The sequence below is a fragment of the Flavobacterium sp. genome (assembly GCF_024642105.1).
GTDB lineage: Bacteria > Bacteroidota > Bacteroidia > Flavobacteriales > Flavobacteriaceae > Flavobacterium.
This window is the reverse complement of sequence record NZ_JAHEBT010000055.1, coordinates 230,687-346,029: the sequence shown is the minus strand read 5'-3', so window position 1 is coordinate 346,029 and position 115,343 is coordinate 230,687. Positions and strand designations below refer to the sequence as shown.

106 protein-coding genes, 4 tRNA genes and 1 riboswitch (2 of these 111 running past the window's edge) are annotated in these 115,343 nt (G+C 34.9%); of the genes, 52 read left to right on the top strand and 58 right to left on the bottom strand.

The window, feature by feature from the left end:
* Nucleotides 1-2,232 carry the 3' portion of a glycosyltransferase gene (locus Q0L65_RS12595; RefSeq protein WP_296686906.1) on the top strand. Its footprint begins 39 nt before the window's first position, so 2,232 of the gene's 2,271 nt are visible here — the last part of the coding sequence; its start codon lies beyond the left edge, outside the window; the stop codon is at nt 2,230-2,232.
* Here the strand turns inward: Q0L65_RS12595 and Q0L65_RS12590 are convergent.
* On the bottom strand, nt 2,218-3,342 hold the full coding sequence (locus tag Q0L65_RS12590) for a cysteine desulfurase family protein (protein ID WP_296686905.1): 1,125 nt from the start codon (nt 3,340-3,342) through the stop codon (nt 2,218-2,220). The two genes, Q0L65_RS12595 and Q0L65_RS12590, sit on opposite strands and share 15 nt — an antisense overlap.
* Before the next feature lie 93 nt (nt 3,343-3,435).
* Between Q0L65_RS12590 and Q0L65_RS12585 the strand changes: the two genes are divergently transcribed.
* Nucleotides 3,436-4,398 (top strand): hypothetical protein, encoded by a 963-nt coding sequence (locus Q0L65_RS12585; RefSeq protein WP_296686903.1) that lies wholly within the window; start codon nt 3,436-3,438, stop codon nt 4,396-4,398.
* Between the two features lie 112 nt (nt 4,399-4,510).
* On the opposite strand, the gene Q0L65_RS12580 is transcribed toward Q0L65_RS12585, so the two are convergent.
* Entirely contained in the window at nt 4,511-5,062 is a 552-nt protein-coding gene (locus Q0L65_RS12580; protein ID WP_296686929.1) for a Smr/MutS family protein, read from the bottom strand.
* Entirely contained in the window at nt 5,052-5,240 is a 189-nt protein-coding gene (locus tag Q0L65_RS12575) for a hypothetical protein (protein WP_366051775.1), read from the bottom strand. Before Q0L65_RS12575 ends, Q0L65_RS12580 begins: the two co-directional genes overlap by 11 nt.
* A gap of 101 nt (nt 5,241-5,341) precedes the next feature.
* Here Q0L65_RS12575 and Q0L65_RS12570 point away from each other — a divergent pair, with 101 nt between their 5' ends.
* Nucleotides 5,342-5,623: a DUF2752 domain-containing protein gene (locus tag Q0L65_RS12570; RefSeq protein WP_296686902.1), complete on the top strand. Its 282-nt coding sequence runs from the start codon at nt 5,342-5,344 to the stop codon at nt 5,621-5,623.
* A gap of 6 nt (nt 5,624-5,629) precedes the next feature.
* Here the strand turns inward: Q0L65_RS12570 and Q0L65_RS12565 are convergent, their stop codons facing one another.
* The gene (locus Q0L65_RS12565; RefSeq protein WP_296686899.1) at nt 5,630-6,898 is read right to left on the bottom strand and encodes a divalent metal cation transporter; all 1,269 of its coding nucleotides are present in this window, start codon (nt 6,896-6,898) and stop codon (nt 5,630-5,632) included.
* A 174-nt stretch (nt 6,899-7,072) separates the two neighbouring features.
* Between Q0L65_RS12565 and Q0L65_RS12560 the strand changes: the two genes are divergently transcribed.
* From Q0L65_RS12560 to Q0L65_RS12525, 8 genes are all read left to right on the top strand, one after another.
* Nucleotides 7,073-7,864 (top strand): serine O-acetyltransferase, encoded by a 792-nt coding sequence (locus tag Q0L65_RS12560; RefSeq protein ID WP_296686897.1) that lies wholly within the window; start codon nt 7,073-7,075, stop codon nt 7,862-7,864.
* 1 nt (nt 7,865) lies between these two features.
* Nucleotides 7,866-8,753, top strand: coding sequence for a cysteine synthase CysM (gene cysM, locus Q0L65_RS12555; protein ID WP_296686895.1), 888 nt, complete (start codon nt 7,866-7,868; stop codon nt 8,751-8,753).
* A gap of 72 nt (nt 8,754-8,825) precedes the next feature.
* On the top strand, nt 8,826-9,467 hold the full coding sequence (locus Q0L65_RS12550; protein ID WP_296686893.1) for an SGNH/GDSL hydrolase family protein: 642 nt from the start codon (nt 8,826-8,828) through the stop codon (nt 9,465-9,467).
* A 176-nt stretch (nt 9,468-9,643) separates the two neighbouring features.
* Entirely contained in the window at nt 9,644-9,916 is a 273-nt protein-coding gene (locus tag Q0L65_RS12545) for a heavy-metal-associated domain-containing protein (protein WP_296686890.1), read from the top strand.
* A 9-nt stretch (nt 9,917-9,925) separates the two neighbouring features.
* Nucleotides 9,926-10,204: a rhodanese-like domain-containing protein gene (locus tag Q0L65_RS12540; protein ID WP_296686888.1), complete on the top strand. Its 279-nt coding sequence runs from the start codon at nt 9,926-9,928 to the stop codon at nt 10,202-10,204.
* A gap of 5 nt (nt 10,205-10,209) precedes the next feature.
* Nucleotides 10,210-10,524, top strand: a complete 315-nt coding sequence (locus Q0L65_RS12535) for a rhodanese-like domain-containing protein (RefSeq protein WP_296686886.1) — start codon at nt 10,210-10,212, stop codon at nt 10,522-10,524.
* A gap of 184 nt (nt 10,525-10,708) precedes the next feature.
* Nucleotides 10,709-11,563 carry a transketolase gene (locus tag Q0L65_RS12530; RefSeq protein WP_296686885.1) on the top strand — a complete coding sequence of 285 codons (855 nt, stop codon included), beginning with the start codon at nt 10,709-10,711 and terminating at the stop codon, nt 11,561-11,563.
* 104 nt (nt 11,564-11,667) lie between these two features.
* Entirely contained in the window at nt 11,668-12,621 is a 954-nt protein-coding gene (locus Q0L65_RS12525; RefSeq protein WP_296686882.1) for a transketolase C-terminal domain-containing protein, read from the top strand.
* 70 nt (nt 12,622-12,691) lie between these two features.
* Here Q0L65_RS12525 and Q0L65_RS12520 read toward each other — a convergent pair whose 3' ends face one another.
* Nucleotides 12,692-13,705 carry an FKBP-type peptidylprolyl isomerase gene (locus tag Q0L65_RS12520; protein ID WP_296686879.1) on the bottom strand — a complete coding sequence of 338 codons (1,014 nt, stop codon included), beginning with the start codon at nt 13,703-13,705 and terminating at the stop codon, nt 12,692-12,694.
* A 77-nt stretch (nt 13,706-13,782) separates the two neighbouring features.
* On the opposite strand from Q0L65_RS12520, the gene Q0L65_RS12515 reads away from it, so the two are divergent.
* The gene (locus tag Q0L65_RS12515; RefSeq protein ID WP_296686877.1) at nt 13,783-14,178 is read left to right on the top strand and encodes a S4 domain-containing protein; all 396 of its coding nucleotides are present in this window, start codon (nt 13,783-13,785) and stop codon (nt 14,176-14,178) included.
* Nucleotides 14,179-14,241: 63 nt separating this feature from the next.
* A complete protein-coding gene (locus Q0L65_RS12510) occupies nt 14,242-14,742 on the top strand; it encodes a phosphoribosyltransferase domain-containing protein (RefSeq protein ID WP_296686876.1) in 501 nt (166 codons plus the stop codon).
* A 166-nt stretch (nt 14,743-14,908) separates the two neighbouring features.
* Here the strand turns inward: Q0L65_RS12510 and Q0L65_RS12505 are convergent, their stop codons facing one another.
* Nucleotides 14,909-15,427, bottom strand: coding sequence for a shikimate kinase (locus Q0L65_RS12505; protein ID WP_296686873.1), 519 nt, complete (start codon nt 15,425-15,427; stop codon nt 14,909-14,911).
* 127 nt (nt 15,428-15,554) lie between these two features.
* Between Q0L65_RS12505 and Q0L65_RS12500 the strand changes: the two genes are divergently transcribed.
* The 3 genes from Q0L65_RS12500 (at nt 15,555) to Q0L65_RS12490 (ending at nt 15,859) form a co-directional block, all read left to right on the top strand.
* Nucleotides 15,555-15,627 (top strand) — tRNA-Lys (locus Q0L65_RS12500).
* Between the two features lie 35 nt (nt 15,628-15,662).
* Nucleotides 15,663-15,735 (top strand) — tRNA-Lys (locus tag Q0L65_RS12495).
* 41 nt (nt 15,736-15,776) lie between these two features.
* Nucleotides 15,777-15,859: transfer RNA gene (locus Q0L65_RS12490), tRNA-Leu, on the top strand.
* Nucleotides 15,860-16,028: 169 nt separating this feature from the next.
* Here Q0L65_RS12490 and Q0L65_RS12485 read toward each other — a convergent pair.
* Nucleotides 16,029-16,685 carry an SHOCT domain-containing protein gene (locus Q0L65_RS12485; protein WP_296686872.1) on the bottom strand — a complete coding sequence of 219 codons (657 nt, stop codon included), beginning with the start codon at nt 16,683-16,685 and terminating at the stop codon, nt 16,029-16,031.
* Between the two features lie 108 nt (nt 16,686-16,793).
* Between Q0L65_RS12485 and Q0L65_RS12480 the strand changes: the two genes are divergently transcribed.
* Nucleotides 16,794-17,027 carry a helix-turn-helix domain-containing protein gene (locus Q0L65_RS12480; protein WP_296686870.1) on the top strand — a complete coding sequence of 78 codons (234 nt, stop codon included), beginning with the start codon at nt 16,794-16,796 and terminating at the stop codon, nt 17,025-17,027.
* Nucleotides 17,028-17,104: 77 nt separating this feature from the next.
* On the opposite strand, the gene Q0L65_RS12475 is transcribed toward Q0L65_RS12480, so the two are convergent.
* Complete coding sequence (locus Q0L65_RS12475) at nt 17,105-17,626, bottom strand: DUF4252 domain-containing protein (protein ID WP_296686869.1); 522 nt, start codon at nt 17,624-17,626, stop codon at nt 17,105-17,107.
* Between the two features lie 266 nt (nt 17,627-17,892).
* Between Q0L65_RS12475 and Q0L65_RS12470 the strand changes: the two genes are divergently transcribed.
* A complete protein-coding gene (locus tag Q0L65_RS12470) occupies nt 17,893-19,353 on the top strand; it encodes a S41 family peptidase (RefSeq protein WP_296686867.1) in 1,461 nt (486 codons plus the stop codon).
* Nucleotides 19,354-19,416: 63 nt separating this feature from the next.
* On the opposite strand, the gene Q0L65_RS12465 is transcribed toward Q0L65_RS12470, so the two are convergent.
* On the bottom strand, nt 19,417-21,372 hold the full coding sequence (locus Q0L65_RS12465) for a TonB-dependent receptor plug domain-containing protein (RefSeq protein ID WP_296686865.1): 1,956 nt from the start codon (nt 21,370-21,372) through the stop codon (nt 19,417-19,419).
* A gap of 97 nt (nt 21,373-21,469) precedes the next feature.
* Nucleotides 21,470-21,749, bottom strand: a riboswitch (cobalamin riboswitch).
* A gap of 82 nt (nt 21,750-21,831) precedes the next feature.
* Between Q0L65_RS12465 and Q0L65_RS12460 the strand changes: the two genes are divergently transcribed.
* Genes Q0L65_RS12460 through Q0L65_RS12450 form a run of 3 tightly spaced genes read left to right on the top strand, consistent with a single transcriptional unit; the run spans nt 21,832 to nt 24,792 of the window.
* On the top strand, nt 21,832-22,974 hold the full coding sequence (locus Q0L65_RS12460) for an ABC transporter substrate-binding protein (RefSeq protein WP_296686864.1): 1,143 nt from the start codon (nt 21,832-21,834) through the stop codon (nt 22,972-22,974).
* Between the two features lies 1 nt (nt 22,975).
* Nucleotides 22,976-24,007 (top strand): iron ABC transporter permease, encoded by a 1,032-nt coding sequence (locus Q0L65_RS12455; RefSeq protein ID WP_296686862.1) that lies wholly within the window; start codon nt 22,976-22,978, stop codon nt 24,005-24,007.
* Nucleotides 24,007-24,792, top strand: a complete 786-nt coding sequence (locus tag Q0L65_RS12450; RefSeq protein WP_296686861.1) for an ABC transporter ATP-binding protein — start codon at nt 24,007-24,009, stop codon at nt 24,790-24,792. Before Q0L65_RS12455 ends, Q0L65_RS12450 begins: the two co-directional genes overlap by 1 nt.
* 5 nt (nt 24,793-24,797) lie before the next feature.
* Here the strand turns inward: Q0L65_RS12450 and Q0L65_RS12445 are convergent, their stop codons facing one another.
* Both Q0L65_RS12445 and Q0L65_RS12440 read right to left on the bottom strand, forming a co-directional pair.
* Nucleotides 24,798-25,253: a tRNA (cytidine(34)-2'-O)-methyltransferase gene (locus tag Q0L65_RS12445; protein ID WP_296686858.1), complete on the bottom strand. Its 456-nt coding sequence runs from the start codon at nt 25,251-25,253 to the stop codon at nt 24,798-24,800.
* 3 nt (nt 25,254-25,256) lie between these two features.
* Entirely contained in the window at nt 25,257-25,835 is a 579-nt protein-coding gene (locus Q0L65_RS12440; RefSeq protein ID WP_296686857.1) for a pseudouridine synthase, read from the bottom strand.
* A 112-nt stretch (nt 25,836-25,947) separates the two neighbouring features.
* Between Q0L65_RS12440 and rmuC the strand changes: the two genes are divergently transcribed.
* Genes rmuC through Q0L65_RS12425 form a run of 3 tightly spaced genes read left to right on the top strand, consistent with a single transcriptional unit; the run spans nt 25,948 to nt 28,436 of the window.
* Nucleotides 25,948-27,285: a DNA recombination protein RmuC gene (gene rmuC, locus Q0L65_RS12435; RefSeq protein WP_296686854.1), complete on the top strand. Its 1,338-nt coding sequence runs from the start codon at nt 25,948-25,950 to the stop codon at nt 27,283-27,285.
* A gap of 3 nt (nt 27,286-27,288) precedes the next feature.
* Complete coding sequence (locus Q0L65_RS12430; protein WP_296686853.1) at nt 27,289-27,837, top strand: acyl-CoA thioesterase; 549 nt, start codon at nt 27,289-27,291, stop codon at nt 27,835-27,837.
* 59 nt (nt 27,838-27,896) lie between these two features.
* Nucleotides 27,897-28,436 (top strand): YceI family protein, encoded by a 540-nt coding sequence (locus Q0L65_RS12425; RefSeq protein ID WP_296686849.1) that lies wholly within the window; start codon nt 27,897-27,899, stop codon nt 28,434-28,436.
* 5 nt (nt 28,437-28,441) lie between these two features.
* Here the strand turns inward: Q0L65_RS12425 and Q0L65_RS12420 are convergent, their stop codons facing one another.
* Entirely contained in the window at nt 28,442-29,353 is a 912-nt protein-coding gene (locus Q0L65_RS12420; protein WP_296686846.1) for a TIGR01777 family oxidoreductase, read from the bottom strand.
* A 120-nt stretch (nt 29,354-29,473) separates the two neighbouring features.
* On the opposite strand from Q0L65_RS12420, the gene Q0L65_RS12415 reads away from it, so the two are divergent.
* Genes Q0L65_RS12415 through folE form a run of 5 tightly spaced genes read left to right on the top strand, consistent with a single transcriptional unit; the run spans nt 29,474 to nt 33,034 of the window.
* Complete coding sequence (locus Q0L65_RS12415) at nt 29,474-30,133, top strand: TetR family transcriptional regulator C-terminal domain-containing protein (protein ID WP_296686844.1); 660 nt, start codon at nt 29,474-29,476, stop codon at nt 30,131-30,133.
* Nucleotides 30,134-31,441 (top strand): AarF/UbiB family protein, encoded by a 1,308-nt coding sequence (locus tag Q0L65_RS12410; protein ID WP_296686842.1) that lies wholly within the window; start codon nt 30,134-30,136, stop codon nt 31,439-31,441.
* A complete protein-coding gene (locus Q0L65_RS12405) occupies nt 31,441-31,719 on the top strand; it encodes a TIGR03643 family protein (RefSeq protein ID WP_296686840.1) in 279 nt (92 codons plus the stop codon). Before Q0L65_RS12410 ends, Q0L65_RS12405 begins: the two co-directional genes overlap by 1 nt.
* A gap of 10 nt (nt 31,720-31,729) precedes the next feature.
* Nucleotides 31,730-32,413, top strand: a complete 684-nt coding sequence (locus Q0L65_RS12400; RefSeq protein WP_296686837.1) for an SDR family oxidoreductase — start codon at nt 31,730-31,732, stop codon at nt 32,411-32,413.
* Nucleotides 32,414-32,434: 21 nt separating this feature from the next.
* Nucleotides 32,435-33,034, top strand: a complete 600-nt coding sequence (gene folE / locus Q0L65_RS12395) for a GTP cyclohydrolase I FolE (protein ID WP_296686835.1) — start codon at nt 32,435-32,437, stop codon at nt 33,032-33,034.
* Between the two features lie 80 nt (nt 33,035-33,114).
* On the opposite strand, the gene Q0L65_RS12390 is transcribed toward folE, so the two are convergent.
* The 8 genes from Q0L65_RS12390 to rpmH form a co-directional block, all read right to left on the bottom strand.
* Nucleotides 33,115-34,410 (bottom strand): deoxyribodipyrimidine photo-lyase, encoded by a 1,296-nt coding sequence (locus Q0L65_RS12390; protein WP_296686833.1) that lies wholly within the window; start codon nt 34,408-34,410, stop codon nt 33,115-33,117.
* Between the two features lie 2 nt (nt 34,411-34,412).
* Complete coding sequence (locus Q0L65_RS12385; protein WP_296686832.1) at nt 34,413-34,871, bottom strand: SRPBCC family protein; 459 nt, start codon at nt 34,869-34,871, stop codon at nt 34,413-34,415.
* 4 nt (nt 34,872-34,875) lie between these two features.
* Complete coding sequence (locus Q0L65_RS12380; RefSeq protein WP_296686829.1) at nt 34,876-35,325, bottom strand: sterol desaturase family protein; 450 nt, start codon at nt 35,323-35,325, stop codon at nt 34,876-34,878.
* Between the two features lie 18 nt (nt 35,326-35,343).
* On the bottom strand, nt 35,344-36,183 hold the full coding sequence (locus Q0L65_RS12375; protein WP_296686827.1) for a phytoene/squalene synthase family protein: 840 nt from the start codon (nt 36,181-36,183) through the stop codon (nt 35,344-35,346).
* A gap of 1 nt (nt 36,184) precedes the next feature.
* Nucleotides 36,185-37,660 carry a phytoene desaturase family protein gene (gene crtI / locus Q0L65_RS12370; protein ID WP_296686824.1) on the bottom strand — a complete coding sequence of 492 codons (1,476 nt, stop codon included), beginning with the start codon at nt 37,658-37,660 and terminating at the stop codon, nt 36,185-36,187.
* A 30-nt stretch (nt 37,661-37,690) separates the two neighbouring features.
* Nucleotides 37,691-38,587 carry a MerR family transcriptional regulator gene (locus Q0L65_RS12365; protein ID WP_296686822.1) on the bottom strand — a complete coding sequence of 299 codons (897 nt, stop codon included), beginning with the start codon at nt 38,585-38,587 and terminating at the stop codon, nt 37,691-37,693.
* Between the two features lie 164 nt (nt 38,588-38,751).
* Nucleotides 38,752-41,607, bottom strand: coding sequence for a carbamoyl-phosphate synthase large subunit (gene carB, locus Q0L65_RS12360; RefSeq protein WP_296686819.1), 2,856 nt, complete (start codon nt 41,605-41,607; stop codon nt 38,752-38,754).
* A gap of 169 nt (nt 41,608-41,776) precedes the next feature.
* On the bottom strand, nt 41,777-41,938 hold the full coding sequence (gene rpmH, locus Q0L65_RS12355) for a 50S ribosomal protein L34 (RefSeq protein ID WP_008464848.1): 162 nt from the start codon (nt 41,936-41,938) through the stop codon (nt 41,777-41,779).
* A 166-nt stretch (nt 41,939-42,104) separates the two neighbouring features.
* Here rpmH and Q0L65_RS12350 point away from each other — a divergent pair, with 166 nt between their 5' ends.
* Nucleotides 42,105-42,620, top strand: a complete 516-nt coding sequence (locus Q0L65_RS12350; protein WP_296686816.1) for a DUF2892 domain-containing protein — start codon at nt 42,105-42,107, stop codon at nt 42,618-42,620.
* A gap of 61 nt (nt 42,621-42,681) precedes the next feature.
* On the opposite strand, the gene Q0L65_RS12345 is transcribed toward Q0L65_RS12350, so the two are convergent.
* The 4 genes from Q0L65_RS12345 to Q0L65_RS12330 all read right to left on the bottom strand — a co-directional run bounded on the left by Q0L65_RS12345 (nt 42,682) and on the right by Q0L65_RS12330 (nt 46,669).
* Nucleotides 42,682-43,002: a GIY-YIG nuclease family protein gene (locus Q0L65_RS12345; RefSeq protein WP_296686815.1), complete on the bottom strand. Its 321-nt coding sequence runs from the start codon at nt 43,000-43,002 to the stop codon at nt 42,682-42,684.
* A gap of 127 nt (nt 43,003-43,129) precedes the next feature.
* The gene (locus Q0L65_RS12340; protein WP_296686813.1) at nt 43,130-44,035 is read right to left on the bottom strand and encodes a lytic transglycosylase domain-containing protein; all 906 of its coding nucleotides are present in this window, start codon (nt 44,033-44,035) and stop codon (nt 43,130-43,132) included.
* On the bottom strand, nt 44,036-44,728 hold the full coding sequence (locus tag Q0L65_RS12335; RefSeq protein ID WP_296686812.1) for an alpha/beta hydrolase: 693 nt from the start codon (nt 44,726-44,728) through the stop codon (nt 44,036-44,038). It lies immediately after the preceding gene.
* Between the two features lie 306 nt (nt 44,729-45,034).
* A complete protein-coding gene (locus Q0L65_RS12330) occupies nt 45,035-46,669 on the bottom strand; it encodes an ABC-F family ATP-binding cassette domain-containing protein (protein ID WP_296686810.1) in 1,635 nt (544 codons plus the stop codon).
* Nucleotides 46,670-47,053: 384 nt separating this feature from the next.
* Between Q0L65_RS12330 and Q0L65_RS12325 the strand changes: the two genes are divergently transcribed.
* Together Q0L65_RS12325 and Q0L65_RS12320 are read left to right on the top strand one after the other, a co-directional pair.
* Entirely contained in the window at nt 47,054-47,464 is a 411-nt protein-coding gene (locus Q0L65_RS12325) for a hypothetical protein (RefSeq protein ID WP_296686809.1), read from the top strand.
* A gap of 50 nt (nt 47,465-47,514) precedes the next feature.
* A complete protein-coding gene (locus Q0L65_RS12320) occupies nt 47,515-48,897 on the top strand; it encodes a kelch repeat-containing protein (RefSeq protein ID WP_296686807.1) in 1,383 nt (460 codons plus the stop codon).
* Between the two features lie 148 nt (nt 48,898-49,045).
* Here Q0L65_RS12320 and Q0L65_RS12315 read toward each other — a convergent pair whose 3' ends face one another.
* Nucleotides 49,046-50,221, bottom strand: coding sequence for a GlmU family protein (locus Q0L65_RS12315; RefSeq protein WP_296686805.1), 1,176 nt, complete (start codon nt 50,219-50,221; stop codon nt 49,046-49,048).
* A 169-nt stretch (nt 50,222-50,390) separates the two neighbouring features.
* On the bottom strand, nt 50,391-50,642 hold the full coding sequence (locus Q0L65_RS12310; RefSeq protein ID WP_296686803.1) for a type B 50S ribosomal protein L31: 252 nt from the start codon (nt 50,640-50,642) through the stop codon (nt 50,391-50,393).
* 244 nt (nt 50,643-50,886) lie between these two features.
* Here Q0L65_RS12310 and Q0L65_RS12305 point away from each other — a divergent pair, with 244 nt between their 5' ends.
* From Q0L65_RS12305 to Q0L65_RS12280, 6 genes are read left to right on the top strand one after another with little or no spacing between them, the layout of a single operon-like run.
* Nucleotides 50,887-51,414, top strand: coding sequence for a DUF4199 domain-containing protein (locus Q0L65_RS12305; RefSeq protein WP_296686802.1), 528 nt, complete (start codon nt 50,887-50,889; stop codon nt 51,412-51,414).
* Between the two features lie 6 nt (nt 51,415-51,420).
* Entirely contained in the window at nt 51,421-52,380 is a 960-nt protein-coding gene (locus Q0L65_RS12300) for a glycosyltransferase family 2 protein (protein ID WP_296686800.1), read from the top strand.
* Between the two features lie 9 nt (nt 52,381-52,389).
* Nucleotides 52,390-52,893: an ORF6N domain-containing protein gene (locus Q0L65_RS12295; RefSeq protein WP_296686799.1), complete on the top strand. Its 504-nt coding sequence runs from the start codon at nt 52,390-52,392 to the stop codon at nt 52,891-52,893.
* Nucleotides 52,894-52,901: 8 nt separating this feature from the next.
* Nucleotides 52,902-54,632, top strand: a complete 1,731-nt coding sequence (locus Q0L65_RS12290; RefSeq protein WP_296686797.1) for a phospho-sugar mutase — start codon at nt 52,902-52,904, stop codon at nt 54,630-54,632.
* Nucleotides 54,633-56,462 carry an ABC transporter ATP-binding protein gene (locus tag Q0L65_RS12285; RefSeq protein WP_296686795.1) on the top strand — a complete coding sequence of 610 codons (1,830 nt, stop codon included), beginning with the start codon at nt 54,633-54,635 and terminating at the stop codon, nt 56,460-56,462. It begins immediately after the preceding gene.
* Nucleotides 56,463-56,464: 2 nt separating this feature from the next.
* Entirely contained in the window at nt 56,465-57,166 is a 702-nt protein-coding gene (locus Q0L65_RS12280) for a hypothetical protein (protein WP_296686793.1), read from the top strand.
* A 187-nt stretch (nt 57,167-57,353) separates the two neighbouring features.
* Here the strand turns inward: Q0L65_RS12280 and Q0L65_RS12275 are convergent, their stop codons facing one another.
* Nucleotides 57,354-59,777, bottom strand: a complete 2,424-nt coding sequence (locus tag Q0L65_RS12275; RefSeq protein WP_296686926.1) for a carboxypeptidase-like regulatory domain-containing protein — start codon at nt 59,775-59,777, stop codon at nt 57,354-57,356.
* A 51-nt stretch (nt 59,778-59,828) separates the two neighbouring features.
* The gene (locus Q0L65_RS12270; RefSeq protein ID WP_296686791.1) at nt 59,829-61,526 is read right to left on the bottom strand and encodes a M23 family metallopeptidase; all 1,698 of its coding nucleotides are present in this window, start codon (nt 61,524-61,526) and stop codon (nt 59,829-59,831) included.
* Nucleotides 61,527-61,708: 182 nt separating this feature from the next.
* Here Q0L65_RS12270 and Q0L65_RS12265 point away from each other — a divergent pair, with 182 nt between their 5' ends.
* The 3 genes from Q0L65_RS12265 (at nt 61,709) to rny (ending at nt 64,074) form a co-directional block, all read left to right on the top strand.
* Nucleotides 61,709-61,999 carry a hypothetical protein gene (locus Q0L65_RS12265; protein ID WP_296686789.1) on the top strand — a complete coding sequence of 97 codons (291 nt, stop codon included), beginning with the start codon at nt 61,709-61,711 and terminating at the stop codon, nt 61,997-61,999.
* A gap of 6 nt (nt 62,000-62,005) precedes the next feature.
* On the top strand, nt 62,006-62,299 hold the full coding sequence (locus Q0L65_RS12260) for a cell division protein ZapA (protein ID WP_290823894.1): 294 nt from the start codon (nt 62,006-62,008) through the stop codon (nt 62,297-62,299).
* 209 nt (nt 62,300-62,508) lie between these two features.
* Entirely contained in the window at nt 62,509-64,074 is a 1,566-nt protein-coding gene (rny, locus tag Q0L65_RS12255) for a ribonuclease Y (RefSeq protein ID WP_296686784.1), read from the top strand.
* Between the two features lie 58 nt (nt 64,075-64,132).
* On the opposite strand, the gene xerD is transcribed toward rny, so the two are convergent.
* Both xerD and Q0L65_RS12245 read right to left on the bottom strand, forming a co-directional pair.
* The gene (xerD, locus tag Q0L65_RS12250; protein ID WP_296686782.1) at nt 64,133-65,032 is read right to left on the bottom strand and encodes a site-specific tyrosine recombinase XerD; all 900 of its coding nucleotides are present in this window, start codon (nt 65,030-65,032) and stop codon (nt 64,133-64,135) included.
* A 78-nt stretch (nt 65,033-65,110) separates the two neighbouring features.
* Nucleotides 65,111-65,656 carry a hypothetical protein gene (locus tag Q0L65_RS12245; RefSeq protein ID WP_296686781.1) on the bottom strand — a complete coding sequence of 182 codons (546 nt, stop codon included), beginning with the start codon at nt 65,654-65,656 and terminating at the stop codon, nt 65,111-65,113.
* Between the two features lie 223 nt (nt 65,657-65,879).
* Between Q0L65_RS12245 and Q0L65_RS12240 the strand changes: the two genes are divergently transcribed.
* Both Q0L65_RS12240 and aroQ read left to right on the top strand, forming a co-directional pair.
* Nucleotides 65,880-66,449 carry a porin family protein gene (locus Q0L65_RS12240; protein ID WP_296686779.1) on the top strand — a complete coding sequence of 190 codons (570 nt, stop codon included), beginning with the start codon at nt 65,880-65,882 and terminating at the stop codon, nt 66,447-66,449.
* 74 nt (nt 66,450-66,523) lie between these two features.
* Nucleotides 66,524-66,937: a type II 3-dehydroquinate dehydratase gene (aroQ, locus tag Q0L65_RS12235; protein WP_296686777.1), complete on the top strand. Its 414-nt coding sequence runs from the start codon at nt 66,524-66,526 to the stop codon at nt 66,935-66,937.
* Between the two features lie 51 nt (nt 66,938-66,988).
* Here aroQ and Q0L65_RS12230 read toward each other — a convergent pair whose 3' ends face one another.
* The 4 genes from Q0L65_RS12230 to Q0L65_RS12215 form a co-directional block, all read right to left on the bottom strand.
* A complete protein-coding gene (locus Q0L65_RS12230; RefSeq protein WP_296686775.1) occupies nt 66,989-67,864 on the bottom strand; it encodes a cation diffusion facilitator family transporter in 876 nt (291 codons plus the stop codon).
* Between the two features lie 90 nt (nt 67,865-67,954).
* Entirely contained in the window at nt 67,955-69,268 is a 1,314-nt protein-coding gene (gene murA / locus Q0L65_RS12225) for a UDP-N-acetylglucosamine 1-carboxyvinyltransferase (protein ID WP_296686774.1), read from the bottom strand.
* Nucleotides 69,269-69,985 (bottom strand): DUF4290 domain-containing protein, encoded by a 717-nt coding sequence (locus Q0L65_RS12220; RefSeq protein ID WP_296686773.1) that lies wholly within the window; start codon nt 69,983-69,985, stop codon nt 69,269-69,271.
* A 3-nt stretch (nt 69,986-69,988) separates the two neighbouring features.
* Nucleotides 69,989-70,285 (bottom strand): DUF493 family protein, encoded by a 297-nt coding sequence (locus Q0L65_RS12215; protein ID WP_296686771.1) that lies wholly within the window; start codon nt 70,283-70,285, stop codon nt 69,989-69,991.
* A 148-nt stretch (nt 70,286-70,433) separates the two neighbouring features.
* Here Q0L65_RS12215 and Q0L65_RS12210 point away from each other — a divergent pair, with 148 nt between their 5' ends.
* The 5 genes from Q0L65_RS12210 (at nt 70,434) to Q0L65_RS12190 (ending at nt 75,006) form a co-directional block, all read left to right on the top strand.
* Entirely contained in the window at nt 70,434-70,973 is a 540-nt protein-coding gene (locus Q0L65_RS12210; protein WP_296686770.1) for an ATP-binding protein, read from the top strand.
* Between the two features lie 63 nt (nt 70,974-71,036).
* Nucleotides 71,037-72,932, top strand: coding sequence for an ATP-dependent DNA helicase RecQ (locus tag Q0L65_RS12205; protein WP_296686768.1), 1,896 nt, complete (start codon nt 71,037-71,039; stop codon nt 72,930-72,932).
* The gene (fmt, locus tag Q0L65_RS12200; protein WP_296686767.1) at nt 72,932-73,879 is read left to right on the top strand and encodes a methionyl-tRNA formyltransferase; all 948 of its coding nucleotides are present in this window, start codon (nt 72,932-72,934) and stop codon (nt 73,877-73,879) included. The genes Q0L65_RS12205 and fmt overlap by 1 nt, the downstream gene beginning before the upstream one ends.
* A gap of 177 nt (nt 73,880-74,056) precedes the next feature.
* Nucleotides 74,057-74,329, top strand: coding sequence for an HU family DNA-binding protein (locus tag Q0L65_RS12195; RefSeq protein WP_264532738.1), 273 nt, complete (start codon nt 74,057-74,059; stop codon nt 74,327-74,329).
* A gap of 116 nt (nt 74,330-74,445) precedes the next feature.
* Entirely contained in the window at nt 74,446-75,006 is a 561-nt protein-coding gene (locus Q0L65_RS12190) for a YqgE/AlgH family protein (protein ID WP_296686764.1), read from the top strand.
* On the opposite strand, the gene Q0L65_RS12185 is transcribed toward Q0L65_RS12190, so the two are convergent.
* Nucleotides 75,003-75,836: an aminotransferase class IV gene (locus Q0L65_RS12185; protein WP_296686762.1), complete on the bottom strand. Its 834-nt coding sequence runs from the start codon at nt 75,834-75,836 to the stop codon at nt 75,003-75,005. The genes Q0L65_RS12190 and Q0L65_RS12185 overlap by 4 nt on opposite strands.
* Before the next feature lie 54 nt (nt 75,837-75,890).
* Nucleotides 75,891-76,283: an START-like domain-containing protein gene (locus Q0L65_RS12180; protein WP_296686759.1), complete on the bottom strand. Its 393-nt coding sequence runs from the start codon at nt 76,281-76,283 to the stop codon at nt 75,891-75,893.
* 150 nt (nt 76,284-76,433) lie between these two features.
* Here Q0L65_RS12180 and Q0L65_RS12175 point away from each other — a divergent pair.
* Nucleotides 76,434-76,507 (top strand) — tRNA-Met (locus Q0L65_RS12175).
* Between the two features lie 297 nt (nt 76,508-76,804).
* Here Q0L65_RS12175 and fbp read toward each other — a convergent pair.
* The gene (gene fbp / locus Q0L65_RS12170) at nt 76,805-77,818 is read right to left on the bottom strand and encodes a class 1 fructose-bisphosphatase (protein WP_296686757.1); all 1,014 of its coding nucleotides are present in this window, start codon (nt 77,816-77,818) and stop codon (nt 76,805-76,807) included.
* A gap of 284 nt (nt 77,819-78,102) precedes the next feature.
* On the opposite strand from fbp, the gene Q0L65_RS12165 reads away from it, so the two are divergent.
* The 3 genes from Q0L65_RS12165 (at nt 78,103) to Q0L65_RS12155 (ending at nt 81,995) form a co-directional block, all read left to right on the top strand.
* Nucleotides 78,103-78,774: a DUF1080 domain-containing protein gene (locus Q0L65_RS12165; RefSeq protein ID WP_296686754.1), complete on the top strand. Its 672-nt coding sequence runs from the start codon at nt 78,103-78,105 to the stop codon at nt 78,772-78,774.
* Between the two features lie 166 nt (nt 78,775-78,940).
* Nucleotides 78,941-80,722 carry an L-fucose isomerase gene (locus Q0L65_RS12160; protein ID WP_296686753.1) on the top strand — a complete coding sequence of 594 codons (1,782 nt, stop codon included), beginning with the start codon at nt 78,941-78,943 and terminating at the stop codon, nt 80,720-80,722.
* Between the two features lie 22 nt (nt 80,723-80,744).
* On the top strand, nt 80,745-81,995 hold the full coding sequence (locus tag Q0L65_RS12155; protein ID WP_296686925.1) for an MFS transporter: 1,251 nt from the start codon (nt 80,745-80,747) through the stop codon (nt 81,993-81,995).
* A 63-nt stretch (nt 81,996-82,058) separates the two neighbouring features.
* Here the strand turns inward: Q0L65_RS12155 and Q0L65_RS12150 are convergent, their stop codons facing one another.
* From Q0L65_RS12150 to Q0L65_RS12050, 21 genes are all read right to left on the bottom strand, one after another.
* On the bottom strand, nt 82,059-82,997 hold the full coding sequence (locus Q0L65_RS12150; protein ID WP_296686751.1) for a dihydrodipicolinate synthase family protein: 939 nt from the start codon (nt 82,995-82,997) through the stop codon (nt 82,059-82,061).
* 29 nt (nt 82,998-83,026) lie between these two features.
* Complete coding sequence (locus tag Q0L65_RS12145) at nt 83,027-83,860, bottom strand: amidohydrolase family protein (protein ID WP_296686749.1); 834 nt, start codon at nt 83,858-83,860, stop codon at nt 83,027-83,029.
* Nucleotides 83,861-83,870: 10 nt separating this feature from the next.
* A complete protein-coding gene (locus Q0L65_RS12140; protein WP_296686747.1) occupies nt 83,871-84,668 on the bottom strand; it encodes an SDR family oxidoreductase in 798 nt (265 codons plus the stop codon).
* Nucleotides 84,669-84,683: 15 nt separating this feature from the next.
* Nucleotides 84,684-85,697: a zinc-binding alcohol dehydrogenase family protein gene (locus tag Q0L65_RS12135; protein WP_296686746.1), complete on the bottom strand. Its 1,014-nt coding sequence runs from the start codon at nt 85,695-85,697 to the stop codon at nt 84,684-84,686.
* Nucleotides 85,698-85,715: 18 nt separating this feature from the next.
* Complete coding sequence (locus tag Q0L65_RS12130) at nt 85,716-86,570, bottom strand: fumarylacetoacetate hydrolase family protein (RefSeq protein ID WP_296686744.1); 855 nt, start codon at nt 86,568-86,570, stop codon at nt 85,716-85,718.
* A gap of 28 nt (nt 86,571-86,598) precedes the next feature.
* Nucleotides 86,599-87,363, bottom strand: coding sequence for an SDR family oxidoreductase (locus tag Q0L65_RS12125; RefSeq protein ID WP_296686741.1), 765 nt, complete (start codon nt 87,361-87,363; stop codon nt 86,599-86,601).
* A gap of 12 nt (nt 87,364-87,375) precedes the next feature.
* On the bottom strand, nt 87,376-88,605 hold the full coding sequence (locus tag Q0L65_RS12120) for a glycoside hydrolase family 88 protein (RefSeq protein WP_296686739.1): 1,230 nt from the start codon (nt 88,603-88,605) through the stop codon (nt 87,376-87,378).
* Between the two features lie 33 nt (nt 88,606-88,638).
* Entirely contained in the window at nt 88,639-91,062 is a 2,424-nt protein-coding gene (locus Q0L65_RS12115) for a sugar-binding domain-containing protein (protein ID WP_296686735.1), read from the bottom strand.
* Between the two features lie 21 nt (nt 91,063-91,083).
* Nucleotides 91,084-94,620 carry a malectin domain-containing carbohydrate-binding protein gene (locus Q0L65_RS12110; RefSeq protein ID WP_296686732.1) on the bottom strand — a complete coding sequence of 1,179 codons (3,537 nt, stop codon included), beginning with the start codon at nt 94,618-94,620 and terminating at the stop codon, nt 91,084-91,086.
* 1 nt (nt 94,621) lies between these two features.
* Nucleotides 94,622-97,348 (bottom strand): glycoside hydrolase family 20 zincin-like fold domain-containing protein, encoded by a 2,727-nt coding sequence (locus Q0L65_RS12105; protein ID WP_296686727.1) that lies wholly within the window; start codon nt 97,346-97,348, stop codon nt 94,622-94,624.
* A gap of 6 nt (nt 97,349-97,354) precedes the next feature.
* On the bottom strand, nt 97,355-98,236 hold the full coding sequence (locus Q0L65_RS12100; RefSeq protein ID WP_296686725.1) for a TIM barrel protein: 882 nt from the start codon (nt 98,234-98,236) through the stop codon (nt 97,355-97,357).
* A gap of 35 nt (nt 98,237-98,271) precedes the next feature.
* Nucleotides 98,272-99,417, bottom strand: coding sequence for a sialidase family protein (locus Q0L65_RS12095; RefSeq protein WP_296686722.1), 1,146 nt, complete (start codon nt 99,415-99,417; stop codon nt 98,272-98,274).
* Between the two features lie 119 nt (nt 99,418-99,536).
* A complete protein-coding gene (locus tag Q0L65_RS12090) occupies nt 99,537-102,293 on the bottom strand; it encodes a glycoside hydrolase family 78 protein (protein ID WP_296686719.1) in 2,757 nt (918 codons plus the stop codon).
* A 9-nt stretch (nt 102,294-102,302) separates the two neighbouring features.
* On the bottom strand, nt 102,303-103,871 hold the full coding sequence (locus Q0L65_RS12085; RefSeq protein ID WP_296686716.1) for a glycosyl hydrolase family 65 protein: 1,569 nt from the start codon (nt 103,869-103,871) through the stop codon (nt 102,303-102,305).
* 14 nt (nt 103,872-103,885) lie between these two features.
* Nucleotides 103,886-106,360 (bottom strand): glycoside hydrolase family 95 protein, encoded by a 2,475-nt coding sequence (locus Q0L65_RS12080; RefSeq protein WP_296686713.1) that lies wholly within the window; start codon nt 106,358-106,360, stop codon nt 103,886-103,888.
* Complete coding sequence (locus Q0L65_RS12075; protein WP_296686710.1) at nt 106,344-107,768, bottom strand: acetylxylan esterase; 1,425 nt, start codon at nt 107,766-107,768, stop codon at nt 106,344-106,346. Before Q0L65_RS12075 ends, Q0L65_RS12080 begins: the two co-directional genes overlap by 17 nt.
* Nucleotides 107,769-107,787: 19 nt before the next feature.
* Nucleotides 107,788-110,583, bottom strand: coding sequence for an alpha-L-rhamnosidase (locus tag Q0L65_RS12070; RefSeq protein ID WP_296686706.1), 2,796 nt, complete (start codon nt 110,581-110,583; stop codon nt 107,788-107,790).
* 1 nt (nt 110,584) lies between these two features.
* Complete coding sequence (locus Q0L65_RS12065; RefSeq protein WP_296686704.1) at nt 110,585-112,459, bottom strand: six-hairpin glycosidase; 1,875 nt, start codon at nt 112,457-112,459, stop codon at nt 110,585-110,587.
* 3 nt (nt 112,460-112,462) lie between these two features.
* Nucleotides 112,463-113,386, bottom strand: a complete 924-nt coding sequence (locus Q0L65_RS12060; protein ID WP_296686701.1) for a glycoside hydrolase family 43 protein — start codon at nt 113,384-113,386, stop codon at nt 112,463-112,465.
* A complete protein-coding gene (locus tag Q0L65_RS12055; RefSeq protein WP_296686698.1) occupies nt 113,386-114,969 on the bottom strand; it encodes a glycoside hydrolase family 28 protein in 1,584 nt (527 codons plus the stop codon). Before Q0L65_RS12055 ends, Q0L65_RS12060 begins: the two co-directional genes overlap by 1 nt.
* Before the next feature lies 1 nt (nt 114,970).
* Nucleotides 114,971-115,343, bottom strand: partial view of a glycoside hydrolase family 140 protein gene (locus Q0L65_RS12050; protein ID WP_296686696.1) — the final stretch only. 1,028 nt of this gene lie beyond the right edge of the window; 373 of the gene's 1,401 nt are visible here — the last part of the coding sequence; the start codon falls outside the window, past its right edge; it ends in the stop codon at nt 114,971-114,973.

Here is a 115,343-nt window from a genome sequence, read left to right as displayed (position 1 = left end):
TCTTATCCGTCTCGTGAGTGTGGATTAGCTACTTTTTCGAACGATATTGTAGAGGCCGTTGCCAATGTTTTTGGGGATACTTTACCTATTGAAGTTTGTGCCTTAGAAAATGAAGGGCAGAATTTTGAATACAGCGAAGAAGTAAAATACACTTTGTCAACCTCAAAAATTGACGATTACCGATTGGTTGCCGAGAAAATCAACGAACGAAACGATATTGGATTGGTTTGTATTCAACACGAATTTGGACTATTTGGAGGAGAATATGGCGACTATATATTGTCATTTATCCTAGCGCTAAACAAACCAATTATTACTGTATTTCATACCGTATTACCTACCCCAGATGACAAACGAAAAAAAGTTGTTCATGCCATTGCTGACCTATCTGACAGAATAGTTGTACTTACCAAAAATTCACAAAATATATTGATTCAGGATTATGAAGTAGTATCGGCTAAAACAGTTGTAATTCCGCATGGAAATCATACTGTACTCTGGGAACAAAAGGAAAAATTAAAAAACGAATTCAATTTTTCGGATAGAATTGTAATGTCCACCTTTGGATTAATCAGCGAAAACAAAGGGATTGAAACCGTTCTATACGCCCTTCCAGAAATTGTGAGTTGCTATCCCGAAGTGGTATATTTAGTTATTGGTAAAACACATCCAGAAATTCTTCGCCGAGAAGGAGAAAAATACCGTGATTCTCTAATTGAAATTGTCAAAAAACAAAACCTTGAAAACAATGTAATCTTTGTCAACGAGTATTTGGAATTAAAAGAATTACTAGATTATTTAACACTTTCTGAAATCTATTTATTTTCATCCAAAGATCCTAACCAAGCCGTAAGTGGTACCTTTGCGTATGCTATGAGCTGTGGTTGTGCTGTAATTTCTACTCCTATTCCACATGCCAAAGAATCATTACACAGCGAAAATGGAATTCTATTAAATGGATTTGACCAATCAGACGAATTTCAAGATGCCATATTTCGTTTGATAAAAGATAACGAAACGCGTACTACAATGGGCAAAAATGCCTTTGCAGCATCCAGTGCAACCTCTTGGAAAAATATAGCTATTCAATACCGATTGTTATTTGACCAATTGACTAATCGAGAAGACGATTTGAAATTTAATTTTCCACCAATAAAGTTAGACCATATTGAAAAATTGACCACTGACTATGGAATTCTACAATTCTCAAAATTCAGTCAACCTGATCCGGATTCAGGCTATACCTTGGATGATAATGCAAGAGCTTTGATTAATATGGTATTATACAATAAAGTCTATCCCAATGAGAACTGCTTAGAATTAGCTAGTACGTATCTTAATTTTATTGAAGGAATTCAAGAAGAAGATGGCTGGTTTAATAATTACAAAGATTTTGAAGGCCAATTAACTCCGCAGAATAGAGAAGTCAATCTGGAAGATGCTAACGGAAGAGCGCTTTGGAGTTTAGGAATTGTTATTTCACATCGAGACACACTTCCCTTAGAAATGATTTCACGTGCAGTACAATGTTGGGACAAAGCCATTGAAAAAATTGACAACATAAAATCACCTAGAGCTATTGCTTACGCCATAAAAGGCTTGTACCATTACTATTTGGCTTACAAAAATGAAGACATAAAGCTGTCTATAGAAAAATTAGCCGATGAATTATTACGCCATTACGATATTCACTCCGAAGAAAATTGGTGTTGGTACGAAGATTATATGACCTATGCTAACAATGTGCTGCCCGAAGCTATGATGTACAGCTATCTGATAACAGGCGATTTGAAGTACAAAAAAATTGCACTAATTACTTTTGATTTCTTATTGTCTCACTATTTTATGAAAGGGCAATTGAAAGTCATTTCTAACCGTGGTTGGTTCAAAAAAGAAAATGAAAGAATCTTTTACGGAGAACAACCTATTGAAGTAGCCACTACAATTATCGCGTTGGATTTATTTTATGAAATCACACAAAATAAAAAGTACAAAGACCAACTCCAATTGGCTTTTGTTTGGTTTTTAGGCAACAACCACTTAAAGCAAATCATGTATAACCCTGAAAATGGCGCTTCTTACGACGGATTAGAAGATACGCATGTGAATATCAACCAAGGTGCTGAATCTACATTATGTTTTTTCAAAGCCCGATTAATTATGGAGAAATACTCTGAATATAATTTAATGAATAGTTTTCCAATTTTAAAAGAAGAACTAAGCCGTTTTTAAAACTTCAATTAGATAGTCAATATCTTCTTTCGTATTGTAATGACTGAATGAAATGCGCAAACTTGGTTTAGTCAACTCATCAGGAGAAAGGATTTCGGCCAAAACGTGTGATGGATTACTGCTGCCCGATTGGCAAGCACTCCCTCTTGAAACGGCAATACCTTTGATGTCTAAATGAAATAACAACATTCCTGCTTTTTCGTCTGAAAGTGGAAGAATAACATTGATAATATTATAAAAACCATTTTCCGAACCAATTACTTTTGAATTTGGAAATGCTTGAGCCAATTGACCAATGCAGTATTTTTTTAAATCTGAAATATACGCTCTTTCTGAGTCTAGATTAGCATAAGCCATTTCTAACGCTTTTGCCATTCCTGCTACTTGATAGATGGACTCGGTGCCGCCTCGCATTCCTTTTTCTTGTTCTCCACCCAATAGCAGAGGTTGTAGTCCTGAATTTTTACGAATGAAAGCAAAACCAATTCCTTTTGGTCCATGAAATTTATGAGCGCTTGCCGAAATAAAATCAATTGGCAATGCCTTCAAATCAATTTCGGTCTTACCAACAGATTGTACCGTATCGGAATGAAAAAGAGCGTTGTGTTCTTTGCAAATAATCGCTATTCGCTCTAAATCCAATACCACTCCTACCTCATTATTCACATGCATCAAACTCACTAAGGTGGTCACGTCTTGCGATAATAATTCAGCTAAATGCGTCACATCAATACTTCCGTCTGGTTGTATAGCGACAAAATCAACTTGGATGCCAAATTCTTTTTGCAAAGCCAAAGCAGGATACAATACTGCATGATGTTCTACTTTAGTAGTAACAATACGTTTTACCCCCAAATCTCGAACTGCTGAACGCAAAATCCAGTTATTCGCTTCTGTCCCTGAAGAAGTAAAAAAGATTTCAGACCCCACTACATTCAACTGCTTGGCAATTGATTTTCGTGAAAGTTCCAAAACACTCTTGGCGTTTCGGCCAAAGCTATGCGTTGAGGAAGGATTTCCATAATCTTCTGTCATTAATCGAGTGATTTCTTGAATCACTTCTGGACGAATTGCAGTGGTCGATGCGTTATCTAAATATACTTTCTTCATGGGAGGCAAATTTATAAAATATCTTCACAAATAGTCCAATACTACTAATTAATTATCGATTTTTTGACTATTTTTGAACCAAATATATGAATAATGAAAAGAGCATTATACGGCCTAATTATAGCAATAGTATTCAATAGCTGTGACGACGGAAATTTAACCCAAGAAGTAATTAGTTTTGATACGGCAACCACTCAGAGTTGTAGTACTAACAATATTATTTATAAAATTAAAGGACAGGAAGCATTACTAATTCAAATTCCTTCCAGCTCATTTACGAATGAGCCAACCACTGTTGGCAGTCCAACAATTATTGACATTAATAGTACCAATCGGGTAGTGTATCGTTTTTATAATGGTACTATATCTAGCAGTATGTTTTGCGAAACTATTCCGCCTTCCTCTCCTACCGTTACTGATGAATGGATTGCCACTGCTGGAAAAATTCAAATTACGACCACAGCCATTAAAACAACTAACGCAACTACAGGCAAAACCTCTATTACAGGATACAACCATAACATAGTGTTTAAAAACATCACTTTTGCTAAACAAAACGGAACTCAGGTTTATGAGACTTTTGCTTTTGGAGATTATAGCCGAACTATTACCCCTTTGGTTTTTGGATTTGACGAAACCTTGGAACAATGCCCTACATCAAAACAAATTTATAATTACAATAGTAGTGAAGCAGTAACACTTGACAACATAGACACTAACTTAATTCAGAATCAAATTACCCCTTTAAATACGCCCAGAACAGCACTAATTGGAACAACAGCTAATAAATTAGTGTATCGTTTGTTTACCAACGGAATTGTGACCCCTAGTTATTTTTGCAATACTACTATTCCAACCACTCCGGCAATTAGTCAAGAATGGATTGCTGAGGCAGGAGTTGCTAACGTAAAAGGTACAATAGAAGTGACCACTACAAATGTACTAAATACCTACACCCATCACATTGTTTTAAAGAAGGTGACTTTCGTTAAAGGAAATAATAATTTTACTCTAGGAGACAGCTATGTTTTAGGTGATTTAATCACGACAAATTAAACCCTTTTTGTAGCAGATTTTCAGCTACTAAAAAAACATAAAAACGTCAGTATTTTTCAATCGAAATACTTACGTTTTTTTTATTCAAAATCACCACTTAAACAAATGATTTTTACTTGCTATTTTGTTTAATATAAACTTCGGTTGCACCCAAACCGTATTTTTGATAATTGGCATCTTGAAACGAAATGTTATCATAACGTCCTAACAAAAAATCCAATTCGGCTTTCAAAACTCCTTCGCCAACTCCATGGATAAAAACAATCTTTGGTATCCGATTTCGGATAGCAAAATCAAGATGCCTTTTTGCTGTTTCCGATTGTAACGTTAAGATATCATAATTAGACATTCCGCGTTTATTAGGAACCAATTTTTCGATGTGTAAATCAAATTCTGGTACGCCAACTTCGCGTTTTTCTTTACGCTCTTTGACAAAACTTCTTGGTTTTGGAATCTCTTTTTCTTTTTTTATTTCACCTGAATTAAAACTTCTAATAGAATTCATTAAGTTACTGGAATCGTTTATCTTAATTAATTCATTGACAATAAATGTCATCACAAATCCATCCGTAGATTCAATCGTAACCTGCTCTCCTTTGACAGACAAAACCACTCCATTTACAGCTTCATCTAAAACCGAAACCTCATCTCCTTTACTGAACATCATCTTCGTTTTTATCTTGATTTTTACTTGGCGTTTTAGCACTCAATCGCATCATTCCATACATGAAAATTGCAATTGCTCCCACCGTGATATAGACATTACTATTCGCTTTTTGTTGTTCATAAAAAGCAATCAAAAAAGCGACAAGCATCATCGGAATCATAATTTTTTTCATCATTCTAAATTTGGTTTTTCAAAAGTAAACAATTTAAAATAGCATCAAATTTATTCTTAAAAAGGTTTGGTATTTTTTCGTAAAATTGTAAAAACAAAACTGCTTTGAATTTAGAAAAACACATGTTCCCATGCATCAGCAAAACCCTCTTCGGAATAGAGTGTTTGGGTTGTGGTTTTCAACGTGCTTTTATACTCGTTTTGCAAGGCAATTTTGAAGCTGCTTTTAAGCTGTATCCTGCTATTTATTCTTGTCTTATTTTTATGCTTTTTATAGGATTACACTTTGTTGATTCGAAGCGAAATTATAAAAAATCACTAACCGTTTTAGCTATCCTAAATGGCATTATTATGATTGGCGGATACTATTACAAACACTTTTTGTAGTTCCAATTAAACAACAAATTGCAAATACAGTAAAGCAACCGCCGCAATCGTCATTATGATCAATGCCGAGAAACCAAGAATATTAGACTTTTTACTATTCGTAAATTGTCCCATTACCTTTTTATTATTACAAATATGCAGAATAATAGCAATCAGTACTGGCGCAGTCAACCCATACAAAATTGCTGTGTAAATTAAAGCCTTAATTGGAGAAATTCCTATGTAGTTTAGAGACAAGCCTAAAACTAACGAAATAGCAATTACCGCATAGAAAGCCTTAGCTTCGTGAAATTTCTTGTCTAACCCTTGTTCCCAACCAAATGTCTCAGTAATAATATACGAGAGCGAACCACTCAAAACAGGTATAGCCAATAATCCCGTGCCAATAACTCCAATAGCAAAAAGTAAATAAGCTAAATTTCCCGCCAGTGGTTTTAAAGCAATTGCAGCTTGTTCAACTGTATCAATTTGATGAATCCCACCATTATACAAAACCGTTCCTGTAGTCAAAATAATAAAATACATTACTAATCCCGAAAAAGTCATCCCAAAATCAACATCCTGCTTCATGTCGCTAATAATTTTTTTATCAACTACTAAATGATTTCCCTTATGCTTCATCTCTTCCACTTCCATAGTAGCCTGCCAAAAGAATAGATAGGGTGAAATCGTTGTTCCTAGTATTCCAACTAGTATTCCAACAAACTCTTTGTTAAATTCTAAATTTGGAACAAATGTATTTTTCACTATTAACTCCCAATCTTGGTCGTATAAGAATGGAACTACTAAATACACCAAAAGCACAACACAGAGGTATTTCAAAATAGCTGCAATTTTCAAATACGGCAGATAAACAATCAAAATCAATAGCAGTACTGTAAAAAAAACACTGAAAAAAGTAGCGTCAATCGAAGGAAACAATAAATTACCAACCGCTCCCATTCCTGCAATATCAGCACCAATATTCATTACAATAGCAGGAAAACTAAATAACAACATCAAATATAGAACAGGTCTTGGGTAGTTTTTTTTCAACGCCCCTGTTAACCCTAAAGAAGTAACTAGGCCAATCTTAGCACACATTTGTTGAATCGCTGCCATCAAAGGAAAAGCCAAAAGACCAGTCCACAAGGTAGATAATCCGTAAGCAGCACCCGCCTGAGAATAAGTCGCTATTCCAGAGGGATCGTCGTCACTTGCACCTGTAATTAACCCCGGCCCGAGTAGTTTCCAAAACCGATTCAGTTTATTGAACACTTTAGTTTTTGTATTCATTTCTATTAAATTAATTGACTAGCTAATTTACGCATTTATAACTAGAATTAATAACAAGTCTACAACACCTAAAGTTAATTCACAAATTAGAAAATAAATGCCAGAAAATTATTCGGCGCTTTTCTAAAAAACACCTACTTTTACAGCTCATTTAACCGAATCAATTTTATAATCGTGACAAAAAATCAGATTATCCAAAATATCAATTCGTTGAAAAGTAATTTTTCAATGAATTATAGCATCAAAACAAAAACAGAAGTTTTTACCGAAAAATTATTCTACACTTTGTTTGACGGAAATGCTACTTTAGACGATAGTATTGACGAACTTGAACTACTATTCAAAGAAATTTCATCTATTGCCTGTAAAAAATCAACTGACTTATGCGATTCGATTTGGGACAAATACCTAGCCCAATTACCTTCTGTTCTTGAAAAACTAAATCAAGATGCAGTCTATATTCTAGAAAACGACCCCGCTTCTAACAGCATTGAAGAAGTGTATTTGGCTTATCCCGGTTTTTATGCCATTGCAATTTATCGCCTAAGTCATGAATTATACCTTTTGGATTTATTGTTGTTTTCTCGCTTGATGAGCGAATACGCGCATCGCATCACAGGTACCGATATTCATGCAGGAGCCACTATTGCATCACCCTTTTTTGTAGATCATGCCACAGGAATAGTGATTGGCGAAACTACTGTTATTGAGAAAAACGTAAAAATATATCAAGGAGTAACTCTTGGAGCACTCAGCATTACCAAAGAGATGAAAAACTCCAAAAGACATCCTACGGTTGAAGAAGAGGTGTGCATTTATGCTAATGCAACCATTTTAGGCGGCACCACTATCATTGGAAAAGGCAGTATTGTTGGCGGAAACTCTTGGGTAACCAAATCCATTCCAGCCAATTCTATTGTAACCAACACCACAACTACCGAAGTCAAAGTAAAAGAGAAAAAATAACATGGAACCTAAAAAATTAATTGAATTAATTGGCAATACGCCTTTAGTAATTAGCCGTAATTTAGTTCAAAATCCTAACGTAAAACTGTTATTAAAACTTGAAGGCAATAATCCCGGAGGAAGCGTTAAAGACCGTGCGGCTTACAATATGATTGCTTCTGCAATAGCACGTGGTGATATTAAAAAAGGAGACAAATTAATTGAAGCAACGAGTGGTAACACCGGAATCGCCTTAGCCATGATTGCGCAGTTATTTGATATTGAAATCGAACTAGTTTTACCCGAAGATTCTACCAAAGAACGCACACAAACCATGCTAGCCTATGGCGCCAAGGTCACACAAACCCCCGCGAGTACAGGAATTATAGGCTCACGCGATTATGCCGATAAAAAAATGACCGAAGGAGGTTATGTAATGCTAAATCAATTTGCCAATGAAGACAACTGGAAAGCGCATTACAAAACGACAGGCCCAGAAATTTGGAACGATACTAAAGGGACTGTAACTCATTTTGTTTCGGCGATGGGAACTACGGGAACTATCATTGGTACTTCGACTTACTTAAAAGAACAAAATAAAAATATTCAAATTATTGGCGCTCAGCCAAGCGATGGTTCTCAAATTCCAGGAATCAGAAAATGGCCTCAAGAATACCTTCCCAAAATATTTGATGCTTCAAAAGTAGATGTTGTGATGGAAGTTAGCGAACAAGAAGCTCGAGAAATGACCAAACGATTAGCCAAAGAAGAAGGAATTTTTGCAGGAATGAGCAGCGGAGGATCTGTGGCTACAGCTATAAAAATAGCCAACCAATTAGAATCTGGAGTTGTAGTTGCTATTATTTGCGATCGTGGTGATCGTTATTTATCTTCTGATTTATTTGATTAACTTTCAACTTCAAAATATTTCGAAATGAAAAAGTGTGTTTTTAAATATTTATTTCTCCTAATTTTTATTTGTATGTCTGAAAAATCTACGGCTCAAGACTGGGCTAATTTGGCTAAATACGAAAACGAAAACACTCTACTTACCCCTAAAAAATCAAGCGAAAAAAGAATTATTTTGATGGGTGATTCTATTACTGAATTTTGGTTGCAAATCCACCCCGAGTTTTTCAAAGACAAGCCATACATAGATCGAGGAATCAGCGGACAAACCACCTCTCAAATGCTCATCCGTTTTAGACCTGATGTAATTAATTTACACCCAGATGTAGTCGTTATCCTTGCTGGAGTAAATGACGTTGCTGGAAACACAGGCCCTACGACTCCCGAGAAGATTCTTGGCAATATTAAATCTATGGTCGAATTGGCAAAAGCCAATGCAATAAAAGTAATTTTATGTGCTGTTTTACCAGCCAATGATTTTTATTGGAGACCCAACGACAAAGCAGCCGAAACTATCATTCATTTGAATCAATTAATCCATTCGTATGCAAAACAACATCATATTCCTTATGTTGATTACCATACTGCTATGGCTGATAGCAAAAATGGCTTACCAAAAGAATTTTCTAATGACGGTGTACATCCTAACTTAAAAGGATACCAAACTATGGAACCTTTGTTAGAAAAGGCAATCCAGCAAGTTTTGACAAAATAATTCGTATTGATTATACTGCATAAAAAGGTAAGATTTAAACAAAATTTTACCTTTTGTCGTATAAAAAAGTCTTATGTAACAAAAGTTACTGTAGCCGGCTTTGGATTGGTTTAAATTTGTAAAACAAAATCCAAAATTACTTTTGGGTCTTTGGAAAACAATTAAATTCAATCCTCATGAAAACAGAAGAAATTAAAATCGCAAATCTTAAATGTGGCGGCTGTGCTACCACTATAAAAAAAGAGCTTTTAGAATTAGACGGAGTTAACGAAGTAAAAGTAGATAACGACAACGATTCGGTAACAGTAACTTACAAAGACGAAGTTAGAAGTAGGATAATAGACAAATTACACCAGCTTGGTTATCCAGAAGCTACTGAAAAAAATGGGCTACTATTAAAACTAAAAAGTTATTCTAGTTGTATGATAGGAAAAATTAACAATCTATAACCTTACAATATGACATTAGAAAATATCATCAAAGACCATAAATGCACCATTGTAGATGTTCGATCGCACGAAGAATTTATGGGCGGTCACGTGGCCGGTTCTATTAACATACCGTTACAAACAATTTCAGACAGAATGGAAGAATTAAAAAATTTAACCATGCCGCTAATCCTTTGCTGCGCTTCAGGAAACAGAAGTGGACAAGCACAACATTTCCTTTCACAACATGGAGTAGATTGTTATAATGGAGGCTCTTGGCTAGACGTAAATTACTATCAATCAAAATAAATTTCATGATAACTACTTTAAAAAAGATTTTTGGTTTTGGACCAAGTGTTAATTACTCTGAATTAGCACAACAAGGGGCTATACTATTGGATGTACGTTCAAAAGCGGAGTTTTCTGGCGGACACATCAAAGGAGCTATTAATATTCCAGTAAATGTTTTAAATAATCATTTAGAACAACTAAAAGATAAAGACAAAACAATCATTACTTGTTGTGCCTCAGGTATGCGAAGCGCTTCAGCAAAAAGTATTTTACAATCACACGGATACAAGAATGTATATAATGGTGGAGGCTGGTCAAGCTTACAAAATAAATTATAACTCATCTTAAACTCATTGTCATTAGCCTTCCTTATCGGAAGGCTTTTTGTTTTTTTACTGAATTTAGTTTTTTGTTGATAATTCTCACCTTTTCTTAATAAAACAAAGGTAAATATTCAAAAAAACGTTTGTAGTAACCCTAAATAAAAATTACATTTGCAACAGTTTAACTTTTACACATCAAATGAAGCCTAACACACAACAATTAAACGATTTAACTATCCAAGTTAGAAGAGATATTCTTCGAATGGTACACGCAGTCAATTCAGGTCACCCTGGAGGATCTTTAGGCTGTACTGAATTTTTAGTAGCCTTATACCAAAACATAATGGAGCGCAAAGAAGGCTTTGATATGGACGGAATTGGAGAAGATCTTTTCTTCCTTTCTAACGGACACATCTCTCCTGTTTTTTATAGCGTTTTAGCTCGAAGTGGTTATTTTCCAGTAGCTGAATTAGCAACTTTTCGTTTAATCAACACACGATTACAAGGTCACCCAACCACACACGACGGATTACCTGGAGTACGTATGGCATCTGGTTCTCTTGGACAAGGATTATCTGTAGGAATTGGTGCGGCTCAAGCCAAAAAATTAAACAATGACAAACACCTAGTGTATACTTTACACGGTGATGGAGAATTACAAGAAGGTCAAAACTGGGAAGCGATCATGTATGCTTCTGCAAAAAAAGTAGACAACCTTATTGCAACGGTTGACCTTAACGGAAAACAAATTGACGGTACTACTGACGAAGTATTGTGTATGGGAAGCATCAAAGCTAAATTTGAAGCTTTTGATTGGGATGTCCTTGAAATCACAGAAGGAAACAATATCGAAGCCATTATAGCTGGAATGAACGAAGCCAAATCAAGAACAGGAAAAGGAAAACCAGTTTGTGTATTATTGCATACCGAAATGGGGAATGGAGTAGATTACATGATGTACAGTCATGCTTGGCATGGTAAAGCTCCAAATGATGCGCAACTAGAGAATGCTTTGGCACAAAATTACAATACCGGAGGCAACTCAGATTATTAATTTTCTTTTAGTACTTACACCAAAAAGAAAATATTAAATTAAGACTATTTAAAAACCTATTCACCCTAATAGGAATTCCCCCAAAAAGGGGTTAGGGGAGAAAAATGAAAAAATATACAAATACAGGAAGTAAAGATACCCGTTCAGGTTTTGGAGCGGGAATGACTGAGTTAGGTCAAAAAAATGAAAATGTAGTAGCGCTTTGTGCCGACTTAATTGGTTCATTAAAATTTGATGATTTCAAAAAGAATCACCCAGAACGTTTTTTCCAAATTGGAATTGCTGAAGCAAACATGATTGGAATTGCAGCGGGATTAACTATTGGAGGTAAAATTCCTTTTACAGGGACTTTTGCTAATTTCTCTACTGGAAGAGTTTACGATCAAATTCGTCAATCAGTAGCCTATTCTGATAAAAATGTGAAAATTTGTGCTTCACACGCGGGATTGACTCTTGGAGAAGATGGAGCGACTCACCAAATTTTAGAAGATATTGGTTTAATGAAAATGTTGCCTGGAATGACAGTAATCAATACTTGTGATTACAACCAAACGAAAGCAGCTACAATCGCTCTTGCTGATCACCACGGACCAGCTTACTTGCGTTTTGGACGTCCAGTAGTGCCTAACTTTATGCCAGCTGACGAACCTTTCGTAATTGGTAAAGCCATTCTTTTAAATGAAGGAACTGATGTTACTATTGTAGCAACAGGTCACTTAGTTTGGGAAGCTTTAATTGCTGCTGAGGCTTTAGAAGCTAAAGGTATTTCTGCCGAAGTAATCAACATCCACACGATCAAACCATTGGACGAAGAAGCAATTTTGAAATCATTGGCAAAAACAAAATGTATTGTTACTGCTGAAGAACATAATATCTTAGGAGGTTTAGGAGAAAGTGTTTCTAGAGTTTTAGCCTTACACCACCCTGCTCCACAAGAATTTGTGGCTGTGAATGATAGTTTTGGAGAATCAGGAACACCTGAGCAATTAATGGAAAAATACAAGCTAAACAATCAAGCAATTGTTGCCGCTGCAGAAAGAGTAATTAAAAGAAAATAATACTTTTTATTTACCATAAAAAAAATCCCGATTTCAATGAAATCGGGATTTTTTATTTTATGTCTTTTTATTAATGACAGTTTTTATCTAAATACTTTTTAACTCTAGTTGTAGTAGTTGTATTTCCACTGCAATCAGGAATACTTACAAAAGGGTAAGCTAATCCAGTAGTAGTATTTTTAATTTCAAGTTTAGTGGTGTAATTATCTCCATCATCGTCTACATCATAAAAATTAGGAACACCATCTCCATCAGTATCATCAACATTAGTCGTCGGTGTAGTTGGATAACTAATTGTATTTCTAAAGTCATACACATAACCATCTGCATTCAAATCTTCTAAATACGACGGAATACCATCTGCATCTTGATCTAAACGCTGAATTTCATACAATTTAAAACTAAATACTAAAGGAGTATATGAAGGAATACTACCGCTTCCAGAAGCATAATACGCTAATCCAGAAGGCAAGAACATCACCCCTGCACCAAATCCAGTGTATGACACTGTTCCATCAACATTAGTAGTGTAAGTACCTTTTTTAAATTGCGGGAAAATTTCTGACCAACCTACAATTGTGTTGGTCAGGCTAAAAAAACTTTGTGGATATTTAGATTCTTCAAATTGTGTTGCGGTCAAAGACGCTGCTGTTGTCGTTGTAGCAGCAACCTGAGTCAAATAATCTCCACGATACGATGCTAAAACCCCATCTACATTGGTTGGTTTTTCACCTGTACCTTCTCTAAGAACCAAATAGTATACTTTATATGTTATTCCGTGTAAATTAACATTTCTAGTCAATAATTTCGGGAAAGACGCGCTATTTAAATACGACCATACTGAAGACTGTGTACCACCTGAAGGAATTTTAGTAAAAGTAACATCTTGATCGTCTGTAAATCCTGCATGATTAGTAACAGTAATATAAGTTGTTTTTAGGTATTCTTCAATTGTAGCTAAATCAGCAGTATATTGAACCGAGTATTCTCTAAGTGGCACTGTAGCAACAGGATCATTTTTTGAACATGAAAATAAAGAAAGGGTTGTAACTAATACAATAAAATAATACTTAAATTTGTTCATTATGGCGAATTTTAAGTGCGCAAGATACAATATTGATTTATTTTTGTAAACTATTTAACTTCGATTTTAGAAAATTTATGCGAATAGACAAATATTTATGGTGTGTGAGGTATTACAAGACAAGAAACATGGTTACCGAGGCTTGTAAAAAGAATCATGTAACCGTAAATGGACAAATAGCCAAACCTTCTCGAGAGGTTTTTCCAACGGATAAAATTACGTTTAGAAAAGACCAAATTACACAAATTATTACCGTATTAGACATTCCTGAAAGTCGAGTTGGTGCTAAATTGGTAGACATCTATCGTCGAAACGACACTCCTGACGAAGCCTATGCACATTTAGAGTTATTAAAATTATCTAAAGACCATTACAGAAAAACAGGAACTGGAAGACCTACTAAAAAAGACCGAAGAGATATTGACGAATACGGTAATGAAATTCCCGAAGACTTGGAAGAAGACTTTTTGTAAAAATTGAAACCTCAGGATTAAAAACGAACAAAAAAAGATTGTACCTTTCACAAAAAATAAGTTATGAGCCAAAATATCATCTTAACACATCAAGAAATAGAGCATAAAATCAAACGTATTGCTTATCAAATCTATGAAACTTTTGTGGATGAAGAAGAAATTGTAATTGCAGGAATTGCACACAACGGATTTATTTTTGCTCAAAAAATAGCGGATGCTTTACAAGACATTGCTACATTAAAAATTGCTTTGTGCGAAGTTAACGTTAACAAATTACATCCTGAATCGGCTATTCAAACGTCATTATCCAAAGAAGACTATGCTAACAAAGGATTAATTTTAGTAGATGACGTATTGAATTCAGGAACTACCCTAATTTATGCGGTTCGTCATTTTTTGGATGTTCCTTTAACCAAATTTAAAACGGCTGTTTTAGTCGACCGTAATCACAAAAAATATCCAGTAAAAGCTGATTTTAAAGGTATTTCACTATCTACTTCTTTATTAGAACACGTGCGTGTTGTTTTTGACGAAAACGGTCAAAATTCAGCTTATTTAAGCTAGTCAATTCTAGCAAAAAGACTTTTTACCACATAGAAACATAGATTGCAAATCTATCTAAAGACAAGGATAGAAATGATTCCATTTTTCACATAGCTATGTGAAGAGTAAAACGTCTATCTCCATCTTTTCAATATAAAAGTGGCTATGTCTCTATGTGGTTAAAAAATTAAGACAAAATAGTCATAATATCCGCAACTGTTTCATCAATCGATTTTCCGTCGACAGTTACTTTGTATTCTGCCTGATTGTAGTAATAACTTCGGTCAAACAAGTGTTTAGCGATAAACTCTTGTAATTCGGCCTCCGTTTTATTAGCCACAATAGGACGTTTGCTTTTATTGTGAGCCAATCTATTAAAAAGCGTTTCAACCGAAGCCTTCAAATAAATAGAAGTAATTCCCTCTCCTTTTAACAATTCATGATTGTTAGCATAACAAGGTGTTCCACCTCCTAAACCTATGATTTGATTCTCGGGAGCTGCTAATAATTCGACAAAAACATCGTGTTCTAATTTTCGGAAATAGACTTCGCCAAACGATTCAAAAATCTGGTTGATAGTCATTTCAGCTTTAGTTTCAATACTTTTATCTAAATCCACAAAGGGTATTTGGATTAAACTGGAGAGTTTTTCGGCAATTGTTGATTTGCCACACCCCATATATCCTAATAATATAATTTTTTTCATTGGAATAAAACCTTACAAATTAAGGCGTTAAGGACTTTTGTTTAAAAAAGACAAATTTATAATAAAATAGCTTTGAAATATCAAAAATAAGGCCTTATATTTGCACCCGCATTCAAGAAATGATAATGACTCGATAGCTCAGTTGGTAGAGCACATCACTTTTAATGATGGGGTCCTGGGTTCGAGCCCCAGTCGGGTCACAAAATTATTAATACATTTCATTTCTTGAGTCATTGACTCGATAGCTCAGTTGGTAGAGCACATCACTTTTAATGATGGGGTCCTGGGTTCGAGCCCCAGTCGGGTCACAAAAGGTTGTTCGTTATGCGAATGACCTTTTCTTTTTTAAGGCCATGTGGAGAAACGGTAGACTCGCCATCTTGAGGGGGTGGTGCTCGCAAGGGCGTGAGGGTTCAAATCCCTCCATGGTCACGAATAAAAAGAAACGCTTACAAAATAATCAAGCTTGCTTGAAATTATTTTGTAAGCGTTTCTTTTTTCAAAGCGGAGCTTTGTAGGGAAAGACGAAGTCAATCCCGAATTATCTTTCTTGTTCCGAAAATAAAGCTATGTATCAGAAATCTTTAAACGACTAATAAAATTACTTTATAAATTTAGATAACTCACTCTTTTTTAACTCAAACTCTTCTTTAGATATTAAACCTAACTCTAGTTTGTCCTTAGCCCTTTTGAGTTCATCCAAAGCTTCATTACTTGTCATTCCATACGATTTAATTTCCCCATTATTTATAGCATTTTCAAAATCAACATTATAATTCCCTATTCCATATGGGCTTTTGGTTTTTAACCAAATAGTAAATCCAGATCTTCTAGTTCCAGAAATTCTAAATTTAATTATTTCGGTTTTTTTACCACTCGCGCTTATATCTAATGGAACCATAGGAGTCATCAAACCGTCTCCTGTAGATAAAAAAGCAAATGTTTTGTTACTTGAAGGAACACCAATTGTAATTTGATCTCCTACTTTATAAACCGAACCATCTTTCGCTTTATACTCTACGATATCTCCATCGTAAGAGGGTTTTTCCTTTGCCTCACTAATATCAGTATAAGAAATAGAAGCCTGAGCATTTGAATAAACACTCGCTAAAAAAAGCAATGCTAATAACAACTTTTTAATTTTTTGTTTATAGTTAACTTCTTGCTCATTAGTAATTAATTCAATTCTATCAATTGTTATGGAACTTAAAGATAAAATGTTGGGAAATGTAAATGGTAAAAATTGTTTGTGTTTCATTTTTAAAAAATTTTAGTTAATAAGAATCCTACAAATGTAAAATATATTTCGACTTATAAGTCGAGTAAAAGAAGATTTTTTAGTTTGTTACTTTATTTTCTTTGTTCAATGCAGAATCGTTTTGAACAAATAGAAGCTCAGTTAGTGACTAAGATTTATAAAGAATTCTTAATCAAGTTCGATGGGAATAAATCAAAATTTGCAAAAGCTTCAACTTGTTCAGAAACCACAGTAAGAAGAGTTTTTTTGAATAAACAACGAATGACTGTAGACTTGTTATTGCGATTCTGTGCTGCTTTGGAGATGGATGTAATTGACCTTTTTAAAGACAGTAAAATTTAATACAAATTACTTTTAGAAAAATTGATTCATAAAAAAAGCCAACATAACGTCGGCTTTTTTTATGAATCATCTCTATCTTACTTCTTCCCCGCTTTTCTCAATTCAGCACTTCCTGGAATTTTCATTTTATCGGTTAGAGCAGGAACTTCGTTCAAATCAAAGTCACCCGTTATCGACATCAAAACAGTATCTTCTGTCTTAGCACCCTCAATAAACAGTAACAATTCTTTTAATTGGGTTTCGCCAGCGCCTTGTTTGCCCAAAATTTGGACTTTTTTACCGCCTTCATTCGTAGTCATTAACTCTTCTAAGCCTGCCGTTTTCGCATATTTTTCAGCTGTTAAACGCATTTGCATAGCAATGCGATCGTTTTGAGTTCGGTACACTTTAAGATTGTCTATTTTCTTAATTAAGTTTAAGTACTGCTGCGTCTCTTTATCAGAAGTATCTAATTTCACCTTACTCATCAAATCAAACATTTTCTTATTCACCAGCACGGTATTTACTCCTGTAATACCTTCAAATTGGTCAAAAACAGATTGTGCGAAGAAGGGACTTGACACTAGTAACAGTAGAATAGTAATTATTATTTTTTTCATTTTGAGAATTCTTTTTATTGAATTAGTTGGATAAATATATTGATAATAGTTTCAGGTTTTCAAATATAATGCCATTTTTGTTGATATACGATATGAGATGTACGATGTACGATTTACGATATACGATATACGATTTACGATGCATGAAGATTAAGTACAATTCGATTACTTGATTTTATAATAAAAATTACTTGAACTCATTTTTATATATGTATATCAAAAGTTTGTATTTTTACGTTTTAAACCCAAATCAAATATTTCAATCTATGAAAAAAATTATTCACCTTTTAACAATATTACTAATTGTTATTTTTACACTACAAGGCTGTCAAAAAGATGCAGATGATGTTATTGTAACCCCAACAACCAATTTAGAAGTCCAAAATTTTATTTGGAAAGGGCTCAATCAATACTATTTATGGCAAACAGATGTACCTAACTTAGCAGACAATCGATTTGCAAATCAGACTGCACTAGATGCATTCTTGGTCAATTATAAAGTCCCAAAAGATTTATTTGATGCTTTGCGCGTAAGCCCAACTATTGACCGTTTTAGTTGGATGGTAGATGATTATACGGTTTTGGAGCAACAGCTTCAAGGCACTACCAAAAATTCGGGCGTAGAATTTGGACTCAGTTATTTTAGTGGTTCAACAAATGAAATATTTGGCTTTGTTCGTTATATTATTCCGGGTTCTGATGCTGCTACCAAAGACATTAAACGCGGCGATGTATTTACCGCTGTCAATGGCACTCCTTTAACTGTAAGTAATTATCAAAGTTTATTATTTGGAACGAACGATACCTTCACCCTCAACATGGCCGACATTATCAATGGTACCATAACTCCTAACAGCAAGACTGTTGCTTTGACAAAAACAGTGCTGGCAGAAAATCCTATTTTGGTCAACAAAGTCATTACAGTAGGTGCCAAAAAAATTGGTTATATGATGTACAATGGATTTTATTCTCCTTATGACACCCAATTGAATGATGCTTTTGGTTATTTGAAAGCACAAGGTATTACTGATTTTGTACTTGATTTACGCTACAATGGTGGTGGTTCTGTACAAACCGCTACGTATCTTGCCAGTATGATTACGGGACAATTTACAGGAAAAGTTTTTGCGAAACAACAATGGAATACTAAAATTAACACCTATTTTGAAGCTAACAATCCTAATAGTTTGCGTAACTTCTTTACAGACAAAATCGGATCTACTCCTATCAATAGTGTAAATATGACAAAAGTCTATATTCTAACTACCAAAAGTACGGCCTCTGCTAGCGAGCTAATTATAAATGGTCTAAAACCACATATTAATGTAGTTCAAATTGGTGATGTAACTGTTGGGAAAAATGTTGGTTCGGTTACCTTGTATGATTCTCCTGATTTTGGACCAAACAATAAAAACACAAAGCACAAATACGCGATGCAACCTATTGTATTAAAAATTGTAAACTCTGATGGTTTTGGCGATTATTTCAACGGACTTACACCTACTCATGAGTTGAAAGAAACCATCAGTACTTTTGGCGTTTTAGGCGATGTAAACGAACCGTTATTGAAAGCTGCAATTGGAAAAATAACAGGTACTGCAAAAACGGTTCAGCAAAGCGCTGGCAAACAATTTGATTTCTTTAAAGATTCGAAATCTATTGATGGCATTCAAAATCAAATGTATTTGGAGAAAGCGCCTAAAGGATTGCAACACGCTTTCAATTAATCGCATATACAATTAAAAAGGCTTTCTAAATTAGAAAGCCTTTTTTTATTGGAATACATTAGATTACAAATTAATAGTCAACCCCAATTTAAAGTTGCGCCCCAAGGTGCTATATCCAATATTCTCTACAAAATCTACATTAAAAATGTTATGTACGGAACCAAAAACAGACAACTTATTTTTACTAATTTCGTATCGAACCAAGGTATTTAGCACTTGATACGATCCCAATTTCACTTGAGTAGTGGCATAGGTATTTCCGTCAAAAAAAGCATCTTTTCTAGCGTCTATGTATTGATAATTGACATTCCAAAAGAAGCTGTCAGAAACTTTATAATCCAATGAAGAATTGATTTTATGTTTTGGAATCAATCGGTTTAGCGCTTCGTCAACTTGAGTAAAAGTATAATTGGAATTCCATTTTAGTTTATCGCTCAAGGCAAATTGGATTTCTGTTTCAATCCCTTTAGCTTTATTCAAGCCATCAATATTGACATAATTGGAAGCATAGGTAGTTGGGTTGTAATAAAACCCGATAAAATTGGTTTGCTCTCGGTAAAAACCTACTACATTCCATCGTATTTTTTTGTTCCCTAATTGTGTTTCAAAACCCACCTCAGCCGTACTGTTTTTTTCTGGAGTCAATTTTGAATTACCATATTGAGAATACAATTGGTACAAACTTGGCGTAACAAAAGCAGTACTGTACGAGCTTATTATTTTTAATGGAAGTGATTGAAAATCAAACGAAGGATTGATATTATAGACCAATTGATTACCATACGCACTATGACTATTCCATCTTGCACCTGCATTCAAATTGAAACCCACATTAGAGGTATACACTCCTGTTACATACGGATCAATCATATTGAATTTAGTGCTTTCTTTGGCGATATTTCCATAAGGTGTAACACTATTAGCATCGTGAAATTGGTATTGCAACCCCGAAACTAAAAAGAAAGAAGGAGCTACTTCATATTTATTAAAGCCATCTACATTAACACTTCTTGATTCGTATTCTGCGAAACCTACCGAATTTGAATAGGTATCCAACTCGTCATAAGAACGAACGAGCTTATTAAAACTCGAATTTAAAACGAATTCCCCTTTATAGTATTTGAATTTAGGAGAAAATCCAAGACGAAACTGTTTCGAACTTGTTGTATTTAAGTTGGTATCGCTAGTTCCAGTATTATCAAAACCACCATCATAGGCGTTTTTAATTTGATCATAATTCCCAAAGAAATCCAATGTCAATTTATCCGTTACTGCATAACCCACTTTAGCCAAATAATTCAAGCGAGAAAAGGGATCTTCCTCATAATGTACATTGGAATTAGGCGGGGCAATTTGAGAAATTCCTTTGGTTTCTGTGCTATTAAAAGCCGCAAAATAGGTTAGTTTAGTTGTTCTTCCATTAACAGAAAAACCTTGATTAAAATCGGAAGCCTTTTGATTTTGTTGGGTTGCAGTAGCATTGGTGCCAACACTAAAATAACCATTTCCTGACACTGTTTTTTTACCCGATTTTTTCAGTTTGATATTGATCACTCCTGTTGCAGCACCTGTTCCATATAAGGTACTGGCCGCTCCTTTCATAATTTCAATACTTTCTACTTGCTCTGCCGGAAGCAAACGCAAATCGTATTCCATACTAATTCCAGAAGCATCATTAACTGGAATTCCGTCAATCAAGATGAGAACTTGACTATTTTTACCTCCCCGAATGTAATAGCCTAAGTTTTTACCCGCAGCACTTTGATTGCCATTGATTTCAACTCCTGCCACGGTGTTTAAAATAGCCGCAATACTTTGCCCTGGTCTATTCTTTAACTCTTCGGTAGTAATTTTTGTAATTACTTTTCCTGATTTTTCTTTTGCCAAAGCAAATTTAGAATCGGACACCACTACTTCTTCTAGCTCCTGTTTAGAAGCTACATTTTCTTTTTCTTGCGCAAAAGCACAAGCAGATACTAGCACAAACAATGCGCTAATACGAACGATTTTTTTGTTCATTTAAATTAAACATTTTGCAACAGCTGTACTGTTACTTTACTAATAATGGGGAGAAAAGCATAGAATTACCCATACCCAAACCTTTTTTCCCGAAAGTTTGATACTCGATGTAATGGGCAGGTCTCCTGGCTTGCGTCTTGTTGTTTACCTTCTCATTCGCAAGGCGAACAATGGCTTTGTAGATAACAACAAGCTTTTTAGCTTACAGTTGCGGGTACAGCGTAAGATTTTTGAATTTTGATTGCAGAATTCTCTATTTCAGATGTTGTTGTGTTAATCTAAAATCTAAAATCGTTAATCAGCGATCTTCAATCACTCACTTCCCTTTTAATGCAATTTTGAAAAACAAAAAAGCAACCTCAATACGGATGCAAATATAAGACTAAGATTGGGATAAAAAATTAAATTTGATTTTTAAAACCGTTTACACCTACCTTTGCATTTCTTGTAATCAAAGCGATGAAATCATTTATTTTAAAATTTATTTTCTTTTTTACGGTACTGCTACTTGGCGGATGCAAACAAAATAGCACCAATTCAGTAGCTACAAAAAGCACTGCTAAAAACGAAATTCAATACGCCAAAGGATTAGAAATATACCACTATCAAGGGTATTCTGTTCTTAAGATTACACATCCTTGGCCTGATGCCAAAACACCATTTACTTATATTTTACAAGAAAAAAACGGAATCATTCCCGATAGTTTACAACACTATACTCGAATTTCAGTTCCAATTCAATCCGTAGTGGTTACTTCTACTACACACATTCCGGCATTAGAATTATTAGGCGTTGAGAATACCCTAGTAGGTTTTCCCAATACTGATTTTATTTCCTCTCCAAAAACCAGAAAACGAATTGATTCTGGACAAGTAAAAGAAGTAGGAACCAATGAAACCTTAAACACCGAAATACTGATTGATATGGCTCCAGATGTCATTGTGAGTTTTGGTTTGAACAATAGCAATCCCACTTTGGATAATTTACAAAAGAGCGGTTTAAAAGTCCTTTTAAATGGCGACTGGAACGAGCAATCTCCCCTTGGAAAAGCAGAGTGGATTAAGTTTTTTGGTGCTTTGTATGGCTTGGATGCCAAAGCAAAAACGATTTTTTCCACTATCGAAAAAGAATTTCAAACTACTTTGGCTTTGGCCCAAAAAGCAAAACAAAAACCGAGCGTTTTAAGTGGGGCGATGTACCAAGATCAATGGTTTGTTCCCCAAGGAGAAAGCTGGATGGCTTTATTTCTCAAAGAAGCGCAATCCAATTATTTATGGTCCAAAACTACTGGAACAGGAAGTTTGTCTTTGCCTTTTGAAACGATTCTCGAAAAAGCACAAAAAGCCGAATTTTGGATCGCTCCAGGTGATTTTTCTTCTCTCAAAGAGATGAACAACAGCAATCCGCATTATGCAAAATTTGACGCGTTTAAAAATAAAAAAGTATATTCGTACGCATTACATAAAGGCGCCAAAGGTGGAATTTTATTTTTTGAATGGTCTTCCACTCGTCCGGATTGGGTACTGAAAGATTTGATTGCCATTTTTCATCCCGAATTAGTACCACAACATCGTCCCTATTTTTTTGAGAAATTAAATTAATTTGAATACAACCAACCGAAATACGTTACTCTTTCTTTTCCTAAGCATAGGATTAGTTTTTCTATTTCTAATTGATATTAGTTTAGGTGCCGTTGCTATCCCTTTAAAAGAGGTATTCAACAGCTTAATAGGTACTGGTGCAAGCAAATCTTCTTGGGAGTATATCATTATGGATTACCGTCTACCCAAAGCGATTGTAGCCATTATTGTGGGTATGGGATTAGCAATTAGCGGACTCTTAATGCAAACTTTGTTTCGCAATCCATTAGCGGGGCCTTATGTTCTCGGACTGAGTTCAGGGGCGAGTTTAGGGGTGGCATTAGTCATTTTAGGGTCGGCATTCTTACCTCATTTTGTGAGCGAATTAGTGCTCTCTTCCTACGGAATAGTTATCACATCAAGCTTGGGAAGTTTCACTGTTTTATTAGCGGTTTTGGCTGTTGCCCAACGATTGCGAGATACCATGGCTATTCTAATTGTAGGTTTAATGTTTGGTAGTTTAACCAACGCTTTGGTAGGTACACTCACCTATTTTAGTACTGCTGAACAATTGCAAAAATTTACTTTTTGGTCTTTAGGTACTTTAGGTAATTTATCTTGGACTTCGATAGCAATTTTATCTGTTTGCGTTTTGATTGGGTTGCTATTAAGTTTGATTAGTATCAAACCTTTAAACACCTTGCTTTTAGGAGAAAATTACGCCAAGAGTTTAGGATTGAATTATGCTAAAGCCCGTTTTACAATCATCTTAGCCACCAGCATTTTAGCAGGAAGTATCACTGCTTTTGCTGGACCCATTGCTTTTGTAGGTTTGGCTGTGCCGCATATTGCTAAATTAGTTTTTCAAACGAGTAATCACTTAATCCTATTTTGGAGTACGGTACTATTTGGTGCCATGATTATGTTGATTTGTGACAGTATTTCTCAATTACCTAATTCGGCAATTGTAATTCCTATCAATGCCATTACTTCTATTTTGGGTGCGCCAATTGTAATTTGGTTACTCATTCGTAAACGTAAAATGATGAGCTAATGGAGAAAAGTATTGTTTTACAAGCAACAGACATCAACATCGGGTATTCCAATAAAAAGGAAGCTACCGTTGTAGCATCACAAGTTACTGTTTCTTTAGAAAAAGGAAAACTGACTGCTTTGATTGGCGCTAACGGGATTGGAAAATCAACTCTTTTACGCACCTTAATTGGAATTCAATCACCTCTTTCGGGAAAAGTATTCCTAAAAGAAAAAGACATTCATTCCTTAGATAATTTGACTTTAGCACAACATTTAAGTGTGGTGTTAACCGATAAATTACCTCCCAGTAATCTAACCGTTTTTGAACTCATTGCTTTAGGAAGACAACCGTATACCAATTGGATTGGCAAACTAACAGAAGACGATATTGCCAAAGTAAATGAAGCTTTGGAACTGACACAAATTAGTCATCTAGCTGATCAAAAGCATGATGAAATTAGCGATGGACAATTGCAAATTGTACTTATTGCAAGAGCATTGGCACAAGATACACCTCTTATTATTTTAGATGAACCCACTACTCACCTGGATTTATTGCATAAAGTAACGCTCTTAAAACTCTTGAAAAAACTGACTCAGGAAACCGGAAAGTCCATCTTATTTTCGACACACGATATTGATATGGCTATCCAATTGAGTGACGAAATGATCATTATGACACCTGAATCAGTGGTACAAGACCAACCTTGTAATTTAATTATGAAAGGAAATTTCAACATCTTGTTTCAAGACGAACACATTTTTTTTGACGCCGAAAAAGGAAAATTCGTCATCAAAGGGTAGTAAAACTAAGACTTCAATCCAATTTGTCTTTTGGCTTCGCCAACAACAAAAGCAACCGAATTGGCAATGTTAAAACTTCGAATCAAGGACGACATTGGAATGGTTAAATGATTGTCAAACTGCGCCAAAACTTCAGGACTTAAACCCACACTTTCTTTACCAAACACTAACCAATCTCCATCTTGAAATTCGGCTTCTAAATACGATTTTGAAGCGTGAGAACTCATCAAAAAAACGCGTGAACGATCTGGAATTTGGCTCAGCCATTCGTCTACATTTTGATATTCAGTGACATCCAAATGTACCCAATAATCCAAACCCGAACGTTTCAAATTCTTGTCATTGATTACAAATCCAAAGGGATGAATCAAATGTAGTTTACTTTCTGTTCCCACACACAGACGACCAATATTACCTGTATTATTGGGTATCTCTGGCTCTACCAATACGATGTTTAACATATTTTATTTGTTTTCTATTTGAAAATCAGCTACTTCAACTACTTCGCCTGCCTGTAAATTATTCAAATGTACATTTCCTACTCGAACCCGTACCAAACGCAAGGTAGGAAAACCTACATACGCCGTCATTTTACGAACCTGTCTGAACTTCCCTTCGTTGATGGTGATAGAAAGCCAAGAAGTGGGTCCGTGGCGCTCATCTCGAATCTTCTTCCCTCTTGCTCCAAAAGCGGGAACTTCATGAATCAAAAAAGCTTTGCAAGGCTTAGTGATGTATTTTTTACCATTAAAACCTATTTCAACTCCTTTTTGCAATTGTTCTACCGCTTCTTGATGAATAACCCCATCAACTTGCACATAGTATTCTTTATCCACTTTCTTACTGCGAACGAGTTCGCTCATCATACCGTCAGTAGTCAACAATAACAAGCCTTCCGAATCTTCGTCCAACCGACCAATAGCCATTGTTCCTTCGGGAAATGGGTACAACTCTCCCAAAAGTCGTTTCTTCCTTTTTAATTCGTAAACAAACTGACTCAAATAGCCATACGGTTTATGAATAATAAAATGCTGATGCGCCATGTGGTTTCAATTTGTGGCAAAAGTACATTATTATTGAAGAAAAAATAATTATTTTAAAGCAGCGAATACAGAGAATTCCCTACTTTTACTCCTTACTAAATTTATCCTTTCTATGACTGCCATTATTCCTATTTTATTTGCTTTTGTTGTAGCATTAGCCATTGGTATTTACATTGGTAAACTCATTTTCTCTGCCAAAATGCAAGCCGAAAAAATCAGTTTGGAAGAAAAGGTTTTAGCGGGTCAAGCCCAAATTCAAAATTTCAAAGAAACGCTAGAAAAAGAAAGAGACGAAAAGGAAGTCATTCGGAATGAAAAAGACAGTTTGGCTATTCAATTATCCAAAAAAGAAGTTGATTTTGAGAATCTTTGGGAACGCAACAAAGAAAAAAAACAAGAAGTAGAACAGCTTCAGGAAAAATTCACCAAAGAATTCGAAAATTTAGCCAACAAAATATTAGACGAAAAATCGAATAAATTTACGGAGCAGAATAAGGAGAATATGCAAAATATCTTGACACCATTGCAAGATAAAATTCAATTATTCGAAAAGAAAGTCGAAGACACACACAAAGAAAGTATCGATTACCACGCGGCTTTGCGCCAACAAATTCTTGGCTTACGCGAAATGAATCTTCAAATGAGCAAAGAAACCATCAACTTGACTAAAGCCTTAAAAGGCGATAGCAAAATGCAAGGGAATTGGGGCGAATTAGTATTGGAGCGCGTTTTAGAAAAATCAGGTTTAGAAAAAGGTCGTGAATATGAAGTACAACAAGCTTTTACAACAGCAGACGGCAATCGAGTGTTTCCAGACGTAGTTATTAATTTGCCCGATGGCAAAAAAATGATTGTCGATTCAAAAGTATCGTTGACAGCTTACGAAAAATACATCAATGAGGAAGACGAGGAACTAAAATCCAGCTACCTGAAAGAACACGTTATTTCCATCAAACGCCACGTAGAACAATTAGGCAATAAAAATTACCAAGACTTGTACCAAATTGAAAGTCCTGATTTTGTGTTGCTATTTATTCCTATCGAACCTGCTTTTGCCATGGCATTAAACGAAGACACTTCGTTGTACAACAAGGCTTTTGAAAAAAATATCGTCATCGTAACTCCAGCTACTTTATTAGCTACATTACGCACTATTGATAGTATGTGGACCAATCAAAAACAACAAGAAAATGCACTAGAAATCGCGCGTCAAGCGGGAGCTTTGTATGATAAATTCGAAGGTTTCGTAGCCGATTTAATTAAAATTGGAAAGAAAATCGACGAAAGTAAAGTAGAATATGCCGGAGCAATGAATAAATTAGTCGAGGGCAAAGGAAACTTAATTAGCAGTGTCGAACGTTTGAAAAAAATGGGCGCTAAAGCTAAGAAAGCACTTCCAGACACTATTATCAATCGAGCCGACAAAGACGAAAATCAATTAGAATCATAAACCATGAACAATACCTTTAAAACCGTAGCTTCTTCTTACATCAGCATTTCTGAACTGATGCTTCCTTCTCACACCAATTTTAGCGGAAAAATTCACGGAGGGTATATTTTGTCATTATTGGATCAAATTGCTTTTGCTTGTGCCTCAAAATTTTCGGGAAATTATTGTGTTACCGCCTCAGTAGATACTGTCAACTTTTTAAAACCTATCGAAGTGGGCGAACTAGTTACTATGAAAGCTAGCGTCAATTATGTAGGTAAAAGCTCGATGATTATTGGGATTCGAGTGGAAGCCGAAAATATTCAAACGGGAGTTATCAAACACTGTAATTCTTCTTATTTTACAATGGTTGCCAAAGACAAACAAGGCAATAGTGTACCCGTTCCTGGACTGATTATTTCAAATCTAAAGGAAGTTCGCCGTTTTTGCAATTGTCTCAAACAAATTGCCTTGAAAAAAGAAAGAGATTTACACGAAGAAATTTTTGATTACAGTTCTATTGAAACTATTGAAAGCCTTAAGAAATACAATGTTTCAATTGAATTAAATTAGATAAATCCATCCTGTTTACAATTAAAATTCGTAACTTTAGGTACTAACTCCTTTGGTTTATGAAAAAATTTACTTCAATATTATTATTGCTCATTAGTTGTTTTTCGTTGGCTCAAGAAAAATGGACAACACAATCAGGAAGCGTTAGTTTTGAAGCTTCCGTTCCACTTTTTGAAGAAGTAAGAGCAATAAATAATTCGGTGAAATGTGTCTTAAATTCAGAAGACAAAACTATTGTATGTGTACTAAAAATTAAAGATTTTCATTTTAAACGAGAGTTGATGGAAACCCATTTTAATGAAATTTATATGGAAAGTGATACTTATCCAAAAGCTATTTTTAAAGGAACTTTTACAAATTTAGACCTTACTAAAATTCCTTCAGAAGGAATTACTTTACCTATCAATGGGAACATAAAAATTCATGGTGTAACTCAATCAATTAGTTTGAAAGGAAAATTTAAAAAAATAGACAATACTATTCAGATCACAGCTGATTTTGAATTAGATACTGACGACTTTAAAATAAAAATTCCAAGTATCATTTTACCTAAAATTTCTAAAAAAGTCAAAACTCATATTGATTTAATTTTAGAATAGAATTGTTACGATAAACAATCCTTTAGTGCTTTTTCTAAATCAGTAAATTGAAATTGAAATCCCGTTTTCACTATTTTATCAGAGGCTACTCTCCTACCTTGTAAGACCAATTGTGCCATTTCACCCAATACCAATTGTAGTACAAAAGCAGGAACGTTAGGCAACCATATTATATATCCAAATACTTTGGCTAATGTTGTAGAAAAAATAGTGTTGTTTGTTCCATCATTTACAGCAGCATTGTATGGTCCTTGCATCTCCAAATTCGTGATTGCAGCCAAATAAATACGACACAAATCATCAATATGAATCCAAGGCATGTATTGTTTTCCAGAGCCTATTGCACTGCCTAATTTATATTTGAATAAAGGAACCAATTGCTGCAAAACACCATCTCCTTTGCCTAAAACTAATCCTGTCCTAATTTGCACTGTTCGAATGCCTAAATTGTGAATAGGCAAAGTTGCCGATTCCCATTTTTGGCAAACCGTTCCTAAAAAATCTGAAGCTGCTGGAGTGGTTTCTGTACAAACCAGTTCATCAGTTATGGCACCATAAATCCCAACACCAGAGGCCGAAATAAAGGCATCGAGTTGCATATTATTTTTTTGTAAACAAGCATACAATAACTCAGTCGATTTTTCGCGACTATCCAAAATCGCTTTCTTTCGAGCCGTTGTCCATCGCTTAGCGCCAATATTTTCCCCTGCTAAATGAATTACATAATCAGCATTCAAAATGGCTTGTTCATCAATTGTTCCCGCATCAACATCCCATTGAAAGTACGAAATACCATCCGAATTCTTTTTAGCGGAGCGACTCAAAACCGATACCGAAAAACCGTTTTCTAAAAGGAGTTGTGTCAATTTTTTACCAATAAATCCAGTACCTCCCGTCAATACAACATTTTTTTTCATAACCGAATTTTTTATTCATTTTAATTTCATTACAAATATAAACAAATATTTTGTTTAACTTTTTTATTATTTTGTTAAACATTTTATATCTTTATACTCTAATTTGAAAACGAATTGAAAATGGCTACTAAAAAATCAACCTTGACAAAAGACAAAATAGTTTCAATGTTCATGCAAGACACGCTTGAAAACAATGAAAAACCAAAATCTGTATATCATTTTGCCAAAGCAAATGGATTGACTGAAGCAGAGTTTTACAACTTCTTTGGCGGGCTTGAAGGAGTAGAAAAAGAAATTTTCAATCTCTTTTTAGAAAAAACTTTGGCATTATTGGAAAAAGACAAAGACTATGAATACTATGACATGAAAAGTAAAATGCTAAGTTTTTATTTTACTTTTTTTGAAATATTAACCGCTAATCGCAGTTATGTTGTGTTAAGTTTGAAAGAAAACAAAAATCCATTACAAGGATTAATGCAATTATCTGGCTTAAGAAATGGTTTCAAAGATTTTGTTAGTGGAATTATCTCTGACGAATACCGATTGAAACAAGAGAAATTTCAACAAATTCAAGAAAAAGCCTTACAGGAATCAGCTTGGTTCCAGCTTTTGATGACCTTGAAATTTTGGTTAGACGATAGCTCTGCCTCTTTTGAAAAAACGGATCTTTTTATTGAAAAATCGGTAAAAGCGTCTTTTGAATTAATGAATACCGCTCCGTTAGAAAGCTTAATTGATTTTGGAAAATTCCTATTCAAAGAAAAAATACAACACAACTAAATGAAAACTATCGATTATATTCCTACTTCTAAAATAGAACGTGCTAGCAAATTAGTACAGACTGGTGCCAAAGTGGGAGTCAATTATTTGAAATATTATGGCGAAAAAGTAGTCAACCCAACTTTAAATCGCGATAAGCTGAACGAAGACAATGCCGAAGATATTTATGACGGACTTAAAAGCCTAAAAGGAAGTGCCTTGAAAGTAGCGCAAATGTTGAGTATGGACAAAAGTTTCTTACCTCAAGCTTATGTAGAAAAATTTTCATTGTCGCAATTTTCGGTTCCACCACTATCAGCCCCTTTGGTATTGAAAACATTCAAATCAAACTTAGGCAAAACACCTTATGAAATCTTTGACGAATTCAATCCTAATTCGGTAAACGCAGCGAGTATTGGACAAGTGCATTTGGCAGTAAAAGACAATAAAAAATTAGCTGTGAAAATTCAGTATCCTGGTGTGGCGAATAGCATTTCGTCTGACTTGGCTTTGGTGAAACCAATTGCCATTCGAATGTTCAATTTGCAAGGCAAAGATTCAGACAAATATTTCAAAGAAGTTGAAGACAAGTTAATCGAAGAAACCAACTATTTGTTAGAACTGAAACAAAGTCAGGAAGTGGTAGCCGCTTGTTCCAAAATAGACCATTTAGTTTTCCCAAATTACTATCCTGAATATTCTTCGGAACGAATCATCACCATGGATTGGATGACGGGCTTACACCTGTCTGAGTTTACCAAAGAAAATACCAATGCTAAAGTTGGCAATCAATTGGGGCAAGCGCTTTGGGATTTTTATATGTACCAAATTCATGTGTTGCGCAAAGTACATGCCGACCCACATCCGGGAAATTTCTTAGTTAACGAAAATCAGGAATTAGTGGCTTTGGATTTTGGATGTATGAAAGCCATTCCGAACGACTTTTACATCCCTTATTTTGAATTGGTTAAAAAAGAAATCATTGATAATAAAGCGCTTTTCAGCGAAAAACTATTCGAACTTGAAATCTTACGTACCGATGATACACCCGAAGAGGTTGCCTATTTCACCTCAATGTTTTATGATTTATTGACATTGTTTACACAACCTTTCCAATCTGAAACTTTTGATTTTTCAGACGAGGTATTTTTTCAAAATATTGCGCAGCTCGGAGAACGATTTGCTAATGACACTAGTTTAAGAAAAATGAACGGTAACCGGGGTTCTAAACATTTCATTTATATGAACCGAACCTTCTTTGGTTTATACAATTTATTGTTTGATTTGAAAGCCAATATTGTGGTCAATAACTACCAGAAGTACCAATAATGAAGAGAGAATTAACCGATATAGAAAAAGACCGCGTCATTGAAATGGCTTGGGAAGATAGAACCACCTTTGATGCCATTCTGATGCAATTTGGGTTAAAAGAACAAGAAGTAATTGACCTAATGCGTGCTGAAATGAAACCGTCCAGTTTCAGAATGTGGCGTGCCAGAGTACAAGGCCGAAAAACAAAACACGAAAAATTACGTGATTTTAGAGAAGGACGTTTCAAATGTAGCCGTCAAAGACAAATTAACAACAACAAAATAGCGAAACGCTAAACCATACCAAATGAAAAAAATACTAATCATTGGCGGAAGTAAAGGAATAGGAAATGCTATTTTACTCCAACAATTAGAAAGCAATACGGTATATACCATAAGTAGAAACGCGCCAGAAATAACGCATCCCAATCTGACGCATTTTTCGTTAGATGTTTTACAAGATACACTTCCTGAGATAGAGGAATTAGATAATCTAATTTATTGTCCAGGTTCTATTACGTTAAAACCTATTGGAAGTTTGAGCATTGACGATTTCAGAAATGATTTTGAAATCAATGTAATTGGAGCGGTAAAAGTGATTCAGAAATACTTGCCCGTTTTGAAAAAAGGCAACCAACCTTCTATCCTATTGTTTAGTACGGTAGCAGCCAAATTAGGTATGCCTTTTCACGCGAGTATCGCTACCGCAAAAGCGGGTGTCGAAGGATTGGTGAAATCATTGGGTGCTGAATTAGCCTCTAGTATTCGCATTAATGCCATTGCACCTACTATTACAGATACGACTTTGGCTTCGGGAATTTTGAGAAATGACCGAATGAAAGAAAACATGGTAGAACGCCATCCTATGAAAGGCTATTTACAACCCGAAGAAGTAGCCAATATGGCTGATTTTTTGATTTCTGAAAAAGCAAAATCCATCTCAGGACAAATATTCGAAATGGATTATGGTATTGTCAGCTTTAAAATTTAATAAACTCCTCAAAAATACTAAATGAAAAACTACGAAAAAAAAGAAGAATACAATACCCAAGTCACTGAAATTTTATCCGATAATTACAAAACCATAATCGAAAATTTAGGAGAAGATGTCACTCGTGAAGGTCTTGAAAAAACACCTGAAAGAGTGGCTAAAGCGATGCAATATTTAACCCACGGTTACGGCTTAGATCCTTTAGAAATATTAAAATCAGCTTTATTTACCGAAGACCATCAGCAAATGATTGTGGTCAAAGACATTGAAGTCTATTCGATGTGTGAACACCATATGTTACCCTTTTTTGGAAAAGCACACGTGGCTTATATTCCGAATGGTAAAATTGTAGGCTTAAGTAAAATTCCACGTATTGTAGATGCTTTTGCTCGTAGAATGCAGGTACAAGAACGATTGACAGACCAAATCAAAGATTGCATTCAAACGGCAGTAGAACCACTTGGAGTAGCCGTTGTGATAGAAGCACAGCACATGTGTATGCAAATGCGTGGTATTCAAAAGCAAAATTCGGTAACGACTACTTCTTCGTTTACAGGGGCTTTTGAGAAAGATAAAACACGTAAAGAATTCATCAGCTTAATTTCAAATAAATTGAGCTAAATAACAATTGTTTTTTTAGGTTAAAGTTAGGTTTGAAACTCCCGAGAAACTAGTCAAGTTTTTGGGAGTTTTTTATGTAGTTATTTTAAAATACCAGCTTTGTAAGTGGCAATGGCACGATCTCTTGCCATAGCGTGATCCACCATGGGCTGACCATAACCTAAATCAAATTCTTTAATCCATTGACGAATGTAAATTCCTTTTTCGTCAAATTTTTTCTGTTGAATATCAGGATTAAACACTCTAAAATAAGGAGCTGCATCACAACCCGTTCCAGCTGCCCATTGCCAATTCCCTACATTAGCAGCCATTTCATAGTCCAATAATTTTTCAGCAAAATAGGCTTCGCCCCACTGCCATTCAATTAACAAATGCTTGCAAAGAAAACTCGCTACTACCATACGCACTCGATTGTGCATATAACCGGTTTCATTCAACTGACGCATTCCAGCATCGACCATTGGGTAACCCGTTTTACCTTCACACCAACGTTTGAAATCGTCTTCATTATTGCGCCATTCAACACCATCATAAGCCGACTTAAAATTCCTATTTTGTACCTTAGGAAAATGATAGAGAATTTGCATAAAAAATTCTCTCCAAATCAATTCGCTCAAGAAAACGGCATTCTTCTTTACTGCCCAATTCACTAATTTACGAATACTAACAGTGCCAAAACGTAAATGAGGAGACAAATACGAAGTACTATCTAAGGCTGGAAAATCACGTGTTTCGTGGTAATTAGCAACCAATTTTAAATTGTGTGGTTTTACCTTAATCGGACTGGTTGTAAAACCGATTTGTTCCAAACTAGGAAAGTCAAACTCACTTTTGAAAAAATTAGAACAATACGGTACCGCATCAAATTCTGGTACTGGTGCGATAGATTTATATTTTTCTAACCATTTGTTTTTAAAAGGAGTATATACGGTATAAGGTAATCCATCTGCTTTCACAATCTCGGCTTCTTCAAAAATAACTTGATCTTTGAATGCCGATGATTGTATTTCATTAGAAATCAACAACTCGGCAACAGCCAAATCCCGTTGAATGGCATTCGGTTCGTAATCTTTATTCCAAAATACTTCTTGAATAGCATATTCTTGCAATAGAGACTCCCAAACTTGAAACGGTTTTCCTTTTTTTACCAAAAGAGAACTACCAAATTCTTTCAGTTGGGTATTTATTTTAGAAATTGATTCATGAATAAAACCAACTCTTGGATCATTATTAGGTAAACGCTCCAAAATAGTTTCATCAAAAATAAAAAGTGGAATTACTGGATATTGAGATTGTAAGGCTTGATACAAACCTACATTATCTTCTAATCGTAAATCACGTCGAAACCAGAAAAAAGAAACTTTTTGTTTTGTCATTCTTACTTATTAAATAATTCGTCCACCTTCACTTTTCGATAATCGAAAATGGTTTTCAATTTATTTTTGACTACCAAAGTATTCATGATGCGTCCGATGAAACCTAAAGGCAAAGCATAATGCACCAAATCGATCATTAAAACACCGTTTTCAGTAGCTTCAAAAAAGTGTTTGTGATGCCATAAGGTATAAGGGCCAAAACGTTGTTCATCAATAAAATAACTATTGTCTTTAACAAAAGTAATTTCGGTTACCCAAGGCAATTTAATTCCAAAAAGTGGCGACACTTTGTATTGGATGATTTGTCCTGCGTACATGTTTTTTTCATCAAAATCTTTGATTTCAAAACCCATAGATTCAGGGGTAATTTTTTGTAAATTCCTTGGGCTAGAAAAGAAAGCCCAACATTCTTCTAAACTAGCATTGACATGCTGCTCTGTTTTTTTAGTATAAACTTTCATGTGATTAAATTTTATAGTATTTGAATGGAACAAACAACATTCCGAAACATTCTCCGTGTTCTTTTCCCAAATGTTTATGATGCACTTTATGTGCTTTTCGTAAACCAATTAAATATTTATTATTGGTATTCTTAAACCATTTAAAGCGTTGGTGAATCAAAACATCGTGAATCAAGAAATAACACATTCCGTAAAACATAATTCCTAAACCAATGAAGAATTTATAATTCAACCCATCTTCAACCCCAAAATAAAAAAGGGTAATACTTGGAATAGCAAAAATGACAAAGAAAACGTCATTGCGTTCAAAAATACCCGCATATTTAGGTTGGTGATGATCTTCGTGAAAATACCACATAAAGCCGTGCATTACAAACTTATGCGTACACCAAGTAACACATTCCATCAATAAAAAAGTACCTAAGAAAATCAGAAAAAACTGGATTTCATTCATTGTCATTACAATTATATATTAAACTAATTTTAATTTATACGTCACAAAAGACTGTGCTAACAAACCTGCTTTGGTATAATTAGAAACTCGGATTCGGGCAGTACCAATTTTATGACTTGGCGTTTTTTCTAATTTATTCAACAACTTTTTATAATATACATAAGCCGTATAAACGCCAAATTTAGCTTCCATTGGTAATTTGGTAATACCCTGAAAAGCCACTTTAAAATCGTCTTCAATTTCGCTAATGATAGCCTGTTTTGCTTTTTCGTCAAACGAATTCAAATCGACACCCGGAAAATAAGTACGGTTTAGCACCAAATTATCATCTTTCAAATCTCTAAGAAAATTTACTTTTTGGAATGCCGATCCCAAACGCATGGCTTCGTCTTTCAATAAATTATATTTCTCAGTATCACCATCTACAAATACTTTCAAACACATCAAGCCCACTACATCCGCTGAACCATAAATATATTCCTCGTATTCTTCTTTGCTGTGGTATTCGGTTTTCACCAAATCCAACTTCATACTTTTCAAAAAAGCCTGAATCAAATCGTCTGAAATATTATAGCGTTTTACCGTAATTTGAAACGAATTCAAAATAGGATTCAAACTAATTCCTGAATGATACGCTTTGTAATATTCAGTTTCAAAATCATTAATCAATGTTTCTTTTTCATATCCATGAAAAGAATCTACAATTTCATCCGCAAAACGAACAAAACCATATACGCTATAAATAGCCTCTCTAATGCTTGGCGAAAGCATGTAGACTGCTAAAGAAAATGAAGTACTGTAATTCTTGGTTACCAGCTTACTGCATTTAAAAGATACGTCGTCAAATAACTGCTTCATGTTATGCTTTTGAAAGTTGTTTATTAATTAATTCTGACACTAGTTTTCCGGAAATTAAGGCGGGAGGCACACCTGGTCCAGGTACGGTCAACTGACCTGTAAAATAGAGGTTTTCTACTTTTTTACTTTTTAATTTGGGTCTTAAAAATGCGGTTTGTAACAAAGTGTTCGCCATACCGTAGGCATTTCCTTTATACGAATTATAGTCGGTTACAAAATCATTTTTACAAAACGATTTTTTAAAGATAATGTTTTTTCTAACCTCTTGTTGTGTCAACGACTCCAAACGATCCATAATTTTATGAAAATATTCTTCACGCAAAGCATCTGTATCTTCAATTCCAGGAGCCAACGGAATCAAAAAACAAGTAGATTCCATTCCTTCTGGTGCTGTCGAAGGATCAGTTACAGATGGAAAACTAGCATAAAACAAAGGTTCTGCAGGCCATTTTGGCGTATCGTAAATATCTTTGGCATGTTGATTGAAATCCGTGTCAAAAAACAAAGCATGGTGTGAAATGTTTTCTATTTTTTTATTGAATCCAACATAAAACAATAAAGAAGACGGTGCAAATACACGGCTATCCCAATATTTTTCTGAGTAAGCACGGTATTGCTCTTCCAATAAGGTTTCTGTATGATGGTAATCGGCACCACTTAAAACCACATCTGAATATATAGTTTTACCATTGACTACAATTCCTTTGGCGATTTTATTTTCAACAATAATTTTTTCAATAGCAGCATTAGTGACAAATTGAACTCCCAATTCGGTTGCCAAACTTTCCATACCGCGAACCACATCAAACATTCCTGTTTTTGGATGCCAAGTTCCCAAGCCAAAGTCTGCATAATTCATAAAACTATAAAAAGAAGGCGTATCCGAAGGCTTTGCTCCCAAGAATAAAACAGGAAATTCTAAAATTTGAATCAATTTTTCATTCTTGAATTTCTTGCGAACATCTCGGCTGATGTTACTAAAAAACTGACCTACTTTTTTAGCGGTTTCAAGAGTAATCAATTCCAAAGGAGAAACTCCTGGACGGTATACTAAATCTTTAATGGCTATATCATAGTTCGAGCGCGCCTCAGCCATAAATTGTTGTAATACAGCCCCGCTCCCCTTTTCAACCGACTCAAAAGTCGTTATAATTTCAGGCAAATTATCGGCAATAGAAATGAATTCATTGATTCCAAAATACACTCTATAGGCTGGCGACAACTTGATTAACTCATAATAATCGGTCGTTTTTTTGCCAAAATCAGCAAAAAAACGATCAAAAACATCCGGCATCCAATACCAACTTGGCCCCATATCAAAAGTAAAACCATCACTTTTTAACTGACGGGCGCGTCCTCCAATAGTGGCATTTTTTTCATAGACTGTTACTTGATGCCCACTTTGAGCCAAATAACTTGCTGCCGCCAAAGACGAAAACCCAGAACCTATTATTGCTATTGTTTTTGATTGATTCATTAACTGATTGTTATTTTAAATTATTAAATCCTAAAGCGCTTCTACTAAAGTATCTATTGAATAAAAAACCGACATACTTTTTGAAATAACAGCAGGATCAATATGTTCTACCATCCTACCTATATACCACAACTGTGTTGTCTCATCTTCTAATTCATGCTTCATTTGACTCACATAGTCATTAACCGACTCTCTATCTGGCTGTACCGTAAGATAAGACACAAAGACAATTGAATCGAAATGTTTTTTTAAATCTTTTAAATTTTCTATCGGCATACTTTCTCCTAAATAAATCGTTTTGTAGCCTTTGGATAAAATTTCATAGTTCAAATACATCAATCCCAATTCGTGAATTTCATTCATTGGCAACGACAATACAAAAACCTTATCTGTTTTTGTAGGCTTCAACACCTGAAGTTGTTCTGTATGGATGAGTAATTTTTGTTTGATTAAAAAAGAAATAAAATGCTCGTGTGCCGGAGAAATGGTATCCGTTTGCCACAACATTCCTAATTCCTGCATCAAAGGAATAAACACTTCGTGAAAAATTTCTTGAAAAGATTTTTCAGCCACCAACCAATTGTATGTTCTAAAAAACAATTCCTGATCAAAATGCATCATTGCCATTTTGAACTCGCTTAATGCGTGACTCTTAGCTGTTTTATTGGTTACAATTTCACGAACTAAATTAGGAATGTTATCTGGTGGATAGGTCGCTATTTTAGAGATTTTATATCCGTAATCATGAAGTAAAGTAATGTTTAGCAACTTTTGTAAACTTGCTAAATCATACAACCTAATATTAGTATCCGTACGCATTGGCTCCAAGATATTGTATCTTTTTTCCCAAATACGAATGGTATGCGCTTTGATTCCTGATAAATTTTCGAGGTCTTTGATACTGAATACGTTTTTAACGTTGTTCATTCTTTTTTATTTTTTATTAAACAAATGTAAAATAAAAAACGATACGAAGCTAATTTAAAAAATTACTGGAATCTGTTTTTCAAAATTCAATTTTCTAATTAGTAATCAAACCATAAAAAAAGCCTCTTTTCAGAGGCTTTTTGAATATCTAAATCAAGTAATTATTATTTACTCAAATACATTTTTCTTCGAGAGTACAATTCGTAGAATTGATCGTCTTTCAAGTCATCAATAAACAAGATGCTTTCTCCTGTCGATTTCATTTCTGGTCCTAATGCTTTATTCACATTTTGGAATTTACTGAAAGAGAAAACGGGTTGCTTGATTGCATATCCTTTCAATTGTGGATTGTATGTAAAGTCAGTTACTTTATTCGCTCCTAACATCACTTTAGTAGCATAATTCACATACGGTTCACCGTAAGCTTTAGCGATAAAAGGTACTGTTCTAGACGCTCTTGGATTGGCCTCGATGATATAAACAATATCGTTTTTGATAGCAAATTGAATGTTGATTAAACCAACGGTTTTCAAAGCAACCGCTATTTTATGCGTATGATCTTTAATTTGTTGCATCACAAATTCACCCAAATTGAACGGTGGCAAAGTCGCATTACTATCTCCCGAGTGTACTCCACAAGGCTCGATATGCTCCATAATTCCGATAATGTACACGTTTCCGTCAGCATCGCAAATCGCATCAGCCTCCGCTTCGATAGCACCATCTAAATAGTGGTCTAGCAACAATTTATTTCCTGGAATCGATTTCAATAAATTGATTACGTGTTCTTCTAATTCTTGTTTGTTGATAACAATTTTCATTCCTTGACCTCCCAACACATACGAAGGACGAATCAACAATGGAAAATCCAAAGTATCTGCTAAAGCCGAGGCTTCATCAGCAGTTTCTGCAATTCCGAATTTAGGGAAAGGAATATTCAAGTCGGTTAATAAATCAGAGAAACGCCCTCTGTCTTCGGCTAAATCCAAAGCATCAAAGCTAGTTCCTAAGATTTTTACTCCGTATTTCGATAATTTTTCTGCTAATTTCAAAGCCGTTTGACCACCTAATTGCACGATAACACCTTCTGGTTTTTCGTGTTGGATAATGTCATAAATATGCTCCCAGAAAACAGGCTCAAAATACAATTTATCAGCTGTGTCAAAATCAGTTGAAACGGTTTCAGGATTACAGTTGATCATAATGGTTTCGTAACCACATTCTTTCGCAGCAAGCACCCCGTGAACACAAGAATAATCAAACTCAATTCCTTGTCCAATTCTATTTGGGCCTGACCCTAAAACGATGATTTTCTTTTTATCCGTAACAATACTTTCGTTGTGAACATAACGTTCTCCGTTTGGCTTTTCAATTTCAGCCTCGAAAGTAGAATAATAGTAAGGTGTTTGCGCTTTAAACTCGGCAGCACACGTATCTACTAATTTGAATACACGATTGATATTCATATCCATACGCAAGGTATGCACCTGACTTTCCAAACAACCCATCATGTGCGCAATTTGTCTGTCAGAGAATCCTTTTTGTTTGGCTTCAAGCAATAATTCTCTTGGTAAAGACTCTACTTTATACGAAGCAATTTCTTTTTCCAAAGTAAATAATTGCTCGTATTGCTTCAAGAACCACATATCGATTTTAGTGATTTCATGAATGCGACTCAATGGAATTCCCATCGCAATGGCATCATAAATCACAAAAACACGATCCCAACTAGCATGAGTCAGTTTCTCGATAATTTGTTCGTAATTGGTATATCCTTTTCCGTCAGCACCTAAACCATTTCTTTTGATTTCCAATGATTGAGTCGCTTTATGTAAGGCTTCTTGGAACGAACGTCCAATTCCCATTACCTCACCTACTGATTTCATTTGAAGTCCTAATGTTTTATCAGCACCTTCAAACTTGTCGAAGTTCCAACGTGGTATTTTTACAATTACATAATCCAATGTTGGCTCAAATAAAGCCGAAGTAGATTTTGTAATTTGATTTTGTAATTCGTCTAAGTTGTATCCTAAGGCTAATTTTGAAGCAATTTTAGCAATTGGATACCCCGTTGCTTTAGATGCCAATGCCGAAGAACGAGACACACGAGGATTGATTTCAATCGCTACAATATCTTCTTTTTCGTCTGGCGAAACCGCAAATTGTACGTTACAACCTCCCGCAAAATTTCCAATGCTTCGCATCATCAAAATCGCCATGTCACGCATTTTTTGGAAAGTCGTATCAGATAGTGTCATCGCTGGCGCTACTGTAATCGAATCTCCTGTATGAATTCCCATTGGGTCCATATTTTCGATAGAACAGATAATAACTACGTTGTCGTTTTTATCTCTCAACAATTCTAATTCGTATTCTTTCCAACCTAACAATGCTTTGTCAATCAACACTTCATGGATAGGTGACATTTCTAAACCATAAGTCAATTTTTCGTCAAATTCGTCTTTGCTATGCACAAAAGCAGCTCCCGTTCCACCCAAGGTAAACGAAGGACGAATTACTAACGGAAAGCCAAATTCTTGAGCAATTTCTTTTCCTTGCAAGAATGAAGTAGCCGTTTTTGCTGGTGCAGCAGGAACTCCAATTCGTTCAAGTAATTGTTTGAACTGTTCTCTATCTTCCGTAATATTAATGGCGTTCACATCAACCCCAATTAATTTTACTCCAAAATCTTCCCAAATTCCTTTTTCTTCTGCTTCTAAACACAAGTTCAATGCCGTTTGCCCACCCATTGTTGGCAATACCGCATCAATTTGCGGATGTGCTTTCAAGATTTCAATAATCGACTTAGTTGTCAATGGTTTCAAGTAAACGTGATCGGCCATAGAAGGGTCAGTCATAATCGTCGCTGGATTCGAGTTGATTAATATCACTTCGATTCCCTCTTCACGAATAGAACGTGCTGATTGTGAACCAGCATAATCAAATTCGCAGGCTTGACCAATTACAATAGGACCTGAACCTATTATCAAAACGGATTTAATGGATGTGTCTTTTGGCATTGTAGTATAATTTGTGTGTATGTTGTTTTTTATTATTGTCCGGTTTAAGTAGTAAAAACACTTTAAACTGAGCTTTTTAGAGCTAAACTAAATAGAATTAGTTTAAATTTTCAAAAAAAAGCCGTTACTAAAAAATAGTAACGGCTTAATATTGATTATAGAATAACCATTATTTTTTGTGTCTAGGTTCGCTAGAAACAGTCAATTTATGTCTTCCTTTAGCTCTTCTTCTTGCAAGAACTTTTCTTCCATTAGCAGAAGCCATTCTGTCCATAAATCCGTGTTTATTTCTTCTTTTTCTTTTCGATGGTTGAAACGTTCTTTTGCTCATTGGTTTGTATCTTTAAAATCTTTATTTATATGTCTTCTAGTTTTTGAATAACCGTTATTCGAAAACCGAGTGCAAATATACAAAGACTTTTTTTTCTAGCAAGTAGTTTTATAAAAATATTTTTAATTCCTTTTACTATCTTTGCAATCATAAATTCAAACCTATTATGTTTCACAAAAATATCAAACTTATTCTTGCCGGACTTATTGTCGCTACAGGCATTTGGCAATTTACTGAAAGTAACATTGGAAACGGAATCTTCCTTATATTACTAAGTGTAATTCCTGTTTTTTTATATTTCAAAAACGAATTCATCTTACTAGCGTTCTTAAAGTTGAGAAAACAAGATTTTGAAGGCGCTAAAAAATGGTTAGACAAAATCAAAAACCCAGAAGGTGCTTTGGTTCAAAAACAACAAGGATACTTCAATTACCTTCACGGTATTATGCTTTCGCAAACTAATATCAATCAATCAGAGAAATTTTTCAAAAAAGCAATTGAGTTAGGATTGTCTATGGATATGGATTTGGCTGTAGCCAAATTAAACCTAGCAGGTATCGCGATGTCTAGAAGAAGAAAATTAGAAGCTACATCGCTATTAAATGAAGCCAAGAAACTGGACAAGCAAAACATGCTGAAAGATCAAATCAGCATGATGAAAGAACAAATGAAGAAAATATAGATTTTCTAGAACCTGAAACAAGTTCAGGTTGACAGATAATCTAGTATATATAGTACGTCTGTCATTCTGAACTTGTTTCAGAATCTAACTGTTTCCATAAATTAAGCCAATTAGGATTAGACTCTTCTATTAAATTTATTTTCCATTTTCTGTGCCAATTTTTCAATTGCTTTTCCCTTGCAATTGCATCATTAATGTATTGAAATTCTTCACAATACACCATTATTTTTAACTTATACTTGGCAGTAAATTTCGATCCTTCTCCAATCACATGCCTCTCCATTCTATCATCTATCCCTACCGTAACTCCAATATAAAGAGTCCCATTAGGTTTATTTGTTAATATATACACCCAGTAATTATGATATGCTCTATTAGCCATAGTTAAATTAGATTCAGAACCTGAAACAAGTTCAGGTTGACAGATAACCTACTCATATTCTCGCCCTTCATTCTGAACTTGTTTGCTTCGTCTATTCGCTATCGCTCAGGCCAGAATCTCAAATCAATTAATATCCTTCCAAAGGGATTTCCAATTGGTATTTTTTATTCGTAGGATTCACCATTTTAGTGGTGCGCAGCCACGGATTATGAATCTTCAATATTTTATAATTAATCCCTTGTTGAATTGCTAGATTAGCTAAATCGGTTACCGAACTATCAATTGTAATTTTCTTCGTCGCTACTATTTTGTATTGTTCCTCCTCTGTAATTTGAAAACCGTATTGTTCTGGATGTTCCATAATTTGTTTCAAGGCTAAAATTCGGAACACATAACGAGAGGTTTCGTCATTTAGCAATAAATCATAGTAATTGGCTACTTTTTGAATATCCAATTGCTTTTTGATTCCAGTTCCACCCGCATTATATGAAGCTGCCACTAAAGTCCAGTTTCCAAATTTTTCTTTGGCTTTCAAAAAATAAGCACAAGCCGCCTCTGTCGCTTTTTCCAAGTGATAGCGCTCGTCAATATTCTCATTCACTTCTAAACCAATTTCTTTAGCCGTATCAGGCATAAATTGCCAAATTCCTTTAGCACCAGCTGGAGAAACTACATTCACCAAACCACTTTCAATCACGGCAACGTATTTAAAATCATCTGGAATTCCATTTTTCTTTAAAATCGGTTCGATGACTGCAAAAGCACGGTGCGCTCTTTTTAAAATTAATAAGGTCGAAGCGTTCAAATGCTTATTCACCAACAATTCTCTATCCAAACGCTCCTGTACATCCGCAATTTTTAAGGGTACTGCTTCTCCTGCAAAATCAATTTGGGCAGGAAAATAGTTCGGATTAAAACGAGCTATCCAATTAGCAGGCAATTCTAATTTAGAAGCAAAAATAAATAACCCACTAATGAGCATTACTCCAATCAAAAGAACCGATTTACGAATCGTTGTTGTTTGTTTTTTCATTTATACTTTTTCTTTTTTTGCTTCTGAAAACGTACCTAAAATTATAGCAGGTAAATTTTCATTCAACCATTTGTATTTACTTAAAATCATAATGTGTGTTCCGCCTTTTACTTCGATACAATCATTGATGTATTGAATTGGAAACACCTCATCGGCATCGCCGTGAATATGAATTACATTCGGATCAACTTGGGTTCTATTCCACAATAAAATGCGTTCTATGGCCCAATCCAAATAATGCACATCGCGAACCGAAAGATACCTTTCATATAATTTCAATCGATGGGCTATGGATTTTCCAAAAGAAAAAGCACTCAACTTTTCCATATTCGAAAAAATCGATGTTGGAATTAATTTGTACGCTTTCGTTGTTTTGGCAATTTTCATTCGGCGAGGAAATTCTACATTCGATTTCACACTCGAAATAATAATTACTTTCAGCGGATTCAAAAAAGCTGCCATTTCTTGCACCAAAATCCCTCCGAAAGAAACACCAATCAAAACAGGATTTGGTGCTGTGATTCTTTCAGCCATTCGTTTGGCATAATCCTTTAAAGATTCCTCTCCAATGGGCAATTCCCAATCTAAAAGATGCACTTCAAAAAGCGAATCCGGCAAAACAATACGCTCAAAAATCAACGAACTAGCCGCCAATCCAGGCATGAAATAAACCGAAATCTTTTTGTTATCCATCGTTCAAAAAACCATTACTTTAGGGTAAAAATAAAGATATTTTTATTAAGTATTGAACCCGTTGGGTAAAATTAGTTTTTGATGAAAATTTCACGTCAGTTCGAGTGATTTTCGTCAGAAAATCATATCGAGAACAAGTGAAATGTTATTAAAAACGATTAACTACGTTGAACCTAAAGGTTTCTCGATACATTTTTTGTTCCATTTCATTGCACAAAAAACACTCGAATTGACGTTTTTAATAATTACACCCAACGGGTTAGGTATTGACTCGAAAAGAACAAATGCTAAATGTTGCAACAAAAACTACTTCTCTATTTCTCTCAGGTTTTCCATTTTCTTGTGCGCCAAGAAACCAGCTACATCCTCAAAGTGTTCTACCACCCTTTTGTTTCCAAATTCAAAAACTTTGGTAGCTAATCCGTCTAAGAAGTCACGGTCGTGCGATACTAAAATCAAAGTTCCATCAAAATCTTTTAAGGCATCTTTGATAATGTCTTTCGTTTTCATATCCAAGTGATTCGAAGGCTCATCTAGAATCAACAAGTTAACAGGCTCTAACAACAATTTAATCATCGCCAAACGCGTTTTTTCTCCTCCAGAAAGTACTTTCACCTTCTTGGTAATATCATCACCATGAAACATAAAAGCACCTAAAATATTTTTAATTTGAGTACGAATTTCTCCTACCGCAATACCATCAATAGTTTCAAAAATAGTAGCGTTTTCATCTAGCAAAGCCGCTTGGTTTTGAGCAAAATAACCTATTTGGGCATTGTGACCAATTTCGACACTACCGCTATCAATGCCTATTTCTTTCATGATAGCTTTAATCATAGTCGATTTACCTTCTCCATTTTTTCCAACAAAAGCTACTTTTTGACCGCGTTCAATAACCAAATTGGCCTCTTTAAATACCACATGATCACCGTACGATTTAGACAATTCTTTCACAATCACAGGATATTGTCCAGAACGAGCTGCTGGCGGGAATTTCAATTTCAAAGCGGATGTATCGACTTCGTCTACCTGAACGATTTCTAGTTTTTCTAACATCTTCACACGCGATTGTACCGCATCGGTTTTAGAAAACGTTCCTTTAAAACGGTCTATAAACGCTCTATTATCAGCAATCATTTTTTGTTGCTCATCGTAGGCTTTTTGCTGATGCATACGGCGGTCTTTTCGCAATTCCAAATAATGAGAATACTTGGCTTTATAATCATAAATACGGCCCATAGTTACTTCTATAGTACGATTAGTAATGTTATCTACAAAAGCCCTATCGTGCGAAATCACTACCACCGCTTTGGCTTGGTTGACCAAGAAATCTTCTAACCATTGAATACTTTCTATATCCATATGGTTCGTTGGCTCATCGAGCAAAATCAAATCGGGTTTTTGTAATAAAATTTTAGCCAATTCGATACGCATTCTCCAACCTCCAGAAAACTCCGAAGTTTGACGTGTAAAGTCTTCGCGAACAAACCCTAAACCAATTAAGATTTTCTCAACCTCTGCCTCATAATTCACTTCCTCAATAGCGTAGTATTTCTCACTCAAATCCGAAACACGCTCAATCAACTTCATGTACTCATCACTTTCATAATCCGTACGAACGGTCAATTGCTCATTTATCTCGTCAATCTCCGCTTTCATCTTGAAAACTTCGCCAAACGCCTTAGACGTTTCTTCCATTACAGTCGCGCCATCCGTAGTCAATAAATGCTGTGGCAAATAAGCTACTACCGCTTCTTTGGGGGCCGAAATAGAACCTGTAGAAGGTTTACTGTGTCCTGCAATTATTTTTAAAAGCGTCGATTTTCCCGCTCCATTTTTACCCATAAGGGCAATTTTATCATTTTCATTAATGGCAAAAGAAACATCACTAAAAAGTGTGGTTCCGCCAAATTGCACAGAAATATCGTTAACTGTAATCATTGCGTAGTGGATTTATTTGTTGGGAAAAGCGATCATTCAACCTCCCGTTTTTGAAGGCGCAAATATAATTCAAATCCCTCGTTGTTTACAATGTATTGGGTAAAGTTTTTATTTTTCTTTTGCCGCTAACCTGACTATCAAAGCCTCATAAAAACAGAAAAAATGTCTATAAAATTACAAATACAGACACTCAAACCGACTAAAAGAAAGAAAAGCCATATTTAAAAACTATTTGATTATCAGTTGATTAAAAATATAAAAATAGTAGAAAATATTGTTTCGTACATTATTTCAGGAAGGACAGGTACTAATTCGGAAATTTACAATAGCTAAACCAATAGTGCAATTGATTTAAAAATACCACCGATACAAACCCCACAGAATATGATTTCAAAAGAAACCAAAACTTTTATTAGTATCGTTAAAAACGGTATTGTTTTGAATCCAAAATCAAAAAATAAAGAACAAATTCCATTTACTGATGTGGCTAAAATTCACATCAGTATTCAGCAACGGCAGTTTGCACTCAAAAGCTTTTTGATTGGGTACTTTATTTTCACGCTGTTTTGTTTGCAATACCTCAACGTAGAGTTGTCTATTTTATCTGTTCTAATTTTCAGTATCAATTTTGTAGTAATGAATACCCTCGATTTTAAAACCTACCGACTACAAATTATTTTGAAAAATAATACCATCATCGAAAAACGCATTCCTAAAAAATTGAAATACGAGTTCATAACACTGATCAATGAAGTACGAAATGAATTAAAATTGAAAAGAGAAACTATTTTGTAATTTGTAAATAAAATAGTACTTTAGAGAAAATTTTCGAAACACTACAACATATGAATCGGGTCTTATCTACTCTCTGTATTCTTTTTTTACATGTCGCAATTAATGGAAATGCACAAATTGACAAATATAAAGGTGAAACTTTTCTTTTTCAAGATGCCAAAACCAAAAATGCCATAGTAATAGACCAAGATTCTTTATACTATGTAAATACTCCCAATAAATTCAAAATACTAAAACACACTAAGTATCCTGAATTAATTTCACGCTACAATACGTTTTATATAAAAGGTAAGAATTATTTTGTACATAATGGTTGCGGCCCTGTATTAGAATGGCGTAATGATTCAATCATACGAATTGATAATTCTTTTTTACATCAAAATCAGTTTGGCGCAACCTCTTTCGTATACCAAGATGAAATTTATTATTTTGGCGGTTACGGGTTATTTACATTTAAAAATATACTCACGAAATACATTTTCAAATCAAGAGAATGGATGGCTGTTCAAACTTTCGGGAGTGAATTTCCATCTTTAAGACGTGATGCAAATCGGATTTTAATTGGAAACAACCTATATATTTTTGGTGGATTATGCGAAAACCCTGCAGATTTTTATTTTGGACAAATCCCTACCGATAATATAGTTTGGAAATTGGACCTTAAAACTATGGAATGGAGTAAAGAAGGAATATACAATACCAAATACAACTCAATTGAAAATTATTTCAATTTTCAAAATGGGTCAAAGATGTATATGCTTAGTCGAGGTGCAGATAATAAACTATTGGAAATTGATCTTGCCACTAATACTATTAATAAATATATTTTGCCTTCCGTTATGAATGTGAAATCATTTTATTTTGACGAACTATCACAAGAATTGGTTGTACTTCATTTCTTAAGTACTTCTGCAGAAACTAAAATTATCCGATTAAAATTAAAGAGTATTATTAACAATCCTATTCAATCTGAAACTTTTATCAAGAATCAATATACCAATTCACTTATTATACTTGGAATAGGAATAATTGCAATATTACTTTTTATAATAGTATACAAATTCAAAATAAAAAACATAATTTTCGAATATCATAGTTTAATTTATGATAACACTACTAAACAATTACTATTCAAAGGAAAAGTAATTGATTCATTTGATAATAATGAACTGAAAATCATTTCATATTTAATACAAAATCAATCGAATTATATCGCACTTAACTCATTAAACAATCTTTTTGAACAAGAAGAATTGACCGAAAATTATACTAGCACAACCAAACGAAGAGAAAACACCTTAAACGCTATAATCACAAAACTCAGTTTGATTTCTGGATGTAAAGAAAATGAAATTCTATTGTACAGAAGAAATCCAAACGACAAACGAATGAAAGAAATCAAATTAAAAGATCATTTTATTAGAGTAAAGTAACCATAAAAAGTTTTTAATAATCATAGATTTTGTCATTCCGAATTTATTTCGGAATCTAAAAAATAATTAAAAATTATGAAAAAAGATGCTGACTCGAGCGATAGCGAATAGACGAAATAAACAAGTTCAGCATGACAAAACTAGTGCGTTATTCTTTTCTCCACTTTTTAGTTTCTTCAAAAACGTGTTCTAAAATGGCTCGTTCTTTTTCGTCAAAATCAACATTCCTGCGACTCATGACTAACTTAGCCGTAGCAAAGGCTTTACTCGTTGTATAAGTTGTAAATCCAGCGGCACCACCCCAAGAGAAACTCGGCACAAAATTGCGAGGAAAACCACTACCAAAAATATTGGAACTCACCCCCACCACTGTTCCTGTATTGAACATGGTATTAATACCGCACTTACTATGATCCCCCATCATCAAACCACAAAATTGCAAGCCTGTTTTAGCAAAGCCTTCGGTTTCATAACTCCACAACCTCACTTCTTCGTAATTATTTTTAAGATTGGAATTGTTACTGTCTGCGCCAATATTACACCATTCTCCTAAAACGGAATTCCCTAAAAATCCGTCATGTCCTTTGTTAGAATACGCAAATAAAACGGAATTATTGATCTCTCCCCCTACTCGAGAAAAAGGACCAACAGTAGTCGCTCCATATATCTTAGCTGCCATCTTTACTGTACCCCCTTCGCACAAAGCAAATGGACCTCGAATCACAGAACCTTCCATAATTTCAGCATTTTTTCCGATATAAATGGGCCCTGTAGCAGCATTTAAAGTCACAAACTCTAATTTTGCTCCTTCTTCAATAAAAATATTTTCGGGTGCAATTACATTTACTGATTTTGGAATGGCTTGTGATTTTCTTTCCTGAGTTACCAACTCAAAATCAGCACGAAGTGCCTCCCCATTTTTAGAAAAAATATCCCAAGTATGCTCAACCGTTAAACACTCATTGGTATATTCTAGTATTTCATACGTATCAAAATTGACTTCTTCCTGCTCTTCATTGGTAAAGAAAGCGATCACTTCCTCTCCTTTAAAAATAGCTTGATTCGATTCTAAATTCCGAATCATTTCAACCAAAGTGGGATTAGGCAAAAAAGAAGCGTTAATCATTACATTACACTCCATTTCGACCATTGGATATTTTTCCGAAAGGTATTCTTCTGTCAAAGTTGTTGTTGTAGAACCTAAATAGGCCTCCCATTTTTGACGGATTGTCAAAATTCCAATTAAAATATCGGCCACTGGGCGCGTGAATGTAAATGGCAAAAGCGCATTTCGAGCAGGACCGTCAAAAAGGATATAATTCATAGCGGTTTCTTTTTAAGAAATTATGGTTTTGGTAAACCCACAGCCAAATTTACAACTAATTTTAGATGTTCAAAAAAGTAAAAAAAATGTGCTCGAGAACAATAAGTTTTTTTCATAAAAAAAGCCTCACTAATTGTGAGGCTTGGTATAAATAAGAAACAAATTAAAATTATTTAACGTGTTTCGCGTATTTAGTTTTGAATTTATCGATACGTCCTGCAGTATCAATCAATTTAGATTTACCTGTGTAAAAAGGGTGAGATGTTCTAGAAATCTCCATTTTTACAACTGGATATTCTACACCATCAACAGTGATAGTTTCTTTAGTTTCTGCAGTAGATTTAGTAATAAAAACGTCGTCATTTGACATGTCTTTAAAAGCAACTAATCTGTAATTTTCTGGGTGTACACCTTTTTTCATCGTAATTCTTTTTTATTAGTTTCAATTATAATCGTGCTTTGAAGCTTTTCTTCTAACAGAAAAGGTATAAACCAATTATAACTTTTTGTTTTTACATTATTATTTTGAGTTTGCAAATTTACACTTATTTTTCAATAAACAAATCTTTGAATGACTTTTTTTATCCATCGCTAAATCGCGATTTTTAGCAGCAAATAAATTGGGAATTGCTATATTTGTAGATTAATTTTAAAACTTCTATATCATGATAAACGAAATTATTAAAAGAAATGGAGTAACTTATGGAATAATCATTGGACTAATTTCTTCTTTAACGACTGCCTCAATCTATGCAATCAATATTAATTTATTCACCTCTTGGTGGTTAGGAATACTAAGTGTTTTATTTTATATTGTTTTTTCAATCATTTTACTTTCCAAAACAAAAAAAGCTTTAAACGGTGTTTTTACTTTCAAAGAAGCCTTCACAACGTATTTTATTTTTGCTGTAATAGGAGTGCTAATTGGCGCTATTTTCAATATTTTATTATTCAATGTTATAGACCCTTCTGCCTCTGATACCGTTAAAGAATTAACTATTAAAAGTGTTGTAGAAACAATGCAAAAATACAACACCCCTGCCTCAACAATTAATGAAATGATTGCTAAAATGAAAGAAAACAATCCTTATTCTACTATTGAAATTTTAAAAGGGTCTGCTTTTGTAATTGTATTCTATTCAATATTAGGTTTAATAATGGCAGCTTTTTTCAAAAGCAAAACTCAAGAATAATTTTAAATGAATCTATCCATACTTATCCCGCTTCTGAACGAAGAGGAATCACTGAACGAATTGTACACTTGGATTATCAAAGTGATGCAAACGCACAATTACACCTACGAAATTATCTTTCTAGACGATGGTAGTACTGATAATTCTTGGCAGTGTATTGAACAATTTGCTCACGAAAATCGACATGTGAAAGGCATTCGTTTTATGAAAAACTTCGGTAAATCACAAGCCTTGCATGCTGGTTTTGCCAAAGCCCAAGGCGATGTCATCATTACTATGGATGCTGATTTACAAGACAGCCCAGAAGAAATTCCAGGATTGTATGATATGATTACCAATGGTAATTTTGATTTGGTTTCAGGTTGGAAAAAGAAGCGCTACGATTCGGTAATGGCTAAAAATTTACCTTCCAAATTATTCAACTGGGCCGCTCGAAAAACATCAGGCGTGTATTTGAATGATTTCAATTGTGGATTGAAAGCCTACAAAAACGTAGTGGTGAAAAATGTAGAAGTTTCGGGCGAAATGCATCGTTATATTCCCGTTTTAGCCAAAAATGCAGGCTTCAATAAAATTGGCGAAAAAGTAGTGCAACACCAAGCCAGAAAATACGGCGAATCTAAATTTGGCATGAGCCGATTCATCAATGGATTCTTGGATTTAATTACGATTTGGTTTTTATCTCGCTACGGAAAACGCCCCATGCACTTTTTTGGTGCGGCAGGTGTATTGATGTTCATCATCGGGTTTTTGTCTACTGGATTAATCATTGGTATCAAATTATACCGTTTGTATGCTGGTTTTCATCCTATGTTGGTAACTGAAAATCCACTGTTTTATATCGCGTTGACTACTATGATTATTGGTACACAATTATTCCTTGCTGGCTTTTTAGGCGAAATTATTTTGCGAACCAAAAGCAATGAAGGACGGTATAAAGTCGCAAACGAACTGAATTTTTTATAAGAGTAAACAATGCCCAAATCCCAAATCATTACCCAAAAAATTATCGAAATTAGAGGTCACAAAGTACTATTTGATTTTGATTTAGCTGAATTGTACGAAACGAGTACTAAAGTTTTAAAACAAGCGGTACGAAGGAATAGCAATAGATTTCCTGAGGATTTTATGTTTGAATTAACCGAAGAAGAATGGATTTCTTTAAGGTCACAAATTGTGACCTTAAAAGTCGGAAGAGGCCAACATTCAAAATATTTACCCTTCGTTTTTACAGAGCAAGGTGTCGCTATGCTTTCAAGCGTATTGAATAATGAAAGAGCTATTGAGATTAACATTGCCATCATGCGAAGTTTTGTTTCACTTCGAAAATTCGCACTAACGTATGAAGAATTAACAAAAAGAGTAACGGAAATTGAACAACAATTCCCTGATATTTATAAAGCATTAAATCATTTGATGGATTCCAAGCAACAAAATCAAATGCAACAAGAACGAAAAAAGATTGGTTATACCAAATAATAGACAAAATGGAAATTAAACAAACTATTTTAGATAAAGTAAACGAATGGCTTTCGCCAAATTTTGACTCAGCAACTCAAAACACAATCCGAGAAATGATGACCTCAGCTCCAAAGGAGTTGGAAGAAAGTTTCTATAAGAATTTAGAATTTGGAACAGGCGGAATGCGGGGTGTTATGGGTGTAGGAACTAACCGTATTAACCAATACACTTTAGGAAAGAACACTCAAGGTTTGTCTAATTATTTGAAAAAAGTATTTCCTGGCGAAGACCTACGCGTGGCGATTGCATACGATTGCCGTCACAACAGCGATACTTTAGCTAAAGTAGTTGCTGATGTATTTTCTGCCAATGGAATTCAAGTTTTCCTATTTTCTGAATTGCGTACAACTCCCGAGTTGTCATTCACAGTAAAACACTTGAATTGTCACGCAGGAATTGTGTTAACTGCTTCTCACAACCCACCAGAATACAACGGATACAAAGTATATTGGCAAGATGGCGGACAATTAGTACCACCACAAGATGGCGAAATTATTCAGTTGATTGAAGCGTTGAATTATGACAAAATTAAATTTGAAGCCAACCAAAGCTTAATTCAGTATATTGGCGAAGAAGTCGATGCTGCTTTTCATCAATCGACTATTGAAAATGCTAGTTTTAAAACAACACCTGCTGTTGCCAAAGAAAACTTAAAAATCGTGTACACGTCATTGCACGGTACTTCGATCAAATCGATTCCGACCGTTTTAGAGCAAGCGGGATACACTCAAGTAAATATTGTAAAAGAGCAAGCCGAACCTAATGGCGATTTCCCAACCGTAAAATCTCCCAACCCAGAAGAACCTGAGGCATTGACAATGGCAATGCAATTAGCAGAGGCTACTCAGGCAGATATTGTAATTGGAACTGACCCAGATTCAGATCGATTAGGTGTAGCTGTTAGAGATACTGACGGCAAAATGATATTGTTAAATGGTAATCAAACAATGATTATCATGACAGCCTTTTTATTGGAACAATGGAAACGTGCCGATAAAATTACTGGAACTGAATTCGTAGGTTCGACTATTGTTTCTACTCCTATGATGCTTGAATTGGCATCCGCTTATGGAATTGAATGCAAAATAGGTTTGACTGGTTTCAAATGGATTGCCAAAATGATTAAAGATTTTCCAAACCAAAAATTCATCGGAGGTGGAGAAGAAAGTTTCGGATTCATGGTAGGCGATGCGGTTCGTGATAAAGATGCTGTGGGCGCTTCACTTTTAGTTTGCGAAATTGCTGCTTTGGCAAAAGCCTCAGGGAGTTCATTATACCAAGAGTTATTGAATTTGTATGTTGACTTTGGTTGCTACAAAGAGCATTTGATTTCGTTAACCAAAAAAGGAATTGATGGTTTAGCCGAAATCAATCAAATGATGATTGACTTGCGCGAAAATCCTGTAGATGAGATCAATGGACAACGTGTAGTAGGTATCGATGATTATGAAAATTCAACTTCATTAAACCGAATCACTAACGAAATCGAGCCAATTGCAATTCCAAAATCGAATGTGTTAATCTACTATTTAGAAGACGGCTCTAAAATTTGTGCACGTCCAAGTGGAACAGAACCAAAAATAAAATTCTACTTTAGTGTCAATACCACTTTGGATAAAGTTGAAAATTTCAAAGCAGTAGAAGCTGAACTAGATCAAAAAATTAAAAATATAATCGCAGCAATGCATTTGAACTAAATGGATCAAAATCTAACCAAATTAATTCCTTATACCAAACCTTATAAATCGCATATCATCTGGAATGTGATTTATAACATTTTGTATGCTTTATTTAGTACGCTCTCTATGATAACGATGTTTCCGTTGTTAGAGGTGTTGTTCAAAAAAAGTGCTGCTGTTAGTACAGAACCTACTTATACAGGAATTCAAGACATAGGACAATTCGGAAAAGATTGGTTGTTCTTCACTATATCCGATTTGAACCAAAAGCAAGGACCTCAGTTTGCCTTATTACTAGCTGTCGTTTTGGTTATTGTAACCTTTTTATTGAAAAACCTTTTCAATTATCTCGCTTCTTATCATATCACTCATCTAAAAAATGGGGTGTTGCGCGATTTAAGACAAAAGATGTATTATAAAATCATCGACTTGCCTATCTCCTATTATTCTGAAAAAAGAAAAGGTGATATCATGGCACGTATGCTTGGGGATGTAAATGAGGTACAAAACTCCTTTTTTTCTATATTAGAACTCATTGTAAAAGAACCTTTAACAATTGTGTTTACCATAATTGCCATGCTCAATATTAGCGTAAATCTAACGCTATTTGTTTTTGTTTTTATTCCAGTTTCTGGATTTATCATTTCAAAAATCGGAAAAAGTTTAAAATCAAAATCAACACGTGCGCAACAAGAAAGCGGTTATTTTATTTCGTTAGTCGAAGAAAGTTTAGGCGGACTGAAAGTCGTTAAAAGCTACAATGCCGAGAGTCAATTCAAAAAACGTTTTGACGATTCCATCAATAGATTACTACAACTTTCCAACAGCATTGGTAACAAAAATAACTTGGCTTCACCTATGAGTGAGTTCATGGGAATTGTAACCATTGCTACTTTATTATGGTATGGTGGTAACCTAGTGTTGGTTGACAAGACACTAGAAGGTTCTTTGTTCTTAGTATACATGCTACTTTCTTACAACATCTTAACTCCTGCAAAAAACATTTCCAAAGCGTCTTATGCAGTAAAAAATGGATTAGCTGCTGCCGAACGTGTTTTTGAAGTATTGGAAATTGACAATGCAATTACCAATCATAACGAAGCCGTTGTAAAAGAGACCTTCGATTCTAAAATTGAAATCGCCAACATCAACTTCAAATACGAAGACGAAAATGTATTAAAAGACTTTTCATTGGAAGTGGTCAAAGGACAAACCGTAGCGTTAGTAGGTCAATCAGGTAGTGGAAAAAGTACGATTGCTAATTTATTAACTCGTTTTTATGATGTAAACGAAGGTACCATCCAAATTGACGGAATTGATATTAAACAACTAAACCTACAATCACTTCGAGGATTAATCGGATTGGTGACTCAAGACAGTATTTTGTTTAATGATAGCATCAGAGCTAATATTGCTTTAGGCAAAGAAGATGCTACCGATGAAGAAATTGTTGAAGCACTTAAAATTGCCAATGCTTACGAATTTGTAAAAGAGTTACCCAACGGCATTCATACCAATATTGGCGATAGCGGAAATAAATTATCCGGTGGTCAAAAACAACGTCTTTCGATTGCACGAGCGGTTTTGAAAAACCCACCGATTATGATTTTGGATGAAGCCACTTCGGCATTGGATACCGAAAGCGAAAAATTGGTGCAAGTAGCTCTCGAAAACATGATGCAAAACCGAACTTCTATTGTGATTGCTCACCGCCTTTCTACCATTCAAAAAGCCAACAAAATTGTGGTGATGCAAAAAGGTAGAATTGTAGAACAAGGCACGCACGAAGAATTAATTGCCCTAAACGGAACATACAATAAGCTCGTTAGTATGCAATCGCTAGAATAAATATGTACCTCAACAATCCAAATATCAAACTCCCTGAAGATCCAGATACTATCGTTTGGAAGTACTTGGATTTGTCTAAATTCTTGGATTTGCTGCTGTCGCGAAAATTATTCATGTCGCGTTCCGATAAATTTGAAGATCAATACGAAGGCACTTTTAGTGAACCTACTTTTGAAGAGATTAAAAAGTTAGCGATTAACAATCCTGAGTTTTTAAATTACTACAAAACCCATCGCGAAAAAGTAGCCATCAGCAGTTGGCACATCAACGAATACGAATCGTTTGCTATGTGGCAAATTTTCACTCAAAACAGCGAGGGTTTAGCGATACAATCTACTATTGGACGATTGCAAAAAGCATTGGAACCCGAAAAAAACTTAAAGCAATACATCGGGCAAGTCAATTATATTGATTACAAAAAAGAATACATTCCGTTTGACGATATGTTTTTCCCCTTTTTATTCAAACGGAAAAGTTTTCAATACGAACGTGAAGTCCGTATTATCTCTGACACTTCTGATACTAAAATCAACATCAATGATGGGATTAAAATCAATGTGGATATCAGCCAATTGATTGATAAAATCTACATTCACCCTAAATCAGAAAACTGGTATAAAAACTTAGTGATCCAATTGGTTTCCAAATTAGGTTTTGATATTGAAATAGAAAAATCGGATTTAGAAAGCGATATCCTGATATAGATAATATTGGTGTTACAACAATTTCGTCCCTACGGGACTCTTATCATCATAGCTACATAATTACCTCTATTTTGTCCCTAGCGGGACATAGTAATATAGGAAAAAACTATTCGCAATTGTCCCGCTAGGGACAAAATATCGGTAGAAAAAAAAATGTTTTGTATCAAATAGTCCCGTAGGGACGAAATTATAATTTTGCCGTCAATTTGATATTAAATACGCGCGTAGTCATATAATTGGGAATAGCGTATTGATTTTTGGAATACACATCGCGAACCCAAGTATTGGTAATGGCATTTTGATTATTAAAAAGATTAAATATCTCTACACCCACAGCCAATTCTTTGAAATTCCCCAACCAATTCTTGTTAATTGAATTATTTTTATTGTCAATCAAAATTTTAGAAAAACCGACATCGGCACGACGGTAATCCCGTAATCTATTTTGGTACAAATACGGATCGGCATACGAAGGAGAACCTCCTGGCAATCCTGTATTATAAACTAAATTCAAATACACTTTCATTCTTGGAATAGTAGGCATATAATCTTGAAATAGCAATCCAAATTTTAATAATTGATCAGTTGGTCGAGCGATATAGCCTTTATTTTCGCTATTTTCTTCTGTTTTCAAATAGCCAAAACTAAACCATGATTCTGTTCCGGGTACAAATTCTCCATTCAGGCGAATATCGAATCCCTGAGCATAGGCTTTCGCCAAATTATTAGCCGCATACCGAATTCGGACATTGTCAATCGTATACGTATTCACATCCGACATGGATTTGTAATACAGTTCAGAAACCAATTTAAATGGTCGATTCCACATCTTAAAATTGTAATCATTTGCCACGACCAAATGAACGGATTGTTGCGCTTTGACATTCGGTTGTACTACACCATCGGCACCACGCAATTCTCTATAAAAAGGAGGTTGATAATACACTCCGCCTGAAAGTCGGAACACCATATCTTTTTCCCAATTGGGTTGAATGGAAATTTGCGCGCGAGGACTCCAAACAAACTGCGATTTACCTAATTCGTCAGTTCCTGACACTTCCCAAGTATGAAAACGCAATCCTGCATTGTACCACACCTTAGTTGCTCCTATACTACTTTTTGAATTCCATTGCACAAATCCTGACAATCTATTAATGTCAGTAAAATTAGTCGCGCGCACATTTTGATACGGAACAAGTGGGCCGGTATAAACCGAATACGGCTCATTTTTTTGAGGTAAGACAATAGGCGGCGGAATAGAAAACCCCGCCGAATCGATTACCTCCCACTCCACTACTCGATCTCGAATAGATTCGCGAGTGTATTTACCCCCCCAATCCAATTGACTTTTCTTCCAATCGTGAAACCCTTTGAATTCGATATTGGCAATTAAAGCATCTAAATTATTTCTCGCGTGATTCAACTGCGAACCAATGCCACGCGTGTATGCTACTTTTCCGTAGGTTTCAGAAGCAACATTAGCATCCACTTCACCCAAACGGTATTGCGCCAAAATATCAAAATTCTCTTGTTCAGTTGTATGATACAGTGAGCCAATAAATTTCAAATTAAAACTCTCGTTAGGTTTAAAAGTGGTTTTTATAGCTCCAAAATAAGTAGCATACTGATCTTTTTCTTGCCCTTCATAATACACCAAAAGTGCCATGGGTTGGTCTAACGTTCCAAAATTAGTTTGGCGGGTCAAAGGCTGGTATTGGTAGTTGTTTTTCGAAATGTTACCTAAAAAACTCCATTGCCATTTTGCGGAAGCCTGATAATTAATATTCGTTTGAATATCGGCAAAAGTGGGTGTGTAATTCGTTTGGGTTTCTTGGCTTTTTACCAGCAAACTATTGTTTCTATAGCGCACCCCTGTAATTGCAGACCATTTTTTGTTTTTGGAAACGGCATCAAAAGCCATACTGCCCCCCAGAAAACTTCCTTCGAAATTGGCTCCGAATGTAGTTGGTTTTCGATAGGTAATATCCAAAACCGACGACAATTTATCTCCGTATTTGGCTTGAAATCCACCTGCTGAAAAATCAACATTTTGAACCAAATCAGTATTGGTAAAACTCAATCCTTCTTGCTGTCCTGAACGAATTAAGAAAGGACGATAGACTTCAATTTCGTTAACATAAACCAAATTTTCATCATAATTGCCACCGCGAACAGCGTATTGTGTACTCAATTCACTATTGGAATTGACTCCTGCTAAGGTTTTTAAGATATTTTCAACTCCAGCATTGGCACCTGGAATTTTACGTAATACTTCGGGTGTAATTGACGTGATACCATGAATTCGTTTGGTATTCTTAGCCGTCACAACTACTTCGCCTATTTGTTCTTGGCGGGTATTCATCACCGGATTGAATTCAAAATTTTGATTGGGTTTCAAGAACAAAACAATTGATGCCGATTTTAGCGAAATATGAGTAAAAACTACGGTCGTTTTTTGGTTGGCAGGAATTGTTAGTTCGTAAAATCCATTCGAATTGGATTGAGTTCCAACTGCACCATTCGAAACAGAAACATGAGCCACTGCTTGCTTATTTTCGTCTAAAATAATTCCTCTCAACTTGGCATTCTGAGCCAAAGACGAAAATCCCATTCCGAGAAAAAGAAGCTGAACAATAACTTTTTGGATACTTTTCAAACGATACTATTTATTTTTTGTACTTCTAAAAAATCGAGTTTCAAAGGTAGTAGAATTTCCCATAGCATCCGTTACTATTACTTTTAACTCATTAGCACCATTAAGAGCCAAATCATCATTAAAATAATGTGTAATGGTATTGGTCTTATTGTCATATTCGAACAAAATCCATTTGCCGTTCAAATACCCATTATACGTTTTAATTCCAGAACCCGAATCCGAAATTTGCAATTGTATTGCATCTTGACTTATCCATTTTCCTTCAATAGGTTTGGTGATAATAACGGTAGGCGCTAGGGTATCAGTAACTAATTTGTACTTTCCTAAAGTCTTCACTTTGGTACTAAAAACACTATCTTTTCTGTAGGTTGAGTTATAACTTATTTGATCTCCTTCTACTCTTGCAATGAATGTTTTTTCTTGTTGTTCTTTTGACATTTTACTATCTGTCATTGTAATAGTAAAATTAGTATGAGCTGGAACGGTATCGTCATGTAAGTACAGCACCTTATTTTTTACCTCAAAATTTAAAGGAAAATCATCATAAAATGTTCCTGCAGGGAAAAATACAGAGGCATTTTCTTTTTCAAAAATATTATCCTTATTCGCCTTAATGAAATAGTTCGATACTTTAGGTTCTGCCGGAATTACAGCTGTACTAGCATCAAACTGAACAGGCACTGTAATTGCTGTTTTGTTGCCAAAAAAATCAGCCACTTCAATACGATATACTTCGTCCAAATTAGGAATTGGAGTTATTTGTCCTTTTGCCTCATCCGTCTTAATAAAAGCCAAACCGTATTTATTTTTCATAAATAACTTTTGAACTCTTTGTTTTGTCTTTTTGTATTTAGCGTAATCAATTAAGGCATTCACATAACGCATATCATCAAACGAATAGGTATCAAACTGATATCCAAAACGAGGTTGGCCATTCAAAAACGAATGAACACTATACACTCCATTTTTATTAAACGACACATCATCGTAATCATCTGCAATAATTCCGAAGCCAATTTCACCATTCGCCACTACTTTATCGGCCAAAAAAGTCCCGTCTTTTTGTAACGAATAATTTAACAAAATAGGTCGTTGCGATTTATTTACTGTTGTTTTTGTAGTCAAAGGATACGCATACAAACCTGAAATTGAAGGTTTTTTAGTGTCTTTAAAACCTGAATCAAATCCAAAAAGCATCGGATTGATGATATACTCTGTTTTAGAATCACGAATTTCAAAGTGCAAATGAGGTCCTTCTGAAGCACCTGTGTTTCCTGAAATGGCAATCCACTCTCCTTTTTTGATTGGAATTTCTCCCGGCTTTAAGTACATTTCTATTTCAAAAGCCTGTTCTTTATAATGTGTTTTCGTTATAAAATCTTGAATTGGCCCTACTGCTTTTTGCAAATGTGCATAGACCGAAGTATAACCGTTAGGATGCGTGATGTAAATAGTTTTCCCATTTCCAAAAGTTGAAATTTTAATTCTAGACACATACCCTTCAGCAGCAGCATACACTTCCAAACCTTCTTTTTGTTGGGTTTTAAAATCAAAACCTGCATGAAAATGATTGGGGCGCAATTCTCCAAAATTACCTGACAATTGCATTGGAATATCCAAAGGAGGGCTGAAATATTCTTTAGGAAAATTATTTTGAGCCATAAGAGTACCACAACACAACAAATAAAAAAGAAGGAATCTCATAAAATTTGATTTTGGCTAAGATAAAAAAACAAATGCATAAATAAAATCAGAATTAGACTGAAAAACCATAACCCTTTGTTTGATAATAAATTACTAAATTTTAAATAAAAAAGCAAATAAAATATTGTATTAATAAAAAGGAATACTAACTTTGTAAGATTAAGTAATGAATTGGAATACGAATGAGTGTAATTGCGGAAATAATTGATACTCTTGAAAATAAGATTGAAAAACTTTTCACTAGAATGGCTAGTTTAGAGAAAATCAATCAAGATTTAAAGACGGAATTGACCAATACTACAACTATCATACACAATCAGTCTCGTGAGATTGACACTTTGAAAAAAGAGTATGAAGCTCTAAAAATAGCCAACTCGTTGCTCGGCAGTGAAGAAAACAAAAGAGATACTAAGCTTAAAATAAATTCATTAATTCGCGAAATTGATTACTGCATAGCACAGCTATCAGATTAAAAAAATATGGACGAAAAGCTTAAAATAAAAATATCAATTGCAGATCGAGTGTATCCGTTAACGGTAGACCCATCACAAGAAGAAGGACTTCGAAGTGCTTCTAAAAAAATTGATACTATGATTAAGCAGTTTGAAGAAAATTATGCTGTTCGTGACAAGCAAGATGTACTAGCCATGTGCGCTTTACAATTTGCTTCTCAAGTAGAACAAAAACAAATCGATAACGCAATTGATGGAGTAGAAACCATCGAAAGATTGAATAAAATCAATTCGATATTAGATCAATATCTCAATAAATAATACGTTCTTAACATAGACTAAGATACTGCCTACATTAGTTCAATTTGGTAAACTCAACACTAACAATTTAGAATGAGCGAATCGTCACTACTATAGCACGCCTCACTTTGGTAAGGAAGCTTGAACAGTGAGTTAGCTCAAAACTTGTCTTTTCGAGTTTATACAAGCACCTAATGTAGGCTTTTTTTATATATAAATTTTTAATTAACATGGACAACATAGTAACAATCATTATTACTGGAATTATAGGTGTTGCAGCTGGTTTTACAATCGCTAAAATCATTGAAAAAAGCAACATTTCGAACCTCATCAAAAACGCAAAAAAAGAAGCCGCTTCTATCTTAAAGGATGCTAATTTTGAAGCCGAAAACATCAAAAAAGATAAAATTCTTCAAGCAAAAGAAAAATTTATCGAATTAAAATCAGAACACGAACAAGTAATTTTAGCTCGTGATAAAAAAGTAGCTGAAGTAGAAAAAAGAGTTCGCGACAAAGAATCTCAAGTTTCTAACGAATTGGCTAAAGCCAAAAAAGTAAACGACGATTACGAAGCTAAAACAGTTGAATACACTTCTAAAATCGAAGTTTTAGAGAAGAAACAGGCTGAGGTTGAAAAAATGCACAAAAGCCAATTACAACAATTGGAAGTGATTTCTGGCTTATCTGCTGACGAAGCTAGAGAGCAATTAATCGAAGGACTAAAAGCAGAAGCTAAAACACAAGCCATGTCTCAAATTCAAGATACTATTGAAGAGGCTAAATTGACTGCACAGCAAGAAGCAAAGAAAATCATTATCAACACTATTCAACGAGTAGGTACAGAAGAAGCAGTAGAGAATTGCGTTTCTGTTTTCAACATTGAATCGGATGATGTAAAAGGAAGAATCATTGGACGTGAAGGACGTAACATCCGTGCTTTAGAAGCAGCTACTGGAGTAGAAATTATAGTAGATGACACACCAGAAGCGATTATCCTTTCTTGTTTTGATCCGGTACGTAGAGAAATTGCGCGTTTGTCATTACACAAATTAGTAACTGACGGACGTATTCACCCAGCACGTATCGAAGAAGTGGTTGCAAAAACAGCCAAACAAATTGACGATGAAATCATTGAAGTTGGTAAACGCACCGTAATTGATTTAGGTATCCACGGATTACACCCTGAATTGATTAAAGTAGTAGGTAGAATGAAATACCGTTCATCTTACGGACAAAACTTATTGCAACACTCTCGTGAAGTATCTAAGCTTTGTGGTATTATGGCTGCCGAATTAGGATTGAATGTTAAATTAGCGAAGAGAGCTGGTTTATTACACGATATTGGTAAAGTGCCTGATACAGAAAGTGATTTACCACACGCTTTATTAGGTATGCAATGGGCTGAGAAATACGGTGAAAAAGAAGAAGTTTGCAACGCTATTGGAGCTCACCACGACGAAATTGAGATGAAATCATTATTGTCTCCAATTATCCAAGTATGTGATGCTATTTCAGGAGCAAGACCAGGAGCAAGAAGACAAGTATTGGATTCTTACATCCAACGTTTGAAAGATCTAGAAGAAGTAGCTTACGGATTTGGAGGAGTAAAAAGTGCTTACGCAATTCAAGCGGGTAGAGAATTACGTGTAATTGTAGAAAGTGAGAAAGTTTCAGATGATAAAGCATCGAACTTATCATTCGAAATTTCACAAAAAATTCAAACGGAAATGACGTATCCAGGTCAAGTTAAAGTAACTGTAATTAGAGAAACTAGAGCGGTAAATATCGCTAAATAATTCACTCTATTTCCATAAATAAAAAGTCCAAATTTCACTATTGAAATTTGGACTTTTTTTAATCCTTTCTGGGATGGTACGTATTCATCACTTCTGTCAAGAACTTTCTATCGAGATGCACGTATATTTCGGTAGTCGTAATCGATTCGTGTCCTAACATTAATTGAATGGAACGCAAGTCGGCTCCATTTTCCAAAAGATGAGTTGCAAAGGAATGACGTAACGTATGTGGGCTAATCGTTTTGTTTAAATTGATTTTGGCAGCCAAATCTTTAATAATAGTAAAAATCATAGCACGAGTGAGCTGACTCCCCCTTCGATTAAGAAAGAGCGTATCTTCAAAACCTTTTTTAATTGACACATGATTTCGGACGGACTCCTTATACAATTCGATGTATTTTTGAGTAAGATTTCCAATAGGAACAAATCGCTGTTTATTTCCCTTACCCGTTATTTTTACGAATCCTTCATCAAAGAATAAATCCGATATTTTTAAACTCACCAATTCCGAAACACGAAGACCACAGCCGTACAACGTTTCCAAAATGGCTCGATTTCTTTCTCCTTCATTAGAAGACAAATCTATAGCGTTAATTAAAGCATCTATTTCTTCTACCGAAAGCGTATCAGGTAATTTCCTTCCCGTTTTTGGAGTTTCAATTAATTCTAACGGATTATCATTGCGATAATCTTCAAAAACCAAGTAATTAAAAAAGCTTTTTAAACCTGAAATAATTCGAGCTTGTGAACGGGCGTTCACTTGTTTTGAAACATTGTAAATGAATTGTTGTATCGTTTCTTCGGTAATTTTTATTGGTGAAACTTGAATTTGATTTTGATCTAAAAAAAGACACAATCGCTCCACATCAAAAGAATAATTTTCGATGGTATTTTTTGATAATCCTCTTTCGATTCTCAAATACGACTGGTAATTTTTTATAAAAGTAGTCCAATTCACCTAACAAAGAAACGTAATTTTTAGACATAAAAAAACCACGTTATTCAACGTGGTTTTTCAATATATTGGGGGAGCGTTTTAAAAATGTAAAGCGAAACCAATATTCAACTGAAAAGTGTCTGCTTTAGAATAGTTTTGATTCAAACTCAAATTATAGCGAAGACCTGGCTCAATACTCACATTATCACCTAAGAACCAAGCATATCCCGCTTGCATTCCTAAATACGATGGATTTTCATCAGCATCTTTTATCGAGGCACCAGAATAGTCCACTTGAATAGGGAATTGGCTAACTATGTAATATTTTGCACCGATTTTATAGGAAAAAACGTTAGTGTCAAACAAATCAGTTTTTACCCCTCCATAACCTAAACCTAACTTTATTGCCAAATCATCAATAACAAAATAACCAGCCTCTGCTCCAATATTATACATAGAATCTCCATTAGTCGTTGCATAGCTAAAACTTGTATTAGATCCAATAGGAGTTCCAAAATTAGTATTGGCTTCAATTAACCATTTGCCTTCAGTCGTTTGGCTTCCATTGGTAGCTCCTTTGGAATTTTGAGCATTACAGAAAACTGATGCAAGAATAGTTGTCAATGTTAGAATAATTTTCTTCATGGTTTTAATTATTTAAAATTAATATGTGCCAAATTATATTTTTTGAATAACCTTCAATCAATAAACTCGGTGAGTATCATTTAAACACGACCAACAACAAAAACAGCCAACTATATTTACCAATTATGATTACATTTACACCCAGAAATTATATCTTAGTACCTATATAATAAATATCCCAAACTAAAGTTTTATATTAAAATCCAATACTAAAACAAAAATCATGAAAAAAAATCTTATTACAATCTGCTTTATTATTGCTACTTCAATTGCTACTCAAGCACAAATTTTTAAACTAGGTTTAAAAGGCGGTATCAACTATGCTAACCAAAACGGGACTACTATTACCGTTAATAGCACTAATTACAAAACGGATGCAATTACTAATTACCACATTGGACTATTAGCGGAGGTGAAACTAGGAGAACGATTTTCTATACAACCTGAAGTTTTATACTCAACTCAAGGAGCTAAATACGACGCAATAGGAGTTGCAAACGATTTCACCAATGATGTTGGTTACATAAGCATTCCATTAATGGCTAAAATTAATTTAAATAACACCTTTAGTCTGGACTTTGGACCACAAGCGTCATTTCTAATGAGTAAAAAGAATGAGGTTTCAATAAATGACCAAAAAAACATAGATTTTGGTGCTGGTGGAGGTTTAAGTATCCATATCACTAAAGGATTGTTTTTACAAGGACGATATATGGTTGGTCTAAGCGAAATTTCACCTGAAGCTAAAGTTAAAAACTCTGTGCTACAAGTATCCGCAGGTTTCTTCTTCTAAAAGAAAAAGAACTATTTTATAACAACCGTTCTTTTATTGGAACGGTTTTTTTATTTTTACAAAAATATAATTTTATGAAAATTTGCATCATCAACGGACCCAACTTGAATCTTTTAGGAAAACGCGAACCTGAAGTGTATGGGAACCAAACCTTTGAAGATTATTTTGACCTTTTGAAATCAAAATTCCCTACTATTGAATTCGACTATTTTCAAAGTAATATTGAAGGAGAGTTAATTGGAAAAATTCAAGAAGTTGGTTTTTCGTATGATGGAATTATACTAAATGCAGGAGCGTATACTCACACTTCCATTGGTATTGGCGATGCGATCAAAGCAATCACGACTCCTGTTATAGAAGTACATATTTCGAATACTTTTGGTAGAGAAGAATTCCGACATCAATCCTACATTTCAGGAAATGCTATAGGCGTGATTTTAGGATTTGGTCTTAAAAGTTATGACTTGGCGATACAATCGTTTTTGTAAAAAAGGATTAATATATAAAAAGGAAGGCGTTGCAATGCAACGCCTTCCTTTTTATATCGAATCATCCGGTTCAACATGAATTAATACATGTCCTAATTCTGGAATTTCAGCTCGTAGCGTATCTTTCAATTGATGCGCTAAATCATGACCTTCTTTTACTGAAATAGTAGCCTTAACGGTGGCGTGCAAATCGACATGGTATTTCATACCTGATTTACGAATAAAACACTTCTCGGTATCAATAATTCCGTCCACACTTCTAGACACTATTCTGATATTTTCAATCAAATCATCATATAAATGCTCATCCATGATTTCGCCCAAAGCAGGTCTAAAAATGAGATAACTATTGTACAAAATAAATCCTGAAGCAAATAACGCAGCCCAATCATCTGCCGATTCGTATCCTTTTCCCAAGAATAGCGCAATCGAAATCCCAATAAAAGCAGCAACTGAAGTTATCGCATCACTTCGATGGTGCCAAGCATCGGCTTTTAAAGAAGAGCTGTTCGTTTCTTTACTTCTTTTCATAACCAATTGAAAAGAGTATTCTTTCCAAAGGATAATCGTTCCTAAAACATATAAAGTCCATGATTTAGGCAGATCGTGTGGAGTACTGATATTGAGAATACTTTCGTACGCAATAATGGTTGCCGAAGTAATTAAGAAACCAACTACTAAGAAGGTAATTAAAGGTTCGGCTCTTCCATGTCCGTAAGGATGATTTTCATCGGCGGGCTTATTGGAATACTTAATTCCAAATAAAACCAAAAAAGAGGCAAAAATATCGGTGGTAGATTCGATTGCATCTGCAATAAGTGCATACGAATTCCCAAAAAAACCAGCTAATCCTTTTATGATAGCTAAAGATGTATTCCCAATAATACTAAAATAAGTAGCCTTAATGGCCGCTTCTACTTTTGGCATTGTATGACGTTTTATAAATTAAAATATCGTTTAGAGATTTTGCGATAAAAATGACTCTAAACGATATTTACTATTTGATTGATTTATTATTTAAGCACGAACAATTTTGGCACCGATAGCTCTTAAACGTTCATCGATACGCTCATACCCTCTGTCAATTTGATCGATATTTTGAATCGTACTTGTTCCTTTAGCTGAAAGCGCAGCAATCAATAATGAGATTCCCGCACGAATATCTGGAGACGACATCGTAGTAGCTTTCAATTGTGATTTGAAATCATGACCAATAACTACTGCTCTATGCGGATCACACAACATAATTTTGGCACCCATATCAATCAATTTGTCCACGAAAAACAAACGGCTTTCAAACATTTTTTGATGAATCAAAACATCTCCTTTAGCCTGAGTAGCAACAACTAACACAATACTCAATAAATCTGGAGTAAATCCTGGCCAAGGAGCATCGGCAATAGTTAATATCGAACCATCAATATCCGTTTTAACTTCATATCCATCCACATGAGATGGGATATAAATATCGTCCCCTCGTTTTTCTAAGGTGATTCCTAGTTTTCTAAACACATTAGGAATAACTCCTAAATTGTCCCAACTTACATCTTTAATTGTAATTTCTGATTTAGTCATTGCTGCTAAACCAATCCAACTTCCAATTTCAATCATATCAGGAAGAATTCTATGCTTACAACCACCTAAACTTTCCACACCTTCAATAGTTAGTAAGTTCGATCCTACTCCTGTAATTTTAGCTCCCATAGAATTCAACATTTTACATAACTGTTGTAAATACGGTTCGCAAGCAGCATTGTAAATGGTAGTCATCCCCTTTGCTAAAACGGCAGCCATAACAATATTAGCAGTACCCGTTACTGAAGCTTCATCCAATAACATATGCGCACCTTGTAAGCCTTCAGCAGGAGTTTCTACTCCATAGAAATGGTCTTCTTTATTATATCTAAATTTGGCACCTAAATTAATAAATCCCTCAAAGTGCGTATCTAATCTTCTACGTCCAATTTTATCTCCACCTGGTTTTGGAATGTATCCTTTACCAAAACGAGCCAAAAGCGGTCCAACAATCATAATAGAACCACGAAGCGCTCCACCTTCTTTCTTGAAAGCTTCTGTTTCAAGGTAATTTACATTTACCTCATCGGCTTGAAAAGTATACGAATTAGGGCCGTTTTTTTGGATTTTAACGCCTAAATTACCTAATAAAGTAATCAGTTTATTGATATCAATAATGTCTGGCACATTAGTAATAGTTACTTTTTCTGGGGTCAATAAAATAGCACACAGTATTTGTAAAGCCTCGTTTTTTGCTCCTTGTGGTGTAATTTCTCCTTTTAGACGAATGCCACCTTCGATTTTGAAAATTCCCATTTATTTTTGTTTATTTTTTTGAAACGGTTTTGGTTTTCCTTGTTTATTATTCTTGTTGCCCTGAATTTTGGGCTGACCCGCAGGCGAAATTTTGTTCGATACGCGTTTATTAGTTCGCAATAAATCGGTAGTATTTAATAACTCTTCCGTACTTTGTAATAAGTTTAATTTACCATCAGACAATTCGTAAAGATGCTCAAAAATAACATCATCTTTTACGGTGTCTTTATTCCAACTCAGGTAGGATTTTTTCATGTGATTAGCAATCACTTTCACCAAAGCATTTTTCATTTCTCCTTCGTCCCATTTGTTAGCCACATCAATCATATACTTGATGTTGTTTCCATAATATCGGTATTTAGGAAAGTTTTGTGGGTATTGTAAAACATCTGGTTTTAGTTGCAATACTTCTCGAGAAGGTATTGGATAAGGTGATACTACATCCAACTTAAAATCAGACATAATAAACAATTGATCCCATAATTTATGTTGAAAATCAGGCACATCTCGCAAGTGTGGATTTAGCGTACCCATAACTTGAATGATGTATTTAGCCGCTTTGTTTCGCTCCTCAGCATCTTCAATTACTGTAGCCTGATCAATTAGTTTTTGCAAATGACGACCGTACTCTGGAATAATCAAATGCGATCTTTCCGCATTGTATTCCAAGTGATGTACCACATCATTAGCATTTTCTTTGGTATATTTTGAATTCATATTTTATAGGGAAACGATACCTTCTATTACCGAAACTTCGATGTATTTATCAATTATTTCTTGCGCGTCTTTCATTTGAACATCTACCGACACGCTAGTAAATTTACCTGTTTTAGATTTCGTAGTTTTAATCACAGCACCCATACAATCAAAAGCATTTTCTACGCGCTCTACATTATCAGCAACCGAAGGAACGATAAATTTAAATAAATATAAAGCAGGCCAAGTATTACTCATATCCAACTCTACCTTCAATCTTTCGTAAAATTCAGCTGTTTTGTTTTCTTTCTCTTGATCCATTCGTAAACTTAAAATAAACGCAAATATAAGGTATTGATTTTAGATTTTAGAATTTCCAGTTATTTTTTGAAACGAATGATAATTATAGAATCGATTAATTTTTAAAATCCCAATTACTTTAGGTAAATTTGCGACTTATTTACAAAAAGTGCAAAAAGAAATCATTGTAATTATTGGCGGACCCGGAACAGGAAAAACGACGATCATTGACGGATTAGTCCAAAGTGGTTATTGTTGTTATCCCGAGATTTCCAGACAGGTTACCGCCGAAGCACAAAAACAAGGGATTGAACAATTGTTCCTGGAGAAACCTTTGCTTTTTAGCGAACTCTTGTTAGAAGGAAGAAAAAAACAATTCCGTGACGCGCACCAAGAACCTCACAACATTGTATTTATTGACAGAGGTATTCCTGATGTTTTAGCTTATATGCACTACATTGGCGACAGCTATCCTGCTTTTTTTGATGCAGCTTGTAAAGAACATATTTATTCTAAAATATTTATTTTACCTCCTTGGGAAGACATTTATGTAAGCGACCAAGAACGCTATGAAAACTTTGAACAAGCCCAATTGATTCACAATCATTTAGTAGAAACCTATCAAAAATACGGATACGAACTGATTGAGGTTCCTAAAGATAGTGTTGATAAAAGAATTCTTTTTATCTTAGATAAAATTTCAAACTAAAACAATACAATGTAAAAGTGATTCCCTTTTGCATTGAAAACCCAACGTAGCGCCCTGAAATCTATGCAAACAGCACTAGCTATTCTTCAGAAATATTGGAAACACGATCAGTTCCGATCGCTACAAAACGAAATCATCGATTCTGTTGTAAGCGGCAAGGATACCTTGGCTATTCTACCAACAGGTGGTGGTAAATCCATTTGCTTTCAAGTTCCTGCTCTAATGCAAGAAGGTATTTGTTTGGTCATTTCTCCTTTAGTGGCTTTAATGAAAGACCAAGTAGCCAACTTACAAGCGCGCAATATCAAAGCTATTGCTTTAACTGGTGGAATTCGTTCTGATGAAATGATTGATTTGTTAGACAATTGCCAATTTGGCAATTACAAATTTCTGTATTTATCACCAGAGCGTTTGCAGTCGGATTGGATTTTGGACCGAATTAAAAATCTTCCTATCAATCTTATCGCTATTGACGAAGCGCATTGTGTCTCACAATGGGGACACGATTTTAGACCGGCTTATTTAAAAATTTCCGACTTAAAAAAACATTTTCAAAAAGTTCCTTTTTTAGCCTTAACAGCCACGGCAACTCCAAGAGTCAAAGAAGACATTATTACCGAAACAGGATTGCAAAATCCATCTATTTTTCAAAAATCATTCGCAAGAGAGAATATTGCTTATATGGTGATTGAAGCCGAGGACAAACTCTATACAATAGAACAGATCCTTAAAAAGAATCCGCAACCTTCTATTATATATGTTCGTAACCGACGCTCGTGCATTGATATATCCAATCAATTACATGCGCTAGGATTCAAAGCGACTTACTATCATGGTGGGCTTTCGCCAAAAGAAAAAGACAAGAATATGGCGTTGTGGATGCAAGAAGAAGCGCAAGTAATTGTAGCTACTAATGCTTTTGGAATGGGAATTGACAAAGCCAATGTAAAAACGGTTATCCATATTCAATTACCTGATAATATCGAAAATTATTACCAAGAATCAGGTCGTGCTGGACGTAATGGAGAAAAAGCTTTTGCCGTTTTATTAACAAGCCCTTCGGATGTTCTACAAGCCGAAAATCAGTTTTTATCCAATTTACCCGACAAGCCTTTTTTGAATTCGGTGTTCATCAAATTGTGTAACTATTTTCAGATTGCTTATGGAGAAGGCATCAATGAACAATTTGCTTTCAACCTGAATCATTTTTGTTTGAAATACAACTTCTCGACACTAAAGACCTACAATGCTATTCAGTTTTTAGACCGACAAGGTATTATTAGTTTATCTCAAGAATTTTCAGAAAAGATAAGTTTGCAATTTTTGATTCCTTCTAAAGAAGTCATTCGCTACATCAGTTTGAATCCTAATGACGAGGAAATTATCCTAACCATTTTACGAACCTACCCTGGCATCTATGAAATGCAAACCGCTTTTAATTTGGATTTTATTGCAAAAAAATCGAATCATAAATCGATTGAGGTTCAGGCTGTTTTGAACAAATTAAAAGAAAAAGACATTATTGAGTACCACTCAAAAAACAATGATGCTTCGATACTCTTTAACGAAATTCGCGAAGACGAACGAACCATTAATCGGGTAGCAAAATATTTAGAAAGACAAAATCAATTAAAAAAAGAACAATTACAATCAGTAGTACACTATATAAATGAGAAGCAAACCTGTAAAAACCGATTAATTTTGGCTTATTTTGGCGAAAAATCGGATACTGATTGTGGAATTTGCTCGTATTGTATTAGTAAAAAGAAAGTAGCAAATACTACCGAAACTCTTTCTAATTCTATACTTACATTATTACAAACTGAAGAGTTAACGTCGAGAGAAATTCAAGAAAGAACCCAAACCGATACCAATGCCGTTATCGAAGTGCTTCAACATTTATTAGAACAAGAACAAATCGCCATTAAAGCGAACAACAAATATACAATTCATCACTAATGGAGAAATTACGAATCGTCTTTATGGGTACTCCCGAATTTGCCGTGGGCATTTTAGACACTATTTTACAAAACAAGTACGAAGTGGTTGGAGTAATCACAGCGGCGGACAAACCTGCTGGACGCGGACAAAAGATAAAATATTCAGCCGTAAAAGAATATGCTTTGGCACATGAGCTACCTTTACTACAACCTACTAATTTAAAAGACGAAAGTTTTTTAGCCGAATTGAAAGCATTAAACGCCAATTTACAAATAGTGGTTGCTTTTAGAATGCTACCCAAAGTAGTCTGGGAAATGCCGTCGCTTGGCACATTCAATCTTCACGCTTCACTCCTACCCAATTATAGAGGTGCAGCACCCATCAACTGGGCAATTATCAATGGAGAAACCAAAACGGGTGTAACTACCTTCTTTATTGACGATAAAATAGATACTGGAGCCATGATATTGAATGCCGAAACTCCCATTAGCAAAACCGAATCTGCGGGAGAATTGCACGACCGATTGATGCAATTGGGTAGCGAAACGGTCATCCAAACTTTAGCATTGCTTGAAAAAGGAAATGTAACTACGACCATTCAACAAGATACTGCTGATATTAAAACGGCTTACAAATTAAATAAAGAGAATTGTAAAATTGATTGGACAAAATCAGCCTCAGAAATTCATAATCTTATAAGAGGTCTAAGTCCTTATCCAGCTGCGTGGTGTTACTTTAGTGATAAAGGAGACGAATGGAATATCAAAATATACGAAGCAAGTATTGTTTACGAAGCGCATTCTTTGACTATTGGCCAATTGGTTTGCACCAAAAAAGAACTAAAAATTGCCGTGCAAGATGGATTTATTCAAATCTTAAGTTTACAATTTCCAGGTAAAAAGAAGATGACTACTGCCGAATTATTAAATGGAATTCAATTTACCGAAAACGCCAAAGCCTATTAAACCTCAAAAAAGCGAGTATTTATCACGTTTTCGGACGAGAAACCTCTTACTTTATAAACAAAAAAATGAAGTTATCAACAAAATACCCCTAAATTGTATTTTTTCCTTGCACAGAAAGGATTTCCTGCTAAATTTGTTTAACAATTTTTTTTAACCAACAATTAATAACGAATTATTATGAACAAATCAGAATTAATCGACGCTATCGCTGCTGACGCAGGAATTACTAAAGCAGCTGCAAAATTAGCTTTAGAATCATTTTTAGGAAATGTAGGTGGTACTTTGAAAAAAGGTGGAAGAGTATCTTTAGTAGGTTTCGGATCTTGGTCAGTTTCTAAAAGAGCTGCAAGAGATGGTAGAAATCCACAAACTGGAAAAACTATCAAAATCGCTGCTAAAAATGTAGTAAAATTCAAAGCTGGTGCTGAATTAGAGGGAGCTGTAAACTAATTAAAGTTTTCCTGATATAACAAAAACCTTCCTTTTGGAAGGTTTTTTTATACCTTTTATCGATTTAATTTAAGCACATACGATTTTTATTGTTAATTTTAGTAAAAATTGAAGCCATGATTTCAGCAAAATTAAAAAAGGGACAACTTCTTATAGCCGATCCTTATATTATTGGTGACGCATCATTCGATAGATCTGTAATTTTATTAACTGATCATAATCAAGAAGGCTCTGTCGGGTTTATTATTAATAAACCTCTCAAATATTCCATTAATGATTTACTTCCAGACATAAAAGCATCTTTTAAAGTCTATAATGGAGGTCCTGTAGAACAAGATAATCTGTATTTCATTCACAATGTACCCGAATTAATCCCAAATAGTGTAGAAATATCCAATGGTATTTATTGGGGTGGCGACTTTGAATCCGTAAAAGAATTGATTAACCAACGAAAAATCAATAAGACTAATATTCGGTTTTTTCTTGGTTATACCGGTTGGGAAGAAGATCAATTGGAATCTGAAATGGAACATAACTCTTGGATTGTCACAACAAATAGTTATGAAAACAAAATTATTGGCAAATCCACCATTCATTTTTGGAAAGAGAAAATTATTGAATTAGGAGGCGATTACCTCATTTGGTCTAATGCTCCCGAAAATCCGTATTTGAATTAATTCATAATTAATTCGTTCAACTTTTGCACTAACACATTGGCTGTTGTAGTAGAAAATTCTTTTTTTCTGTATTTAGTTATTGACTGAATCCCTTTGATAACGTTAGTAAAAAACAATTCATCTGCTTTTTGAAGGTCAAAAGGAGAAATTATTTCTTCAATTACTTCCAATCCTTCTATTGTTTTAGCCAAAGCAAGCACTTGCTTTCTCATAACTCCATTAATACAACCTTCTGAAATGGGCGGTGTAATCAACGTATTGCCCTGTAACATAAAAATATTGCCTTGCAGAACCTCCACTACATTTTTATTTTCATTAAGTAGAATACAATTGTCTAAGCCGTTTTCATTAGCATAAATACTTGCTGTTACATTAACAACCTTATTAGTTGTTTTTAAAGTCGATAGCAATTGTTTAATGATATAGAAATCCTTATACAAATCCACTTCACACTCCTTAGTCTCAAAAATAAAAGATTGATTCTCTAAAGAACTAGTATGAATTAAAAAAGAAATATCATTAGTAATAGGTAAATAATACCCCCCATCATTACGATAAACTGTAATTCGGGCACGAGCCGAATCAGAAAATCCGTTATTTTCTACCACAGATAGTAGTTGCTCTTCAAAATATTCCATGGTAAAATTCATAGGGATTTCCATTCGAAGAATACGCATAGAAGCCATCAATCTAAAATAGTGATTTTCCAAAAAAAGAATTTTTCCTTTTACAATTTTTACCGTTTCAAAAACCGCATCGCCGTATAAAAAAGCACGATTTTGAGTTAACATATTCTCTTGTGCGCTACTATCTCCGTTAAAATTGATCATAAAAAAAGCCCTGAATTTTGTTCAGGGCAAATATAAGTTATAAAATACAATTTATTATACCGATCCTATAAGATGTTTCAAATCCGAAATTTGATTTTCCCACAATTGTTTGGCTTCATCTAATTCGTCTTTGGGCGCAAAATCAATTACTAACAACGAAACGTCTTTAGTAATTTCGTCTTCAAGGATGTGTAACTCAAAAAAATACTCTGTATCTTTCCCATTATCATCCACCCATTTGAATTTCACTTTCTCTCCTGATTTTTTAGAGGCCAATCTAGCTTTCTCTTGTGAGTCATTCCAAATGAACGTGAAAAATTCGCCTCGAGAGTTTACATTATCAGCAAACCACTCTGACAAACCTGATGGAGTTGAAATATATTGATACAATAATTGAGGTGAAGAATTAATAGGAAATTCTATCTCGTAACGTATTTTTGAATCCATGAATACTGTTTAATATTTTTTGTGAAATATAAGAATATAAACTCAAAAAAAAAGTGTTTTTAAAAATATTTTTTTCTCCATTTATACTTGCAAACATTATTATTATTTCTATATTTGCACCCGCATTGAGAGATGCATGACAATAAAAATGGCGAGGTAGCTCAGTTGGTTAGAGCGCAGGATTCATAACCCTGAGGTCACGGGTTCAACTCCCGTCTTCGCTACAAAAGCTAAAACCCCTAATACGAATGTGTTAGGGGTTTTTATTTTTTTACGACTTCCTCTTTTTATATTTTACATGAGAAAACTTCACTGGTGAATCGATTTGTATAAAAAAAATTTCCCTAATTTTTAATCTTCATTCCAGTAAAATAAAAAAGCCAACACAAAACATTCATTTTGCATTGGCATCATCTAAAAACAACAATATCTAAAACTAAAACTCTATTCCGTCAAACCATTAATGCGAAAAAGATAAAAACCAAAACTATTTTTGTTGTCAATTTAAATGTATTTTTAATCTATAGCGCTATACTCTTTATCATAAACTCTTCTGCTTTTTCGACCATATTCTTACTCCCACAAAAAAAAGAAATACGTTGATGTAATTCTGCAGGTTGCACCTCCATTATTCTATTCACACCATCCGAAGCCTTTCCTCCTGCTTGCTCTGCAATAAAAGCCAAAGGATTGCATTCATACAATAACCGTAATTTTCCTTTTGGCGATTTAGAACTCGTTGGATAGATATAAATACCTCCTTTAATCATATTTCTATGAATATCCGAAACCAAACTGCCAATATATCTTGAAGTATACGGTCTGTCTCCTTCTTCTTCTTGGCAATATTTAATATAATTCTTAACTCCTTGCGGAAATTGACTGTAATTCCCTTCATTAACAGAGTAAATTGAACCATCAACAGGAAACTTCATATTGGGATGTGACAAATAGAACGTCCCGATAGCTGGATTTAATGTAAATCCATTTACGCCAAAACCTGTAGTATAAACTAACATAGTCGAGGTACCATAAATAACATAACCCGCAGCCACCTGATTGACTCCTGGTTGAAGAAAATCATCTAAAGTTACCGGAGTACCTATAGGAGTAATTCGTCTATACACCGAAAAAATTGTTCCTACAGACACATTAACATCTATATTTGAAGACCCATCCAGGGGATCCATCAAGACCACATACTTATTATTATTTCCGTTATCAGATCCTTCAATGGTAATAAAATCATCGTTCTCTTCAGATGCTATTCCGCAAACAATCTCCCGATTAATTAAGGTTTGAATAAATATTTCATTCGCATATACATCCAACTTCTGCTGTTCTTCTCCCTGAACATTCTGTTCTCCAACAGCACCAACAATGTCAACTAATCCTGCTTTATTTACTTTATAATTGACCACTTTGGCAGCCAATCGAATAGAATTTATAATTCGAGATAATTCGCCAGAAGAGTATTGAAACTCATTCTGATTCTCAATTATAAATTCCCCTAAAGTTTTATTATTATCTTTCATTACCCTATTTAATTTTCGATATAAAATTAACGAAAACTCATTTATCAAACCACTTTTATGAAAATAATTTATATGTAATCGATTGCACAAATGTATAAAATTGAATTTTATGCACAAAGTAGATTTAAATAAAATATTGAAAAATTAACATATCGCTACAGTAATTCATTTAATATGAAACAAACTGTAATGAATCTAAAAATAAAGAGAAATCAAAAACATTACATCTGATTCTATTTTTTATACTATTTTTATATTTTATTCAAATCATTTAATTCAACTTAATGAAACAAATCTTTTCTTTTGCATTACTTATGCTTTTATTGGTACCAAAAAATGCAATAGCACAAAAATCAATCTCGCTTTTTAATAAAAATAACTTAAGAGGATGGTACGCTTTTGAACCCGAAACTGGAAAACACAAACAAGGTTTAGATGTGTTTGCCGTTGAGAACAAAATGATTCGTTGCTATGGAAAAAAATCAGGGTATTTAATGTCAAAAAAAACTTTTGGAAATTTTAAACTTACTGTCGAATTCAAATGGAATACAGACACCACTTTTGAACGAAAAATAAATGTTAGAAATAGCGGGGTCATGTACCTTGTTCCTAAAGAAACCCCTGATGAATTGTGGCCTAAAGGAATTCAATTTCAAATCAAAGAAGGCGGTGCTACAGGTGATTTCGTATTACTTCAGAATGTTACTTTAACCATTAAAGGAACTCAAACGCAACCTGGAAAAAGTGTCGTAGCTAAATGTTTTCAAGAAGCTGAAAACCCTGTAAATGAATGGAATACCCTCGTAGTTACTTCAAACAACGGAACAATTACTCAAGAATTGAATGGTAAATTAGTCAATGAAGGAACTCATTCCTCTGTAACTAAAGGTAGAATTCTGCTGCAGTACGAAGGCTTCCCTATTGATTTCAGAAACGTAGAAATTATAAAACTCTAAAATCCTCTTTTAGTCATTTTTACACTTTTTTAATAATAAGTGTGAAATTATCACTTATTATTATTTCGTTTTCAAAAAAAGTCTTATTTTTAAAAGTTGGTAGTTGAAACTAGTCTTATCAATTGTCAATACAAAATAAAATCAGACTAATAAAAACGAAATACTAATGAAATATAAAACTTTAATTGGACAACTTCCAAAAATTGGAATACGACCTGTCATTGATGGTAGGCTAGATGGCGTAAGAGAATCGCTTGAAGAATCAACTATGAACATGGCAAAGATTGCCGCTGATTTTCTAGAAAAAAATTTAAGGCATGCGGATGGTAGTAAAGTAGAATGTGTAATTTCCGATTCTTGTATTGGAGGGGTTGCTGAAGCAGCTGCTTCTGCTGATAAATTTGCAAGAGAAGGAGTAGGATTGAGTCTTACCGTAACGCCGTGTTGGTGTTATGGAAGCGAAACTATTGATATGGATGCTACAATTCCAAAAGCCATTTGGGGTTTTAATGGAACGGAACGTCCTGGCGCGGTGTATTTGGCAGCTGCATTAGCTGGACATAATCAGAAAGGAATTCCTGCTTTTGGGATATATGGAAGAGATGTACAAGATAGTGATGATACTTCTATACCTGAAGATGTTCAAGAAAAACTACTACTTTTTGGGAAAGCAGGATTAGCCGTAGCAACCATGAAAGGAAAATCTTATCTAGCAATGGGAGGTGTATCTATGGGAATTGCAGGTTCAATTGTTGATCCAAATTTTTTCGAGAGCTATTTAGGAATGCGCTGCGAGAGTATCGATATGTCTGAATTTATTCGTAGAATCGAAAAAGAAATCTACGATAAAGCCGAATATGAAAAAGCGTTGGCTTGGACAAAAGCAAAATGTAAAGAAGGTAAAGATTATAACCCTGTTAATAAACAAAAAACAAGAACTGAATTAGACCAGGATTGGGAATTCGTAGTTAAAATGGCTTTAATCGGAAGGGATTTAATGATTGGCAATCCTAAATTAAAAAAACTCGGATATGCAGAGGAAGCTTTAGGAAGAAATGCCATTTCAGGTGGTTTCCAAGGGCAAAGACAATGGACTGATCATTTTCCTAATGGTGATTTTATGGAAGCTATCCTAACCTCATCATTTGATTGGAACGGAATTAGACAACCTTTTATGTTTGCTACCGAAAATGACAGTTTAAACGGAATATCAATGCTATTTGGGCATTTGATAACTGGGGCTGCTCAAATTTTTAGTGACGTTAGAACCTATTGGAGTCCTAAAGCTGTAAAAAGAGTTACAGGATATGAACTAAAAGGAGATGCGGCTAATGGATTCATTCATCTTATCAATTCAGGAGCCTCCGCTTTAGATGGCACTGGTGAACAAACCATAAATGGTAAACCTGCTATGAAACCTTGGTGGGAAATTACCGAAGAAGAAGTTGACAAATGTTTATCAAATACAAGCTGGGGACCCGGGATGTTAGAATATTTTAGAGGAGGTGGTTTCTCATCTACTTTTAAAACAAAGGGAGAAATGCCAGTTACCATGTGTCGAATTAACATTGTAAAAGGTATTGGCCCTGTACTTCAAATTGCTGAAGGAAAAACAATAGAACTTCCAGAAGATGTCCACCATACACTCAATGAAAGAACGAACCCTACTTGGCCTACTACTTGGTTTGTTCCCAACTTAACAGGTAAAGGTCCTTTCAAAGACGTATACAGTGTTATGTCAAATTGGGGGGCTAACCATGGTGCTTTTACTTATGGTCATATTGGTGCCGATTTAATTACATTAGCATCAATGCTACGAATTCCTGTGAATATGCACAATGTACCTGAAGAAAAAATATTCAGACCTAGTGCTTGGTCGTCTTTTGGAATGGATTTAGAATCATCTGACTACAGAGCTTGTAGTACCTACAAAGCATTATATGAATAAGTCCGCCTTTTACAACTTAAATATGATTGAAAAATGGAGTGAACGAAAATCATATCCTTGGATAGTAGTTGGTTTATTATGGTTTGTAGCCTTATTAAACTATTTAGACCGACAAATGCTTTCTACTATGAAACCTGCCATGATGCTTGATATTCCAGAACTAGATAAAGCTGAAAACTTCGGCCGGTTAATGGCTGTTTTCCTATGGATATATGCACTTATGAGTCCTATATCTGGAATCATTGCTGACAGATTAAATCGGAAAAGATTAATTGTTTGCAGCCTCTTTATCTGGTCAGGAGTTACAATGGCTATGGGATACGCTACCTCATTCAATCATATATATATATTACGAGCTATTATGGGAATAAGTGAAGCCTTTTATATCCCTGCCGCTTTATCACTAATTGCCGATTACCACCAAGGAAGTACTCGCTCTTTTGCAATAGCTATCCATACAACAGGAATCTATTTAGGTCAAGCATTAGGTGGATTCGGAGCTACTCTATCCAAACACTTTTCTTGGCACTTTACTTTCTATTCTGTAGGTCTAATTGGAATGCTCTACAGTATAGTGCTCATTTTTTTTATCAAAGAAAAAAAAGCTTATGAAATAGACATCTCAAAAAAAGCATCATTAAAAGACGAATTGAGCCAAATGTATAAAGGCTTAGGAATCTTATTTGGGAATATTTCTTTTTGGGTATTACTGTTTTACTTTTCAGCACCAAGTTTACCTGGTTGGGCTGCAAAAAATTGGTTGCCTACCTTATTCTCAGAAACATTACATTTAGATATGTCTGTTGCTGGACCGATAGCTACTATTACTATTGCTATGTCCTCTTTTGTGGGAGTATTAATTGGGGGATTGCTTTCTGATAAATGGGTAATTAAAACTCTTAAAGGGAGAATCTACACTAGTGTTATTGGACTAACCCTAACATTACCTGCCCTTTTCTTATTGGGCTATGGAACCGAAATTGAAACAATTTTAGTAGGTGGAATTTTATTTGGATTAGGATTTGGAATTTTTGACACCAATAATATGCCTATATTATGCCAGTTTGTAGCACCTCGTTATCGAGCTACTGGTTATGGATTAATGAACTTAGCAGGTATTTCTGCAGGAGCCGTAATCACTGAATTTTTAGGCAAGGCGGAAGACAATGGAGGAATGGGACACATATTTGTTCTACTAACCATTGTTGTTGTATTAGCTATTGTGTTACAATTAGCTACATTACGTCCAAAAACAGTTAATATGACTGAATAAATTCTATTGATATAAAATAAAAAAAGCCCGATTAATCGGGCTTTTTTTTATACGATATAATTTTTATACCACTTTTTGTATTGACTCTTGAATACTTTTGACATTAGTAATAACCTGTAGCATCTCTTTTTCTTCAAAAGTATTAAAAGGCATGGCTAAGTTGGATTCAATAATACCTAAAGCAGACAAAGCACCTTTAACTCCCTTCAAATAACTCGATCCGTAAGATCCTAAAGTATATATCTTGGTACTTATTTCCATTACTAGGTGTTGTAATACAGCTATACGATCAAAATCTCTTGCTGACGCTGCATTGTACAACTCGACATACAGTTTAGGAAACATATTTGCTCCTCCATTTACACCACCATGGCCTCCCATCAAAACAATTTCCGCCGTAATTTCTTCAGGACCTACCAGTAAACTAAACTGAGGTTTTGATTTCAACAGATGGATTAATGACTGAAAATAAACGGCATTTGCAGAACTATCTTTTAAACCAATAATATTATCATGCTCTGATAATCGAACTACTGTTTTAGCATCAATATTGATTTTAGTATGGGAAGGCATATTATATAAGAATAATGGCAAACTCAATTGATCGGCTAATTTCCAATAATACTTAAACAATTCTTCTTGTCCCAAACCATAATAATAAGGTGGTGCCGCTACGACAGCTGCTGCTCCACTCGCTTTGGCCACATCAGCCAATTGAACACTTTCTTCAATAGCCGTATCTGTTATCCCTACAAAAACAGGCACTCTATTGTTTACTACTGTACACGTTTCAATAATTAATTGTCTCCTAGTGGCATAACTTAAACTTGTAGATTCGCCTGTGGTTCCAAGTATAAAAATACCATGGACTCCGCCTGCGATAAGGTGCTCTACTAATTTTTTGACTCCATTGATGTCTAGTGAAACATTATCTGGCAATAAAGGAGTTACCATTGGTGGTATAATTCCTTTTACAACTTGATTTTCTGTATGTATTGACATGTATTTTTTTCTATTTTAGATTATTAATTTTAAACCTTAAGGTTATAAAAGGTTTTAGCATTTTCATACCAAATTTGATGTTGATCATGTGCTGGTAATTGAGTAATATAAGATTCTAATACCCCTACTACCTGTGAGTAGCTTGCCGCCAAATTACAAACTGGCCAATCAGACCCAAACATTAATTTATTGGTAGTGAAATTTTCAAAAATGATATCGAGATACGGTTTTATATCGTCTGCTTTCCATGAATTCCAATCAGCCTCAGTGACCATTCCTGAAATTTTACACATTACATTGTCTGCTTTGGCTAATTCCTTAATCCCTTTTTCCCAAGAACGTTTTTCGGCGGACTTAATATCTGGTTTAGCGATATGATCCAACACAAATGCTTGAGTAGAAAACGTATTTACTAAATCAATAGCCGCGGGCAATTGACGATGAAAAATCAGAATGTCATACGTAAAATTAAATTGTTTTAGCGCTTTGATTCCGTTTCGAAAATCATTTCTGAACATGAAATCATCAGGCTCTCCTTGCACAACGTGTCTAAATCCTTTTAATTTATCGAATTTTGAATAATGATCTAATCGTTCTACAATAGTATCATTCAACAAATCTACCCAACCCACTACTCCTTTTATAAATTCGTTTTTAGCGGCTAAATCTAACAGAAAGTTGGTTTCTTCTTCTGTTTGACTTGCCTGAACAGCAACACAAGCTGAAAAGTTATTTTCAACAAGTAACGGATTTAAATCCTCAGGCAAAAAATTTTTTTGAATTGACTTCATTGTATCATCAATCCAATTGTCTCTAATTGGGTCAAAAATCCAAAAATGTTGATGAGCGTCGATTCTGTTCATATGGCTATACTTAGTCTACATCATTAATTAGAGCACGATCCAAATGGACATACCCTCCATCTACAAAGACAAACTGACCCGTAGTATGAGAGGAACGCTCTGAAATTATAAAAAGTGCCGTATCAGCAATCTCATCAGGGCTTGTCATTCTTGATTCAAACGGTATACTTTTGTTAATCTTTTTCAACACTACATCACCATCTGGAAGCGTATTTAACCAATCATGATACGCTGGCGTCAAACTTTCTGCTATGATAATAGCATTTGAACGGATTCCAAATTGAATTAAATCTACTGCCCATTCTCTTGTAAGCCCTAAAACTCCTCCTTTTGCAGCAGCATAACCCGAAGTCCCTCCTTGCCCAGTTAAAGCAACTTTAGAACCTATATTTAAAATATTACCTTTTGACTTTTTAAGGTAAGGAAGCGCATATTTTACCAATAAAAAATAACTCACAACATTCAGCTTCAAGGAATTCATAAAGTCCTCGTAACTTGATTCTAAACCTGCTCCGTCATTGACTCCTACATTATTAATGACAGCGTCAATCTTTCCGTACTTTTCTGCAATTTTTTGTACTGCATTTTCCATTTGAACTGGATCAGTTACATCTGTTTGGACAAACAAAGAATCAACTCCCTTTTTTTGAAGTGCCTCAACATAGTCAAATCCTCTACTATTTCTATCGACCAAAACAGGGATTGCTCCTTCATCTGCCAATCGATTCACGATAGACTCTCCAATACTTCCTGCCTTGCCTGCCGATCCAGATACTACTACAATTTTTCCTTTTAATTTTAAATCCATATTATGTTCTGTTATTTAATCCAATTCAATCATCGCTTTGATGACGTTATTTTTTGGATCAATCCATTTTTCAAATTCAGCAATCATTTCTGTAAAATTAGCCCTGTGTGTGATGTATTTTTTAGGGTCGATTTTACCTTCTTTTAAACACTTCATAACGTATTCAAAATCTTGAATTGTTGCATTCCTACTACTCATAAGAGTAGATTCTCTCTTGTGAAATTCAGGATGACTAAAAGCCAACTCTCCTTTTTGGAGTCCAACCAATACAAATCGTCCTCCATGGGCCATATAATTGAATGCGTCATTCATCACATTGCGATTTCCTGTTGCATCAATAACTACGGTTGGCATATCGCCATTAGTAATTTTTTTCAACCTAGTAGACACATCCTCATTTAATGGATTAATGGTTTCGTCAGCTTGAAGTTCTTTTTTACAGAAACCCAATCGATAATCATTTATATCCATTACAATCACTCTTGCTCCTGCAATTTTAGCAAATTGAATAAGACCTATCCCTATAGGACCTGCCCCCATAACTAAAACCGTATCACTGGATTTAACATCAGCTCTTCTAACACCATGAGCAGCAATGGCTAATGGCTCAACCAGAGCCAATTCATCATAATCCAGTCCTTGACCATGTAGTAAATAGTGCTGAGGAACGGTAACATATTGGGCCATTCCACCATCGATATGAACTCCAAAGACTTTGATATTGGCACAACAATTGGTTAAACCATTTCTACAAGCCACACATTGACCACAATGAAAATAGGGTATAAAAGTTACTTTATCTCCTATTTTAAATCCTTCAACATCTCCTTCTATGTATTCTGCGGCTAACTCGTGACCTAAAATTCTAGGATATTCAAAATACGGCTGTGTCCCCCCGTAAGCATGAATATCGGTTCCACAAACTCCTATTTTTTTTATCTTCAATAGTACTTCACCTTCTTTTCGGACAGGCATAAGTTTCTCTTTTAACAAGAACTCATGAGGTTTCTCACAAACAATATATTTCATTTTATGTTTGTTATTTTCTTATTTAATATAAGCTTTAGCAACTTGTTTGCTTGAGCCTAATCCTTCCATTCCTAATTCAATTACATCTCCTGCTTTTATATAGACTGGCTCTGGTTTAATTCCTAAACCTACTCCAGGAGGCGTTCCTGTACTAATTACGTCACCTGGCAACAAGGTCATAAACTGACTCAAATAATGAACTAAAAACGGAATTTTAAATACCAAATTAGAAGTATTACTATTTTGGAATGTTTTTCCATTTACAGTTAACCACATAGACAAATTATCCACGTCTTTAATTTCATCTTTAGTAGCCAAAAATGGTCCAAGAGGTGCAAAAGTATCAGAACCTTTCCCTTTTGCCCACTGTCCACCACGTTCTAATTGAAAAGCTCTCTCACTATAATCATTATGCAAACAATAACCTGCTACATACTCTAAAGCATCAGCTTCTTCTACATAACTTGCTTTTTTACCCATAACAAAAGCCAATTCAATTTCCCAGTCTGTTTTTTCACTGTTTTTAGGAATAATCAAGTCATCATTTGGCCCACACAAAGCGGTAGTCGATTTGAAAAAAATAATCGGTTCTTCTGGTATCGGCGCATTGGTTTCTTTACAATGGTCAACGTAATTAAGTCCAATACAGATTATTTTTGAAGGTCTTGCTACTGGCGACCCTAAACGCACTTGTGCATCAACTTCAGGCAAAGAAAGATTTGACTCCAACGCTTTGTGTAACTTTTCCAAACCATTTTCTTCAAAAAAAGCTTCATTATAATCTGAAACAATTGATGAAACATCATATCTTTTTTCTCCTACTAAAACTCCTGGCTTCTCTTTTCCAGCAGCTCCAAAACGTATTAATTTCATTTGTATATTGTATTTAGTAATTTATTATTTAACTATTTAATGTGATAAACCCACCATCTATAGGATAATCTGTCCCTGTGATAAAACCTGCTTCTTCACTACATAGGTACAACGCTAGTGTAGCAATTTCTTCTGGTTTACCCATTCGTCCTATCGGTTGTGATTGTGATAATTTTTGAAACATTTCGGCTTCGTTTCCTGGATAATTTTTAGCAATAAAACCATCCACAAAAGGAGTATGTACCCTTGCAGGTGAAATAGAATTACAACGAATGTTTTCTTTAATATAATCTTTGGCCACTGATAGAGTCATTGCCATCACAGCTCCTTTGGCCATAGAATAAGCAAAACGATCTGATAATCCCACCCAAGCAGCAATAGAGGCCATATTGACAATAACACCTCCATTCGATTTTCGAAATTGTGGAATGGCTGCAAATAAGCAATTGTATACTCCTTTCACATTCACATCGACCACCTTATCAAAATCTAGTTCAGTAGTGGTATCCACCTTTCCCACATGAGCAATACCAGCATTATTAACTAGGATATGAATATTGCCTATTTTTTCAAATGTAGCTACAACTTCTTTTTGATTGGCAACATTACAAGAATGTGAATAGGCGATTCCTCCTTCTTTTTGTATTTTGTCTAATGTTTCTTGAGCACTTTCTATAGTCAAATCAATGATATGTACTTCGGCTCCTTGTTTTGCAAATAAGGTCGCGATTGCTTGACCTATTCCGCTACCTCCTCCAGTTATTACTGCCTTTTTATTTTGTAATGAAAACATCTTTTGTATTTGTTATTTATTAAGTTCTAAAGCGGCTAAGATAAATGGGCCTGTTGCTTTAGGATCATTATCTTTTTTTCTTTCGTTAATGTAGTATTCATACGAACCATCTCTATAAGGCGTACCTCCAAGTCCTGCCACAGCACAAGCATTGGTAATAGTAATGGCGCCATTTGGATCTACTTTGATTAATTTTGATGTCAATCCGTCGAATGCTTTAGCTGCAATTGTTTTGAATTTTTTAGGCAAATACCCTTTATTCGCTCCTTTTGCCATAGCGTAAGCAAACATAGAAGTTCCAGATGATTCTAGATAATTTCCTGGTGCACCACCTTTGTCTGTTACTTGGTACCAAATTCCTGATGGATCTTGAAATTTCACCAAACTAGTTGCAATATTATTTAGATAGGCCGCCAATTCTTTTTGTTTAGGATGGTTTTTGGGGAAATAATCTAAAACATCCACTAATGCCATCATGTACCAACCAATCGATCTTGACCAGAAATTAGGTGAATTTCCTGTTTCTTTATTAGCCCAAGGCATTTGTTTAATTTCGTCCCAGGCATGATATAGCAGACCCGTTTTTTTATCTGTAGCGTGCAATTGAATCAATTCAAATTGTTTAGCAATGTCATCTAATTTTGCTCCATTTTCGTAAGCGACAGTATATTGAGCATAAAAGGGTTCTCCCATATACAATCCGTCTAACCACATTTGGTTTGGATAAATTTTCTTGTGCCAAAAGCCTCCACTTGCAGTTCTAGGTTGGTTATCAAGTTGTTTTCTCAGAGTTTGCATTGCCACTAAATAGCGATTGTCTTTTGTTGTAGCATACAAATTGAACAAAATTCGTCCTGCCACAATCATGTCAATGTTGTAAGCTTCTTCTTTATAAGTAGCAATATTTCCATCTTTATCAATCAAATCATCTGCATATTTCTTGATATAGTCAAAATACTTCGCGTCTTTCTTTTGTTTATTTAATTCTTCCAATGAAGTCAAAACTAGTCCATGAACATAATCCCAATGCGGTTGTTTCGCATCATCAATCATATAGGCTTCGGGATGACGATGCATTATTGATAAAGCCATTCGCTCTGACCATTTGAGTTGTTTAGAAATAATTACCTTATTATCTCCATTTGTTTGAGAAATTGCTTTACTACTTGTTACAAACAAAACAAGCGTAAGGCTCACTTTAAAAAAAGTATTGATTGTTCTTGAATAATTCATCTTTATCATTGTTTAATTATTGGTATTCTTTATCTATTTTATTTACTCTACTTTTATTTCTATTGCGGAGGTTTGAATTCCTTTCTCTGATGAAGCGGTTAATTTAATTGTTTCTTTCTTAGTATTCGATTGTACAATAACAATACATTTACCATTATACAACGTACACGAACTAGCCTTAAAAGAATCTAAATTAGCCTGATACCCATTGTCTACTCCAACTATTTTTCCACCGCCACTGATTTCAAATTGAATCAAATGATTGGCATCTGGCACTAGGTTTCCATCCATATCTTTGGCTGATACTGTTATGTAAGTCAAATCATATCCATCTTTCTTTATAACTTTCTTATCCGAAATTAATTCTAATGTAGCTGCCTTACCTGCAGTATGTATTTCTTTTTCTAAAACTACTTTTCCATTTTTTCTGGAAACGGCTTTCAAAACTCCTGGTTCAAATTGTAATCGCCAAAAAACATGTAAATCGTCTTCCTGCTTCGATTTTTTGCCCATAGATTTGCCATTTAAAAACAGCTCTACTTCATCGGCTTGGTTATAATAAGCCCAAATATCTACCTCTTGTCCTTGTTGCCAGTTCCAATGTGGAAAAATATGTAAAACCGGTTGAGTAGTCCATTCACTTTGATACATATAATACACATCCTTTGGCAAGCCTGCCAAATCAATAATTCCAAAATAAGAACTGCGAGCAGGATAGGTATAAGGGTCTGGTTCTCCTAGATAATCAAAACCTGTCCAAACAAATAAACCTGACATGAAATCTTGTTTTTTGATGGTTTTCCAAGTGGCTTCGTGAGTTGCTCCCCAATAAGCATAGGTTTGATCATAAGCCGAAGCTGTAAAATCTTTATTTCCATCAAAAGGTTGGTTGTAAGCCACGGGCCAAGCTTTTAATACATCTGAAGGTTGATCATAATGCCCGCGTGTTGCAATCGCTGAAACACTTTCGGAAGCAATGATTTTTTGCCCTTTAAATCGGTTAGGAAAATCTTTATAATCACTATGCTTATAATTGAATCCCAAAAGGTCCAAAGCCTTTGATTGATAAATAAAATTCTTCTCTGGCACATTTTCTGTCAAAGCGCTTGTTACTGGTCTAGTCGTGTCTAACGATTTTACAATTTGAGCCAATTCTTTAGTAATACTAATTCCGGTGCTATCAAATTGCTCTCTAATTTCGTTTCCAATACTCCACATCATAATAGAAGGATGATTGCGATCTCTTTTTATAAAATCTTCTAAATCTTTTTTATGCCATGCATCCCAATCTTTGTGATAATCATTGGCTACTTTTTTCTTTTTCCAAACATCAAAAGCTTCATCTTGAACAATAAACCCCATTTCGTCACACAATTGTAATAACTCTAATGACGGTGGATTATGTGCCATTCTGATCGCATTAGCTCCCATGTTTTTTAACAATCTAAGCTTTCTCTTTACCGCATGTTTATTTTCTACCGCTCCCAAAGCACCATTATCATGATGCAAACAAACCCCTAAAATTTTAGTTGGCACTCCATTCAATGAAAATCCTTTCTCAGCATCAAAATTAAAATAGCGAACTCCAAGAGGGGTTTCATAATTATCAACCAATCGAGATTGATTATAAACTTGCGTTACAACCTTGTACAAATACGGAGAATTAACCGACCAAAGTCGAGGTTGCTTTAACACTAAATTTTGTTGGTATTCCAAAACCGAATTGGCTTTTATCGTTTGAATACTTGTCGCTTTTGTTTGAGGAACACGATTAGCATCAACAATAGTGGTTACTACTTTAATTTGTTTTGAAATAGGCAATTCATTATTTATAGTGGTTTGAAAATGCACCGAAGCTTTATCTTGAGATACTTTTGGAGTGGTTATATAAGTTCCCCATTGCGCCACATGCAATTTATTTTGAACCACTAAACGCACGTTTCTATATATCCCTGATCCTGTGTACCACCGAGAATTGGGCTGCGCATCATTATCCACTTTAACTGCAATGATATTGGATTGTTTTCCAAAATTCAAATATTTTGACAAATCGTAACTAAACGAAATATAACCATTTGGTCGTTTGCCTAAAAAATGACCGTTGATCCATACTTCGCTATTTTTAAATACGCCGTCAAATTCGATTAGAATCGATTTATCTGTCCATTGCGATGGAAGTGAAAATGTTTTACGATACCAACCTTTACCCGCAGGCAAAGCACCTTGAGAAGCCTTGGTAGGATGTTTACTGCTAAATTCTCCTTCGATACTCCAATCGTGAGGCAGTTGCAATTTTCTCCAATCTGAACTATTAAAACTTGAAGCCAATGCCTCAGGATAATCGCCTAATTTGAATTGCCAATTGGTGTTAAAATCCGAAACTATTCGCCCTGTATTCTTTTGAGAAAATCCAATTGTTGTACACAACAAAAGAAAAACTACAAAGATTGATTTTACTACTTTCATTTTTTACTTTATTGAGAATTATTATTGGAACTCAAAAGAATCCAATCGTAATCCTTTCATTTCATTAGATTCCAAACTAATTGTATACGTTCCAGCATTAATATAACCTCCAGAAGTCGTATTTACTATTTTCCACTTATCTGCAGCAGGTGAAAACTCAATGCTATCATTTTTTAGAATAATCCCATTGGCATCCTCCATTTTTAAGTTCAATTTTATTGATTTATCCGTTAAATTCATATATTTAAAACGCATCAAATAAATACCCGCAACTCCTGGTTTTACTTCAAACTGAATACTATTAGAAGTAGTTTGAGTAAACTCTAAATAATCACTTTTCTTAAAATTTCCTTTTACTATACCTTCCCCTGTCACTTTAGCATTTTCTGCCTCGAGAAGAACATTTGGACGCGAATCATTAACATTTCCCATGACATAAGTAGGTACAACAACTATCGAATACATTGCACTATTTTCAGAATTTTCTCCAAAAAATACTTGTTCTCCTTTTTTTACTTTTTTTGAATAAATAGAAAATACTGTTCCTAAACTGTTCTTAGCAGTCTCCTCTATTTTTTTGTAATTAGACAGCCAATCCAAATGGGTTGCTGTTTTGTTATCTAATAAAACATAGACATTAGCCTCTTCTTTAGAAATGAAAGAGCCTGAAACTTTCTCTCTATATTTTTCTGAAAATTGAATGTAATCGGCAGTAAATAATTCTGACGGTAACTGGGTAAAAGCAACTTCCGAATCTGAGTATTGTTTTGAATACAAATCCAACCAAGTTCCAATTTTACCATCGTTTTGGGTATGAGAATGTACACTTAATTTTTGAATATTTCTTGGAGCATTTTGACTAACCGATATTCTTTTGTTTAGGGTAGCAATAGCAATTGCTGAAATTATTGCTTGTCCAGCGCTCACTTTTGGGAAATGAATACTAATTTTTCCATTCTTAGCTGTTACCCAAAATGCTTTCTTTAAAGCAGTATCATGGCCTGATTCGTTCCAAATATCAAAATCTTTGAGTACCGTTTGGTTATTAATTGCGATATCAAATGTACGCCAGCCCTTGCAATTCGACCCTCCTCCTGTACCATACCAAGGTTCTGTAAAATACAATTCCACCAAATACTTTCCATTTGGTACTGGAAATTCATATTTCAATTGACTAGTACCATATCGAACCGTTTGAAATAAAAGATCCTCTTTGGTCTTTTTTATAGGATCATATGAGGTACGCTGACTTGCGTAATAATCTGGAAGGTTTTTAAAACCATCTGTCCACGACAAAGACCCCCAATCATTTTCTGAACTTTTATGAGTATCAGCCAGCCATTTATTCCCTAAATGATCTTTCAATTCGGGACCACCACAATTGACTCTATATAGATAATTGTATCCTTTTTTGGGTTGAATAACTTCGTCAGAATCTTTATCTAACAAGTCATAATTAGGCGCTTTAGGAAGCGACGGCAACACTATATAATCTTTGGCTACAGCCTGACCATTTACATAGCCAACGGCATACAAAACATTATAATTTACAGCAATATTGTTCCACTGAAAATGTTTTCCTAAACCTGGATTTTTAATTCTGCCCAACGAACTTTGATTGACGTCATTAAATAATTCGACCTCATCACAATTGGAATAAACATCAATCCCACTTTTAATTCCAGGTATTTCCCATCGATTTGGCCAAGAATGAGAAACAATGTAAACCATTGGACTTTTTGTATTCGATGCATAATTGGCTCGATACATATAATACGCATCTAATGGCTCTCCCCAAACGGTAAAAAGACCTTTGTAATTTACAGGTCCTACTTTGTCAATATCCCTAAATCCTTCGCCATCTTGAATGCGCCCTGGATTTTCGTGTGACGAAAACAACCAATTGAATTGTCCTGCCACTTTATCTTTTACCGATTCTGCTTCCCGAATTTTTATTTCCATTAATTGTGAAAAACGATTCTCACTAAGTATTCCTTTTTGGTCAAATTCTCCTTCAGAGTGTAAATCAGCTGAACGCCAAGCACCATATTCGCCATTTAGAAGTTGGCTACTCAACTCAGTTCCATAGTTAAAAGGGTTTCCTCCATAGGTTCCTGACCAATTTTGAACCACATTCCAATCGGTTCCTTCTCCTCCATTACAAGTCGTTACCAATCGCTGCGAAGCCGAAGAAGGATCCATTTCTCTAATAATCTGAGTACATTCTGCCGCAAAATCTTTCGGAATCGTACTTTCATTTTGTAAGCCCCATAAAACAACCGATGGACTATTTCTACGCTCTTTTATCCACTCTCTCAAAAGTGTTTTAAAATTTTCTTTGAATTCAGGGGTATCATACCAAATATGTGCAGAAAACTGGCTCCAAAATAAAATTCCTTCTCGATCCAATTCTTCTTGGTACAACAAATTATGAGGTTGATGTGCTTCTCTAAAAGCGTTAAAACCAGCTTGTTTAATCTGGTCTATTCTCGCTTTAATTTGTTGATTTGAAAACGAATGACTGTTCCCTATTATATGCTCATATTCGCATGTCCCATTAATAAAAAATGGTTCGTCATTAATCAAAAACCGACCTTTATTTTCTTTGCTATTGATTGGCCAACTCACCCAACGAATTCCATAAGGAGTGGTAATTTGATCTACTTTTTTACCCTCTTCAAATACTGTGGTTACAATTTGATATAAATAGGGATTAGTAGGCGACCACAGTTGCGGATTCAAAATATCAGGAAGCAGTTGTGCTAATTCCTTAGTCTCTCCAGGGCTTAATTGTATTGAATTGTGTACAGCGCCAACTTTAATTCCGTTTTTATCTAAAACAAGAGTTTCAACTGTTAGGCTTTTATCTGAATTGTCATAATTTTTAATCGTTGTTGCAGTGTGAAGCAAGGCTTTTTCTCGAGAAGTTGATTGATCATTCCACACATGAACACCAAAAGGTTCAACTCTTACATCATTTGTAATAACCAAAGTGACAGGCCTAAAAATACCCATAGGCTGTGAGCCCTCAGAAAACCCCCATTCGCCAGAACATCCACCACAAACCCAAGGTAAATCAGCGATAAAGGCAGGATGTTCGGCCTTAACTAATAATTCATTTTTTTGATTGAATGCAACAACATCCGTAATATCAATTGTAAATGTGGTTCGGCCTCCTTTGTGACTTCCTATTTTTTTCCCATTTAACCAAACGGTTGCATAGGAACCCACTCCCTCAAAATAAAGAAACAACCGTTTTCCTTTATCGCTTTCAGCAACTTCTATACTTCTACGATACCAAGATGTACCATGCAAATTTCCATGTTTAGCTCGGCGATAACCGTAGTACTGATCCCAGTTGTGAGGTACGTCTACTTTTTTCCAATTACCTTCTATTTTTAATTGGGCTTCTTCTTGATTTGAGGTTTCTTTTAAAACCGTTTCCCAACCTGAATTTAACGAAATCTCTTTACGAAATTTCGTCAAGGCTCCATTGCTCTGCGCCAAAGCAAAACAAGTCGATAACAATACACCGAATATGTAGCCTACTTTTTTCATTTTAATAAAATAACCAATCAATCGCTCCTTTATCTTCGGCGCCAATAAAACCAACGTCCCTTGGACTAATCGCTTGATTCGCATCGATAAATCCCAGAAGCAATACTTTTCCTTTTCCTAACTTAAGCTCATGCTCTCCTACTGGAAACGTGTATGTATGAATATTTACCCTGGGCAATTCTTTCAAATTAATTGCATTGGCTAAAATTACCTCAGCTTGACCGTTAGAATTACCCGAAGCATCTGTTTCTAAATTAGGTGGTAACAAAAAGCGTTTTTGATCGGTGTTAAAATACCCTACAATCAATTTTACCGCTTTATCCGTTTTAAATTTAAGTTGTGTCCCCTTTTCGTTTTGAATAGTTTCGTCAAATGCAATTCCTTTTAAATTCACTAATTCAGGAGCTAATTTCACAATTTCCGATGCAGGGGTAGCATACACTTGTGTTGCATTTTTAACTACATACCTTCCTGTGTTTTCGCTAAATAAATTCACTTCGACTGGTTTCCATGCCTTAACTTCTTTTGGTACAATTTTCCCTTCCTTTGCTGATTGCAACAAAACTAAGTTTCTTTTAAAATTAGCCAATTCACGCTCGTAGTGAGGCAATAATTCTTTCCACGTTTTATTGAAACCATCATCGCCTCCAATTGGTATTCTTCGCTGTGCCGTTTGCATACTATTAGCATACCAATAACTATCCTGAGTTAAATTAACCAACTCTTGATAAAAAATGATACTTTTCTCTAAATGCGGTAGCGCCTCATTCAAATCTTTAATATCATTAGAATAACTATAACGCAGGATTAACATTGCCGCTTTTACCTTTTCTGAGAAAAAATTAGCAAATGCATCATAGCAGTAAATATCATTTTTGAGGCGAAGAAATTCTTCTTTATCTTTTGTTATTTTAGAAGTCACCTCATCAATTGCTTCTCTGGCTAACTTACCATGTTGCGTAATTTCAGTGATAATTTGAAGAGGGGTTTCTCCAATATGTTCCTGATGATTCCATTCCTTTTTAGCATATTCTAAAAGCAATTCACCTAAAGGACCACACGATTCATGAAATCCTGGATATACTCGCCATTTTGCAGGGTTCACTAGCTGACTTTCAAACATTCCTAATAATAATGTTTGTCGATTCCCTTCGGTGATACCAAATTTCCTTAGCGTTTTTGGTGCAATCTCCCCTGTTTCTTCATAAGCTTTAAGAATATTTTTTCCTTCCATGGAATCAACTCCAAACTTATCCGCTAATTGTTGGCTCCAAAAATCAATTTCCTCTACTCTATTTCTTTTACTCGACCATGCATATCGTGACCACGCCTTGTACCAAATCCAATCACGTTCCATTTCTAACAATCGTTTCTCTGTTTTATCAGCGGTATATGGCCAATCCCAGTAGGACGATTGTGGGTATAAATGCAAGGCATTAGCACCATGAACAGTGTGCATGGCTTGAACACTCTTTTGTATAAAATCAGGAGAGCCATATCGAAAAGGTTCCAGATTAGCCAAAATATGAACGTTAGAAATGTGAATAGAACCTAACGAACTCAACTTTTTATGGATTTCTGACCAAGGACCTCTAGGTTCATAAGTGGTTAACGACTCCCCATTGTATTTATGCATGGTATACAAATTCTTATACAATGGAAGTGACTTACTCATCACCAATGGCGCGTCAGTATCATGAGCTCTTAAAATAATAGGTGGTTCATCAGTTCTACCAATTGTTTGTAAACCATCTTTAACCCCAGGAATAATGGTCTTAGTAAACCATTCAACATCATCATCTACAGTATTGATTGCTTCTCCTAAAGTAACTAACAAGCCTACATTAGGATATTTTGCAATAAATGCAGCAATCGATTTTTTAGTGTAGTCTGCTATTTCTGGAGTAATCGAACGTTGACGATCTTGCGTTTTTATATTGTAATGTTCTGCAAAAGGTTTTGAAACAATAATATTATAAAACATTTGAATTACCCAAATCCCTCTTTTATTCGCTTCATCGGTGATGAACTTATAAATTTCTTCATTCTTTTTAAATGTTTCATCATCTACTTCTACCGCAAAAGGATATTCTTTTAATTTGACCAAAGAAGCAAAGGGATGTCCGTTCCATAAGTAAAGAGAATTCAATCGATTAGACACCATCATATCAAGATACTCTTTCCATAATTTTTTATCATAAAACCAAGGAAACGTTTCTGGAGTATAAGGGTATTCGTAAACATCTCGCCCTGGTAAATAGGTCGTTTTTTGAAGTCCGATACAACTTCCTCTCAGCACCATTTCTGGACTATCGTGAAAATTGATCCCCCAAGGGATTTTTCCCGATGTTTTAATTCGGTCAGCCAATTCCATAGCGCCATATAAAGTACCCGTCGCATCTGCACCTTCGATTAAAATGGCTTTTTTTTGAGTGCTAATCTGAAAAGCTTCTTTTTGATTTAACTGACCATCGTTAATCGAAAATCGTTTCGTGTTTTGTTTCCAAATCGGAGTTCCTTTCTCTCCGATAATTATAATTTCTTCTTTTGTATTTTTAGCAATATCTTCAACAAAAGATACCTGATACCCTTTTTCTAATAAAGTCTCTTCAACTTTTTTTGCTCCAAACTGAATTCTAGGCGACTTTGAATCACACACAATGGTAATGTTTTGTGCTGTCAAAAAATTAGCATAAAGACCTAAAATAAATAGTCCAATATATCTCATTTTACTTTATTTATTCTGAAAAATTTTCTTAAGATAGGCTACATTAGCACCATAATTAGCCTTAACATCTCTCACTATAGCGACATCTCTAGAACGCTCAATAATCAACCACCCTTTCCAATGCATCGCGTCTAAAGTAGCTTTAACTTTAGGCATATCAATAGCCGTATCTTTTTCTAGCCATACTTTATCTGTGTTGGATGCATGAATTTGAGCTAAATACTTTTTACCTAATATTTTAATTTCTTCACAAATGTCTCTCCCATTTTCAATTGCATTGGCAAAATTGAAAGAACTTTTAATATACTTAGACCCTATCTCTTCCAAAAGTTGTTTTTCTTGGGTAGCATCTAGCGAAGTCTCTATTGCAATAACTCCTCCTATTTTTCCAACCTGTTTTCCTGCCCATTGTAATTTTTTAATAATAGTAGGACGTAACTCTGGATTTTTAACTAAATCACATTGTGTTCCCAATGGCAAAAATGCTATTTTCACATTCATTTTGTCCATCGTATCAACACAATCTTGTATCATTTTAGTTACTGTTTCCCTCGTAGCAAAAGACTGAGCATAAAAACCCGACATTGCTATAGAACTAATACCAACTCCTAGTTCTTTGGACTTGTCTAAAAATTTTTGTCTTTCAACAGGATCCCCTAATTTACTATCAAATGTTTCTCTTGGCCCCAGGCTCCCCATATCCAATTCAATTCCATCGGCATTAAGTTCTTTGGCTAAAGAGAAAGCACCTAATTTTTGTCTTTTTAGAATCATCCAATCACAAACCGCAATTCTATATTTGACTTTTGGTTTTACTTCTGCTGCCTTTACAACACTTTGGCCCATGCCGAAAAAAAATAGTACAATGACAAGAAATGCACCCCTCATACAATCTCTTTTTATTGAATTTATTGCTATCATTATTATTCCTCTTGGTTAACTGTTGAAACCGTTGTTTTATTTTTATTCCCAGGCCAAATTCCTTTTTTTATTGGCAAAGCCACTAATTTTGAAGGATCAATTTTAACATACTTTATACGTTCTCTACGCCAAGTGTACACCACATGAACCATTCCATCTGAACTTTGGATTATAGACGGATACGAATATTGGCTAATTTTTGAATCTTCTAAAATTAAAGCCGCATTCCAATGAATTCCATCCTTAGAAACCGATAAATTTAGAGGAGTTCTTGGTCCTTTTGCTAAATCCCCAGGGGGTAAAACATGATTATACACTAACAAATGAGTTCCACTTTTTAAAGTTACGGCATCTGTTCCTGAATTATTATTGGGCAACTCTAACAATTTTAAATCAGACCATGTTAGCCCATTATCATTTGACCAAGTGGAAGCTAAAGCTCTGTTTCTAGTTCGTGCAATCGCTTGTATTTTTCCTCCCTCATGAAAAAGAATACTAGGCTGAATAGCATTAATTTTATCTTTTCCTCTTGATAATGTGTCGCTCATTTGCCATGTTTTACCAAAATCAGGTGTCGATTCCATTCGCAATCTCCATCCATCTCCTTCGATACTCGAAGGACATAATAGAGTCCCATTACTTAATAAAACAGGTTTATTCTTAATAGGTCCTAAAAAATCTTTAGGCATCGTACTTGGTTTAGACCACGTTTTCCCATTGTCTGAAGATGTCATAAACATACCCCACCATTCTGATGGTTTTGGACCTATTTTATAAAACAACATTAAATCGCCTCCCGGAATTTGGTACAAAACAGGATTCCAAGTTGGGTAACGCAATGTCGCATTCATCACTCCATCTGCTACTTGAATGGCTTCTGTCCAGGTGTCGCTATTTTTTTGTTTTCGGCTTACCCAAATCGTCACATCTGGATTTCTCTCAGCAGTTCCTCCAAACCATGATGCTACCAAATCGCCGTTAGAAGCCTCAACAATTGTTGAAGCATGACAGGAAGGATAAGGTGCTTTTTCATAAATAAACTCATCTACCAATATCCCTTCCTTCCAAGTTTTTTTATTTAAAGCAGTTTTGCAACTATATAAAAACAGTACACAAAGAAATACTACTGCTATTTTTACTATTTTCATTACGATTTAATTATTTAATTCATTCTAAGCCAATTGGTTGTTTTCAGCTCTATTTATTGTTGGAAAGTTAGGATTTACTTGGCTTGAATGTATCCTGTACTATCCTGAGCTTACAAAAATTAAGGCACTACATCTATAGTATATGTTCCTGATGACAAATTCAACACAAGCTTATTTTTTTCAATGATAAAAGAATGTTCATTGCCTAAACCCTGATTATTCAATTTCACCTTTGAAACAACAGTTGTTGGTAGGTATACTTGAGCTGATGTATTAGCAGGAACAGTAACTTCCCAATGCAATTTCCCTTTAGTTTTTTTCCAACTACTCTTAATAACTCCATATATAGACTCATAAGAAGCTTTCACATAACTTAATCCTTCAACAAAATCGGGATTCATTATAATTTCTTTAAATCCAACCGACTTACTACTACTCTTAATACCAGCGATATTCTCATAGTACCAAATCAACAAATCACCTAACAACATCACGTGATTCTGAGAATTCATTTTAGGGTCAGCAGTATTTCCATTCCATAACTCCCAAATGGTAGTGGCTCCATTTTTAGTCATATATCCCCAACTTGGGTAAGTGGTATTGGATGCCAATTGATAGGATAAATCAGGTCTTCCAAATGCAGATAATGTTCGCATTAAAAACTGAGTTCCAATGACCCCTGTACTAATATGCCCTTTATTAGTAACCTCAATTTCATGTACAATGTTTTGAAAAACTTTATCTTCAAACTGATTAGACACCATTCCAAATGCTAATGGAAGTAAATTGGCAGTTACAGTATTGTTAGCGTATTGGTTGTTTTTTGGGTTAAAAAATTTAGCATTGAATGCCAATTTAATCCTTTGCGCTAAGTTTTCATAATACAATACATCAGAATTAGACTGCTCCGTAAGTGTTGCAAACTTTTTCATGATTTGTAACAAATGATAATAATAAGCACTCGCTATCAATTCGCCATTGGTTGTTCGAGCTGGATCTTTTGAATGAATTAATTCTAATGATTCTGGTGGCACACACCAATCTCCGTATGTATCTTTAGTTATTAAATCATTGACCAAATAATTGGATTCCATATACACTATCCACTTTTTCATTGATGAATAATGTTTTTCAATTACTTTTTTATCGGCATATTGCTGGTACAACATATCAGCAACCGTAATATAAGTTCCTGGCCAAGTTACATTATCTCCATAATATCTAAAATAAGCTGGAGCAACATCTGGAATTGCTCCATCAGGCGTTTGCGCATTTTTTATATCTTCTAACCATTTAGCATATAGGGTTTGATTATCAAATAAAAAACTTTCCCCATATGCCCCTGTAGTTCTATCTCCTAACCACGGTTGACGCTCATTACGTTGGGGACAATCAACAGGCATTCCTTTATAATTTCCGCTAATTCCCCAAAAAGCATTTTTAAAGATATGATTTAAGGTAGCATCTGAACTCTCAAAACTCCCCACTGTTTTTATGTCATCATACACCATTTTCCCTTTAAAATCCTCCAAACTCGGTTTTGAGTTAAATCCTGAAAGCTCAACAAATCGAAATCCATGATATACAAATTTAGGTTCCCAAACTTCCTCTCTTTGACCTTTAAGAATATAAGTATCTGTTGATTTAGCATCTCTCAAATTATCTCTATAAAGTGTCCCATCCGATTTTAAAGATTCAGCAAAACGAAGCGTTATTTTGTCTCCAGCATTCCCTTTTACCCTAATTTGTAACCATCCTACCATATTTTGCCCCATATCTAAAATATAAGACCCAGTTGTAGTTGGTTGAATGGAAATAGGATTCACTTCAGCCATAACATTCATATTAGGAGTCATTTGTGCCTCATAAAACCCACCTGGTTCTTGAACATAATGTGCAGTTGTCCAAGCTGAATCATCAAATTTAGAAGTACTCCATCCTTGCAATTCTTTTCGTGCATCATATTCCTCTCCATCATATTCATTATTTGAAACGATAGGCCCTTGATTTGTCAGTTTCCAAGAATCATCCGTTCGAATAATTTCATTACTCCCATCAGTATATTCTAAGACAAGTTGTAATGCCATTTTAGGCATCCCAAATGTTTTGATTTTATAGGGTTTATAATCTTGTCGCATATTGAAAAAGCGACCGTTCCCTAAAATAGTCCCAAGAGCATTTTTGCCTTCTTTTAATTGCGAAGTCACATCAAAAACATTGTACTTCACGTTTTTAGTATAATCGGTTGGAACAGGAGCCAAGACCTGATTTCCTATCTTATTTCCATTAACATACAACTCATACAAGCCCAAGCCCATGATATATACTTTTGCTGTTTTAAGTTGTCTTTTAACATCAAAAGATTTTCTCAAATATCGAGCTGATAATCTTGAAAACTGGGAAATGCTGTCTTCTTGCGAAATCTTATCATAACCAATCCATCGAGTGGATTTCCAATCGGCATAAGTTAGTATTCCCATACTAAAATGAGCAATGTCAGTGGCAACTGCTTCTCCTTTATTAGTCCATATTCTTACTTTCCAAAAGGCTTCTTGCCTATTATTCATTTTTTTTCCACTATAGATTACATTGACAGATTCATCACTTACTACCTTACCACTATCCCATAAATCAGGCGTGTTTGTATTAAGTTTTTCTAAAGAAGAAGCTACTGTAATTTGATATGCTATTTGTTTAATCTGATTTAACTTTGATTGTAACACCCAGCTAAAACGAGGTTGTTTTACATCAATCCCTTCTGGATTTGTCAACATTTCTGTTTGCAATTGGCTAATGCTTATTCCGTTTTGAGCAACAGCAGCTAACGAAAAAAACAATACAAAGACCCCAATTATTTTGCTAATAAAATTTCTCATAACACTAACTTATTTTGAAATTATTTGTTCCAATTTTTCTGAAAAAGCAATTTCTTTTCCATTTTTAAATAGTCTAAACCCCTTTCCTCTGTGGTATTTTGTTCCTATTTTGTCCCAAATAATTGTAATCACATTACCATGATATAGCACTCCATCCAAACAAAACCAATCCCATTTATCTTGAGGAATTAATGGATTAACTTCGATGACTTCGTCTACTCTAGGTCGTAAACCCACAAGCCCTGAAATTACTAAATCATTAAATGTTGAATGATTGTAATAACGACTCCTTTCTCTATCTCCCATCAACCAATAGCCCGTTGTTTCGTCTAAATATTCCCCAATATAAGGCTTACCTCTGTAATAATGCGATTCAACATATAAACTAAGTTGTTTAAAATAGTCGGCTTTACCGACATAACTTTGAGTATAATTATTCAACACATTGGCCATAGCAGTCAAGGTTTGAGAAGTAGCGAAAGGCCAAATAGCGCCATCCCATTCGCAAGTACCTGTACCATGAGTTCTAAAACGTGGACTTCTTCTTTCAGCAGTGGTTAAACCAAAAGGAGCTGAGAATCCTTTTTCGTCTTTTAACTGTTCCCACGCTTTTTCAAACCCTCCCTCTTTTTGTGGAAGGTTGAAATACCAAGGAATGAACCCAATCGCTTCTCTTACCTTGGCAATAGTATCTTTTTCTGTTAAAGTTTCAAAAAAAGCATCTTCTGTATTCCATAACTTGGTTTGTACTAACTGTTGCAATGTATCAGATTTGTGTTTGAAATAACTTTCTAATTGAGCATCGCCTTTCAATCCCGCTATTTTAGACAAAGCTTGAGCATTCCCAAACATATAACTATTAATTGTAGGGCGTGCATTTCTGAATTTTCGTGCTCCACTTAAAGACTCCTCCATGCCGTCTTTCACATCAAATTGCCAAAACAAACCGTCTTTTCGTCTTCTATCTCCTTCCCAAGCAGCGTATTCTTGAACCAAATCTGGAAAAATATCTAATAAAAATAGATGGTCTTTATTGACTAAGTAAGCATTATATAATGCGCTTGCATTCCAACTACTGAAATTCCTTAGTTTCTTCATGGGTTTTCCCTCCTGACCTCTATACCATAATCGAATATTTTGTTGTAAATACTTAGAGTCACGCAACCATTTAAATTCACTAATGTGGTGTCCTAAAGCACTACTAATCATATTGTATTTATCAGCATAAGAACGTTGTACCATGAACTCTGAAATAGCATAACCTTGAGGCGTTTTTTTGATGTGTTTTCGAGCCGACCACCAACGGTAATAATAGATTTCCTCAAAATTCTGTTGTGGGCATTCAAAAAATGGAATCGCATTTTTCATCCATACCCAAGCACTATCATTTGGGATGGCTTCTTTTATATTTTCATCTTCCATTGTATTGAAATAATCAACATAATGCTTGAACTGATCTTGTTTCAACACGAGAACTGAATCTCCTTTACCAAATGATGCAGAGGACTTACAATTAGTAGTAAGAATAGCAAGTAAGACTACTATTCCTATGATTTTAAAATTGATTTTTTGCGACATCTTTCCTTATATAATTAGTTTGCAGAAAACAAATAGGTATGACCTGCCTTCATGGCTACATCATATTCATTGTATTTGGCTAATTTAGGCTTTTTAAGTGCTGCCTTATCAGACACAATTGGTTGTTTAACCACTACATCCATAAATAAAGTGTTTGGGTTTTTACCTTTTGCCTTGCTAATTTTAAACGCAGCATTGGCAACCAAATTATTTTCTAAACGCAACCTGCAATTGCCATCCATTTTAGCATGAATTTTCAAACTAGTCACTTTATTGTTTTTCCAAATCATATCAATTTCATATCCACCTCTTGCAACCAAGCCTTTTATATACCCATCTTTCCATACATCTGGTAAGGCTGGTAATAAATGAATGGCGCCTTCATGACTTTGCATTAGCATTTCAGCAATTCCTGCAGTACAACCAAAGTTTCCATCAATTTGAAACGGTTGATGTGCATCCAACATATTAGGATACGTTCCACCTCCTTTTTTCTGGTCGGCTGTGACTAAGTGCATTTGATCTTGTAATAACTTATAGGCATGATTACCATCTAACAAACGGGACCACAAACACACTTTCCAACCCATAGACCAACCTGTTGATTCATCTCCTCTATAGATTAAAGAATTTTTAGCCGCTTCAAATAAGTCAGGTGTTTTGATAGGTGTAATTTGGTTACTTGGAAACAAACCATACAAATGTGAAACATGTCTGTGTTTGTCTTCTGGGTTGTCCCAATCGTCTTGCCATTCTTGTAACTGACTGTGTTTTCCAATTTTCATTGGAGGCATTTTAGCCAAGGCTTGAAGAATTTTTTTAGTATAATTTTCATCAGGCGCAACTAATTTTGAAGCTTCCACAACATGCGTAAATAAATCAAACACTAACTGATTGTCCATTGTTGTACCCGAAGCAATTGTGGCTTTTCCTGTACCGCCAGCGTGAGTATTCTCAGGAGAAACAGAAGGCACCACTACTAAATAACCGGAATTAGGATCCATAACCATAAAATCTAGGAAGAAATCAGCCGCGCCTTTCATTATTGGATAAATTTCTTTTAAGAAATTTTTGTCGCCTGTGTACAAATAACGCTCCCATAAATCTTGGCAAACCCAGGCTCCTCCTGTTGGCCACATTCCTGAAGCGGCATAATCTACTGGAGCTGTTACTCTCCAAATATCGGTATTATGATGCAAAACCCAACCATTAGCACCATACATCTTCTTAGCTGTTTCTTGTCCTGTAATGCTTAGTTCCTTAGCCATTTGAATAAAAGGCTCGTGCATTTCCGAAAGATTAGTGACTTCGGCAGGCCAATAATTCATTTCTGCATTGATATTGGTCGTGTATTTACTATCCCAAGGCGGACTCACCATATCATTCCAAATTCCCTGTAAATTAGCAGGTTGTCCGCCTGGTTGTGAACTCGAAATTAGTAGGTAACGTCCAAATTGAAAATACAAACTGGCTAACTGTGGGTCGAACTGTTTTGAAAAATCACGAATTCGTTCATTAGTTGGTTTTTTTACCAATTCATTTGAACCTAAATCCAATCGAACTCTATTAAAATATTTTTGATAATCAGCTATATGTGATTTTTTAATAGTTTCAAAATCTTTCGTAAGTGCTTGGTTCAAATAGGATTTGCTTTTCTCTATTTCATCGCCCGAAATATCCTGATAGTTCTTGAAATTTGTTGCAATCGAGATATAGAGTACCACCTCATCTGCTTTGTTGATACTAATAATTCCGTTGCTTGTCGTAAGTTCTCCACCTTTATTTTTGGCTTGAATTCGCCCTTGAAACTTCACCTTTCCTTTTTGTCCTTCAAAATTACTGGTAACTCCCGAAAGTAAAATTTGCTCTCCTTCCGTAGCAGGAACTGTCTTATCGATTGGGCTGTTCATGAATACATTACAAGTAATATTACCTGGCTGGCTAGCCGACAGTTTAACCACAATTACTTGGTCTGAAAAAGAGCTCAAAATTTCTCGAACAAATTCTACACCATTTACGGTGTACTTTACCTTAGCAGTTGCATTCTCAATATTTAAATCTCTGTAATAATTGGTATATTTTTGATGTCCTGGAAACGAAATATAAACACTCCCAAAAGTTTGGTACGGCATACCATCATTGGTTTGAGACATGATATCTTGTGTCGCTAACTCTTGCGCTTCATCAAATTTACCATCAAAGATTAATTGCCTAACAATAGGTAAGGCTTTTATTGATTTGGAATGCGCATTGCTATTAGGCGAACCCGCCCAAATCGTTTCTTCATTTAATTGAAGTCTTTCGACAGCAGGGTCTCCAAAAACCATCGCACCCAAACGACCATTTCCTAAAGGTAATGCCTCGTTCCAAATAGCTGCAGGTTTATCATACCAAAGCTTTAATTCTTGTGCGTTTTGCGCAATTGTATTGTGCACACTTAAGCCTAAAAATAGACCTAAAACACAAGCCCATTTATTTCTTAACTTCATATTCTTTATTGTTTTTTTCGCCAAACATTTCATATAATTTGTCAATATCTTTTAACGCAGTAGTCGGAAATTTTTCTCCTTGAGGTCCAAAAACTAACAATTTCTCTTTGGGCTCCATTACACAAGTAGATTCGTCTATTTCTCCTTTTTCATTCTTTACTTTAGCTAAATTTAATCCTAAGTATTTCGCCATAAAAGGATACAAAGCCATTCTTTTAGACACGCCATAATCATGTCCTTCTTTTGGAAAATGAGCATTTTGTACTGCTCCTTTTTGATTGTAAAAACCATACGTTCGTTGAATAAATGGAAATTCAACTTCGGGAACATCTTTGGTCCAATCTTCTCCGTCTGAAATGATTAATTGTGGTCTTGGTGCAGTAATAGAAGCTATTTCTGCATTATTAGTTCCATTGGCACAAAGATGCAATCCGCGACCGCTCTCGCAAGGGCAACCTCCTGAAAAATAAGACGAAACCATCACTACAGGTGCCGAAACAGTTACCCTATCATCCAAAGCGGCTAAAAACATAGTATGTGAACCTCCGCCTGATCCTCCTGTCACTCCTACTCGAGTTGGGTCGGCTTCTTTAAGGCTTGATAAATAATCCAAAAGACGAATCCCACTAAGTACCTCAACTGTAGAAGCAATACTGTTTTGATGTGTTTCTACAGGAAACTGTAACTTTGATTCGCCCCAGGCAAATAAATCGTATCCTACCACAATAGCTCCCATTTTGGCTAGCATTGCACAACGGTATTGCTCATCTTTTCTATATCTTTCGTCAAAAAAATGACCGTCTGGCGTGATAACGATAGGATGTTTTCCTTTTAAAGGGTAAGGTTTATAAATAGAACCCGTTACATACACCCCTGGAAGAATTTCTAAACCAATGTTCTCCACGGTATAATCTCCATAATTTCTTTTTGGAGTGAGTGTTGGCTTACTTTTGGGTGTTGGCGGCGCTTTGTCTAAACCCAAAGAAGTAAACATACATTTTTTAATTTCGGCGCGACGTACTTCCCAATCTTTTGCATTGGAATACAAAGTGGTAAGATAAGCTAACCTGTCTTGACCTTTGGCAGTAGATACTTTATGGTATTCAAATTTTCTAATGATGTATTTTCCATCGGCTTCTTTATAAAAAGTCAAATCAAAAGGCGCCAATAGATTCGTCAAAGAAATCTCTAAATTTCCTTGTTGAATACGCCAATCAGCATAATTCAATTCTTTACCCTCCAATAATTTTCGTTTGTCCTCAATAGTGACATTAAAAATCTTTTCGATTTTTTTAATAGTTTCGACAATTGGTTCAAGAAATTTCTCATCGGAGGTTTGCGCTTGTAATTTTGGAAAAATAAGACTTAAAAATAAGACCCCAATCCATTGTATTTTTTGAACTTTCATTTCCACTTTATTTTTCTATTTATAATTTGCTTTCAATAACATAACTTCCTGATCCTAAATTCAAATTTGAAGTAGTTGTTTTGGTATCAAAATGAACTACTTTTTTTGATTGTTGTAAGGTGATTCCGTTAATTGTAATTATTCTACCTGATTGAATAGGTAATTTAATTGTTGCCGAAGTATTTGCAGGAATTGTAATAGTAAATACGGCTTTATTGTTCACTTTTTTCCATTCGGAAACAATTAAACCGTAGTTGGATTTGTAACTCGACTTTACAAAAGTCAAATCACCTACCAATTCGGGTTGGATAAAGAAATGTTTGAAGCCTGGGTGTTCTGCATCAGGAAGAATTCCTGCTAAACTTTGATACAACCATTCCTCAATTTGCCCTAACATAAAATGATTCCATGAATTTCCTTTTCGAGGATCCCATTGTTCTGTGAGGGTGGTCAAGCCAAACTTAATCTGAAAACCATATCCTGGAGCATCTGTATGATTATGCATTTGGTACAAAACTTCATTTTGATTATTTCTAGCTAATGCTTGAAACAAATACCTATTTCCCACATCGCCTGTGGTTAGTCGGTATCCTTTATTTTTAATATCTTCTAACAAATTAGTTAGCACTGCTTTTCTATTTGAAGGGCTAACAATATCCATAAACAAAGGCACGGCATTACTAAATTGACTTCCGGTTCCATATTGTTTTGTTTCTGGATTAAAAAATGCTTTATTGAAAGCTCCTTTTATGCTATTGGTTAAAGACGAATACTGTATGTAATCTTCCTCTTTATGCAATAATTTTGCTGCTTTTGCTACTAAACTAGCTCCGAAAAAATAATGACTCGTCGCTGAAAGTGCAATGGGACTATTCTTTGAATAACCAGCAGCATGAGGACCATAATCGTACCAATCTCCTAATCCGTGAGATACTATTCCTTCTTTAGAAGTTGTAGTTAAATAATCAACATATTTTTTCATTACGGGATAGTACTTTTCTATCAATGAACTATCGCCATAATATTCATAATACATCCATGGCAAGATTACACCTGCTACGCCCCATTCTGGTGAGTCTGTAAAATCGCCTCCAAAAACAACATACTCAGGCACCACAGAAGGAATCAATCCATTTTCGCGCTGCGCATCAGCAATATTTTGCATCAAACCAGGAATGTAGGTTTGTAAATTATAATTAAAAAATAAACCGGGTCCATTCAAATGAGTCTCTTCTATCCAACCTAATTTCTCACGATGCGGACAATCGGTAAAAACACTTTGAAAATTACTTTTTATCGCATTATTAATTAACTCATGAGCTTTGGTAAAAATTGGATTTGAACACTCAAAAGTTCCTGCTTCACCCGATGAATTATAGACAAAATTGGATGTAATGTCTACTACTAACGGTAAATTCTGTTTCTTAATTTCCTTGTAATTTACATTATCAATTTGAATATACTGATACCCATAATAACTAAATTTCGGTTGCCATTCTTCTATTCCGTCGCCTTTCAAAGTGTACTGATAATAATACGGTTTTCCCGAGCGACCTTGACCAACAGTTCCATCATCATTCAATCCTTCTCCTACCCAAACACGAATAGTTTGCCCTTTATTTCCTTTGACTTTTATAGTTGGAAAACCGGAGACATTTTGTCCCATATTAAACACAAAAGTATTCGGCTGAATTTCTTTAAATTCTTTAACTTGATAGTACTTTTCAATTTGAATAGGAGCAGCAGTTTGAGGAACTAATTTACCTTTAGGAGCCTCTTGAATTACTACTTTTTTCCAGGACTTATCATCAAATTTTGGAGTATCCCATCCAGGTTGTTCCAAATTAGCATTATAATCTTCACCTCCAAAAATACTGTTATACGTAATTGGACTCAGGGAATATTTCCAACTCCCATCCGATTGTACAATCTCTTGACAACCGTCTTCATAGGTCACTTTCATTTTAAAAAACAAAGTAGGTGGGCCAAAACTTACATAAAATTTAGCATACCTTTCAGCCACCATATTGTACATTCCATTACCCAAAAGCACACCAACTACATTTTCACCTTTTTGTAACTCATTTATTGGCACTTCATAAGTGTTGTAGTAAACTGTTTTATCATAATCTGTCCAAAGTGGTGCAAACTGACTATTGCCTACTTTTTTGTTATTAATCGTTAGTTCATAATGTCCTAAGCCCGAAATAAAAACTACAGCTTCTTTGATTTTTTTTGCTATAGAAAATGTTTTTCGCAGCATAATACTCCTACGAGCTAACGAATCAACTGCATTTACAATAGCCTCTTTTTTTTCTTTCTTAAAGGTTACAGCGTGATAATTTCTACCTTCAGGCAAATGGCTATCCGATTTTAAAATAGCTCCAATCCAAGTTGGTTTCAAACCTTTTTCAGCGGGTGCAACCCTAAAAAAAGCATTCTTACTCCAAGTAGAAGCTACATCATTTTGATTCCAAATTTTTACTTTCCAAAAGTATTTGGTCTCTTCGTTTAATGGCTTTCCAGCATAATACACTTGCTGACTTTTGTCTGATTTTATTTTACCACTATCCCAAACATCTCCTTCATTATTTTGAATTTTAGCTTCTGTAGACGATACAAGTACTTGATAGTATTTTTGAGATACATTGCTGTTTTTAGACACTAACTGCCAACCCAATTTAGGTGTTTTTTGATTGACAACTAAAGGGTTTTCAGCCATTTCTATAGTTAAGTGATCCACCGTTACCTGACTCCTTGATTGTAGCGAAAACAAAACACTAAAAAGGATTAGTACCTTACAAACGATTTTCATTTTAAAGGGCTTTAGTGATTAATGACTGAATATTAAATACTGCTTCAGGGATTTCTTTACCTGTGTCTTTCAAATCATCATAGTCCTCAATATCTGCAGGTGTTTCAGGTGTTGGAAACGTACGTGCCTCTCCTGTTCTAAACATAATTCGAGAAAAACCATCTACAGGTGCATAGAATATTTTAGTCGATTCTTTATCATCGTTTACTTTAATGGTATACGAACGTGATGTAACATCTAGTTTCAATGTTACAGTATAAGACTTCCCTGCTTCGTATTTTGTAATCGTATTAAAACGAGCTCCCGTTTTCGTTTTCAAAAGTCCGTCCGAATCAAAAATCAATCGCACCCCAGGAAGTCCTTGTTTATTTTGAAATTCGATTTGTAATAAACCATGATTATTTTGCTCTGGCACTACCGTAAAACTAGCTTCCATTTTTTGAGCAAAAGGAATCACGCGCTCAGCTCTTGCGTAATCAAAAGCATCGTGATCTCTCAAGATCAAGTACTTTTTTCGATCATTTTTCTTTTCGACCTTAGTCGATGCCCAAGACAAACTATACGTGTTCCAAAGTTGTAATTCATCTCCATCGGGCAATTCATTAAAAACATCATGAACATTATCACTTACCGTTTCTGTAATTGGCACAGGGATAGAAGTTACCCAAATATCTTCTTTGTTCATACTGTAACTTACCCATAGTTTTCCATCGGGTGGGATTCCATCACCTTCTGGAATTCCTCTCACATATTGTGGCCCGTACGATTTATAATTTCCACCATAACGCATTGGACTTATTTCTCCGTGTACAAGTAACAAATTTTTGTAATTTAAACCATCATCACTCACAGAGACCGCTAAGGGCCAGCGAAACTCCGAAGGATTGTATACCGTTGCATAGCGATTATCGGATGTTTTTTGTCCCCAAATTTTAGCATTACTGTTCACAAATCCAGGTGCTCTCAATGGACTATATTCCCAAGTTTTTCCCTCATCTAAGGTTATAGAAGTTAAGGCAAATTTCCACAATCCTACTACTTTGCCATTAGGCAGATGGTAATAGTTAAAGGCTTTAAATTGTTTTTTTAACGGAATCAATTCATCATCTCTATCCGCTTCTTCTACCCATTGTTGCATCACTAAGGGCTTTGATAGTAGTTCATCACACGCTTTTACAAATCCTTTGTCTTTACTTTGTTTATAGAATGGAAAAGTGGATTTTGATTGGTCCCAACTTTTGTTGAAACGAATAAAATAAATAGGACCAAAACTACCGTCTTTATGGATTTCTCTCACTACTCGCCCAATCCCTTTACCATCATTAGGATCGTCTTTTTCGTCCATTGCAATACCGTAATAAGCCAAAGTCAGTAATCTTTTTTCTTTGGAAACATAAAATCCCATGCGTTGGTGCATCACTGCATCTAGGTTTTTAGCCACGCCCTCAACACCTTCTTTTTTCCAACCATCTGGAACATGATAAATTGGAAATAACACTTTAGGTTTGTCCCAAGTAGTACCGTCTTTAGACGTCATCAATACCGTTTGTCCTGGTGGAATGTGTTCTCCCACTGGATTACTCAAATATTGTATAAAAAAGGTATTGTTCCAATAGGCCATATTCGTCGCATGGTTATAAGTCCAGCCAAATCCGTCTGCTTTATCCGCATGTTCTCTACTCGCTCTCATAATTTGAGTGGCGTGAACTCCCACCGCCGGACTCAATTGCCCGTGATGATAATCAATATTAGAAAGTGTTTTCCCTACATACCTTACCGTATCTTGCTGAGCGTTTACTGAATAGGTTGTTCCCAATAGTAAAAACAACATGGAAATTACTACAAAGCGTGGGGTTATTTTTTGAGTCACAATCATGTTTTAATGTTTTAGTCTTTCTTTTAATCTTTGTAAAATCGAAGGAGTTATAGTCGTTATTGTACCGTGTTTATGCCCTTCTGGAAATTGTATCTCGGATGAAATAGCTTCAAAATGTTTAAAATCAGTAGTCTTAACGGCTTTATAATTCTTTTGACCATAATTATCGTAATAAATCAACCAATCCGAATCTTTTTTCATCACAGTGGGTCCTTCAGATAAAAAATCAGTAAAAGGCACCGATACATTTTTGTATGGTCCTAAAGGTGATTTTGCAAAAGCTACTTTTAGATTACGCATTGGCCTAGTATTGTCTTTAAAAACTAACACATACTCTTTTTTTGCTTTCTTAACGATAACAGCATCAATACAACTGAAACCAGGATCTAAAAACAATTTAGTTTCTGAAAATGTTTTAAAATCTTTTGTGGTAACATAATACAAACGATGATTGTTTTTTTCTTCTTCTACTCCTTTTTCAAATCGAAATGGAATAGTCGAAGCCCAAACTATGATATACATTTGGTTGGGTTCATCATAAAATAACTCAGGTGCCCAAATATTAACTACTTCTGGTTCGTTTTTCATAACAGGAATGTACTCTTGAGGTGACCAATGAATTAAATCTTTAGAATTAGCATAGCCAAAACCCGTACCTCCTCGCCAATCAGTGGTCCAAACCAAATGGTATACCCCATTGGCTCCTTTTACAATAGAAGGATCTCTCATAATCTTACTTTCGCCAACTTCTGGCTTTAAAAAGGAGCCTCCTAAATTGTTCCAATGGTAACCATCTTCACTATATGCTAAATACAATCCTTCTGTAGCGGGCTCTCTAAAAGAAGTAAAAAGATACACCTCCTTTTCTTTTTGAGAGTAAGAAACACTACAAAAGAGTACCCATATAAAGACACTTATTTTCTTCATTATTCAATTATTGCTTTTTTATTTAAATCCAAGCCTCTTTTAATTACTGTCGTAACCTTATGCAAGAGATTATTTTTTAGAAATACGTCTCGAGTTTGTTTCCCTTCTGCTTGAATAAATAGTGAAGTGGGAACCATCATAAAATTATTAGTAATCACTCCGTTAAAAACATTCTTTAATTGTATTATAGGAACATTTTGAATAGGATTCGCTGTAACTACATTATCCAAAATAAAATTGCTAGTATCTTCTATTTCAAAAGAGGAACCAATACTAGTATTCACTTTAACATCATGAAATTCAATGTCTTTCGAAGTCATAATAGTAAATCCTTCTTGAGCGGTAATAATACTATTAGAAAATGAAATATTTTGAATAGGCATCTCTGTAATCCCACGGAGCGTCCCAGCTTTCTTAACATTAGTCGCCGTTACATTACTAATATGAATGTTTCTAAAAATAGGTGTTCGTTCAGAAACAGGCTCAACTACATTTGATTTATCATAAAACAAATCCATAATTATGGCCTCTTCTTTAATATTATTCATCACGATATTATCCACTCGAATATCCTCAACAATCCCTCCCCGTCCTCTTGCTGATTTAATTCTAATGCCTCTATCGGTACCGTCAAACACACAATTGGAAATGGTTATTTTTTTAATTCCGCCTGACATTTCACTACCAATAACCACTCCGCCATGTCCGCTAAGCATCGTACAATTTGTAATCGTTACATTTTCTGTTGGTCTTCCATATTTTCGTCCGTCTTCATCCCTGCCCGATTTAATGGTAATACAATCATCGCCCACACTGATGTGACAGTTAGAAATATGAACATTTTTACAAGAAGAAGGATTAATTCCGTCTGTATTTGGCGAATGAGGATTAAAAATTGTAACTCCAGTAATTGTTACATTATCACAAAATTCTGGGTTAATGGTCCAAAAAGGCGAATTCTGAAAAGTCACTCCTTCTATTAAGATATTAGAACAATTATAAGCCTGAAAAAAAGAAGGTCTAAAGAACTTTTTATCAATCGTTCTTTGATAATACGGTGAGTACACCAAACCTTTGTTTTGTTCTTCCCACATTTTTTGATATTTAGTAAGCGGAATAGGTTGTTTTGCAGTTTCAATTCGGTACACCTCATTCCACCACGCTTTTCCTTGTCCATCAATTACCCCTCGTCCTTTAATACTAATATTTTGAGCCTCTTTGGCATAAAACAAAGGTGAAAAAGTTTGCATCACAATCCCTTCATAACGCATTGTGACATAAGGCAGGTAATCGTCAAAATTATCTGAAAATTTCAAAAGCGCTCCCGAATCTAAATAAATAGTAATGTTACTTTTCAAATGCAAAGCTCCTGTCAAATATTCCCCAGCCGGGAAAAAAATTGTTCCACCTCCATTTAGAGCCACCTTATCTATCGTCTTTTGAATAGATTCGGTACACTTAATCCCTTTATTATTTGCTCCTTCATTCAGGATATTGTACCAGCCGTCATTATTAGAAAAGGCGGTACTAAAACCTGTTATAAAACAAACAAACGATAGTATAATTCTGTTTTTGAAACTCATCTTACTTTTGAGATTTTAAAATTAGAACCCAGTCGTTTCCATCTTCTTTTTTACCAGAAAGCTGAAATTCTTTAGTTCCTTTATTATCAAATGTTCCAATCTCTTTTTTTTCTCCATTTCTTGGGTTGTACCAAGTTGCGATTACTTTAGACCCTTTTGTTTTTCCTAAATTAACTGCTATTCTTCTGCCGTTATAAGTGTAAATCAAGGCATAATTAATCCCTCTAGTAGCCACCAAATAATCGTATTTCTCACCTTGATTGGCAATTAATGACTGGTCTGGAACTCTATCAAAATAAGGAAATTCTAACATCAATTTTTTAAGATACACCATTTGCCCAGCACCTGGTGCATTAATGGCATCGTACCAAAAT

Excerpts from the sequence above, each read along its gene's own strand:
- Q0L65_RS12270 (WP_296686791.1), bottom strand. The coding sequence starts at position 61,526 with ATGAGATTCCTTCTTTTTTATTTGTTGTGTTGTGGTACTCTTATGGCT.
- Q0L65_RS12445 (WP_296686858.1), bottom strand. The coding sequence starts at position 25,253 with ATGTTAAACATCGTATTGGTAGAGCCAGAGATACCCAATAATACAGGT.
- Q0L65_RS12505 (WP_296686873.1), bottom strand. The coding sequence starts at position 15,427 with ATGAAAAAAATTATATTATTAGGATATATGGGGTGTGGCAAATCAACA.
- Q0L65_RS12115 (WP_296686735.1), bottom strand. The coding sequence starts at position 91,062 with ATGAAAGTAGTAAAATCAATCTTTGTAGTTTTTCTTTTGTTGTGTACA.
- aroQ (WP_296686777.1), top strand. The coding sequence starts at position 66,524 with ATGAAAATTTGCATCATCAACGGACCCAACTTGAATCTTTTAGGAAAA.
- Q0L65_RS12335 (WP_296686812.1), bottom strand. The coding sequence starts at position 44,728 with ATGGATAACAAAAAGATTTCGGTTTATTTCATGCCTGGATTGGCGGCT.
- Q0L65_RS12155 (WP_296686925.1), top strand. The coding sequence starts at position 80,745 with ATGATTGAAAAATGGAGTGAACGAAAATCATATCCTTGGATAGTAGTT.
- Q0L65_RS12120 (WP_296686739.1), bottom strand. The coding sequence starts at position 88,605 with ATGATAAAGATGAATTATTCAAGAACAATCAATACTTTTTTTAAAGTG.
- Q0L65_RS12085 (WP_296686716.1), bottom strand. The coding sequence starts at position 103,871 with ATGTCGCAAAAAATCAATTTTAAAATCATAGGAATAGTAGTCTTACTT.
- Q0L65_RS12305 (WP_296686802.1), top strand. The coding sequence starts at position 50,887 with ATGATAAACGAAATTATTAAAAGAAATGGAGTAACTTATGGAATAATC.
- Q0L65_RS12285 (WP_296686795.1), top strand. The coding sequence starts at position 54,633 with ATGGATCAAAATCTAACCAAATTAATTCCTTATACCAAACCTTATAAA.
- Q0L65_RS12385 (WP_296686832.1), bottom strand. The coding sequence starts at position 34,871 with ATGAAAGTTTATACTAAAAAAACAGAGCAGCATGTCAATGCTAGTTTA.
- Q0L65_RS12080 (WP_296686713.1), bottom strand. The coding sequence starts at position 106,360 with ATGAAGTTAAGAAATAAATGGGCTTGTGTTTTAGGTCTATTTTTAGGC.
- Q0L65_RS12105 (WP_296686727.1), bottom strand. The coding sequence starts at position 97,348 with ATGAGATATATTGGACTATTTATTTTAGGTCTTTATGCTAATTTTTTG.
- rny (WP_296686784.1), top strand. The coding sequence starts at position 62,509 with ATGGACAACATAGTAACAATCATTATTACTGGAATTATAGGTGTTGCA.
- cysM (WP_296686895.1), top strand. The coding sequence starts at position 7,866 with ATGGAACCTAAAAAATTAATTGAATTAATTGGCAATACGCCTTTAGTA.
- Q0L65_RS12240 (WP_296686779.1), top strand. The coding sequence starts at position 65,880 with ATGAAAAAAAATCTTATTACAATCTGCTTTATTATTGCTACTTCAATT.
- Q0L65_RS12190 (WP_296686764.1), top strand. The coding sequence starts at position 74,446 with ATGATTTCAGCAAAATTAAAAAAGGGACAACTTCTTATAGCCGATCCT.
- Q0L65_RS12165 (WP_296686754.1), top strand. The coding sequence starts at position 78,103 with ATGAAACAAATCTTTTCTTTTGCATTACTTATGCTTTTATTGGTACCA.
- Q0L65_RS12185 (WP_296686762.1), bottom strand. The coding sequence starts at position 75,836 with ATGATCAATTTTAACGGAGATAGTAGCGCACAAGAGAATATGTTAACT.
- Q0L65_RS12125 (WP_296686741.1), bottom strand. The coding sequence starts at position 87,363 with ATGTTTTCATTACAAAATAAAAAGGCAGTAATAACTGGAGGAGGTAGC.
- Q0L65_RS12545 (WP_296686890.1), top strand. The coding sequence starts at position 9,644 with ATGAAAACAGAAGAAATTAAAATCGCAAATCTTAAATGTGGCGGCTGT.
- Q0L65_RS12100 (WP_296686725.1), bottom strand. The coding sequence starts at position 98,236 with ATGAGGGGTGCATTTCTTGTCATTGTACTATTTTTTTTCGGCATGGGC.
- Q0L65_RS12195 (WP_264532738.1), top strand. The coding sequence starts at position 74,057 with ATGAACAAATCAGAATTAATCGACGCTATCGCTGCTGACGCAGGAATT.
- rmuC (WP_296686854.1), top strand. The coding sequence starts at position 25,948 with ATGACTGCCATTATTCCTATTTTATTTGCTTTTGTTGTAGCATTAGCC.
- Q0L65_RS12065 (WP_296686704.1), bottom strand. The coding sequence starts at position 112,459 with ATGATTGTGACTCAAAAAATAACCCCACGCTTTGTAGTAATTTCCATG.
- Q0L65_RS12215 (WP_296686771.1), bottom strand. The coding sequence starts at position 70,285 with ATGGATCAAGAGAAAGAAAACAAAACAGCTGAATTTTACGAAAGATTG.
- Q0L65_RS12130 (WP_296686744.1), bottom strand. The coding sequence starts at position 86,570 with ATGAAATTAATACGTTTTGGAGCTGCTGGAAAAGAGAAGCCAGGAGTT.
- Q0L65_RS12095 (WP_296686722.1), bottom strand. The coding sequence starts at position 99,417 with ATGAAAATAGTAAAAATAGCAGTAGTATTTCTTTGTGTACTGTTTTTA.
- Q0L65_RS12150 (WP_296686751.1), bottom strand. The coding sequence starts at position 82,997 with ATGTCAATACATACAGAAAATCAAGTTGTAAAAGGAATTATACCACCA.
- Q0L65_RS12110 (WP_296686732.1), bottom strand. The coding sequence starts at position 94,620 with ATGAAAAAAGTAGGCTACATATTCGGTGTATTGTTATCGACTTGTTTT.
- Q0L65_RS12220 (WP_296686773.1), bottom strand. The coding sequence starts at position 69,985 with ATGAATTCAAAATATACCAAAGAAAATGCTAATGATGTGGTACATCAC.
- Q0L65_RS12565 (WP_296686899.1), bottom strand. The coding sequence starts at position 6,898 with ATGAATACAAAAACTAAAGTGTTCAATAAACTGAATCGGTTTTGGAAA.
- Q0L65_RS12350 (WP_296686816.1), top strand. The coding sequence starts at position 42,105 with ATGTTTCACAAAAATATCAAACTTATTCTTGCCGGACTTATTGTCGCT.
- Q0L65_RS12070 (WP_296686706.1), bottom strand. The coding sequence starts at position 110,583 with ATGAAAATCGTTTGTAAGGTACTAATCCTTTTTAGTGTTTTGTTTTCG.
- folE (WP_296686835.1), top strand. The coding sequence starts at position 32,435 with ATGAAAAACTACGAAAAAAAAGAAGAATACAATACCCAAGTCACTGAA.
- Q0L65_RS12245 (WP_296686781.1), bottom strand. The coding sequence starts at position 65,656 with ATGAAGAAAATTATTCTAACATTGACAACTATTCTTGCATCAGTTTTC.
- Q0L65_RS12090 (WP_296686719.1), bottom strand. The coding sequence starts at position 102,293 with ATGAGAAATTTTATTAGCAAAATAATTGGGGTCTTTGTATTGTTTTTT.
- Q0L65_RS12380 (WP_296686829.1), bottom strand. The coding sequence starts at position 35,325 with ATGAATGAAATCCAGTTTTTTCTGATTTTCTTAGGTACTTTTTTATTG.
- Q0L65_RS12540 (WP_296686888.1), top strand. The coding sequence starts at position 9,926 with ATGACATTAGAAAATATCATCAAAGACCATAAATGCACCATTGTAGAT.
- Q0L65_RS12425 (WP_296686849.1), top strand. The coding sequence starts at position 27,897 with ATGAAAAAATTTACTTCAATATTATTATTGCTCATTAGTTGTTTTTCG.
- fbp (WP_296686757.1), bottom strand. The coding sequence starts at position 77,818 with ATGAAAGATAATAATAAAACTTTAGGGGAATTTATAATTGAGAATCAG.
- murA (WP_296686774.1), bottom strand. The coding sequence starts at position 69,268 with ATGGGAATTTTCAAAATCGAAGGTGGCATTCGTCTAAAAGGAGAAATT.
- Q0L65_RS12525 (WP_296686882.1), top strand. The coding sequence starts at position 11,668 with ATGAAAAAATATACAAATACAGGAAGTAAAGATACCCGTTCAGGTTTT.
- Q0L65_RS12580 (WP_296686929.1), bottom strand. The coding sequence starts at position 5,062 with ATGTTCAGTAAAGGAGATGAGGTTTCGGTTTTAGATGAAGCTGTAAAT.
- Q0L65_RS12575 (WP_366051775.1), bottom strand. The coding sequence starts at position 5,240 with ATGATGAAAAAAATTATGATTCCGATGATGCTTGTCGCTTTTTTGATT.
- Q0L65_RS12145 (WP_296686749.1), bottom strand. The coding sequence starts at position 83,860 with ATGAACAGAATCGACGCTCATCAACATTTTTGGATTTTTGACCCAATT.
- Q0L65_RS12290 (WP_296686797.1), top strand. The coding sequence starts at position 52,902 with ATGGAAATTAAACAAACTATTTTAGATAAAGTAAACGAATGGCTTTCG.
- Q0L65_RS12310 (WP_296686803.1), bottom strand. The coding sequence starts at position 50,642 with ATGAAAAAAGGTGTACACCCAGAAAATTACAGATTAGTTGCTTTTAAA.
- Q0L65_RS12440 (WP_296686857.1), bottom strand. The coding sequence starts at position 25,835 with ATGGCGCATCAGCATTTTATTATTCATAAACCGTATGGCTATTTGAGT.
- Q0L65_RS12330 (WP_296686810.1), bottom strand. The coding sequence starts at position 46,669 with ATGATTACAGTTAACGATATTTCTGTGCAATTTGGCGGAACCACACTT.
- Q0L65_RS12590 (WP_296686905.1), bottom strand. The coding sequence starts at position 3,342 with ATGAAGAAAGTATATTTAGATAACGCATCGACCACTGCAATTCGTCCA.
- Q0L65_RS12470 (WP_296686867.1), top strand. The coding sequence starts at position 17,893 with ATGAAAAAAATTATTCACCTTTTAACAATATTACTAATTGTTATTTTT.
- Q0L65_RS12140 (WP_296686747.1), bottom strand. The coding sequence starts at position 84,668 with ATGGATTTAAAATTAAAAGGAAAAATTGTAGTAGTATCTGGATCGGCA.
- Q0L65_RS12420 (WP_296686846.1), bottom strand. The coding sequence starts at position 29,353 with ATGAAAAAAAATGTTGTATTGACGGGAGGTACTGGATTTATTGGTAAA.
- Q0L65_RS12075 (WP_296686710.1), bottom strand. The coding sequence starts at position 107,768 with ATGAAAGTTCAAAAAATACAATGGATTGGGGTCTTATTTTTAAGTCTT.
- Q0L65_RS12405 (WP_296686840.1), top strand. The coding sequence starts at position 31,441 with ATGAAGAGAGAATTAACCGATATAGAAAAAGACCGCGTCATTGAAATG.
- Q0L65_RS12320 (WP_296686807.1), top strand. The coding sequence starts at position 47,515 with ATGAATCGGGTCTTATCTACTCTCTGTATTCTTTTTTTACATGTCGCA.
- Q0L65_RS12460 (WP_296686864.1), top strand. The coding sequence starts at position 21,832 with ATGAAATCATTTATTTTAAAATTTATTTTCTTTTTTACGGTACTGCTA.
- Q0L65_RS12345 (WP_296686815.1), bottom strand. The coding sequence starts at position 43,002 with ATGGCTAATAGAGCATATCATAATTACTGGGTGTATATATTAACAAAT.
- Q0L65_RS12365 (WP_296686822.1), bottom strand. The coding sequence starts at position 38,587 with ATGAACAACGTTAAAAACGTATTCAGTATCAAAGACCTCGAAAATTTA.
- Q0L65_RS12265 (WP_296686789.1), top strand. The coding sequence starts at position 61,709 with ATGAGTGTAATTGCGGAAATAATTGATACTCTTGAAAATAAGATTGAA.
- Q0L65_RS12340 (WP_296686813.1), bottom strand. The coding sequence starts at position 44,035 with ATGAAAAAACAAACAACAACGATTCGTAAATCGGTTCTTTTGATTGGA.
- Q0L65_RS12535 (WP_296686886.1), top strand. The coding sequence starts at position 10,210 with ATGATAACTACTTTAAAAAAGATTTTTGGTTTTGGACCAAGTGTTAAT.
- Q0L65_RS12515 (WP_296686877.1), top strand. The coding sequence starts at position 13,783 with ATGCGAATAGACAAATATTTATGGTGTGTGAGGTATTACAAGACAAGA.
- rpmH (WP_008464848.1), bottom strand. The coding sequence starts at position 41,938 with ATGAGCAAAAGAACGTTTCAACCATCGAAAAGAAAAAGAAGAAATAAA.
- Q0L65_RS12160 (WP_296686753.1), top strand. The coding sequence starts at position 78,941 with ATGAAATATAAAACTTTAATTGGACAACTTCCAAAAATTGGAATACGA.
- Q0L65_RS12510 (WP_296686876.1), top strand. The coding sequence starts at position 14,242 with ATGAGCCAAAATATCATCTTAACACATCAAGAAATAGAGCATAAAATC.
- carB (WP_296686819.1), bottom strand. The coding sequence starts at position 41,607 with ATGCCAAAAGACACATCCATTAAATCCGTTTTGATAATAGGTTCAGGT.
- crtI (WP_296686824.1), bottom strand. The coding sequence starts at position 37,660 with ATGAATCAATCAAAAACAATAGCAATAATAGGTTCTGGGTTTTCGTCT.
- fmt (WP_296686767.1), top strand. The coding sequence starts at position 72,932 with ATGGAGAAATTACGAATCGTCTTTATGGGTACTCCCGAATTTGCCGTG.
- Q0L65_RS12135 (WP_296686746.1), bottom strand. The coding sequence starts at position 85,697 with ATGAAATATATTGTTTGTGAGAAACCTCATGAGTTCTTGTTAAAAGAG.
- Q0L65_RS12520 (WP_296686879.1), bottom strand. The coding sequence starts at position 13,705 with ATGAACAAATTTAAGTATTATTTTATTGTATTAGTTACAACCCTTTCT.
- Q0L65_RS12325 (WP_296686809.1), top strand. The coding sequence starts at position 47,054 with ATGATTTCAAAAGAAACCAAAACTTTTATTAGTATCGTTAAAAACGGT.
- Q0L65_RS12485 (WP_296686872.1), bottom strand. The coding sequence starts at position 16,685 with ATGAAACACAAACAATTTTTACCATTTACATTTCCCAACATTTTATCT.
- Q0L65_RS12415 (WP_296686844.1), top strand. The coding sequence starts at position 29,474 with ATGGCTACTAAAAAATCAACCTTGACAAAAGACAAAATAGTTTCAATG.
- Q0L65_RS12410 (WP_296686842.1), top strand. The coding sequence starts at position 30,134 with ATGAAAACTATCGATTATATTCCTACTTCTAAAATAGAACGTGCTAGC.
- Q0L65_RS12055 (WP_296686698.1), bottom strand. The coding sequence starts at position 114,969 with ATGAGTTTCAAAAACAGAATTATACTATCGTTTGTTTGTTTTATAACA.
- Q0L65_RS12400 (WP_296686837.1), top strand. The coding sequence starts at position 31,730 with ATGAAAAAAATACTAATCATTGGCGGAAGTAAAGGAATAGGAAATGCT.
- Q0L65_RS12550 (WP_296686893.1), top strand. The coding sequence starts at position 8,826 with ATGTCTGAAAAATCTACGGCTCAAGACTGGGCTAATTTGGCTAAATAC.
- Q0L65_RS12260 (WP_290823894.1), top strand. The coding sequence starts at position 62,006 with ATGGACGAAAAGCTTAAAATAAAAATATCAATTGCAGATCGAGTGTAT.
- Q0L65_RS12390 (WP_296686833.1), bottom strand. The coding sequence starts at position 34,410 with ATGACAAAACAAAAAGTTTCTTTTTTCTGGTTTCGACGTGATTTACGA.
- Q0L65_RS12205 (WP_296686768.1), top strand. The coding sequence starts at position 71,037 with ATGCAAACAGCACTAGCTATTCTTCAGAAATATTGGAAACACGATCAG.
- Q0L65_RS12375 (WP_296686827.1), bottom strand. The coding sequence starts at position 36,183 with ATGAAGCAGTTATTTGACGACGTATCTTTTAAATGCAGTAAGCTGGTA.
- Q0L65_RS12475 (WP_296686869.1), bottom strand. The coding sequence starts at position 17,626 with ATGAAAAAAATAATAATTACTATTCTACTGTTACTAGTGTCAAGTCCC.
- Q0L65_RS12430 (WP_296686853.1), top strand. The coding sequence starts at position 27,289 with ATGAACAATACCTTTAAAACCGTAGCTTCTTCTTACATCAGCATTTCT.
- Q0L65_RS12480 (WP_296686870.1), top strand. The coding sequence starts at position 16,794 with ATGCAGAATCGTTTTGAACAAATAGAAGCTCAGTTAGTGACTAAGATT.
- Q0L65_RS12230 (WP_296686775.1), bottom strand. The coding sequence starts at position 67,864 with ATGCCAAAAGTAGAAGCGGCCATTAAGGCTACTTATTTTAGTATTATT.
- Q0L65_RS12530 (WP_296686885.1), top strand. The coding sequence starts at position 10,709 with ATGAAGCCTAACACACAACAATTAAACGATTTAACTATCCAAGTTAGA.
- Q0L65_RS12465 (WP_296686865.1), bottom strand. The coding sequence starts at position 21,372 with ATGAACAAAAAAATCGTTCGTATTAGCGCATTGTTTGTGCTAGTATCT.
- Q0L65_RS12295 (WP_296686799.1), top strand. The coding sequence starts at position 52,390 with ATGCCCAAATCCCAAATCATTACCCAAAAAATTATCGAAATTAGAGGT.
- Q0L65_RS12315 (WP_296686805.1), bottom strand. The coding sequence starts at position 50,221 with ATGAATTATATCCTTTTTGACGGTCCTGCTCGAAATGCGCTTTTGCCA.
- Q0L65_RS12280 (WP_296686793.1), top strand. The coding sequence starts at position 56,465 with ATGTACCTCAACAATCCAAATATCAAACTCCCTGAAGATCCAGATACT.
- Q0L65_RS12450 (WP_296686861.1), top strand. The coding sequence starts at position 24,007 with ATGGAGAAAAGTATTGTTTTACAAGCAACAGACATCAACATCGGGTAT.
- Q0L65_RS12300 (WP_296686800.1), top strand. The coding sequence starts at position 51,421 with ATGAATCTATCCATACTTATCCCGCTTCTGAACGAAGAGGAATCACTG.
- Q0L65_RS12180 (WP_296686759.1), bottom strand. The coding sequence starts at position 76,283 with ATGGATTCAAAAATACGTTACGAGATAGAATTTCCTATTAATTCTTCA.
- Q0L65_RS12585 (WP_296686903.1), top strand. The coding sequence starts at position 3,436 with ATGAAAAGAGCATTATACGGCCTAATTATAGCAATAGTATTCAATAGC.
- Q0L65_RS12275 (WP_296686926.1), bottom strand. The coding sequence starts at position 59,777 with ATGGGATTTTCGTCTTTGGCTCAGAATGCCAAGTTGAGAGGAATTATT.
- Q0L65_RS12060 (WP_296686701.1), bottom strand. The coding sequence starts at position 113,386 with ATGAAGAAAATAAGTGTCTTTATATGGGTACTCTTTTGTAGTGTTTCT.